The 113,257-nt window shown below is 70.8% G+C and carries 100 protein-coding genes, 2 tRNA genes, 1 other RNA gene, 1 pseudogene and 1 riboswitch; of the genes and pseudogenes, 38 read left to right on the top strand and 66 right to left on the bottom strand.

Annotation, left to right across the window (positions count from 1 at the left end; genetic code table 11):
• The first annotated feature begins 56 nt into the window (after positions 1-56).
• Positions 57-2,366, top strand: coding sequence for a transglycosylase domain-containing protein (locus tag AB0I10_RS13140; RefSeq protein ID WP_363152498.1), 2,310 nt, complete (start codon positions 57-59; stop codon positions 2,364-2,366).
• A gap of 18 nt (positions 2,367-2,384) precedes the next feature.
• On the opposite strand, the gene AB0I10_RS13135 is transcribed toward AB0I10_RS13140, so the two are convergent.
• The 3 genes from AB0I10_RS13135 to AB0I10_RS13125 form a co-directional block, all read right to left on the bottom strand.
• Complete coding sequence (locus tag AB0I10_RS13135) at positions 2,385-2,705, bottom strand: multidrug efflux SMR transporter (RefSeq protein WP_363152497.1); 321 nt, start codon at positions 2,703-2,705, stop codon at positions 2,385-2,387.
• Positions 2,706-2,739: 34 nt separating this feature from the next.
• A riboswitch (guanidine-III (ykkC-III) riboswitch) is annotated at positions 2,740-2,799 on the bottom strand.
• A 55-nt stretch (positions 2,800-2,854) separates the two neighbouring features.
• A complete protein-coding gene (locus AB0I10_RS13130; protein ID WP_048828920.1) occupies positions 2,855-3,157 on the bottom strand; it encodes a co-chaperone GroES in 303 nt (100 codons plus the stop codon).
• A 119-nt stretch (positions 3,158-3,276) separates the two neighbouring features.
• Entirely contained in the window at positions 3,277-3,597 is a 321-nt protein-coding gene (locus tag AB0I10_RS13125) for a DUF3618 domain-containing protein (protein WP_363152496.1), read from the bottom strand.
• Between the two features lie 270 nt (positions 3,598-3,867).
• Between AB0I10_RS13125 and bcp the strand changes: the two genes are divergently transcribed.
• Entirely contained in the window at positions 3,868-4,335 is a 468-nt protein-coding gene (bcp, locus tag AB0I10_RS13120; protein WP_363152495.1) for a thioredoxin-dependent thiol peroxidase, read from the top strand.
• Positions 4,336-4,435: 100 nt separating this feature from the next.
• Here the strand turns inward: bcp and AB0I10_RS13115 are convergent, their stop codons facing one another.
• Positions 4,436-5,710, bottom strand: a complete 1,275-nt coding sequence (locus AB0I10_RS13115) for a HAMP domain-containing sensor histidine kinase (RefSeq protein WP_363152494.1) — start codon at positions 5,708-5,710, stop codon at positions 4,436-4,438.
• Positions 5,710-6,216: a hypothetical protein gene (locus AB0I10_RS13110; protein WP_363152493.1), complete on the bottom strand. Its 507-nt coding sequence runs from the start codon at positions 6,214-6,216 to the stop codon at positions 5,710-5,712. The genes AB0I10_RS13115 and AB0I10_RS13110 overlap by 1 nt, the downstream gene beginning before the upstream one ends.
• 271 nt (positions 6,217-6,487) lie before the next feature.
• On the opposite strand from AB0I10_RS13110, the pseudogene AB0I10_RS13105 reads away from it, so the two are divergent.
• From AB0I10_RS13105 to AB0I10_RS13090, 4 genes and pseudogenes are all read left to right on the top strand, one after another.
• A pseudogene (locus AB0I10_RS13105) lies at positions 6,488-6,745 on the top strand (hypothetical protein); the annotation flags it as partial.
• Positions 6,746-7,040: 295 nt separating this feature from the next.
• Positions 7,041-7,700, top strand: coding sequence for an HNH endonuclease signature motif containing protein (locus AB0I10_RS13100; RefSeq protein WP_363152492.1), 660 nt, complete (start codon positions 7,041-7,043; stop codon positions 7,698-7,700).
• Positions 7,697-8,356, top strand: a complete 660-nt coding sequence (locus AB0I10_RS13095) for an HNH endonuclease signature motif containing protein (protein WP_363152491.1) — start codon at positions 7,697-7,699, stop codon at positions 8,354-8,356. The genes AB0I10_RS13100 and AB0I10_RS13095 overlap by 4 nt, the downstream gene beginning before the upstream one ends.
• A gap of 42 nt (positions 8,357-8,398) precedes the next feature.
• A tRNA-Leu gene (locus tag AB0I10_RS13090) sits at positions 8,399-8,482 on the top strand.
• A 68-nt stretch (positions 8,483-8,550) separates the two neighbouring features.
• On the opposite strand, the gene rdgB is transcribed toward AB0I10_RS13090, so the two are convergent.
• The 4 genes from rdgB to AB0I10_RS13070 all read right to left on the bottom strand — a co-directional run bounded on the left by rdgB (position 8,551) and on the right by AB0I10_RS13070 (position 10,796).
• A complete protein-coding gene (gene rdgB, locus AB0I10_RS13085) occupies positions 8,551-9,171 on the bottom strand; it encodes an RdgB/HAM1 family non-canonical purine NTP pyrophosphatase (protein WP_363152490.1) in 621 nt (206 codons plus the stop codon).
• Positions 9,172-9,179: 8 nt separating this feature from the next.
• Complete coding sequence (locus AB0I10_RS13080; RefSeq protein ID WP_363152489.1) at positions 9,180-9,599, bottom strand: hypothetical protein; 420 nt, start codon at positions 9,597-9,599, stop codon at positions 9,180-9,182.
• 135 nt (positions 9,600-9,734) lie between these two features.
• Positions 9,735-10,466, bottom strand: coding sequence for a ribonuclease PH (gene rph, locus AB0I10_RS13075; RefSeq protein WP_363152488.1), 732 nt, complete (start codon positions 10,464-10,466; stop codon positions 9,735-9,737).
• Positions 10,467-10,556: 90 nt separating this feature from the next.
• The gene (locus AB0I10_RS13070) at positions 10,557-10,796 is read right to left on the bottom strand and encodes a PTS glucose/sucrose transporter subunit IIB (protein WP_363152487.1); all 240 of its coding nucleotides are present in this window, start codon (positions 10,794-10,796) and stop codon (positions 10,557-10,559) included.
• Between the two features lie 228 nt (positions 10,797-11,024).
• Here AB0I10_RS13070 and AB0I10_RS13065 point away from each other — a divergent pair, with 228 nt between their 5' ends.
• The gene (locus AB0I10_RS13065) at positions 11,025-12,338 is read left to right on the top strand and encodes a PTS transporter subunit EIIC (protein ID WP_363152486.1); all 1,314 of its coding nucleotides are present in this window, start codon (positions 11,025-11,027) and stop codon (positions 12,336-12,338) included.
• A 269-nt stretch (positions 12,339-12,607) separates the two neighbouring features.
• A complete protein-coding gene (locus AB0I10_RS13060) occupies positions 12,608-13,876 on the top strand; it encodes a PTS transporter subunit EIIC (protein ID WP_363152485.1) in 1,269 nt (422 codons plus the stop codon).
• Between the two features lie 154 nt (positions 13,877-14,030).
• Here AB0I10_RS13060 and AB0I10_RS13055 read toward each other — a convergent pair whose 3' ends face one another.
• From AB0I10_RS13055 to clpS, 8 genes are all read right to left on the bottom strand, one after another.
• Positions 14,031-14,783: an MBL fold metallo-hydrolase gene (locus tag AB0I10_RS13055; protein WP_363152484.1), complete on the bottom strand. Its 753-nt coding sequence runs from the start codon at positions 14,781-14,783 to the stop codon at positions 14,031-14,033.
• Between the two features lie 380 nt (positions 14,784-15,163).
• A complete protein-coding gene (locus tag AB0I10_RS13050; RefSeq protein WP_363152483.1) occupies positions 15,164-16,114 on the bottom strand; it encodes a cysteine synthase in 951 nt (316 codons plus the stop codon).
• Complete coding sequence (locus tag AB0I10_RS13045; RefSeq protein ID WP_363152482.1) at positions 16,114-16,392, bottom strand: MoaD/ThiS family protein; 279 nt, start codon at positions 16,390-16,392, stop codon at positions 16,114-16,116. The genes AB0I10_RS13050 and AB0I10_RS13045 overlap by 1 nt, the downstream gene beginning before the upstream one ends.
• 138 nt (positions 16,393-16,530) lie before the next feature.
• The gene (locus AB0I10_RS13040) at positions 16,531-16,701 is read right to left on the bottom strand and encodes a putative leader peptide (protein WP_363152481.1); all 171 of its coding nucleotides are present in this window, start codon (positions 16,699-16,701) and stop codon (positions 16,531-16,533) included.
• Between the two features lie 225 nt (positions 16,702-16,926).
• Entirely contained in the window at positions 16,927-17,352 is a 426-nt protein-coding gene (locus tag AB0I10_RS13035; protein WP_363152480.1) for a M67 family metallopeptidase, read from the bottom strand.
• Between the two features lie 78 nt (positions 17,353-17,430).
• Positions 17,431-18,861 (bottom strand): amino acid permease, encoded by a 1,431-nt coding sequence (locus AB0I10_RS13030; protein ID WP_363152479.1) that lies wholly within the window; start codon positions 18,859-18,861, stop codon positions 17,431-17,433.
• A 356-nt stretch (positions 18,862-19,217) separates the two neighbouring features.
• Complete coding sequence (locus tag AB0I10_RS13025; RefSeq protein ID WP_363152478.1) at positions 19,218-19,814, bottom strand: DUF2017 domain-containing protein; 597 nt, start codon at positions 19,812-19,814, stop codon at positions 19,218-19,220.
• Positions 19,814-20,164 (bottom strand): ATP-dependent Clp protease adapter ClpS, encoded by a 351-nt coding sequence (gene clpS / locus AB0I10_RS13020; protein ID WP_363152477.1) that lies wholly within the window; start codon positions 20,162-20,164, stop codon positions 19,814-19,816. The genes AB0I10_RS13025 and clpS overlap by 1 nt, the downstream gene beginning before the upstream one ends.
• 296 nt (positions 20,165-20,460) lie before the next feature.
• Between clpS and AB0I10_RS13015 the strand changes: the two genes are divergently transcribed.
• Positions 20,461-21,801, top strand: a complete 1,341-nt coding sequence (locus tag AB0I10_RS13015) for a nicotinate phosphoribosyltransferase (RefSeq protein ID WP_363152476.1) — start codon at positions 20,461-20,463, stop codon at positions 21,799-21,801.
• A 103-nt stretch (positions 21,802-21,904) separates the two neighbouring features.
• Positions 21,905-22,501: an isochorismatase family protein gene (locus tag AB0I10_RS13010; RefSeq protein WP_363152475.1), complete on the top strand. Its 597-nt coding sequence runs from the start codon at positions 21,905-21,907 to the stop codon at positions 22,499-22,501.
• 64 nt (positions 22,502-22,565) lie between these two features.
• Here the strand turns inward: AB0I10_RS13010 and AB0I10_RS13005 are convergent, their stop codons facing one another.
• Positions 22,566-22,925, bottom strand: a complete 360-nt coding sequence (locus AB0I10_RS13005; RefSeq protein ID WP_363152530.1) for a hypothetical protein — start codon at positions 22,923-22,925, stop codon at positions 22,566-22,568.
• Positions 22,926-23,046: 121 nt separating this feature from the next.
• On the bottom strand, positions 23,047-25,437 hold the full coding sequence (locus AB0I10_RS13000) for an immune inhibitor A domain-containing protein (protein ID WP_363152474.1): 2,391 nt from the start codon (positions 25,435-25,437) through the stop codon (positions 23,047-23,049).
• A gap of 412 nt (positions 25,438-25,849) precedes the next feature.
• Between AB0I10_RS13000 and AB0I10_RS12995 the strand changes: the two genes are divergently transcribed.
• Positions 25,850-26,149, top strand: a complete 300-nt coding sequence (locus tag AB0I10_RS12995) for a hypothetical protein (protein WP_363152473.1) — start codon at positions 25,850-25,852, stop codon at positions 26,147-26,149.
• A 22-nt stretch (positions 26,150-26,171) separates the two neighbouring features.
• On the opposite strand, the gene AB0I10_RS12990 is transcribed toward AB0I10_RS12995, so the two are convergent.
• A complete protein-coding gene (locus AB0I10_RS12990) occupies positions 26,172-26,885 on the bottom strand; it encodes an RDD family protein (RefSeq protein WP_363152472.1) in 714 nt (237 codons plus the stop codon).
• An 81-nt stretch (positions 26,886-26,966) separates the two neighbouring features.
• Complete coding sequence (locus tag AB0I10_RS12985; protein ID WP_363152471.1) at positions 26,967-28,475, bottom strand: RDD family protein; 1,509 nt, start codon at positions 28,473-28,475, stop codon at positions 26,967-26,969.
• A 238-nt stretch (positions 28,476-28,713) separates the two neighbouring features.
• Here AB0I10_RS12985 and AB0I10_RS12980 point away from each other — a divergent pair, with 238 nt between their 5' ends.
• Positions 28,714-29,190 carry an SsgA family sporulation/cell division regulator gene (locus AB0I10_RS12980; protein ID WP_363152470.1) on the top strand — a complete coding sequence of 159 codons (477 nt, stop codon included), beginning with the start codon at positions 28,714-28,716 and terminating at the stop codon, positions 29,188-29,190.
• A 192-nt stretch (positions 29,191-29,382) separates the two neighbouring features.
• Here the strand turns inward: AB0I10_RS12980 and AB0I10_RS12975 are convergent, their stop codons facing one another.
• The 4 genes from AB0I10_RS12975 to hppD form a co-directional block, all read right to left on the bottom strand.
• Entirely contained in the window at positions 29,383-30,861 is a 1,479-nt protein-coding gene (locus AB0I10_RS12975; RefSeq protein WP_363152469.1) for an NAD(P)/FAD-dependent oxidoreductase, read from the bottom strand.
• Between the two features lie 74 nt (positions 30,862-30,935).
• The gene (locus AB0I10_RS12970; RefSeq protein WP_363152468.1) at positions 30,936-31,232 is read right to left on the bottom strand and encodes a ribosomal protein L7/L12; all 297 of its coding nucleotides are present in this window, start codon (positions 31,230-31,232) and stop codon (positions 30,936-30,938) included.
• Between the two features lie 146 nt (positions 31,233-31,378).
• Positions 31,379-32,752 carry an FAD-linked oxidase C-terminal domain-containing protein gene (locus tag AB0I10_RS12965; protein WP_363152467.1) on the bottom strand — a complete coding sequence of 458 codons (1,374 nt, stop codon included), beginning with the start codon at positions 32,750-32,752 and terminating at the stop codon, positions 31,379-31,381.
• A gap of 123 nt (positions 32,753-32,875) precedes the next feature.
• The gene (hppD, locus tag AB0I10_RS12960) at positions 32,876-34,030 is read right to left on the bottom strand and encodes a 4-hydroxyphenylpyruvate dioxygenase (protein ID WP_363152466.1); all 1,155 of its coding nucleotides are present in this window, start codon (positions 34,028-34,030) and stop codon (positions 32,876-32,878) included.
• A 129-nt stretch (positions 34,031-34,159) separates the two neighbouring features.
• On the opposite strand from hppD, the gene AB0I10_RS12955 reads away from it, so the two are divergent.
• Genes AB0I10_RS12955 through AB0I10_RS12935 form a run of 5 tightly spaced genes read left to right on the top strand, consistent with a single transcriptional unit; the run spans position 34,160 to position 38,432 of the window.
• Complete coding sequence (locus AB0I10_RS12955) at positions 34,160-34,627, top strand: Lrp/AsnC family transcriptional regulator (RefSeq protein ID WP_363152465.1); 468 nt, start codon at positions 34,160-34,162, stop codon at positions 34,625-34,627.
• 17 nt (positions 34,628-34,644) lie between these two features.
• A complete protein-coding gene (locus tag AB0I10_RS12950; protein ID WP_363152464.1) occupies positions 34,645-35,292 on the top strand; it encodes an ABC transporter permease in 648 nt (215 codons plus the stop codon).
• Entirely contained in the window at positions 35,285-36,544 is a 1,260-nt protein-coding gene (locus AB0I10_RS12945; RefSeq protein WP_363152463.1) for a betaine/proline/choline family ABC transporter ATP-binding protein, read from the top strand. The genes AB0I10_RS12950 and AB0I10_RS12945 overlap by 8 nt, the downstream gene beginning before the upstream one ends.
• Positions 36,541-37,428, top strand: a complete 888-nt coding sequence (locus tag AB0I10_RS12940; protein WP_363152462.1) for an ABC transporter permease — start codon at positions 36,541-36,543, stop codon at positions 37,426-37,428. The genes AB0I10_RS12945 and AB0I10_RS12940 overlap by 4 nt, the downstream gene beginning before the upstream one ends.
• On the top strand, positions 37,428-38,432 hold the full coding sequence (locus AB0I10_RS12935) for a glycine betaine ABC transporter substrate-binding protein (RefSeq protein WP_363152461.1): 1,005 nt from the start codon (positions 37,428-37,430) through the stop codon (positions 38,430-38,432). Before AB0I10_RS12940 ends, AB0I10_RS12935 begins: the two co-directional genes overlap by 1 nt.
• Before the next feature lie 29 nt (positions 38,433-38,461).
• Here AB0I10_RS12935 and AB0I10_RS12930 read toward each other — a convergent pair whose 3' ends face one another.
• From AB0I10_RS12930 to AB0I10_RS12905, 6 genes are all read right to left on the bottom strand, one after another.
• Positions 38,462-39,259, bottom strand: a complete 798-nt coding sequence (locus AB0I10_RS12930) for a S16 family serine protease (protein ID WP_363152460.1) — start codon at positions 39,257-39,259, stop codon at positions 38,462-38,464.
• A gap of 153 nt (positions 39,260-39,412) precedes the next feature.
• Positions 39,413-40,054, bottom strand: a complete 642-nt coding sequence (locus AB0I10_RS12925; RefSeq protein ID WP_363152459.1) for a helix-turn-helix domain-containing protein — start codon at positions 40,052-40,054, stop codon at positions 39,413-39,415.
• 351 nt (positions 40,055-40,405) lie between these two features.
• Positions 40,406-42,202 carry a DEAD/DEAH box helicase gene (locus AB0I10_RS12920; RefSeq protein ID WP_363152458.1) on the bottom strand — a complete coding sequence of 599 codons (1,797 nt, stop codon included), beginning with the start codon at positions 42,200-42,202 and terminating at the stop codon, positions 40,406-40,408.
• 138 nt (positions 42,203-42,340) lie between these two features.
• A complete protein-coding gene (locus tag AB0I10_RS12915; protein ID WP_363152457.1) occupies positions 42,341-42,808 on the bottom strand; it encodes a type II toxin-antitoxin system death-on-curing family toxin in 468 nt (155 codons plus the stop codon).
• Positions 42,805-43,005, bottom strand: a complete 201-nt coding sequence (locus AB0I10_RS12910; protein ID WP_363152456.1) for a hypothetical protein — start codon at positions 43,003-43,005, stop codon at positions 42,805-42,807. Before AB0I10_RS12910 ends, AB0I10_RS12915 begins: the two co-directional genes overlap by 4 nt.
• A 72-nt stretch (positions 43,006-43,077) precedes the next feature.
• Positions 43,078-44,631 carry an MFS transporter gene (locus AB0I10_RS12905; RefSeq protein ID WP_363152455.1) on the bottom strand — a complete coding sequence of 518 codons (1,554 nt, stop codon included), beginning with the start codon at positions 44,629-44,631 and terminating at the stop codon, positions 43,078-43,080.
• 295 nt (positions 44,632-44,926) lie between these two features.
• On the opposite strand from AB0I10_RS12905, the gene AB0I10_RS12900 reads away from it, so the two are divergent.
• Positions 44,927-46,636 carry a hypothetical protein gene (locus AB0I10_RS12900; RefSeq protein WP_363152454.1) on the top strand — a complete coding sequence of 570 codons (1,710 nt, stop codon included), beginning with the start codon at positions 44,927-44,929 and terminating at the stop codon, positions 46,634-46,636.
• A 171-nt stretch (positions 46,637-46,807) separates the two neighbouring features.
• Positions 46,808-46,879, top strand: a tRNA-Cys gene (locus AB0I10_RS12895).
• Positions 46,880-47,104: 225 nt separating this feature from the next.
• Here AB0I10_RS12895 and AB0I10_RS12890 read toward each other — a convergent pair.
• The 11 genes from AB0I10_RS12890 to AB0I10_RS12840 all read right to left on the bottom strand — a co-directional run bounded on the left by AB0I10_RS12890 (position 47,105) and on the right by AB0I10_RS12840 (position 60,687).
• Positions 47,105-49,444 carry a xanthine dehydrogenase family protein molybdopterin-binding subunit gene (locus tag AB0I10_RS12890; protein WP_363152453.1) on the bottom strand — a complete coding sequence of 780 codons (2,340 nt, stop codon included), beginning with the start codon at positions 49,442-49,444 and terminating at the stop codon, positions 47,105-47,107.
• Between the two features lie 73 nt (positions 49,445-49,517).
• Positions 49,518-51,770 carry a (2Fe-2S)-binding protein gene (locus AB0I10_RS12885; protein WP_363152452.1) on the bottom strand — a complete coding sequence of 751 codons (2,253 nt, stop codon included), beginning with the start codon at positions 51,768-51,770 and terminating at the stop codon, positions 49,518-49,520.
• 127 nt (positions 51,771-51,897) lie between these two features.
• Positions 51,898-52,794 carry an FAD binding domain-containing protein gene (locus tag AB0I10_RS12880; protein ID WP_363152451.1) on the bottom strand — a complete coding sequence of 299 codons (897 nt, stop codon included), beginning with the start codon at positions 52,792-52,794 and terminating at the stop codon, positions 51,898-51,900.
• Between the two features lie 312 nt (positions 52,795-53,106).
• Entirely contained in the window at positions 53,107-54,894 is a 1,788-nt protein-coding gene (locus tag AB0I10_RS12875) for a beta-N-acetylhexosaminidase (protein ID WP_363152450.1), read from the bottom strand.
• A 4-nt stretch (positions 54,895-54,898) separates the two neighbouring features.
• The gene (locus tag AB0I10_RS12870) at positions 54,899-55,762 is read right to left on the bottom strand and encodes a carbohydrate ABC transporter permease (RefSeq protein WP_363152528.1); all 864 of its coding nucleotides are present in this window, start codon (positions 55,760-55,762) and stop codon (positions 54,899-54,901) included.
• Between the two features lie 50 nt (positions 55,763-55,812).
• Entirely contained in the window at positions 55,813-56,733 is a 921-nt protein-coding gene (locus tag AB0I10_RS12865) for a sugar ABC transporter permease (RefSeq protein ID WP_363152449.1), read from the bottom strand.
• Complete coding sequence (locus tag AB0I10_RS12860; RefSeq protein WP_363152448.1) at positions 56,730-58,043, bottom strand: extracellular solute-binding protein; 1,314 nt, start codon at positions 58,041-58,043, stop codon at positions 56,730-56,732. The genes AB0I10_RS12865 and AB0I10_RS12860 overlap by 4 nt, the downstream gene beginning before the upstream one ends.
• A 358-nt stretch (positions 58,044-58,401) precedes the next feature.
• Positions 58,402-58,695 (bottom strand): DUF3039 domain-containing protein, encoded by a 294-nt coding sequence (locus AB0I10_RS12855; RefSeq protein WP_026169910.1) that lies wholly within the window; start codon positions 58,693-58,695, stop codon positions 58,402-58,404.
• Positions 58,682-59,080 carry a hypothetical protein gene (locus tag AB0I10_RS12850; RefSeq protein WP_363152447.1) on the bottom strand — a complete coding sequence of 133 codons (399 nt, stop codon included), beginning with the start codon at positions 59,078-59,080 and terminating at the stop codon, positions 58,682-58,684. Before AB0I10_RS12850 ends, AB0I10_RS12855 begins: the two co-directional genes overlap by 14 nt.
• 16 nt (positions 59,081-59,096) lie before the next feature.
• Positions 59,097-59,777, bottom strand: coding sequence for a hypothetical protein (locus AB0I10_RS12845; RefSeq protein ID WP_363152446.1), 681 nt, complete (start codon positions 59,775-59,777; stop codon positions 59,097-59,099).
• Between the two features lie 235 nt (positions 59,778-60,012).
• Entirely contained in the window at positions 60,013-60,687 is a 675-nt protein-coding gene (locus AB0I10_RS12840) for a YqgE/AlgH family protein (protein ID WP_363152445.1), read from the bottom strand.
• Between the two features lie 305 nt (positions 60,688-60,992).
• Here AB0I10_RS12840 and murA point away from each other — a divergent pair, with 305 nt between their 5' ends.
• Complete coding sequence (gene murA / locus AB0I10_RS12835) at positions 60,993-62,339, top strand: UDP-N-acetylglucosamine 1-carboxyvinyltransferase (RefSeq protein ID WP_363152444.1); 1,347 nt, start codon at positions 60,993-60,995, stop codon at positions 62,337-62,339.
• A 568-nt stretch (positions 62,340-62,907) separates the two neighbouring features.
• Here murA and AB0I10_RS12830 read toward each other — a convergent pair.
• The 6 genes from AB0I10_RS12830 to AB0I10_RS12805 all read right to left on the bottom strand — a co-directional run bounded on the left by AB0I10_RS12830 (position 62,908) and on the right by AB0I10_RS12805 (position 70,194).
• Complete coding sequence (locus AB0I10_RS12830) at positions 62,908-63,189, bottom strand: HU family DNA-binding protein (protein ID WP_030069353.1); 282 nt, start codon at positions 63,187-63,189, stop codon at positions 62,908-62,910.
• A 305-nt stretch (positions 63,190-63,494) separates the two neighbouring features.
• On the bottom strand, positions 63,495-64,928 hold the full coding sequence (locus AB0I10_RS12825) for an NAD-dependent malic enzyme (RefSeq protein WP_363152443.1): 1,434 nt from the start codon (positions 64,926-64,928) through the stop codon (positions 63,495-63,497).
• Between the two features lie 398 nt (positions 64,929-65,326).
• Positions 65,327-67,888, bottom strand: coding sequence for a UvrD-helicase domain-containing protein (locus AB0I10_RS12820; protein ID WP_363152442.1), 2,562 nt, complete (start codon positions 67,886-67,888; stop codon positions 65,327-65,329).
• Between the two features lie 221 nt (positions 67,889-68,109).
• Complete coding sequence (locus tag AB0I10_RS12815; RefSeq protein WP_363152441.1) at positions 68,110-68,853, bottom strand: zf-HC2 domain-containing protein; 744 nt, start codon at positions 68,851-68,853, stop codon at positions 68,110-68,112.
• A complete protein-coding gene (locus tag AB0I10_RS12810; protein ID WP_363152440.1) occupies positions 68,850-69,389 on the bottom strand; it encodes a sigma-70 family RNA polymerase sigma factor in 540 nt (179 codons plus the stop codon). Before AB0I10_RS12810 ends, AB0I10_RS12815 begins: the two co-directional genes overlap by 4 nt.
• 100 nt (positions 69,390-69,489) lie before the next feature.
• Positions 69,490-70,194 (bottom strand): ABATE domain-containing protein, encoded by a 705-nt coding sequence (locus AB0I10_RS12805; protein ID WP_363152439.1) that lies wholly within the window; start codon positions 70,192-70,194, stop codon positions 69,490-69,492.
• Between the two features lie 259 nt (positions 70,195-70,453).
• Here AB0I10_RS12805 and AB0I10_RS12800 point away from each other — a divergent pair, with 259 nt between their 5' ends.
• A complete protein-coding gene (locus AB0I10_RS12800) occupies positions 70,454-71,239 on the top strand; it encodes a class I SAM-dependent methyltransferase (RefSeq protein ID WP_363152438.1) in 786 nt (261 codons plus the stop codon).
• Positions 71,240-71,308: 69 nt separating this feature from the next.
• Here the strand turns inward: AB0I10_RS12800 and AB0I10_RS12795 are convergent, their stop codons facing one another.
• The 3 genes from AB0I10_RS12795 to AB0I10_RS12785 form a co-directional block, all read right to left on the bottom strand.
• On the bottom strand, positions 71,309-71,677 hold the full coding sequence (locus AB0I10_RS12795; RefSeq protein ID WP_363152437.1) for a hypothetical protein: 369 nt from the start codon (positions 71,675-71,677) through the stop codon (positions 71,309-71,311).
• A 240-nt stretch (positions 71,678-71,917) separates the two neighbouring features.
• Complete coding sequence (locus AB0I10_RS12790; protein ID WP_363152436.1) at positions 71,918-73,138, bottom strand: uroporphyrinogen-III synthase; 1,221 nt, start codon at positions 73,136-73,138, stop codon at positions 71,918-71,920.
• 242 nt (positions 73,139-73,380) lie between these two features.
• On the bottom strand, positions 73,381-74,796 hold the full coding sequence (locus AB0I10_RS12785; protein ID WP_363152527.1) for a nitrate/nitrite transporter: 1,416 nt from the start codon (positions 74,794-74,796) through the stop codon (positions 73,381-73,383).
• 290 nt (positions 74,797-75,086) lie between these two features.
• Between AB0I10_RS12785 and AB0I10_RS12780 the strand changes: the two genes are divergently transcribed.
• The 6 genes from AB0I10_RS12780 (at position 75,087) to AB0I10_RS12755 (ending at position 78,948) form a co-directional block, all read left to right on the top strand.
• A complete protein-coding gene (locus AB0I10_RS12780) occupies positions 75,087-75,233 on the top strand; it encodes a lasso RiPP family leader peptide-containing protein (RefSeq protein ID WP_363152435.1) in 147 nt (48 codons plus the stop codon).
• A gap of 73 nt (positions 75,234-75,306) precedes the next feature.
• A complete protein-coding gene (locus AB0I10_RS12775; RefSeq protein WP_363152434.1) occupies positions 75,307-77,235 on the top strand; it encodes an asparagine synthase-related protein in 1,929 nt (642 codons plus the stop codon).
• Positions 77,142-77,399: a lasso peptide biosynthesis PqqD family chaperone gene (locus tag AB0I10_RS12770; RefSeq protein WP_363152433.1), complete on the top strand. Its 258-nt coding sequence runs from the start codon at positions 77,142-77,144 to the stop codon at positions 77,397-77,399. Before AB0I10_RS12775 ends, AB0I10_RS12770 begins: the two co-directional genes overlap by 94 nt.
• Entirely contained in the window at positions 77,396-77,809 is a 414-nt protein-coding gene (locus AB0I10_RS12765) for a lasso peptide biosynthesis B2 protein (RefSeq protein ID WP_363152432.1), read from the top strand. Before AB0I10_RS12770 ends, AB0I10_RS12765 begins: the two co-directional genes overlap by 4 nt.
• 78 nt (positions 77,810-77,887) lie before the next feature.
• The gene (locus AB0I10_RS12760; RefSeq protein ID WP_363152431.1) at positions 77,888-78,703 is read left to right on the top strand and encodes a helix-turn-helix transcriptional regulator; all 816 of its coding nucleotides are present in this window, start codon (positions 77,888-77,890) and stop codon (positions 78,701-78,703) included.
• Positions 78,700-78,948 carry a DUF397 domain-containing protein gene (locus AB0I10_RS12755; RefSeq protein ID WP_363152430.1) on the top strand — a complete coding sequence of 83 codons (249 nt, stop codon included), beginning with the start codon at positions 78,700-78,702 and terminating at the stop codon, positions 78,946-78,948. The genes AB0I10_RS12760 and AB0I10_RS12755 overlap by 4 nt, the downstream gene beginning before the upstream one ends.
• Positions 78,949-78,954: 6 nt before the next feature.
• Here the strand turns inward: AB0I10_RS12755 and AB0I10_RS12750 are convergent, their stop codons facing one another.
• Complete coding sequence (locus tag AB0I10_RS12750; protein WP_363152429.1) at positions 78,955-79,491, bottom strand: DUF4232 domain-containing protein; 537 nt, start codon at positions 79,489-79,491, stop codon at positions 78,955-78,957.
• A 96-nt stretch (positions 79,492-79,587) separates the two neighbouring features.
• Positions 79,588-80,559, bottom strand: coding sequence for a LysR family transcriptional regulator (locus AB0I10_RS12745; protein WP_363152428.1), 972 nt, complete (start codon positions 80,557-80,559; stop codon positions 79,588-79,590).
• A gap of 126 nt (positions 80,560-80,685) precedes the next feature.
• Between AB0I10_RS12745 and AB0I10_RS12740 the strand changes: the two genes are divergently transcribed.
• Positions 80,686-82,056, top strand: a complete 1,371-nt coding sequence (locus AB0I10_RS12740) for an MFS transporter (RefSeq protein ID WP_363152427.1) — start codon at positions 80,686-80,688, stop codon at positions 82,054-82,056.
• Here AB0I10_RS12740 and AB0I10_RS12735 read toward each other — a convergent pair.
• The 8 genes from AB0I10_RS12735 to ftsE all read right to left on the bottom strand — a co-directional run bounded on the left by AB0I10_RS12735 (position 82,049) and on the right by ftsE (position 88,157).
• The gene (locus AB0I10_RS12735) at positions 82,049-82,726 is read right to left on the bottom strand and encodes a hypothetical protein (protein ID WP_363152426.1); all 678 of its coding nucleotides are present in this window, start codon (positions 82,724-82,726) and stop codon (positions 82,049-82,051) included. The genes AB0I10_RS12740 and AB0I10_RS12735 overlap by 8 nt on opposite strands.
• Positions 82,723-83,679 carry a WXG100 family type VII secretion target gene (locus tag AB0I10_RS12730; protein WP_363152425.1) on the bottom strand — a complete coding sequence of 319 codons (957 nt, stop codon included), beginning with the start codon at positions 83,677-83,679 and terminating at the stop codon, positions 82,723-82,725. The genes AB0I10_RS12735 and AB0I10_RS12730 overlap by 4 nt, the downstream gene beginning before the upstream one ends.
• Entirely contained in the window at positions 83,679-83,990 is a 312-nt protein-coding gene (locus tag AB0I10_RS12725) for a hypothetical protein (RefSeq protein WP_363152424.1), read from the bottom strand. The genes AB0I10_RS12730 and AB0I10_RS12725 overlap by 1 nt, the downstream gene beginning before the upstream one ends.
• A 259-nt stretch (positions 83,991-84,249) precedes the next feature.
• Positions 84,250-84,619: a transfer-messenger RNA gene (gene ssrA / locus AB0I10_RS12720) on the bottom strand.
• Between the two features lie 122 nt (positions 84,620-84,741).
• Positions 84,742-85,242 (bottom strand): SsrA-binding protein SmpB, encoded by a 501-nt coding sequence (gene smpB / locus AB0I10_RS12715; protein ID WP_363152423.1) that lies wholly within the window; start codon positions 85,240-85,242, stop codon positions 84,742-84,744.
• A gap of 18 nt (positions 85,243-85,260) precedes the next feature.
• Entirely contained in the window at positions 85,261-86,475 is a 1,215-nt protein-coding gene (locus AB0I10_RS12710) for a S41 family peptidase (protein ID WP_363152422.1), read from the bottom strand.
• Between the two features lie 68 nt (positions 86,476-86,543).
• Positions 86,544-87,458, bottom strand: coding sequence for a permease-like cell division protein FtsX (ftsX, locus tag AB0I10_RS12705; protein WP_363152421.1), 915 nt, complete (start codon positions 87,456-87,458; stop codon positions 86,544-86,546).
• 9 nt (positions 87,459-87,467) lie between these two features.
• A complete protein-coding gene (ftsE, locus tag AB0I10_RS12700; protein WP_030069385.1) occupies positions 87,468-88,157 on the bottom strand; it encodes a cell division ATP-binding protein FtsE in 690 nt (229 codons plus the stop codon).
• Positions 88,158-88,453: 296 nt separating this feature from the next.
• Here ftsE and AB0I10_RS12695 point away from each other — a divergent pair, with 296 nt between their 5' ends.
• Positions 88,454-88,648 (top strand): hypothetical protein, encoded by a 195-nt coding sequence (locus AB0I10_RS12695; RefSeq protein WP_363152420.1) that lies wholly within the window; start codon positions 88,454-88,456, stop codon positions 88,646-88,648.
• A 212-nt stretch (positions 88,649-88,860) separates the two neighbouring features.
• On the opposite strand, the gene AB0I10_RS12690 is transcribed toward AB0I10_RS12695, so the two are convergent.
• From AB0I10_RS12690 to AB0I10_RS12675, 4 genes are all read right to left on the bottom strand, one after another.
• Positions 88,861-89,676, bottom strand: a complete 816-nt coding sequence (locus AB0I10_RS12690) for a hypothetical protein (protein ID WP_363152419.1) — start codon at positions 89,674-89,676, stop codon at positions 88,861-88,863.
• Between the two features lie 325 nt (positions 89,677-90,001).
• The gene (gene prfB, locus AB0I10_RS12685) at positions 90,002-91,108 is read right to left on the bottom strand and encodes a peptide chain release factor 2 (RefSeq protein ID WP_363152418.1); all 1,107 of its coding nucleotides are present in this window, start codon (positions 91,106-91,108) and stop codon (positions 90,002-90,004) included.
• Positions 91,109-91,757: 649 nt separating this feature from the next.
• The gene (locus AB0I10_RS12680) at positions 91,758-93,068 is read right to left on the bottom strand and encodes a protein kinase (RefSeq protein ID WP_363152417.1); all 1,311 of its coding nucleotides are present in this window, start codon (positions 93,066-93,068) and stop codon (positions 91,758-91,760) included.
• 234 nt (positions 93,069-93,302) lie between these two features.
• A complete protein-coding gene (locus tag AB0I10_RS12675; RefSeq protein ID WP_363152416.1) occupies positions 93,303-94,928 on the bottom strand; it encodes a serine/threonine-protein kinase in 1,626 nt (541 codons plus the stop codon).
• 523 nt (positions 94,929-95,451) lie between these two features.
• On the opposite strand from AB0I10_RS12675, the gene AB0I10_RS12670 reads away from it, so the two are divergent.
• The 5 genes from AB0I10_RS12670 to AB0I10_RS12650 all read left to right on the top strand — a co-directional run bounded on the left by AB0I10_RS12670 (position 95,452) and on the right by AB0I10_RS12650 (position 104,605).
• Positions 95,452-99,183, top strand: coding sequence for an FHA domain-containing protein (locus AB0I10_RS12670; RefSeq protein ID WP_363152526.1), 3,732 nt, complete (start codon positions 95,452-95,454; stop codon positions 99,181-99,183).
• Between the two features lie 301 nt (positions 99,184-99,484).
• Positions 99,485-100,858, top strand: coding sequence for an ABC transporter substrate-binding protein (locus AB0I10_RS12665; protein WP_363152415.1), 1,374 nt, complete (start codon positions 99,485-99,487; stop codon positions 100,856-100,858).
• Between the two features lie 166 nt (positions 100,859-101,024).
• A complete protein-coding gene (locus AB0I10_RS12660; protein ID WP_363152525.1) occupies positions 101,025-102,314 on the top strand; it encodes a sugar ABC transporter permease in 1,290 nt (429 codons plus the stop codon).
• Entirely contained in the window at positions 102,311-103,225 is a 915-nt protein-coding gene (locus tag AB0I10_RS12655; protein WP_363152414.1) for a carbohydrate ABC transporter permease, read from the top strand. Before AB0I10_RS12660 ends, AB0I10_RS12655 begins: the two co-directional genes overlap by 4 nt.
• A gap of 435 nt (positions 103,226-103,660) precedes the next feature.
• On the top strand, positions 103,661-104,605 hold the full coding sequence (locus tag AB0I10_RS12650) for a class I SAM-dependent methyltransferase (RefSeq protein ID WP_363152413.1): 945 nt from the start codon (positions 103,661-103,663) through the stop codon (positions 104,603-104,605).
• Between the two features lie 72 nt (positions 104,606-104,677).
• Here the strand turns inward: AB0I10_RS12650 and AB0I10_RS12645 are convergent, their stop codons facing one another.
• Positions 104,678-105,379 (bottom strand): class I SAM-dependent methyltransferase, encoded by a 702-nt coding sequence (locus tag AB0I10_RS12645; protein WP_363152412.1) that lies wholly within the window; start codon positions 105,377-105,379, stop codon positions 104,678-104,680.
• Between the two features lie 287 nt (positions 105,380-105,666).
• Between AB0I10_RS12645 and AB0I10_RS12640 the strand changes: the two genes are divergently transcribed.
• The 4 genes from AB0I10_RS12640 to AB0I10_RS12625 all read left to right on the top strand — a co-directional run.
• Positions 105,667-109,356, top strand: coding sequence for a CDP-glycerol glycerophosphotransferase family protein (locus tag AB0I10_RS12640; RefSeq protein ID WP_363152411.1), 3,690 nt, complete (start codon positions 105,667-105,669; stop codon positions 109,354-109,356).
• Positions 109,357-109,651: 295 nt separating this feature from the next.
• Entirely contained in the window at positions 109,652-111,310 is a 1,659-nt protein-coding gene (locus AB0I10_RS12635; protein WP_363152524.1) for a glycosyltransferase family 2 protein, read from the top strand.
• 54 nt (positions 111,311-111,364) lie between these two features.
• Positions 111,365-112,342 carry a UDP-glucose 4-epimerase GalE gene (galE, locus tag AB0I10_RS12630; RefSeq protein ID WP_363152410.1) on the top strand — a complete coding sequence of 326 codons (978 nt, stop codon included), beginning with the start codon at positions 111,365-111,367 and terminating at the stop codon, positions 112,340-112,342.
• Positions 112,343-112,495: 153 nt separating this feature from the next.
• A partial coding sequence (locus AB0I10_RS12625) for a YfhO family protein (protein ID WP_363152409.1) occupies positions 112,496-113,257 on the top strand: 762 nt, incomplete at its 3' end.

The following is a 113,257-nucleotide window of genomic DNA, read 5'->3' as shown; positions in this document are numbered from 1 at the left end:
CGACACCGATCCGCTGCGGCACAACCATCGGCACCGGCCGAGGAGTCCATACAGACATGAGCGACGATCCGCGGCACGACGGCCCGGAGCACACCGGCCCCCCGCAGTGGGGACCGCGTCCCGACACGCCGGCGGCGGGCGGGAACGGCGAGCCCGGCAAGAGACCCGAGGAGCCGCGGCCCCCGCGCACCGGCTGGCGCCGTTTCCTGCCCACCTGGCGGATGGTGCTCGGCACCGTGCTGGGAATCCTGCTGCTGATCGTGGGCGGTCTGATCGCCGGATATCTGCTCGTCGACATTCCGCCGGCCAACGCCGCGGCCAAGGCGCAGAGCAATGTCTATCTCTACTCCAACGGTGCGGAGCTGGCCCGCGACGGCGACGTCAACCGCGAGAACGTGAGGCTCAGCCAGATCCCCAAGTCCGTCCAGGAGGCCGTGCTGGCCGCCGAGGACCGCGACTTCTACTCCGAGTCCGCGGTCGACCCCGCCGCGATGCTCCGGGCCGGCTGGAACACCCTCACCGGCAAGGGCAAGCAGTCCGGTTCGACCATCACCCAGCAGTACGTCAAGAACTACTACCTGGGCCAGGAACAGACCATCACGCGGAAGGCCAAGGAGTTCTTCATCGCGATCAAGCTGGACCGCGAGGTGAGCAAGAACGACATCCTGGAGGGCTACCTCAACTCCAGCTACTACGGCCGCAACGCGTACGGCATCCAGGCCGCCGCCCAGGCCTACTACGGCAAGAACTCCGAGGAGCTGACCACCGCCGAGGGCGCCTACCTCGCCACCCTCCTCAACGCCCCCAGCGCGTACGACATCGCCGCCCACCCCGAGAACAAGCCGCGGGCGCTGGCGCGTTGGAACTACGTGCTGGACGGCATGGTGAAGAAGAAGTGGCTCAGCCAGGCCGAGCAGTCCGCGATGAAGTTCCCCACGCCGGGACCGGCCAAGGCGTCCGCCGGCCTCACCGGCCAGCGCGGCTATCTCGTCGAAGCGGTCAAGGACTACCTGACCACCAACAAGATCATCGACGAGGACACCCTGCGGACCGGCGGCTACCGCATCACCACCACCATCAGCAAGAAGCGTCAGAACGCCTTCGTCGAAGCGGTCGACACGCAGATGATGGACAAGCTCAGCGACTCACGGAAGGTCGACTCCTACGTCCGAGCCGGCGGCTCCTCCATCGACCCCGCCACCGGCCGGGTCGTCGCGCTCTACGGCGGCATCGACTACGCCAAGCAGTACGTCAACGGCGCCACCCGCCGCGACTACCAGGTCGGCTCCACCTTCAAGCCGATCGTCTTCGCCTCCGCCGTCCAGAACGACTCCACCACCCAGGACGGCGCCCCGATCACCCCCAACACCGTCTACGACGGCACCAACAAGCGGATGACCATCAGCAACGGCTCCCCCACCGGCTTCGCGCCCGCCAACGAGGACGACCACTCCTACGGCCCGATCACCGTCACCGAGGCCACCGACAAGTCCGTCAACGCCGTCTACGCCCAGATGGGCATCGACGTCGGCCCCAGCAAGGTCAAGAACACCGCCGTCGACCTGGGCATTCCCGCCAACACCCCGAGCCTCGGATCGTCCGAGGGCGCGATCTCGCTGGGCACCGCCACCCCCAGCGTCCTGGAAATGACGCAGGTGTACGCGACGTTCGCCAACCACGGCCAGCAGCGGCCGTACACACTGGTCGACAAGATCTCCAAGAGGGGCGAGGGCCTCGAACTGCCCGAGCGCCCCGAGGGCACCGCCATCTCGCGCAACGCCGCCGACACCACCACCTCGATCCTGCGCAGCGTCGTCGAGGGCGGCACCGGCACCGCAGCCCAGGCCGCCGGCCGGCCCGCGGCGGGCAAGACCGGCACCGCGGAGGAGGACAAGGCCGCCTGGTTCGCGGGCTACACCCCCGAACTCGCCACCGTGGTCGCCGTACTGGGCCAGAACCCGAAAAGCGCCGCACAGGAGCCGCTCTACGGCGCGGCGGGCCTGCCGCGCATTAACGGAGGCGGCTTCCCCGCCGAGATCTGGGCCGACTACACCGCCGCCGCCCTCTCCGGCCGGCCGATCCGCGACTTCGACCTGGAGCTGGAACCGGGCGCCGGGTCGCCGTCGCCCGAGCCGACCACCGGCGCCCCGGCATCGCCCACCGAATCGGCACCGCCGACCTCCGAATCACCCGGCCCCACCGACGAACCGCCTACCGACTTCCCCACCGAACCGACCGTCGAACCACCCACCCCCACCTTCCCAACCGATGAGCCGCCCGAGCCCACGGAGGATTTCCCGACCGTGGGACCGGGGGACGAATTCATGGGGCAGGGCACGGGGTGGGACGAGTGGGGTGGGGGGTGAGCGGAGCAGGCGGCCCCGTCAGTGTCCCGATGTCGCCTTCAGCCCCACCACGGCCACCAGCAGCAAGCAGATGAAGAAGATCCGGGCCGCGGTGACCGGCTCATCGAGCACCAGCATCCCCACCACCGCCGCACCCGCCGCCCCGATACCGACCCACACGCCATAGGCGGTACCGATCGGCAGGGTCCTGGCCGCGTACGAGAGCAGCAGCATGCTGGCGGCAATGCCCGCGCCGGTGAACACACTGGGCCACAACCGGGTGAAGCCGTCGGTGAACTTCATACCGATCGACCAGCCGACCTCCAGCAGACCAGCGACGGCGAGCAGGATCCATGCCATGACGGCACCTCCGTGGAATACGAGCTTCAACAGGGGTGCGTCGTCTTGTCCTGACCCGGTACGGCGCGTCTCGTCGGGTTCTCTCCGAGGCTAGCAAAGTGCCGACAAAACGGGCGGTGACCTCGGTCACCGCCCGTCAGCCGCAAGTTCTACAGGTACAGCCCCGTCGCGTCCTCCGCGCCCTCCAGCCGCTCCGCGGCCACCGCATGCAGATCGCGCTCCCGCATCAGCACATACGCCACGCCGCGCACCTCGACCTCGGCCCGGTCCTCCGGGTCGTACAGCACCCGGTCACCCACCTCGACGGTCCGCACGTTCTGCCCGACCGCGACCACCTCGGCCCAGGCCAGGCGGCGGCCGACCGCGGCGGTCGCCGGAATGACGATGCCCCCGCTGGAGCGCCGCTCGCCTTCGGGGATGTCCGTCCGGACCAGCACGCGGTCGTGCAGCATCCGGATCGGCAGCTTGTCGTGGGTGTCCTTGGTGTTATTCGGGCTCACGGCATGACCGTACCTGCCCGGAGACGCCACTTACGCACCGCGGGCCGCGCCGGGGACCTCGATGTCGCCCGCTACGAACGGCGCCGCTTGGCGCGCAGCGCCAGCAGCCCCACCACGGCCACACCCACCATGGCCACCGGAACGATTCGCTCCAGCCGCGGCGACCCGTCCTCCGACACCAGCCGGAAGCGCACCTCCGTCATCGCGCGATTGGCGGCCACATACGCCCGCCCCGCCGTACGGTCCACCGCCGCCGCGGCCTTCGCCTTCGCATCGCCGATGATCGTCTGCGGGTGCAGTCGCACACCGATCTCGTCGAGCGTCACGGCGAGATCCTGCCGCCTGCGGGCGATGTCCGCCTCGATCTGCGCAGGGGTCCTGGCTTCCGACACCGCGCTGCCTCCGTCGTCTCGGGCCGATGCGTACGAAAGCCGAAACCGTAACCGGTTTCCGGCTTCCCGTACGGAACCGGCCACCGTCCTCCAGCCGATTCGTGATGGACAGTCTGTCAGCTCACGCCCTGCCGTGCCCCACAGCACCCCCGTTTCACACACCGGCGGCGCCCCCGACACCGTCCCACGGCCCGGCTGCGTAACCTCGGGGCATACGGATCCCCCGCAGATCCAGCGCACCCCCTGCGCACCGACGCACAAAGGAGAGCCATGACCGAGCGACTGCAGACCGGCGACGCCGCCCCGGCCTTCACCCTTCCCGACGCGGACGGCAACCAGGTCTCGCTCGCCGACCACAAGGGCCGCAAGGTCATCGTGTACTTCTACCCGGCCGCGCTGACCCCCGGCTGCACCAAGCAGGCCTGCGACTTCACCGACAACCTCGACTTCCTGGCCGGCCACGGCTACGACGTCATCGGCATCTCCCCCGACAAGCCGGAGAAGCTCGCCAAGTTCCGGGAGAAGGAAGAGCTCAAGGTCACCCTGCTCGGCGACCCCGACAAGCAGGTCCTGGAGGCGTACGGCGCCTTCGGCGAGAAGAAGCTCTACGGCAAGACCGTCACCGGCGTGATCCGCTCCACCGTCATCCTCGACGAGGAGGGCAAGGTCGAGCGCGCCCTCTACAACGTCAAGGCCACCGGCCACGTCGCCAAGATCATCAAGGATCTGGGGCTGTAAGCACCTGGGCTGTAACGACCTGGGGCAGCAAGGATTTGGGGTTGTAAGGACCTCGGAGGTGACGGCCTCGGCGGTGACGACCTCGGGCGGCAACGCCGCCCTACCCGGACACCGCCTCCGGGGCCACCACCACCGCCCGGTCCGGCAGCTCCAGCACCGCCTCGGCGCCGCCCTCCGCGGCGGCGCCGAAGTCCAGCCGCGCCCCCAGCACATCCGCCTGCCCCGCCGCGATCGTCAGCCCCAGACCGTGCCCGGTCCCCCGCTCAGGCGCCGCCGTACGGAACCGCCGCGGCCCCTCCGCGCACAACTCCGCCGGATAGCCGGGCCCGTGATCCCGCACCACGATCCGGGAACCCGCCACCACCACCTCGATCGGCGGCCTACCGTGCTTCGCCGCGTTCGCCAGCAGGTTCACCAGCACCCGCTCCACCCGGCGCCGGTCCGTCTCCACGATCCGCGGCTCCCCCTCCACCGACACGGACACCTCGTCCACGCCCCGCTGCCGCGCCGCCCGCTTGACGATCCCGCGCACCAACGACGGCAGCTCACAGGCATCCAGATCCGCCCGCTCCACGCCCGCGTCCAGCCGCGAAACCTCCAGCAGATCCTCCACCAGCCGCCGCATCGCCTGCGCCCGGTCCTGCACCAACTCCACCGCACGCTGCTGCGGCAACAGCTCCGCGGCCGCCACCAACCCCGCCACCGGCGTCCGCAGCTCATGCGCCACATCCGCGGTGAACTCCCGCTCCGCCTCCACCCGCGCCGCCAACGACGTCGCCATGTGATGCACACTGCGGCCCAGCTCGGCCACCTCGTCCCGGCCATGACTCGCCAGCGCATCCGCGTCCGGCGCCGCACCCGCCGCGATCCGCCGCGCCGCCGCGGCACTCAGCCGCAGCCGCCGCGACAGCCGCTGCGCCACGAACCACGACACCACCGCCATCAGCAGGACCGTGCCACACCCCGCGATCAACAACGCCCGGTCCAGGGAAAGTTGCGCCGGATCATCATCCGGATACGCCGCCGAAACCGACAACGACCGCGCCGGACCGCTCCCGTCCACGCCGCCGCTGACCCCCGTCGCCGCCCACACCCGCGGATCCTCACCACCGCTGACATACGTCCCCGACCGGCCCTTGAACACCGCCTCCCGCAACGGCAACGGCAACGTCGCAGCGTTCAACTGCGCCCCCAGCGCCAGCGTGCCGTCCCGCTCGTAGATCTGCAGCGCGGAACTCAGCCGGTCGTCCTGATACGCCCGCGCCGACCGCTCCCGCTCGGCATCGGCTATGTGGTGCACGGCGAACCCGAGCACCACCACGGCCAGCGCCGTCATACACGAAATGGCCAGGGCGATCCGGCCTCGAATGCCCATCACGCGAGGTTGTACATCTCCGTCGTGTCCCCGAGCGGCGTCGAGCCCTCGTACGTCACCTCAAGCCCGGTGAAGGCCCGCCCGCCCTTGACCGGCTCCGCGCCGTAGAGCCGGAACGTCGCCGGAAACCCGGAATCCGTCCCCACACCCGCGGCGGTCTTCTCGACCTGCACCACGCCCCTGCCCTCCGCCTCCTGCGAGCCATACCGCTCCCAGGTGATCGCCGTCGCCACCATCCCCACATCCGCGCAGGTCAACGTAATCACCTGCGGCTTGATCTGCGGCTCACCGAACCCGCAGTCCCGTACACCCGGCAGGCCCCCCGAGGGCTTACCGGCCGACTTCACGTCCTGCGCCGCCGAGGTCTTCGGCGCCGCATCCACCGCCGACGCGCGATCCGACGCCTGGCTGAACCACACCCCTCCGGCCGCCAGTGCCGTCACCACGGCAAAGGCCGCCAGAGCGATACGCCCACGAGCCCAGCGGGCCCCAGCGCGATCGGTCATCACGTACTCCTCCCGGGGCCCTCACCCCAGTACCCCCACCAGCAAACACGAACGAAAAGAGCGATTTCGACACCGTCACTCTCCCCTGCCCGCCACACAGCCTCATTGCCCGAACACTGCGGTGACCGCGCGGCTGTGTACCAGTCCTGTAACAAGACCCGGAACACCTCTGGCGCGCCGATATTCAGCCAGGTGGTTTGACCCGCGCTCCACGCACTGACCGACCGAGAGGACGCCCAGCGGCGACCGACAGCACCGAAGCAGTCCGGTCGTCAAACGGGCCGTGAAATCCGCCGCCCTCGGCAACGCCATGGAATGGTTCAACTTCGGGATCTGCGGCTATCTCGCGATCACCATCGGCAAGGTCTTCTCCCCCGGCGACAGCGACACCACCAGCCTGCTCTCACCCTTCGCCACCTTCGCCGTCGCCTTCCTCGCACGGCCGCTCGGCGGCGCCTCCACCTTCATCGCCGAATACGTCCCCAAGAAAAAGCTCGGCGAATTCTTCACCCAGCAGTGGCCCACCCTCATCCTCTGCATCGCCCTGGTCGGCGCTTACAACATCACCGACGGTCGTCTGCATGAAGGAAACCGCCCAACAGCCCCTCGTAGGCTCCCCGCCCTCAGTAGCCACAAAGGAAGAAGCCGTCGCAATGATCACGGCCCAAACATCCGAACCCCGCTTCTGAACCGACAATTCCTCACGAAAATCCCCGGTTTCACCCATTCCGCCGTTCAACGTAACCGGCTCCACGTTCGACCGTTGTTCTGTTCGAGAGCGATGGAGCGCATGGGGTGGGCCCGTTGCGCGGGATGGGGGAAGAATGCCGGTGAAGTACACCCGCGAGCGGCTGACGGAAGCAGCTCGCGCATCGACGTCTTATGACGAGGCGGTGCGGTGGTTCGGCGGGACACCGACACCGGGCAGCAGGCGGTACTTACGCGCCAGGATGATGGAAGCGGGCGTCGACACTGCGCACTTCGCGCCGGCGCGTGTGCGCCATACCGAGGCCAGGCTCCGCGAACTGGTGGCCTGCTCACACAGCATCGCCGACGTTGTACGCCGCCTCGGACTCGATCCGGTGGGCGGTCAGCACACCCACATCAGCCGACGTATCCGAAGCCTGGGGATCGACACGTCGCACTTCTCTCCACAGGGCCGGAGGAAGACCAAGGCACGTCGGCGGTGCAGCCCTGAAGCGCTCCTGGTGGAGGAGGAGAATCCGGTCCGTCGGGTGCCGAGCAGCCGCCTCAAGTGCGCGATGCTGGCACTCGGGGCGCAGGAGCGGTGCGGACTCTGCGGGACGGGGCCTGTCTGGCGTAACCGCCCGCTGCCGCTTGAGGTGGACCACATCGACGGCAACTGGCGGAACAACCGCCGGGAGAATCTGCGGCTGTTGTGCCCCAACTGCCACTCGGCGACGGACTCGTATCGGGGGCGTAATAAGCGCATCCGCGCCGCGCGGGCAGGAGCGGAGCGATGAGCGATCGCGTGCGCTACACCCGAGAACTGCTGGCGGAAGCTGCAATTCACTGCACGGAAATCGACGAAGTCATCGCGTTTTGCGGCGGACGTTCCTATCACCAAGTGCGCCGCCATTTGCTCAAGCGCTTCGACCACTTCGGGATCGACGTATCGCACTTCAAGCCTGTCACGCGGCGTAAGGCTCATCACCGCCCCACAAGAGAGGCGCTTCAGGATGCCGTCAGCGAATCCCTGTCGATCGCAGCCGCCCTGCGGCACCTGGGAAAGCCGGTCAGCGGTGGCAATCGATCCCTGTTCGCTCAGTGGGTGTCCGAGTACGACATCGACACCAGTCACTTCCTGGGACAGGCGCAAATGCGCGGGAGGCCTGGCACCACGCCGGTCAAGCCTCCCGAGCAGATCCTCGTGAAGTACTGCGGCACACGCCGCACAAGAACCGTGATGCTGCGTCGAGCCCTTCGGCAGATCGGCGTGCCCGAAGAGTGCGTCGAGTGTGGCACAGCCCCCGTTTGGCATGGCAAGCCCATGACCTTGGAAGTCGACCACATCAACGGGGACTGGCGCGACGACCGCCCCGAAAACCTGCGGCTGTTGTGCCCCAACTGCCATGCGATCACCGACACGTGGTGCCGGGGAGGCCGACGGAAACCATAACTCTCAGTGCGCGCTCGCCAACCAGTACTATGGGCGTGACGAGCGGCCGTGCTGGAACTGGTGAGACAGGCTGGTTTTAGGTACCAGTGCCTTCGAGGCGTGTGGGTTCGAGTCCCACCGGCCGTACCGATGACGATGAGGCCTGGCCCGTGAAGATTACGGGCCAGGCCTTTGCCATGCGCATGCAGGCCTCCTCAGCCCACCAACTCCCCCACCACCGGCACCAACGCCCGGAACGCCTTCCCGCGATGGCTGATCGCGTTCTTCTCGGCCGGGGTCAGTTCGGCGCAGGTGCGGGTTTCGCCGAGGGGCTGGAGGACGGGGTCGTAGCCGAAGCCGCCGGTGCCGGTGGGGGTGCGGCGGAGGGTGCCTTCGAGTCTGCCCTCGACGACGCGTTGGGTGCCGTCGGGGAGGGCGAGCGCCGCGGCGCAGGCGAAGTGGGCGGCGCGGTGGTCGTCGGGGATGTCGGCGAGCTGGGCGAGCAGGAGGGTCAGGTTGGCGCGGTCGTCGCCGTGCTTGCCGGCCCAGCGGGCGGAGAAGATGCCGGGGGCGCCGCCGAGGACGTCGACGCAGAGGCCGGAGTCGTCGGCGACGGCCGGGTGGCCGGTGGCCTGGGCGAGGGCGTGGGCCTTGAGCAGGGCGTTCTCGGCGAAGGTGACGCCGGTTTCCTTGACGTCCGGGACCTCGGGGTAGGCGTCGGCCCCGACGAGTTCGACGTCGAGGTCGGCGGCTTCGAGGATGGCCCGGAGTTCGGTGATCTTGCCGGCGTTGCGGGTGGCGAGGATGAGGCGGTGCCCGCCAGTCTGAGGCTGCATGGGGGTGATTATCCCGGGGTGCAGACGTTGGTGATTTCGCCGGCTGCGTCGGAGATGGGCTTGAGGTCGGGTGCCTTGGCGTTGTCGATGTCCGTGCGCGCGTTCTTGACGCCGGTGTTCATCTTGTCGATGGCTTTGGAGAGCTCGGGGTCGTCCGTCGATTTGCTGACCTTGTCGAGGTTCTTGTCGATGGCGTCGAGGGCCTCTTTGGCTTCCTGGGGGTTGTCGAGGGCGCTCCCGACGGCCTTCTGGAGTTTGTCGACGCTGTCGACGATGGCGGTGGCGGTGTTGGCGCAGTCCATGGCCTTGTTGACCGCTCCGCAGGAGGAGAGCAGCGGTACGGCGAGCGTGACGGCGGCCAGTGTGGCGAGTGCGGCGGTGGCGGGCCGGCGGTGCTGGTGGAGCTGACGGGGTGTGCGCGGGGCCATGGAACGGGTTCCTTCCTTGGGGCGTGCTCGGGCAAAGGAACAAACGCGCGGCGCCCTGGTTTGGTTGCCAGGGCGCCGTGGTCGGGGGCGAAGGTCGGACAAGCGGGGGCAGAGGGGGCGGCCCCGCCGTGGCCGTTACAGCGTACGGGCGAGTGCTTCGCGCTGGACAGTGTCGAGTTCGGCGCAGCCGGCTGCGGCGAGGTCGAGGAGGGAGCTGAGTTCGTCGCGGGTGAAGGGTTCGGCTTCGGCGGTGCCCTGGACCTCGACGAAGCGTCCGTCGCCGGTGCAGACGACGTTCATGTCGGTTTCGGCGCGGACGTCTTCCTCGTAGCAGAGGTCGAGGAGTGGGATGCCGCCGACGATGCCGACGCTGACCGCGCTCACCGTCCCGGCGAGGGGCTGGCGGCCGTGCTTGATGAGCTTTTTGTGCTGGGCCCAGGTGATGGCGTCGGCGAGGGCGACGTAGGCGCCGGTGATGGCGGCGGTGCGGGTGCCGCCGTCGGCTTGGAGGACGTCGCAGTCGAGGACGATGGTGTTCTCGCCGAGGGCTTTGTAGTCGATGACGGCGCGCAGCGAGCGTCCGATGAGGCGGCTGATTTCGTGGGTGCGGCCGCCGATCTTGCCGCGTACGGATTCGCGGTCGCCGCGGGTGTTGGTGGAGCGGGGCAGCATCGAGTATTCGGCAGTGACCCAGCCTTCGCCGCTGCCCTTGCGCCAGCGGGGGACGCCTTCGGTGACGGAGGCGGTGCAGAAGACTTTGGTGTCGCCGAAGGAGATGAGGACGGAGCCTTCGGCGTGCTTGCTCCAGCCGCGTTCGATGGTGACGGGGCGGAGCTGTTCGGGGGTGCGGCCGTCGATGCGAGACATGGCGTAGACCCTATCGGGAATGGCGAGGGCCCCGTTCCGGTACGGGTTGTGCGGTCCGGAGCGGGGCCCTGGAGCTGTGGGGTGGTCAGCTCACATCATGTCTTCGATGTCGGAGGCGATGGGGTCGGCGTCGGTGCCGATGACGACCTGGATCGCGGTGCCCATCTTGACGACGCCGTGGGCGCCGGCGGCCTTGAGCGCGGCTTCGTCGACGAGGTCGGGGTTGACGACTTCGGTGCGGAGACGGGTGATGCAGCCCTCGACCTCTTCGATGTTGTCGAGTCCGCCGAGCCCGGCGACGATCTTCTCAGCCTTGCTGGCCATGTCCACTCCTGCTTGTCTCGGCCGCCGGCGGTTCCGCCGAGCGGTTTTCACACGGTAACGCACGTTCAGCCCAACTATGTGGGCGTTAGTCCGCTATCTACCGAAGGATGGCGATCACCCGGAGTGTGTGGCCGGGGGCCGGAACGCACCGAGTGGTCTACACCACCAGTATGACCACAGTATGCGGCAAGCATCGGGCCGGTTGACGACGGGCCGACCGCCTGGAGGACGAGGATGAGCGCGAACGCAGCAGCGGCGGCGCCGAAGAAGAAGCGGACGTCCGTCGCCTTCCAGGGCATGCAGAAGATGGGCCGCAGTCTCCAGCTGCCGATTGCCGTGCTGCCGGCCGCGGGCATCCTCAACCGGCTGGGCCAGCCGGACGTGTTCGGGGCGGAGGGGCTGGGTTGGGACGACGTCGCGAAGGTGTTCGCGGGTGCGGGCGGCGCGCTGCTGGATTCGGGGCTGGGCCTGCCGCTGCTGTTCTGTATCGGTGTCGCGATCGGCATGGCGAAGAAGGCGGACGGTTCGACGGCGCTGGCCGCGGTGGTCGGCTTCCTTGTCTATTACTCGGTGCTGCACCAGTTCCCGGTGGACTGTGAATCGGGCCAGAAATACACGCAGGCGGGTGTGTGGGCGGGCGTGTGTGTGGTCCCGGACGGGACGGTGACGCCGGCGGCGTTCCAGAATCCGGGGGTTTTCGGCGGCATTGTCATGGGCCTCCTGTCGGCCTGGTTCTGGATGCGTCTGCATCGGGTGAAGCTCGTCGACTGGCTGGGCTTCTTCAACGGCCGCCGGCTGGTGCCGATCGTCATGGCCTTCGTCGGTGTGGGGGTCGCCGTGGTGTCCGTGTGGATCTGGCCGCCGGTCGGTGACGCGCTGACGAGCTTCAGCGAGTGGCTGACCGATCTGGACTGGATCGGCTCGGGCATCTTCGGCGTCGCGAACCGCGCGCTGCTGGTGGTCGGCCTGCACCAGTTCCTGAACACCTTCGTCTGGTTCCAGTTCGGCGACTACACCAAGCCGGACGGCACGGTCGTGCACGGTGACATCAACCGGTTCCTGGCGGGCGATCCGACGGCGGGTCAGTTCGAGACCGGGTTCTTCCCGATCATGATGTTCGCGCTGCCGGCGGCGGGGCTGGCGATCGCGCACTGCGCCAAGCGGCACCGCCGTAAGGAGGTGTCCGGAATGATGCTGTCGGTCGGGCTGACCTCGTTCGTGACCGGGGTGACCGAGCCGATCGAGTACTCGTTCCTGTTCATCGCGCCGCTGCTGTATGTGATCCATGCCGTGCTGACGGGTGTGTCGATGGCGGTGACCTGGGCGCTGGGGGTGCACGACAGTTTCAGTTTCTCGGCGGGCTTGATCGACTACGTCATCAACTGGGGGCTGGCGACCAAACCCTGGTTGATCATTCCGATCGGTTTCTGTTTCGCCGCCGTCTACTACGCCGTCTTCCGTTTCGCGATCACGAAATTCGATCTGCCGACTCCTGGCCGCGAGCCGGACGAAGTGGGGGACGCGATGGAGAAGGAGAACATCAAGTAGCGGCGGGCGGGCGTTCCGCGTCGCCACCGAACGGCCCGGCACCGTCCCGCATCGCCCCGTACCCCGCCCTCACCAGGCCTTCTGCCGCCTGCTCGCCGGCCCTCCAGTCCATGGACTCGGGGGCCGGTTGCCATGTGGTCCAAACCACTTGGAACAATGGATTCCTTTATGCCTCGGCTACGTGCTAAGAATGGTCTAAACCACTAGTGGTTTAGACCAACAAGCGGGCCGCCCCCCTTCCGAGTGCCCGCCTCACCAGGAGGAATCCGATGAGTTCGGCCACTGCTACGGCGGCCCCCAAGAAGAAGGGCCCCGGCTCCAGCGTCATGGCAGTCGGTCAACGTATCGGCCGCAGCCTCATGCTGCCGATCGCCACGTTGCCCGCAGCCGCACTGATGGTCCGCCTGGGCCAGGACGACATGCTCGGCCGGGAGTCCTTCCCGGCCTTCCTGAACAAGCTCGCCGAGTTCATGGCGGCCGGCGGCGGCGCCCTGCTCGACAACATGCCGCTGCTGTTCGCGGTGGGTATCGCCATCGGCTTCGCCAAGAAGGCGGACGGCTCCACCGCCCTGGCCGCCGTGGTCGGCTACCTGGTCTTCAGCAAGGTTCTGGGCACCTTCACCGACAGCAACCTTCCCAAGGTCCAGCAGGTGGTGGACGGGAAGATAGCCGAGGTCGCGCCGCCGGTGAACGCGGGCGTTCTCGGCGGTGTCGTGATCGGCATCGTGGTCGCCCTGCTCTATCAGCGCTACAGCCGCAAGAAGCTCCCCGACTGGCTGGGCTTCTTCAGCGGCCGCCGCCTCGTCCCGATCCTGGCCTCGTTCGCCGGCCTGGTCATCGGCATCCTCTTCGGCTACATCTGGCCGGTCCTCGGTGCTGGTCTGCACAACTTCGGTGAGTGGCTGGTCGGCTCGGGCGCCGTGGGCGCGGGCATCTTCGGCGTCGCCAACCGCGCACTGATCCCGGTCGGCATGCACCACCTGCTGAACTCGTTCCCGTGGCTGCAGGCCGGTGAGTTCGACGGCAAGCACGGCGACATCGCCCGGTTCCTGGCCGGCGACCCGAGCGCCGGGCAGTTCACCACCGGCTTCTTCCCGATCATGATGTTCGCGCTGCCGGCCGCCTGCCTGGCGATCACCCACTGCGCCCGTCCCGAGCGCCGCAAGGTCGTCGGCGGCATGATGCTCTCCCTGGCTCTCACGGCCTTCGTCACCGGCGTGACCGAGCCGATCGAGTTCACCTTCATGTTCATCGCGCCTGTGCTGTACGCGATCCATGCCGTACTGACCGGTGTGTCGATGGCGCTGACCTGGGCCCTGGGCATGAAGGACGGCTTCGGCTTCTCGGCCGGCGCCATCGACTTCCTGCTCAACCTGGGCATCGCGACCAAGCCGTGGATGCTGGCGCTGGTGGGACTCTGCTTCGGAGTCCTCTACTACGCGGTCTTCCGCTTCGCGATCACCAAGTTCAACCTTCCGACGCCGGGTCGCGAGCCCGACGAGGAACTGCTCGAAGCCGAGAAGACCAAGGCCAAGTAGGCCCGCACCTGCCGGAAAAGGCGGCCTCCCTGCACCGACGAGCAGGGAGGCCGTCGGCAGTTCGTGTCCCGGTGCGGTGCGACCACGGCGGCTGGCGGGGGAAACACCCGGCAACCGTCATCTGATGGGCGGGCTCCACGAGTTGCGAGCCGCTTCAGATCTCGTACGACGCCCCCGCCTTGGCGACCTCGACCGGCCCGTCATACACCTTCTGCGCATCCCGGAGGCTGATGTCCGGGTCGGTCCACGGCGGGATGTGGGTCAGCACCAGGCGGCCCGCGCCGGCCCGGCGGGCGTGTTCGCCGGCCTCCCGGCCGTTGAGGTGCAGGTCCGGGATGTCTTCCTTGCCGTGGGTGAAGGACGCCTCGCACAGGAAGAAGTCGGTGCCCGCGGCGAGGGTGTCCAGCGCCTCGCAGGGGCCGGTGTCGCCGGAGTACGTCAGGGAACGGCCGTCGTGCTCGATGCGGAAGCCGTACGCCTCGACCGGGTGGCTCACCAGCTCCGTACGGATCGTGAACGGTCCGATCGTGAAGGTGCCGGGCGTCAGCGTATGAAAGTCGAAGACCTCGCTCATCGCCCCGTCGTGCGGCAGATCCGCGTGGGCGACGGTCAGCCGGCGCTCGGTACCGGCCGGCCCGTACACGGGCATCGGCGAGCACCGGCCGCCGTCCGGCCGGTAGTAGCGCACCACGAAGTATCCGCACAGGTCGATGCAGTGATCGGCGTGCAGATGCGAGAGGAGGACGGCGTCCAGGTCGTAGAGACCGCAGTGGCGCTGCAGCTCTCCGAGGGCGCCGTTGCCCATGTCGAGGAGCAGCCTGAAGCCGTCGGCCTCCAGGAGGTAGCTCGAACAAGCCGATTCCGTGGAAGGGAATGACCCGGAGCATCCGACGACAGTGAGCTTCATACGGGCGTGAACCTCCGTGGGCGGGGGGCGGGCTGGGGGGCTCCCCTGCGCATGGGGGTCCCCCCTGGTCGAGCGGAGCCGAGAGCTTGGGGGAGCAGTTGAGAGCTTGGGGATGGGTCCATGCGGGGTCTCGGCGCTCTGTGCGGTGCCCACGAGCGTAAGGCGCAAAAGGTTGTGTGGCTCCTCCAGCGGGGCGAGCTGTGGGCGGAATCACCAGTCCGGGGGCAAGCGCCGTACGGCCGTACGCCACGGTTTCCGCCGCCGGCCAAGCCACCGGACATAGCGCCCGTCGCCCGTCATACCGGTAAAAAAACTCCCGCCGCCGTGGTGTGGCACCACGACGGCGAGCATGTTCGGTGTCAGACGGTAGGGCTACTCGTCTATGCCCAGAGCTGCCCGTGCAGCGTCTCGATCGCCGCTTCCGTGGATTCGGCGGTGTAGACGCCGGTGGAGAGGTACTTCCAGCCGCCGTCGGCGACGACGAAGACGATGTCGGCGCTCTGCCCGGCGCGGACCGCCTTCCTGCCGACGCCGATCGCGGCATGCAGTGCGGCGCCGGTGGAGATGCCCGCGAAGATGCCCTCCTCGGCGAGGAGTTCGCGGGTGCGGCGGACCGCGTCCTCCGAGCCGACCGAGAAGCGGGTGGTCAGCACGGACTCGTCGTAGAGCTCGGGGATGAAGCCCTCGTCGAGGTTGCGCAGGCCGTAGACGACGTCGTCGTAGCGCGGTTCGGCGGCGACGATCTGGACGCCGGGGACATGCTCGCGCAGATAGCGGCCGACGCCCATCAGCGTGCCGGTGGTGCCGAGCCCGGCCACGAAGTGGGTGACGGAGGGGAGGTCGGCGAGGATCTCGGGGCCGGTGGTGGCGTAGTGCGCACCGGCGTTGTCCGGGTTTCCGTACTGGTAGAGCATCACCCAGTCGGGGTGCTCGGCGGCGAGGTCCTTGGCGACCCGTACGGCCGTGTTGGAGCCGCCGGCCGCGGGCGAGGAGATGATCTCCGCGCCCCACATGGCGAGGAGTTCACGCCGCTCGGACGAGGTGTTCTCCGGCATGACGCAGACGATGCGGTAGCCCTTGAGCTTGGCCGCCATGGCGAGCGAGATGCCGGTGTTGCCGCTGGTCGGTTCGAGAATGGTGCAGCCGGGGGTGAGCCGGCCGTCCTTCTCCGCCTGCTCGATCATGTGCAGCGCGGGCCGGTCCTTGACCGAGCCCGTGGGGTTGCGGTCCTCCAGCTTCGCCCAGATGCGGACGTCGTCGGAGGGTGAGAGGCGCGGGAGGCGGACGAGAGGGGTGTTCCCGACCGCCGCCAGCGGGGAGTCGTACCGCATCAGCGCATGCCGCCCGCCACTGCCGGGAGGATCGTGATGTTGTCGCCGTCGGCGAGCTTGGTGGAGATGCCCTCCAGGAAGCGCACGTCCTCGTCGTTGAGGTAGACGTTCACGAAGCGGCGCAGCTGCTCACCGTCGACGAGGCGCTCGCGGATGCCGGCGTGGCGGCTCTCCAGGTCGGTGAAGAGGTCGGCGAGGGTCGCGCCGCTGCCCTCGACGGCCTTCTGGCCGTCGGTGTAGGTGCGCAGGATGGTCGGGATTCGGACCTCGATGGCCATGTGAGGGCTCCTGTCGGAGTGCGGTGGCGGAGTGGTGTACGTCGCGTGTGCACGGCGGTGGTGCAGCGGTGCGGGAGCGTCGGTGACGCGGATGGTGCGGGGAGTGCGGCCGCGGGCGCCGCGGCCGGCGTGCCGAAGTCAGGCGGCGCAGCGCGGACAGATGGCGCTGGAGAGGCGGCACAGGTCGATGTGCAGCCGTGCGGTTCCGCAGCCGAAGGCCCCCAGCAGGGCGGATGCGGAGCGACGCGTGGCGAGCGGAGCGTGCGTCTGCATGCCCGGCCTCTTCTCGCTCACGTCGTGGTCAACCATGCGGTCATCGTATCGATTCCCGGTCCGGGTATTGGAACCTCGTCCCATGATGCGGACGGTTGGTGTACGCCAGTTGGGACGCGGGGGCGGACGGGTGCTGCGCGGGTGCTGCGTCCGTACGGGAATCCGCAGGTCACGGGGGTGGGGCGGCCCGATGACGGACCGGCCCCGGCGGCCTCGTGGGGCATGCGTCACCTCGCCCCCTCAGACGTACTCCGGCACGGATCAGACGTACTCCGCCACGATCTCGACCTCTTCCTCGGTGACGACTCCGTCGACGATGCGGAAAGAGCGGAACTGGAAGGGCCCGGCGTCGTCGGTGTCGGCGGTGGACACCAGGACGTAGTGCGCGCCGGGCTCGTTCGCGTAGGAGATGTCCGTACGGGACGGGTATGCCTCGGTGGCGGTGTGCGAGTGGTAGACGATCACCGGTTCCTCGTCCCGGTCGTCCATCTCGCGGTAGAGCTTGAGCAGGTCGGCGGAGTCGAATTCGTAGAACGTGGGTGAGCGGGCGGCGTTCAGCATCGGGATGAACCGCTCGGGGCGGCCGCTGCCGGCCGGGCCCGCGACCACGCCGCAGGCCTCGTCGGGGTGGTCCTTGCGGGAGTGCTCGACGATCTGGTCGTGGAGGGCCTTGGTGAGGGTCAGCATGCGGCCAAGAATAAGCAGAGGGCCCGTGCGTACCGAAAGATGGTACGCACGGGCCCGCATGCTGGACAGTGGGGCGGCTCAGCCCTTCTTCGCCAGGGCGTTAGCCGCGTCCCGCCGCTGGATGCAGAGGTAGCCCACGGTCAGGATGAGCGCCCACACGGGGGCGGCGTAGAGGGAGACCCGGGCCGCCGGGTCGAGGCCCATCATCACGATCACCATGCCGATGAAGGCCAGCGCGAAGACCGAGGTGTACGGGCTGCCGGGGGCACGGAAGTCGGACTTGGGCAGCAGGCCGCGGTCCGACTTGTACCGGTAGCGCAGCTGCGAAAGCAGGATGACGATCCAGGCCCACATACCGGAGATGGTCGCGAAGGAGACGACGTAGTTGAACGCCTCGCCCGGCCACTGGTAGTTGATGTAGACGCCGAACATCATCATCGCGACCGAGACGCCGGTGCCCCAGGTGGGCAGGCCGTTCTTGCTGAGCTTGGTGAAGAACTTCGGGCCCTGCCCGTTGAGGGCGAGGTCGCGCAGCATCCGGCCGGTGGAGTACATACCGGAGTTGGCCGAGGAGAGCGCGGCGGTCAGCACGACGAAGTTGACGATGCCCGCGCCGGCCGGCAGGCCGATCTGCTGGAAGGCGGCGACGAACGGGCTGACGCCCGGCTTGAAGACCGTCCAGCTGACGACGGACAGGATGATGATGAGCGCGCCGATGTAGAAGAGGCCGATCCGCCACGGGACGGTGTTGATGGCCTGCGGCAGGACCTTCTTCGGGTTGGTCGCCTCGCCCGCGGTGACGCCGACGAGCTCGACGGCGAGGAAGGCGAACATCACGATCTGCAGCGTCATCAGCGTGCCGCCGATGCCCTTGGGGAAGAAGCCGCCGTCGGACCACAGGAGCGAGAAGGAGGCGGTGTCACCGGCGTCGGAGAAGCCGAGGGTGATCACGCCGATGCCGATGAGGATCATGCCGATGATCGCGGTGACCTTGACCATCGAGAACCAGAATTCCAGCTCACCGAAGAGCTTCACGGAAATCAGGTTGATACCGAAGAGCGCACACGTGAAGACGAGTGCCGAGGCCCATTGCGGTATGTCCTTGTTCCAGTACTGCACGTAGTGTGCCGCGGCGGTCACTTCGGTGATGCCGGTGACGACCCAGAAGAGCCAGTACGTCCAGCCGGTCACAAAGCCGATGAACGGGCCGAGGAACTCCCGGCCGTACTCGGAGAAGGAACCGGAGACGGGCCGGTACATGAGCAGTTCGCCCAGGGCCCGCATGATGAAGAAGATGACCACGCCGACGATGGCGTAGGCCAGGATGATGCTCGGTCCGGCCATGGAGATGGCCTTGCCCGCCCCGAGGAAGAGACCGGTACCGATGGCGCCACCAATGGCGATCATCTGGATCTGGCGGTTTCCCAGACCCCGCTGGTAGCCCTCTTCAGAAGCTTGTCCAGTGGCCTCGTTGCCGTCGTGCTGCTTGTCGACCTGCACAGAGGTCATGAGTGGTGCGCCTTTCTCCATTCCGACCCGGCCTGCCCGGGTCGGGTCCCGACCCCCCGGATGGAGTTCCTGCACGCCGACGGTCGGCCGGCTCAGCGCTCCCGCGGCGACAAGGGTGGCGTCGCACACGGCAGGTCGTGAAGATCTATCACGGCTGTTCGGAGATCAACTAACAACGTCGTGAGTCAAATCACCGCGAAAATAGGACAAAAAACGAAATCGGCGGCACAACACACCGACGCGGTGATGCGATCGTTATCCGGATTTGAGCCTCCGCTGAGCGAACACTCCGGGTGATACGCCCCGGTATCGCCGCTTCGGGGCCGGGGGACTCGAAGGCCCCGGCCCCGTAATCCTCAGTCCATCAGCGATTCAACGAGGGTTTCCTGCAGGCCGCCCAGCCAGAGATAGGCCATCACCATCGGCTTGCGCGGGTCGGTGTCGGGCAGCCGGAGCAGCTCGCCGCCGTCCTCCTCGTCGGTGACCTCCAGGCGGGTGCCGATGGCGAGCCTGAGGTCGTTGAGGGCGCCGAGCCACTGCCGGCACTCGTCGGGCTTCAGGCGCAGTACCGCGCCGCCCTGCCCGGCAGGCGTCAGCGCGTCCAGCGCACGGATCAGCGCGAGGGCGTCGTCGCGCTTGCGGGCGCGCAGGTCGTTCTCGGTGTAGCGGCGGAATTCGGCGGACGCGGCGCGTACGTCGTCGTCGGGGACGAGATCGGGGCCGCCGTAGGCGTCGGGGAAGAGCCGGGCCAGGACCGGGTCGGCGGGCGGTTCACTGGGCCCGTCGTTGAAGACCGAGGCGAGCAGGTCCTCGGCCTCGCTGTCGCCGGGCGCCTCCCCCGGGCCGACCAGCTCCAGGAGCTGCACGGCGAGGCTGCGCAGGATGGAGACCTCGACCTCGTCGAGGGGGACGGCGGCGCCGCCGCCGGGCAGGGGCTCGAAGTGGCCGGCCATCAGCGGTCCTGCTGAAGGGTCGCCCAGAGGCCGTAGCCGTGCATGGCCTGCACGTCGCGCTCCATTTCCTCGCGGGTGCCGCTGGAGACGACCGCGCGGCCTTTGTGATGGACGTCGAGCATCAACTGGTGCGCCTTGTCCTTGGAATAGCCGAAGTACGACTGGAAGACGTACGACACATAGCTCATGAGGTTGACGGGGTCGTTGTGGACGATCGTGACCCACGGGACGTCGGGTTCGGGGACCGCGAAGGGAGCCTCGCTCGACTCTGGACGCTCGATCTCAACCGGAACACTGAGGGTGCAGCGATGCGGCCGGAGAGTGTTCGTGGGGGACGGGTGGGCGCTCACACGCCCCATGCTGCCACCCGGGGGCGGGCGGTGCACAAACGCCCCTCGTACGGGAGCGTCGGCGAGCCGCGCGCCCCCTGCGCCGAGGGCGCTTTGAGGCACCGACAGGGCCCAGACGGAACCCCGGCGAGTCCCCACACGGAGGAAATCGTCAAAGTGACGAGTATTGGGGGTACCATCTTCCTCATGCTGCACTTACCGGGGGCTGTGACTTCAGCGGCTACCGCCGTGGACCCCCAGCCCCCCAGCCGGTATCTGATACGGCTCGCGTGGATCGAATTGCGAGGTATGTCGAAGTGAACGTTGCAGACCTTTTGGGGCTGCCGGTGGCCGTGCCGTCGACTGCGCTCTTCACCGACCAGTACGAACTCACCATGCTGCAGGCCGCGTTGCGGTCCGGGACCGCGGACCGGCGCTCGGTCTTCGAGGTCTTCACCCGCCGGCTGCCCGAGGGCCGCCGCTACGGCGTGGTCGCCGGCACCGGCCGGGTGCTGGACGCAGTGGAGAACTTCCGCTTCGACGACACGATCCTCGGCTTTCTGCGCGAGCGCGGCATCCTCGACGAGCAGACGCTCGGCTGGCTGGCCGACTACCGCTTCCGCGGCGACATCTGGGGCTACCCCGAGGGCGAGGTCTACTTCCCGGGCTCCCCGATCATGCGCGTCGAGGGCACCTTCGCCGAGGCGGTCCTGCTGGAGACGGTGATCCTCTCGATCCTCAACCACGACTCCGCGGTAGCCGCGGCCGCCTCCCGGATGTCGGTGGCGGCGGGCGGGCGCCCGCTGATGGAGATGGGCGCCCGCCGCACCCACGAGCTGGCGGCGGTGGCCGCGGCCCGCGCCGCGTACGTCGGCGGCTTCCAGGCCACCTCCGACCTCGCGGCCGGCTTCCGCTACAACATCCCCACCGTCGGCACCAGCGCGCACGCCTTCACCCTGCTGCACGACGACGAGCGGGACGCGTTCACCGCGCAGGTCGACACCCTCGGCAGCGGCACCACCCTCCTCGTGGACACCTTCGACGTCACCGAGGCGGTCCGTACCGCCGTGGAGGTGGCGGGGCCCGGCCTCGGCGCGGTGCGGATCGACTCCGGCGATCTGCTGCTGATCGCCCACCGGGTGCGCCAGCAGCTGGACGAGCTCGGCGCCGAGAAGACCAAGATCGTGGTCACCAGCGATCTGGACGAGTACGCCATCGCCTCGCTCGCGGCCGCCCCGGTGGACGCGTACGGCGTCGGCACCCAACTGGTGACCGGCAGCGGGCACCCGACCTGCTCGATGGTCTACAAGCTGGTCGCGCGCGCCGACAGCGATTCCGTTGACGATCCAGCCGCCCCGCTGCGGCCGGTCGCGAAGAAGTCGATGGGCGCCAAGTCGTCGATCGGCGGCCGCAAGTGGGCGGCCCGGAGGCTCGACGAGGACGGTGTCGCGGAGGCCGAGGTCGTCGGCACCGGGCCGGTGCCGGACGGGCTGGCCGGCCGGCAGCTGCTGGTGCCGCTGGTGCGCGGGGGCGAGGTGGTGGCCCGGGAACCGCTGGACGCCGCCCGCGACCGGCATATCGCCGCCCGCGCCGGGCTGCCGCTGTCGGCGACCCAGCTCTCGCGCGGCGAACCCGTCCTGCCGACCGAGTACGCATGACCGGCACGGGACACCCCTCCCGCAACGCCCGCACAGTGGCTACCCTCGGTCACACCACCTCTCTGCGCCCCTCCCCCCGATTCCCAGCCGGAAGGCACGGACCATGCACCGGGCATTGATCGTCGTTGATGTGCAGAACGACTTCTGTGAGGGCGGCAGCCTCGCGGTGGCGGGGGGCGCGAGCGTCGCGGCCGGCATCACCGACCTCGTGGGGCAAGCCGCCGGCAGCGGCTACCGGTATGTGGTCGCCACCCGCGACCATCACATCGACCCCGGCGGCCACTTCTCCGAGCGCCCCGACTTCGTGCGCTCGTGGCCCCGGCACTGCGTGGCGGGCACGGAGGGGGTGGGCTTCCACCCGAACTTCGCCCCAGCCGTCACCTCGGGCGCGATCGACGCGGTCTTCGACAAGGGCCAGTACAGCGACGGCTACAGCGGCTTCGAGGGCACGAACGAGAACGGCGTCCCGCTCGCGGAGTGGCTGCGCGCCCACGAGGTGACCGACGTGGACGTGGTCGGCATCGCCACCGATCACTGCGTGCGGGCCACGGCCCTGAGCGCGGTCGGCGAGGGCTTCCGCACCCAGGTCCTGCTGGATCTGACCGCGGGCGTCGCCCGGAACACCACCGAGCGGGCGCTGGCGGAGCTGCGGGCGGCGGGCGCCGAGCTGACCGGCAAGCCGGTGCTCGCCGACGGCTGAGGCGCGCACCGGCCGGTGTGGCGGGTCCCGGGAGACCCGCCACACCGGGAGCGCCGCCGGCCGCTCAGGCGCCGGCGACCTGTGGCTTCTGTGCCGGGGCCCGCAGCAGGGCCCGTATCGGATGCCAGGACTCGGTGTCGTCCTCCGGTGCACCGCGCCACACCAGCCCGTCGGGATGGTGCAGCACGGCCGTGATCTCGTCCGGTGTCGGCGGTTTCATGTTGCCGCGCAGGTAGACGGAACGGAGCCCGTGGTTGCGCAGCCTGGTCAGGGCGCGCTGCCGGTTCACGGCATGGACCAGGACCCGGACGCGGCAGCCGCCGTCGTCGTACGGTCCGGACAGTGGGCTGTGGCTGGGTCTGGGCAGTGAGAGGGCGACCACCACGCTTCCGCCAGGAAGCCTGATGAAGCCGCCGCTGGTCATGGTCATTTTTCCCCCGTGAGACTTCGCGTCAACAAGGAACTGTAGAACGCATCTAAACGCTAATCGGCCGCCGCCCGCTAGGGGCGACGGCCGATAAGCTTCTGACCTGCGGCTTTACTTTCTAGCTAGTGGCGGGGCCCACCTGGAGGGTCACGGTGGAACCGTCCGCGGCCTCCTTGGCGATCTTGATCCTGGTGTTGGTGTCAGGAACGATCACACCGCCGGTCGGGTTCGCCTTGTCGTAGTAGACGCCGTGCCGGTCGTCGAAGAGCGTGACGCCCTTCTTCGACTTGATCGTGACCGGCTTGCCGTCCTTGTGCAGCTTCAGCGCGTCGGTCCGGTAGCGCGTGAAGGTCGAGTCGTAGGACTGGAACCGGTTGCGCATCAGCTTGCCGTCGGCCCACCGCTCGGCCTTGGGGTGCGCGTCGACCGGGAGGATCTGCCCGTAGCCCGGGTGCTTGCCGACGTTGTTGTCCGGCTGCGAGGTGTCCCACAGCCAGATCAGCACACCGTTCTGGTACGGGAAGTGCTCGACCCACTGGGGCTTGTCGGTGGTCCAGCCGAAGTTGTACGGGCCGACCTTGAGGGTCTTGTCGTACGACACGTACTGGCGGTTCTCGGCGATGTAGTACTGCGGGTAGTCCTTGGTGAAGGACGCGCCGATCCGCGAGAAGCCCTTGGTGGTCCAGCCGTTGTCGTCGCCCTCGGCGTTGTCGCTGAACAGCGGCTTGCCGTCGGCGACCACGCTGACGGTGTCGGCCGCAAAGCCCTTCTGGGCGGCGCCGCCGTCGGTCTGGTAGCGGAAGCGGAGGTCGATCTTCTTGCCGGCGTAGGCGTCCAGCGGGTAGACGAGGTCCTGGTAGGCGGCCACCGTCCCGGTCAGCGCGGGCTTGTCGCCGCCGTCGCGCGGGATGGCCTTGCCGTTCGCGGTGCCGTCGACGGGCGTCCAGTTGCCGCCGCCGTCGGTGGAGACCTCGGCGTAGAGGTAGTCGTAGTCCTCCTCGATGTCCCACCAGCCCTTGAGGGTCAGCGACGCCTTGGACTTACCGGTGAGGTCCACCGGCCGGGAGAGGGTGTTCTTCAGGTCGTTGCCCATGTCGCTCCACCACTGCTTGGAGCCTTCCGCGGGCTTGACGATCTCCGTCTTCACCGGCTTCGAGGGCAGTTCGACGACCACCGCCTGCTTGTTCTTGGTGTTGTACTCCGCGACGCCCAGCTTGTGCGTGGACTTGGTCGCGGCCTTCGCCTTGCCGTAGTTGAGCCAGCCCAGCTGGAGCTTGTCCCAGGCGCTCATATCGCCGGGCAGGTCCCCGATGGAGTCCTTGCCGCGGCCGAGCCAGGAGCCGGCCGACATCAGCGACCAGAAGTCCACCGAGGACTCGCCGCTGCCGGTGGTGTCGTACTCGTCCGGAAGTCCCAGGTCATGGCCGTATTCATGGGCGAAGACGCCGAGCCCGCCGTTCTCCGGCTGCATCGTGTAGTCGCCGACCCAGATGCCGGAGTCGCCGATCTGGGTGCCGCCGGCCTTGTTCTCGCCGGGGCCGGTCTTGCCGGCGTCGCTGCCGTACGCGTACCAGCGGTGCGCCCAGAGGGCGTTGGTCTTCTGGACGCCGCCGCCCGCGGACTCGTCCTCACCGGCGTGCACGATCTGGAAGTGGTCGATATAGCCGTCGGGCTCGTTGAAGTTGCCGTCGGCGTCGTGGTCGTAGCGGTCCCACAGGTCGTACTTGGCGAGATCGGTCTTGATCTGCTCGTCGGTACGGCCCTTGGCCTTCTGGTCCTTCGCCCACTGGTTGACGCCGTCGCGGATCAGGTCCCAGGCGTTGGCGCAGTTGGTCTCGCCGCAGTAGTTGGACCCGTAGCGGGCCTCGTTCCAGTCGACCTTGACCCAGTCGGAGACCTCGCCCTCGACGGAGTAGCGACCCGAGGACTGCTTCTCGTAGTACTTGGCCAGCGACTGCTTCTTCTTGTCGTGCGAGAAGTAGAGGTCCTGGAAGTGCTGCCGGTTGAAGTCCTTCTGCCAGGCGGTGCTGTTGTCCTTCGCGCGGTCCGGCTCGGCTATCTGGTTGTGCGCCGGGCCGGGCGTGCCGCCGTACTTCTTCTCCGGCGGCTTGGGGCCGTCGCCGTCAGGGTCGAACATCGTGGTGTCGTCGACCTTGCCACCGAAGTCCGCCAGGATCGTGAAGATCTTGTCGGTCTTCTGCCGCGCCAGCTCGACGTACTTGCCCTTGCCCAGCTTGACGACCTGGGAGCCCCCGCGCTCGGTCGCCTGGGCGTCGCCGGAGATCACCTGCTGGAGCGCTTCTTTGCGCTGACCGGCCTGCCGGTCGCTGAACGGGCCCTTGAGGTCGTGGTCCACGGTCCGCTCGGGGGCCGGGTCCTGGCGCTTCGCGACGGGCGACGGAGGCTGTGCATCGGCCGTGGCCACCCCGGATGACAAAGCGGCCGCCCCGATCGCGGCGATCGCCGTGGCCAGGGCGGCCGATCTGAACAGGCTTCTCTGGTATCTCACTTGGCGCGGTCCTCCCCTTCGAACACGGTCACTGTTCGAGGGCATTCGACCGGAAGTGCCGGAGAAAAGACAGATCTTGACTTGAGCACGTCAGCGAAGTACGTTACTCGGTCGGCTGGTTACAGCTATCGAACGCCGGGCGTACGGGCTCACAAAGGAATACGGAGCCCGCCGTACAGGCCGGGCGGATATGCCTCTCGGGCATGCGCCCCCGCCCCAACTGGCGTTCTACCACTGCGCGTTCGACAGTCGACGAGGCCGTGCGCCCCCTATGCACCAGAACCGTGGGTTAGGTCACGCTTACTTGTCGTTCCGCTCGGGAAGTAAGGACCTTAGGCTCGTTTGATGGCGCGCCTTTGACGGCACCCGTTGCCCGACACACCCTGCCGACCCTCCGAGGACGGATCCCGCCATGCCTCGTCCGACTGCCACCCAGCTCGTCTACGGTTCGGCCACCGTCTTCTTCTCCACCCTCGCGATGCTGCTGCTCTCGCAGACACAGACCGGGATCGGAGTCGCGGTCATCGCCATCGCCGGGCTCGGGCTCGGGCTGCTGGTCGCCATGACGGTGCCGATGCCGCGGATGTCGCGGGTGGTCCGCCGCCATGTCGTACGGGCCAAGTCGCCCGCCGCGCCCGCCCCGTTGCAGGCCGTGCCGTCGCCGGCCGACCGTGTGCGCGTCGAGGCCCGGGTCGGCGAGCACTCGCGCTAGCGCGCCCCGCCCGCGTCGCACATCAGGCCGTGGAGACCACCACCGTCTTGGCCGCCTTGTCGTGCAGGCACTGCTGATACGGCTTGTCCCAGGTACACCACAGGACGTTGACCAGCCAGAAGATAAAGCCGCAGCATGGCACGACCTCCGGCAGCGTGTAGACCGCGGCCCGGATCCAGCCCGCCTGACCGGCCGGCACCGCGCCGTTCGACAGCATCGCCACCCGGATCTTCATCGCCATCTTGCCGACGGTCTGGCCGCAGCTGGTCAGCATCAGCCCCTCGTAGATGAGATACACCAGCATCGTGACGCCCGACACCGTGGCCTGCTTGCCGGTCTGCGTGCTGCTGGTGCTGGTGTAGTCCACCCAGCCCACGATGGCGTTCATGATCAGCGTGACCGGAACGCCGATGATGATCGCGTCGATGATGCGCGCGACGAGCCGGCGGCCGCGGTTGGCGAGCGGCGGCATCCCGGCGAGCGGATCGGCCGCGCCGTACTCCCCGCCGTACGGATTGTCGGCATACGGGCTGCCGCCGTACGGGCCTCCCTCATAGCGTGGCGGGGGCGGGGCACCACCAGGGGGCGGAGCCCCACCAGGAGTGCCGCTGCCTTCGCCGCCCGTGCCGGAGCCGCTGGGGGGAGGTTCCCCCTCCGGCGGCTCCTGCGGCTTTTTCAGGAACGGGTCGTTCTCCGGCGGTTCACCGGAGCCGGGCCTGGGCTGGTCGGTGCTCATGGCCCGAGTCGACCGCTTGTCGCGGCCCGCCGCATCCGGCGAAGTCCGTTCGGGGGACCCGGGCCATGAGGTGGCGCAGCGTCAGTCGGAGGCGACGAACGTCCGCGCGGCCTTGTCGTGCCAGCACTGCCGCCACGGGCGGTCGAACACGCACCAGACGACATTCAGGATGCCGACGGCCAGGACGCCGAGCACGCCGTACACCAGCCAGCGCTTGATCGCCGCGCCGACGCCCGGGCTGTCATGGCCCTCGATGTCCAGCACCCGCACCTTGCACAGCTTCTTGCCGAGGGTGCGGCCCCACTTGACGGTGGGCAGCACCTCGTAGAGCCCGCCGCCGATCAGCAGCACGGCCAGCACGACGCCGAGGAGCGGGGCGGTGGTGCCGTCGAGCAGATAGACCGTCACCTGGCGGCCGGACTGCTTGGCCGCCTCGACCTTGGCGTCGATGTGGTCCGTGACGGTGCCCCACAAGGGGACGGCGACCGCGGCGGTGGCCGCGGCGACCACCAGCGTGTCGATCAGCCGGGCCGCGAACCGGCGGCCGAGGCCGGCCGGGCGGCCCTCCTCGGCCTGGAAGGCGGCGGAGAAGGCATCGGCGGTCGGCGGCTTCCAGGGGATGACGCCGTCGTCGCCCGGCGCACCGGCCGGGGCACCGCCCTGCGGCGGGAAGCCGGCCGACGGGGCAGGTGCCTGCCGGGCGGCCGGGGCCTGGGCGGCGGGCGCCTGCTGACCGGGGTGCTGCGCGGAGTTCTGCGGGTCCGGGCGGCCCTGCGTGCCGACGGACGGCAGCGCCTGCGGGGCGGTGCCGGCGGGCGGGGCGGACTGCCCGGAGCCGCCGCCCGGCGCGACACGGATCGCCATCGTCTCGTTGGCCTTGGCGGCCCCGCCTGCCCCGGCTGCCCCACCTGCGTCCGGCCGTACCGCCCGGATCGCCGTCGTGCCCTGGTCCACAGCGTCGCCGCCACGGCGCCCGCCCGGCTTGACGGCACGGATGGCGACCGTCCCGTCGGCCGGGACGTCGGGCTTACGGGGAGCGGGTGTCGCGGGCGAGGACCCGGACGACGCGGCGGGCGCCTCACCGGACCCGGGCTCGGCGGACCGGTCACCGGACCGCTCGTCGCGCTGCGCCGGCACCGCGCCCCAGGAAGCCGCGCCGGACGGCGTCCCGGACTGCGCCTGGTCGGGCGAACCCCAGGAGATCCGGCGGTCCGCCTCGCCGCCGAAGCCGCTCTGCCGGGAGGCGTCGGCCTGCCAGGAGGCCGCGGGCTCGGGGCTGGTGCCGTGCAGCCTGGCCGGGTCGTCCCAGCTAGCGGCGGGCTGGACGCCGGGCATCGCGGTGTCGCCGTCCGCCGTCTCGTCCAGGAAGACCGGTCCGGTCTCCTCGACCGCGGGCCGGGCCGGGGCGGGCGCCGGGGCCACGCCGGGCGGCGGGGCGGGCATCGCCTCGCCCTCGGCCGGCGCCGGCCGGCTGGTGCCGGGGACCCATGCGGCACCGTTCCAGTACCGGATGTAGCCGGGGATGGACGGGTCCGGGTAGAAGCCTGGCGTAGGGCTGTCGCCGGCGGATCCTGAGGTAGGGGCGCTCATGTCCGAAGTCCCGTATCTGTGCTCGGCCTGGTGGGTGTGGGGTGCAGTCTGCCGCAACGCAGCGTCCACATCTATCAGACCCCCGGTCGCATCGTTGCCGTCCCCCGGCCACGACCACCTGGAAGAGGTCCGCAAAAAAAGTTGTGCGAAGTCGCGTAATGGTCCGGCGGGCGGCGCCTCTCTCTGTGTGCGGGCCCGTTCCGGGCGCCCGCACAGCGAGATCAGAGAGGCGGACGTGATGCACACCGTGGTGGAACGAGAAATCGAACTGGGCCTGGTCCTGGCGCCGGAGCAAAGCATTCCGGTGCCGGCCCGGCTGACCTACCGGACGGATGACCCGTATGCCGTCCATGTCACCTTTCACATCGGTTCGGACTCCCCCGTCAACTGGACGTTCGCCCGCGAACTGCTCGTCGAGGGCGTGTTCCGGCCGTGCGGCCACGGGGACGTCCGGGTCTGGCCGACGAAGCTGGACGGCCGCAGCGTGGTCTGCATGGCACTGTCCTCACCGGACGGCGACGCCCTGCTGGAGGCCCCCGCCGCCGCGGTCTCCTCATGGCTGGAGCGCACGCTGCGGGTGGTGCCCCCGGGGTCCGAGCAGGGGCATCTGGGCATCGACAAAGGGCTGAGCGAACTGCTCGCCATGACGCCGCGCGACAACCTGTGGCCGACCGACCCCTGGCCGTCGGACGAGTCCCCGGAGGCCGGGGCGTAACGGCGTGGCCGCTACGGCCTCTCCAAGGGGAAAAGCGTGGGAGAGGTTGCCGGCGCAGCGGGCCGCGGCCGCGCCGCGCCGGCGACTCTCATGACCTGCCCGACCGCCCATGACATGACCTGCCCGACCGCTCCCGAAACCGAGCTCAACATCCGCATGCGCAGGGCGAGTCGGCACCCGGTCCGGGCCCGCTCAGCCCCGGTACGCCTCCAGCAGCCGCAGCCACACCTCGCTGATCGTCGGGAAGGCGGGCACCGCGTGCCAGAGGCGTTCGACGGGGACCTCGCCGGCGACCGCGACCGTCGCGGAGTGCAGCAGCTCGCCCACTCCCGGGCCGACGAAGGTGGCGCCGAGCAGCACCTCGCGGTCCAGATCCACGACCATCCGGGCCCGGCCCCGGTAGCCATCGGCGTAGAGCGACGCGCCCGCCACGGCACCCAGATCCTGGTCGACGACGCGGGTCCGGTATCCGGCGCGCTCCGCCTGGGCGGCGGTCAGGCCCACCGAGGCGGCTTCGGGGTCGCTGAAGACGACCTGCGGGACGGCGGCGGTGTCCGCAGTGGCCGTGTGCGCGCCCCAGCGGTCGGACTCCAGGATCGGCACCCGCCGCGCGCGGGCGGCGATGGCGGCACCGGCGATCCGGGCCTGGTATTTGCCCTGGTGGGTCAGTAGGGCGCGGTGGTTGACGTCGCCGACGCCGTAGAGCCAGCCGCCGGTCACCGCCGGCACCCGGCAGCTGTCGTCGACGTCCAGCCAGGAGCCGGGTTCCAGGCCCACGGTCTCCAGGCCGAGGTCGTCGGTGCGCGGGGCGCGGCCGGTCGCGATGAGGAGTTCATCCGCCACGATCTCGTCGCCGGAATCCAGCACGACGGTCACCACGCCGCCCGGCGCCTCGCGGCGTACCTCGCGTACAGCGACTCCGGTGCGCAGGAACACGCCCGCCTCGGCGAGCGATTCGGCGACCAGGCGGCCGGCGAACGGCTCCATCCGGGGCAGCAGTCCGTCGCCGCGTACGAGCAGGGTCACGGAGGCGCCCAGGGCTCGCCAGGCGGTGGCCATCTCGACGCCGACGACGCCGCCGCCGACGATCACCAGACGGCCCGGCACATCCTTCGCGCTGGTCGCGTCGCGGCTGGTCCAGGGCTTGGCGGCGGCCAGTCCGGGGATGTCGGGCAGCACCGCGCGACTGCCGGTGCAGACCGCGACGGCGTGCCGCGCGATGAGCACCTGGCCGTCGTCGACGGCCACCCGCCGGGGCCCGGCCAGCCGCCCGTGTCCCCGCACCAGGTCGATGCCGGCCGAATCCAGCCACCGCACCTGCCCGTCGTCGTTCCAGTGGGAGGTGAAGGCGTCACGGTGGGCGAGGACGGCGGGTGTGTCCAGGGGGCCGGTCACCGCGTCCCTGAGGCCGGGAACCTGGCGCGCGTCGGAGCGGGCGGTGACCGGGCGCAGCAGGGCCTTGCTGGGGATACAGGCCCAGTAGGAGCATTCGCCGCCGACCAGTTCGCTCTCCACGAGCACCGCGCTCAGTCCGGCGGCGTGCGCACGGTCGGCGAGGTTCTCGCCGGTCGGGCCGCCTCCCAGGACCACGACGTCGTATTCCCCCAAGCTCTCAAGGAGCAGGGAGGGACCCCCATCGTCGGCGGCTTGAGTCGCTTCGGTCGCTGCCATCGGCTCATCGCTCCCTGGGTCGGGGGAGGGACTGTGCGGACACTCCCTAGGGCCATCCTCAGGCCCGGGGGCCGTCAGCGCATCCGGCGTTCGACCGCTTCCTTGGCCTCCACGAGGCCGGAGCCGGTGAGTTCACGGTGCAGCTTGATGGCCTGGATCTTCTTGCCCTGGAGCAGCAGCTCGTCGATCTCGGCCATCCCGGAGTCCTCCGGCTCCTCGACGCCGAGGTTGGCCAGCAGCAGATCGACCTTGTGCTCCAGGCGCTGGATCCTGCGGTCCAGGAGCTTGGTGCGGCGGGCGGTGTCCGCGCCGCCGCCGGCCAGGGAGACGATGAGAATCGCGAGCACTATCCACGGAAAGTAGTTGTCCATGGCCGAATTCTATGAGGTCACAGTGTGGGGCATGGACACGACAGCCACCGGGGCGCGTCAGCGCATCAGCCCCTCGACGACTTCCTTGGCCCCCGCGATTCCCGCGCCCAGTCCGGCCTCCGGCAACGCGTGTCCGGGATGGCGGCTCAGAAGAGCTTTCCGGGATTGAGCAGGCCCAGCGGGTCGAACACGTCCTTGATGCCGCGCTGCAACTCCACACCCACCGGCCCCAGTTCGCGCGCCAGCCACTCCTTCTTCAGTACGCCGACACCGTGTTCGCCGGTGATCGTGCCGCCCAGTTCGAGGCCGAGCGCCATGATGGCGTCGAACGACTCGCGTGCCCGGCGGGACTCGTCGGCATCGGCGGCGTCGAAGCACACGGTCGGATGGGTGTTGCCGTCGCCCGCGTGCGCGCAGACACCGATGGTGAGGCCGTATTTCCCGGCGATGGCGGCGGTGCCCTCCAGCATCGCGGCCAGCTGCGAGCGCGGCACACAGACATCGTCGATCATCGTCGTGCCCTTCACCCGCTCCAGGGCGGTCAGCGTCAGCCGCCGGGCCTGCAACAGCATGTCGGACTCGGCGGCGGTCTCGGCCGGGACGACCTGGGTGGCGCCCGCCGCGGTGCACAGCTCACCGAGGGCGGCGAGGTCGACGGCCGGGTCGGGGGTGTCGAAGGCGGCGAGGAGCAGGGCTTCCGTGCTGTCCGGGAGGCCCATCTTCGCCATGTCGTTGACGGCGCGGACGCTCGTACGGTCCATGAGTTCGAGCAGCGAGGGGGCGTGCCCGCGGGCCATGATCTCGCAGACGGCCTCGCAGGCGGCCGCGACGGAGGGGAACTCGGCGGCCAGCGCGAGCTGTTGGGGCGGCTCCGGCTTGAGGGCGAGGACGGCGCGTACGACGATGCCGAGGCTGCCCTCGGAGCCGACGAACAGGCGGGTGAGGTCATAGCCCGCGACGCCCTTGGCGGTACGGCGGCCGGTCGTCAGCAGCCGCCCGTCGGCGAGGACGACATCCAGCCCGAGGACGTACTCGGCGGTGACGCCGTACTTGACGCAGCACAGGCCGCCGGACGCGGTACCGATGTTTCCGCCGATCGAGCACTGCTCCCAACTGGAGGGATCCGGCGGGTAGTAGAGGCCGTATGCGTTGACCGCCCGGGAGAGGACGGCGTTGATGACACCGGGCTCGACGACCGCGATCCGGTCGACCGGGTTGATCTCGATGATCCGGTCCATCTTGACCAGGGAGAGCACGATGCAGCCGTCGGACGCGTTGGCGGCACCCGACAGCCCCGTACGCGCCCCCTGCGGGACGACCGGGACGCGCAGCTCGGTGGCGGTGCGCATGACGTGCTGGACCTGCTCGACGGTACGCGGCAGCACGACGACAGCAGGCGTACCGGCCTCGCAGAAGCTCGCCATGTCGTTGGCGTAGGAGCCGGTGATGCCGGGGTCCGTGAGGATCGCTTCCTCCGGAAGGCCGGCGCGCAGGCGTGCTATGAGGTCCGTGTCGTCCATAACGCCCAGCGTCGCATCCGTGGGCCCTACAAGGAAGGCGGACCTGCCGGTCACCGGGTGCCTGGAAGCGCCACGGCGGGCACCCGGCGACGTTCGGCTAGGGCCTGACCCACCGGACAGGCCCTAGAGATTCCCGCGCAGCTCCTGCTCCCGCTCGATCGCCTCGAACAGCGCCTTGAAGTTGCCCTTGCCGAAGCCCAGGGACCCGTGCCGCTCGATCATCTCGAAGAAGACGGTCGGGCGGTCCTGGACCGGCTTGGTGAAGATCTGCAGCAGATAGCCGTCCTCGTCGCGGTCGGCGAGGATCTTCAGCTCACGCAGTTCGTCGATCGGCACGCGGGTGTCGCCGACCCACTCGCCGAGCGTGTCGTAGTACGAGTCGGGCACATCGAGGAATTCGACGCCCGCGGCCCGCATCTGACGGACCGTCGTCACGATGTCGTTCGTGGCGAGGGCGATGTGCTGCACACCGGGACCGCCGTAGAACTCCAGGTATTCGTCGATCTGCGACTTCTTCTTGGCGATGGCCGGCTCGTTGATCGGGAACTTGACCTTCTTCGTGCCGTCCGCGACGACCTTGGACATCAGCGCGGAGTACTCGGTGGCGATGTCGTCGCCGACGAACTCCTTCATGTTGGTGAAGCCCATGACCTCGTTGTAGAAGGCCACCCACTCGTTCATCTTGCCGAGCTCGACATTGCCCACGCAGTGGTCGATCGCCTGGAAGAACCGTTTCTTCGGAGGTTCGACGACCGGCCCGACGGGCGCGAAGCCCGGCAGGTACGGCCCGTCGTAGCCGGAGCGCTCGACGAGCGTGTGCCGCGTCTGCCCGTAGGTGGCGATGGCGGCCCGTACGACCGTGCCGTACTCGTCCTTGGTCTCGTACGGCTCCTCCAGGCCGGTCGCGCCGTGCTCGACGGCGTAGGCATAGGCGGCACGGACGTCGGGGACCTCGACGGCGAGGTCGATGACGCCGTCACCGTGCGCGGCGACATGGTCGGCCAGGAAGCGGCCCCACTCCGTCGTGGGCTTGATGACGGAGGTGAAGACGAACCGGGCACCGCCGGATTCGAGCACATAACTCGCGGTCTCGCGGCTGCCGTTCTCCGGTCCCGCATAGGCGACGCGCTTCATACCGAAAGCGGTGGAGTAATAGTGCGCGGCCTGTTTGGCGTTGCCGACGGCGAAGACGACCGCGTCCATCCCCTTGACCGGGAAGGGATCCGCCTGCCGAGCCGTGCCGGGTGTGGACTGGGAGTACATCGTGGTGTCTGCCATGGTCGCAGAGTCTCTCCGTTCCACAAGGTGCGCAATAGTTTGTGAAACTGCTGGGCATTATGCATAGCGGTCAGGCGGATCAGCCGGGCTATCTGTACATCATGACCATCGAAAACGGAGGTACCGGCGATGGCGATCGATCATTTGGACGGGGCCCTTCTGGAGCTGCTCGCCCGGGAGCCGCGGATCGGCGTCCTGGAGGCGTCCCGGCGGCTCGGAGTGGCGCGCGGGACGGTGCAGGCACGGCTCGACCGGCTTCAGTCGAATGGCGTGATCAGGGGCTTCGGGCCGGACGTGGACCCGGCCGCGCTGGGCTATCCGGTGACCGCATTCGCCACACTTGAGATCAAACAGGGTCAAGGAAACGACGTACGCGCCCACTTGGCGACCGTTCCCGAGGTGCTGGAGCTGCATACAACGACCGGACATGGGGACATGCTCTGCAGGCTTGTCGCCAGGTCCAACGCCGATCTGCAGCGCGTGATCGATCGTGTTGTGGGTTTTGATGGCATCGTGCGGGCTTCGACGGCAATCGTCATGGAAAATCCGGTTCCATTGCGGATCATCCCGCTGGTGAAGCAGGCGGCGGGAGACTGACCCGAGGAGAGCGCCGAGTGAGCTTCTGGGAGTACGTCGGCAACCGGCACACCCAGCTGCTGACGGACACGTATCAGCACGCCAGCGCGGTGTTCCAGTGCATGGTGATCGCCACCGTGCTGGGGGTCGTCCTCGGTGTGATCACCTACCGCAGCGACTGGGCGGGCAGCCTCGCCACCACCACGACCGCCACGATCCTGACCATCCCCTCGCTGGCCCTGATCGGTCTGCTGATCCCGATCGTCGGCCTCGGCGTCGCCCCCACCGTCATCGCGCTGACCCTGTACGGGCTGCTGCCGATCGTCCGGAACGCCATCGTCGGGCTGCGCGGGGTGGATCCGGCGCTGGTCGACGCCGCCAAGGGCATCGGCATGTCGCGCGCCGCCCGGCTCTTCCGGGTCGAACTGCCGCTGGCCTGGCCGCCGATCCTCACCGGCATCCGTGTCGCCACCCAGATGCTGATGGGCATCGCCGCGATCGCCGCCTACGCCTCGGGCCCCGGCCTCGGCAATGAGATCTTCCGCGGCATCGCCTCGCTGGGCAGCGCGAACGCGCTCAACCAGGTGCTCTCCGGCACCGTCGGAATCGTCATCCTCGCCCTTCTCTTCGACGCCGCATACGTCCTGATCGGACGTCTGACCATCCCCAGGGGGATCCGTGCCTGAGACGTCCGGGACGAACGGCGGGAAGGCCGCCGGGCCGACCGCCTCCGGGGCCAGAATTCAGCTGGAGAATCTGACGAAGATCTACCCCGGGAACCCCGGCCCGGCGGTGGACAACGTCAACATGGAGATCAAGGCCGGCGAGCTGGTGATCTTTGTGGGGCCGTCGGGCTGCGGCAAGTCCACCACCCTCAAGATGATCAACCGGCTGATCGAGCCGACGTCCGGGCGGATCCGGATCGGCGACGAGGACGTCACCGACATCGACCCGGTCAAGCTGCGCCGCAAGGTCGGCTACGCCATCCAGCAGTCCGGCCTCTTCCCCCATATGACGGTCGCCCAGAACATCGCGCTGGTACCGAAGATGACCGGCTGGCCCAAGGCGAAGATCAACAGCCGGGTCGAGGAAATGCTCGACCTCGTCGGCCTGGACCCGGCCGAATTCCACGGCCGCTATCCCCGCCAGCTCTCCGGCGGCCAGCAGCAGCGGGTCGGCGTCGCCCGCGCGCTCGCCGCCGACCCGCCCGTCCTGCTGATGGACGAGCCGTTCGGCGCCGTCGACCCGATCACCCGCGATCACCTCCAGGACGAGCTGATCCGGCTCCAGCACGAACTCCACAAGACCATCTGTTTCGTCACCCATGACTTCGACGAGGCGATCAAGCTCGGCGACCGGATCGCGGTGCTCCGCGAGCACTCGCACATCGCCCAGTTCGACACCCCCGAAGCCATCCTCACCAACCCCGCGGACGACTTCGTCTCCGGCTTCGTGGGCGCCGGCGCCGCCCTCAAGCGGCTCAACCTCACCCGCGTACGGGACGTCGGCATCGTCGACTTCCCGACCGCCGGGATCGACGACTCCCTGGAGTCCATCACCGAGCTGCTGCGCTCCGGCTCCACCAACGAGGTGCTGCTGCTCGACCCGAACCGCCGCCCGTACAAATGGCTGCGCCGCGGCGATCTGGCGCGCGCCAAGGGCACGCTGGCGCAGGCCGGCACGCCCGTGCACGACACGGTGACCCGGGACGCGACGCTGCGCGACGCCCTGGAGGCGGTGCTCACCGACAGCGCCGGCCGGGTCGCGGTCACCGGACGGCGCGGCGAATACATCGGGGTGGTCGACATGGAGACGCTGATGAGCAACGTCCACCAACTGCTGGAGGCGGACCGCCTGGACGCCGTCGAGCACCGGAACCAGCTCGACGAACGGAGCACCGGCCGGACCCAGCCGGCGCAGGAGGGCCTGGACGCATGAGCCCTCGCGACGAGAGCAGCCGGCGGGAGGAGCGGCGGCCGCCCGGCGGGCACACGGTGGACAGTCTGGTCCGCCTCGACAACACCGATATCGAGGAACGGGAGATCGCGACCGGGGAGACCCCCACCCCGTCCGCCCGCGGCGGCCGCCGCATCACCTGGCAGAAGTGGACCTTCATGCCGGCCTTCCTGGCCGCCGCGCTGCTCGCCACCTGGCTGTGGTTCAACAGCACCACCCTGGACTCCATCGCCCACCAGGCGGTCGACAACGGCAAGGTGGGGCTGGCGCTGCGCCAGCACATCCAGCTCACCGCGGTCTCCACCTTCTTCGTACTGATCATCGCGATCCCGCTGGGCATCGCGCTGACCCGGGCCAGGCTGCGCAAGGCCACCCCCGTCGTGATGGCAATCGCCAACCTCGGCCAGGCCGTCCCGGCCCTGGGCCTGCTGGTCCTGCTGGTCATCTGGCTCGGGATCGGCGCCCGCTCCGCGATCGTCGGTATGGTCGGCTACGCCGTGCTGCCCGTCCTGGCCAACACCGTCGCCGGTCTGCGCGGCATCGACCCGGCGCTGACCGAGGCCGCCCGCGGTATCGGCATGTCCCCCCACGGTGTCCTGACCAAGGTCGAACTCCCCCTGGCCGTACCGCTGATCCTGGCCGGCGTACGCACCGCACTCGTGCTGAATGTCGGCACCGCGACGCTGGCCACCTTCGGCGGTGGCGGCGGCCTGGGCGACCTGATCTCGGCGGGCATCGTCACCCAGCGGATGCCCGTACTGATCCTGGGTTCGGTGCTGACGGTGGCGCTCGCTCTGCTGGTCGAATGGCTGGCGTCGCTGGCCGAACTACTGCTGCGACCGCGCGGCCTGGAGGTGACGAGCTGATGGCGCTCCCCGGACCCCGCCGGCGCCCGCGTCCCCGCGCGGCCGCCGTGGCGCTGGTCGCCCTGCTCGCCGTCGCCGGACCGAGCGGCTGCGGGCTGGTCAGCGGCAGCCCGCTGACCGATGACGTCAAGCCCGGCACGGTCGGCCGGGGCCTGCCCCTCAAAGATGCCCAACTCACGGTCACCTCCAAGGAGTTCACCGAGAACATCATCCTGGGCCAGATCATGGGCCTGGTCTTCGAGGCGGCCGGCGCCACCGTCATCGACAAGACCAACGTCCAGGGCACGATCGGCGCCCGCGAGGCGGTGCGGACCGGTACCGCGGACGGCATGTACGAGTACACCGGCACCGGCTGGATCACCCACCTCGGCCATGTGAAACCGATCCCCGACATGCACGAACAGTGGATGGCGGTGCGCGACGCGGACCGCGCCAACGGCATCGCCTGGCTGCCGCAGGCCCGCCTCAACAACACCTACGCGCTGGCGCTGAACGCCGCCAACGAGAAGAAGTACGGCGTCAGGAACCTCTCGGACGTCGCCGCGCTGCTGAAGAAGGACCCCGACGCGGTCACCCTGTGCCTGGGGAACGAGTTCGCCACCCGCGACGACGGCCTGCCCGGCATGGCGAAGAAGTACGGCATGAAGATCCCCTCTGCCAACGTCCGCAAGATGGCCGACGGCGTCGTCTACACCGAGGTCTCCCAGGGACGGTCCTGCACGTTCGGCGCGGTCGCCACGACCGACGGCCGCATCAAGGCGATGGGCCTGGCCGTCCTGGCCGACGACAAGCGCTTCTTCCCGAACTACAACGCGGCACCCGAGATGAACGCCGCGACGATGAAGAAGTACCCGCAGATCGCCGCGCTGCTCGCCCCCGTCACCAAGGCCCTCGACAACACCATCGCCCAGCAGCTCAACCGCAAGGTCGACGTGTACGGCGAGGACCCGCACGAGGTCGCCAAGGACTGGCTGATCAAGGAGGGGTTCATCAAGGAGGGCTGATTTGGGGGCCGGACCTGCTCAGCTTCCGGTCAGCAGGTGGGGACCTTGCCCCCGGCCCGCAGGGCCTTGAGGGCGTTCACCGCGCCGTCCAGGGTGGTGACGGGGATCAGCCGCATGCCCTTGGGGAGCTCCACGCGGGCGTCCGTGCACTCCTTCTCGGGGACCATGAAGACCGTGGCGCCGTCGCGGTGCGCGGCCTGCGTCTTGAGCGGTACACCGCCGACCGCGCCGACCTTGCCACCCGCGGTGATGGTGCCGGTACCCGCGACGATCCTGCCGCCGGTCAGGTCGTGGCCCGCGCCGTCACCGTCCAGCTTGTCGACGATGCCGAGGGCGAACATCAGGCCGGCGCTGGGCCCGCCCACGTCCTGGAGGCTCAGCTTGACCTTGACGTCCTTGAGGTCCTCGACGTCCCCGGCGGACCTGCGGAGCCGGCCCAGCGCGGCGCTGGTGGCGGTGGCCTGGGACTCCTTCATCTGCTCCGCGTTGTGCTCCGCGATCTCCTCGGTGCTGTCGCCCACGGGGTAGACCGCCTCGCGCGGCATCACGGCCTCGTCGGTACGGGACCAGCCCTTGAGGACGTCCAGCAGGCGGACGGAGGCCTCCGGACCCGTGGCGACGATCGAGGTCATCCGCAGCTGGCCGCTGGTCCGGCGGGTGTCGGCGTCGGTGATCGTGATCACCGGCTTGCCCTTGTCGTCACCGAGGACATTCGCCGTCATGCCCGGATACGCGACCGAGAACGGCAGCGGCGCGAGGGCGGCGGTGAGGAGGAGAGCGAGGACGAAGGCGATGCAGAGCGCCAGGGCGCGGGTGCGTGCAGACACCCAGCCACCATAAGTGACCACCGCACCACCGGCCTCTCGCGGCGCTGTGGCCTCACCACAGCGCCACAGGCTCACCACACGGCCGCCTCGTGATCATGAGGGCATCGCTCGGCGCAGGGCCTCGGCACGCCGTCGCCTCAGCCCTTCACCGCGTCAGCGCAGCGCCTCGGCCACCTCGCGGGCCGCGTCGACCACCCGCGGCCCGACCCGTTCGGAGACGGTGTCCGAGAGCATCACCACACCGACGCTCCCCTCGATGCCGCTCACCCCGAGCAACGGCGCCGCCGCCCCGCTCGCACCCGCCTCCAACTCCCCGTGGGTCAGGGCGAGTCCGGCGTCCTGGGTTCTGCCCTGGCGGCCCTTGAGGATGGCCCGGCCGGCGGCCCCCCGGTCCAGCGGGTGACGGAATCCGGCCCGGTAGGCGACGTGGTAGTCGGTCCAGGTCGGCTCCACGACGGCGACGGCCAGCGCTTCGGTGCCGTCGACGAGGGTGAGATGCGCGGTGGCGCCTATGTCCTCGGCGAGCGAGCGCAGCGCGGGCAGCGCGGCCTCTCTGACGAGCGGATGCACCTGGCGGCCCAGGCGCAACACGCCTAGGCCGACCCGGGCCCGGCCGCCGATGTCGCGGCGTACCAGAGCGTGCTGCTCCAGGGTCGCGAGCAGGCGGTAGACCACGGTGCGGTTGACGCCGAGCTTGTTGGACAGCTCGGTGACGGTCAGCCCGTGGTCGGTGTCGGCGAGCAGTTTGAGGACACGCAGTCCTCGGTCGAGCGTCTGGGAGGTCTCCGCGGTCACGACGCCCCCTCCTCATGTGAGTGGCGGCTTTGCATGACGCGCTGCAAGTCACGGAGCAGCGCGCGCAAGAGGCCGCCGGCCGCTTGGCACCGGCTGCGCTCCGCGGCGGCGCTGCCACGGGGCGTGTGCGTGACGGGGACAGTAGCGAGCCAGTCCGGTCAGCGGAAGAGTCCGTCCAGAATCCGGTCTTCCGCGCCCGGAATATCCCGACTGATCCCTACGCAGGCGCCCCAATACCCTTCAGCGAGGGCTGGTTCGTTATCCCGCCGTTACGGGAGGGGCGGGCAGGAACGGCCGATAACGGGCAGGGACGGCGCACGTCGTACGGTGCGCCGTCCTCGTGTCAGCCCCTCACCGCATCCGGGTGGCCCACTCCTGGACCTTCTTGATCCGCTCGCGCAGCTGCCCGGCGGTGGCCTCCGCGCTCGGCGGTCCGCCACACACCCGCCGCAGCTCGGTATGGATCACCCCGTGCGGTTTACCGCTCTGGTGGACATACGCCCCCACCAGCGTGTTGAGCTGCTTGCGCAGCTCCAGCATCTCCTTGTGCGTGACCACCGGCCGCCGCTCGGCCGGCAGCTCCAGCAGATCCGCCTCCGCGTCCGGCTTCTTCTTGCTGTGCGCTATCTGCCGGGCCTGCCGCTTCTGCAGCAGCATCTGCACCTGGTCGGGCTCCAGCAGCCCGGGAATGCCGAGGTAGTCCTGCTCCTCCTCGCTGCCCGCGTGCGCCTGCATGCCGAATTCGGCACCGTCGTAGAGCACCCGGTCGAAGACCGCCTCCGACTCCAGCGCCTCGAACGAGAACTGCTCCTGCTCCCCGGTGTCCTCGTCCTGCGCCTTGTTGGCCTCGTCCATCTCCTTCTCGGACTCGGCGTACGGGTCCTCCTCGCCGTCCTTCTTCGGCTTGTCGAGCACATGATCGCGCTCGACCTCCATCTCGTTGGCGAAGCCCAGCAGCATGGGGACGGTGGGCAGGAAGACGGAGGCCGTCTCGCCGCGCTTGCGGGACCGCACGAAGCGGCCCACCGCCTGCGCGAAGAACAGGGGCGTCGAGATCGTCGTGGCGTAGACACCCACCGCCAGCCGCGGCACGTCGACACCCTCGGACACCATCCGCACCGCGACCATCCAGCGGTCGTGCGACTGCGCGAAGTCGTCGATGCGCTGCGAGGCACCGCTGTCGTCGGAGAGGACGAGGGTGGCGCCCTCCCCGGTGATCTCCCGGATCAGCTTCGCGTACGCGCGGGCCTGCTCCTGGTCGGAGGCGATCACCAGCGCCCCGGCGTCCGGGATGGCCTTGCGGACCTCGGTCAGCCGCTGGTCGGCGGCGCGCAGCACATTCGGCATCCAGTCGCCGCGCGGATCCAGCGCGGTGCGCCAGGCCTGCGAGACCGCGTCCTTGGTCATCGGCTCGCCCAGCCGCGCCGCGATCTCGTCGCCCGCCTTGGTCCGCCAGCGCATGTTGCCGCTGTAGGAGAGGAAGATGACCGGCCGGACGACGCCGTCGGCGAGCGCGTTCCCGTATCCGTAGGTGTAGTCGGCGGAGGACCGCCGGATGCCGTCGTTCCCCTCCTCGTACTGCACGAACGGGATCGGGTTGGTGTCGGACCGGAACGGCGTGCCGGTGAGCGTCAGCCGCCGGGTGGCCGGCTCGAACGCCTCAAGGCAGGCCTCGCCCCAGGACTTGGAGTCACCGGCGTGGTGGATCTCGTCCAGGATGACCAGCGTCTTGCGCTGTTCGATCCGGTTGCGGTGCAGCATCGGCCGTACGCCGACGCCCGCGTACGTCACCGCCACGCCGTGGTAGTCACGGCCCAACGGGCCCGCGCTGTACTCCGGGTCGAGCTTGATACCTATCCGGGCCGCCGCCTCCGCCCACTGCTTCTTCAGATGCTCGGTCGGCGCGACGACCGTCACCTGCTGCACGACGTGGTGGTGCAGCAGCCACGAGGCGAGGGTGAGCGCGAAGGTCGTCTTGCCGGCGCCGGGCGTCGCGACGGCGAGGAAGTCCTTGGGCTGGGTCTGGATGTACCGGTCCATGGCCGCCTGCTGCCAGGCACGCAGTTTGTTCGCGGTACCCCAGGGGGCCCGGCCCGGGAAGGCCGGGGACAGGTGGTGGTTACTGGTGGCGCTGGTGGTGGTAGTCACGGTCTCCGTCGGGCTGATTCGGCGATCGGCAACCGCGTCAGCCTACCCGTGCGCGCGTTCACGCTTGGGGGGTACGGCACCGGGTCACCCGGGGGTGGGACCGAGGTCACATCGCGCGTGCCGGGTTTGCGGGCGCCGTCACCTCGCTTCGTGCAGGGCTCGCAGCCTTCGCGCGATCTCCCGTACGTCGTCGAGCGCACCTGCGGCGACGGCGATGACCAGGTCGTACGCCGTGTCCTGGTCGGCCTCGGCGAGATCGACCCCGTTCACCGCGAGGAAGACCGCGGCGGACAGCCAGGCGGTGCGCTTGTTGCCGTCGACGAAGGGGTGGTTGGCCGCGATGGCGTGCAGCAGCACCGCCGCCTGCTCGTGGACGTCCTCGTATGCCGAGACCCCGAACATCCGGGCGCGCGGGCGGTGTACGGCCGACGCCAGCAGGCCGGGCGCGCGCAGCGCGGGCTCCTCGCCGCAGGCGTGCCGCGCCAGGGCGGTGACCTCGGCGAGGGTGAGGTGGCGGGTGGGGTGAACGGGGTGGGTGGGCCGGCTGGAATCCCCCGGGGTGGCATCCGGGGCGTGGTTCGGGGCATCGGCCCGCCGGCCGGTCATGCGCCCAACCTCCGCAGCAGCTCGGCATGCCGGGTGGCCAGCCGCTCGGCGACCGCCCCGACCGCCGCCGCCTCGTCGCGCAGCCGCTGCCGTACGGCGTCCAGCACGGCCTCGTCGGGGGTGAGCCCGCGAGCGTCGGCGAAATCACGCCACGCCCCCCACTCGGCGTCGGGGATGCGGAGGGTCAGTTCGGGCATGGCGGGCTCATTCCTGTGCGGGAGGGGCGGGTTCGCCAGCCTTCCAGGCCCGGTGCCCGGCCCGCGCTCGATTTACCGCCCCGCTGGCTTCAGGCGGGCCCCCACGCCCGCGCCCACCGCCGCGACCACCGCCATCGCGGCGAAGACGGCGACGAAGGCCGCGGGGTGGCTCGCCGAGCCGCCTCCGTCGCCGGCTGCCGCTGCGGCTGCCGCCTCGCCACCCGCCGCAATCGAGCCACCGCCGAACGCCACGAACAGCACCCCGCCGAGGCCGACAAAGGTGACGTTGCCCAGCGCATCCGACATCTGCAATGACGCGGAGTTGCTGCCCGCCTCCTCCGGCCGGGACAGCTTCAGCAGCAGTACGCCGCCACTGGAGATGTTGAGGCCCATGCCGAAGCCGCCGAGTGTCCAGGCCGCCGCGACGATCCACACCGGCACACCGTCGACCAGTGCCAGCGGCACCATGACGATGGCCGCCGCCAGGAGCACCATGCCCAGGCCCATCAGCCGCTCCCGGTACGGCTCCAGCCGCGGCCGGCTCTGCACGTACGAGCCGACTGCCCAGGTCAGCCCGCCGCCGGTGAGGGAGAGGCCGGCGAGCGTCGCGGCCAGCCCGCGCTGGGTGACCAGCATCAGCGGGATGAAGCTCTCCGCCGCGACCAGCGCACCCGCGGCCAGGCCGCGCATCAGCACCACGGACGGCAGCCCGCGCGCCGCCCGGAACGTCCCGCGGGGCAGCAGCCGCGTGATGCCCGGTACCAGCAGCGCAAGGCCGGCGGCCGCGGGCAGCAGCGCGAACCGGCTCGGGTGCTGGCCCGCGTACTGCAGCAGGCACGCGCCCACGGCGACCGCCAGCGCGAGGAGACAGCGCCGGTCGCCCAGGATGTGCCGCGGTCCGCTGCGCGCGCCGGGCTCCGTACGCGGCAGTTTGCGCAGCGCGGGCAGCATCACGGCGAGCGGCAGCAGGATCAGTACGGGGATGGAGAGGAAGACCCAGCGCCAGCCGACGTGTTCGGTGACGGTCCCGGAGACCAGCGGGCCGACGATCACCGGCACCACCCAGGCCGCGGAGAAGGACGCCATGACCGACGCGCGCAGCCGCTCGGGGTAGGCGCGGCTGACGACGACATACAGGGAGACGACCACCAACCCGCCGCCGATGCCCTGCACCCCGCGGCCCGCGATGAACATCCCCATGCTCTGCGCGCCGCCCGCGACCAGCAGCCCCGCGCCGAACGCGGCGATACCGGTGAACAGCGGCGCGAGCGGGCCGCGGCGGTCGCTCCACTCGCCGGAGAGCGCCATGGCGAACAGGCTCGCGGTGAAGAACGCGGAGAACGCGAAGGCGTACAGCCCGATGCCGTCCAGGGCGCGGGCGGCGGCCGGCATCGCGGTGTTCACCGCGCTGGCCTCGAAGGCGACGAGCGAGACGACGGAGATGATGCCGAGGGTGAGCGCGCGGTAGGGCCGGCCGAGCGGCCCCGCCGTACCCGAAGCGTCCTGTTCCCGGGACGGCCCGGGTATGGCGGGGTGGTCGTCGGCGGTCGCGACATCGCTGCCGTTGGCGCTGGCATTGTCGCTGGCGCTGGCGTTGTCGCTGCCGCGGGGGCTCTCGGCGGTCATCTGGCCAGAGTAAGGGCCACTGGGCGGGCGTGCCCCTGTCGGAAGACGGGCATTGCGTCGGGCTTGGGGCCTACGCCGGAGGGTGGGGCGGGGCGGGAGTGGCTGGAGGTGACTGGGCGGGGCGGGAGTGGCTGGGGGTGGCTCCCTCGTGCTCGTGACGGCACGCGGAGGGGGGCGCCCTGCCCGCTCGTGACGGCCGTATGAATGCTCCATGCCGGTGCGCCGGAACCCATGGACTCCTCATCTCCCCCGCCTTAGCCTCGTCCGCCGTTGCCCGACGAACGGAGGAACTCCCATGCGACACAGCCCTTTTGGGGCCCGCGCCGGCAGACGGATCGAGGCCCGGCACGACAGACGGACGGGGCCCCGCGGCAGACGGATCACGGCCCACGCGATCACGTCTCTCGCCGCGCTGGCCCTCGCCCTGCCGGGCTGGGCGGCGCTCGCCCCGGCCGCCCACGCGGCGCCGATCCCGCCCGCCCCGGGGCACCGGCTGGTCCCGCAGTACGAGGGCGCCCCGGCCACCGCCGCCCCGCTCCCCGCGGACCAGGCGCCGCCCCGGCACCCGTATCTGGCCCCCAACGGGCGGGCCGGTATGCACGGGGACGGCGCCAGCAGCGACACCCACCCCTTCCCCGGGCCGCTCGGCGCACGGCCCACCGTCAGCAGCGAGAAGATGGCGGCGCTCGGCGGCGAGTGCGCGACCGTCACCTTCGACGCCGGTGGCCGGATACTCACCGTCTGCGGCACGTTCCAGGGCTTCCGGCTCAAGCTTCTGGACCCGAAGAGCCTGGCCACCCTCGCCGAGTACAAGCTGCCGCAGCGCCCCTCCACCATCGAGGCGATCACCCGGCTCGACTTCTCCAAGATCTTCAAGGACACCTCGGGCGGCGCGTACTTCTACCTCGACCACAAGGACCGCGTCGTCCTCGCCGACTCCCGCCAGCACGTCCTCCGTCTCGCGCACACCCAGTCCCCTTCCGGGGAATGGCAGTTCACGGTCGAGGACGACTGGAACCTGACCCCGTACGTCCCGCACGACTGCGTCGGCTGGACCAACCTCCACCCGCGCGGCGACTGCGATCCGGTGACCGCGGTCCAGCCGGACTGGGATGGCCGGATCTGGTGGGTCACCCGTAAGGGCCGCATCGGCACCATCACCCCGGACGACGGCACGGTGCGTACCACCCGACTGCCCGGCGAGGAGATCCAGAACAGCTTCTCGGCAGCCGAGGACGGTGTCTCCATCGTCTCCGACCACGCCCTCTACAGCCTGCGCGCGGACGCCGACGGCATCCCGCGCGTCCAGTGGCGGCTGCCCTACGACCGCGGTACGGGCGGCAAGCCCGGCTCCATCAACCAGGGCTCCGGCACCACTCCCACCCTGCTCGGCGACGCCGCGCACCCGTACGTGGCCATCACCGACAACGCCGACGACCGCATGAACGTCCTGGTCTACGACCGCCGACCGGACGTCCCCGCCCGCGACCGCCTGATCTGCAAGGTCCCGGTCTTCGGCGCCGGCGCCTCCACCACCGACAACTCCCTGATCGGCTACGGCAACAGCCTCGTCGTCGAGAACAACTACGGCTACGAGAACGTCACCTCGCTGCTCCTGGGCAAGTCGGTGGTCGGCGGCATCACCCGGGTCGATATCCACCCGGACGGCAGCGGCTGCGACACCGTCTGGGAGAGCAGGGAACGCTCCCCGTCCACCGTCGCCAAACTCTCCACCGCCAACGGCCTCCTCTACTACTACACAAAGGAGCCCAACCGCCTGGGCATCGATGCCTGGTACCTGACGGCTGTCGACTTCCGCACCGGCCAAACCCGCTTCAAGCGCCTCACCGGCACCGGCCCCCTCTACGACAACAACTGGGCCCCGATCACCCTCGGCCCGGACGGCACGGCCTACGTCGGCGTCTTCAACGGCCTGATCGCCGTCCGCGACACACCCCGGATGACACACCGGACGGCCGCCCGAACCTCAGGCCGTCCCCATTAACCAACCCCGCAATTCCCCAACCCCGTAATCCCTCAACTCCGCAATTCATGCACCCCGCAATCCCTCAACCCCGCAATTCATGAACCCCGTATTGCAGCCTCATGGCAGCCCGCCCGGCACCCTTGCACCGGCCCCCACCCCGCGGCCTAGAGTCGTGACATCACCTCATCCGGCCGTGTGCCCGAGTGGTTGAGGGGCTCGCCTGCAAAGCGAGTTACGTGGGTTCGAATCCCGCCACGGCCTCGATACGCACGATGCGTACGCCCATGAAGGCGGCCCCAACACCGTGGGGACCGCCTTCATCGGCGTTCAACCCCTCATCGGGCCCGGAGCGCCGACACGAACCGATAGGTGTTCCCGGTGTTCCCGGTCTCCTCCGCGTCCGTCGGCCAGGCAGTCAGCCGCCAACCCCCGGGCCGACCACCCGGCAAGCCCTCAGCCCCGCCCCAGGCCCCAAGCCCGTCCCGCCTACTGCTGCACCACCTGTGCCACCGCCGCCTGCGGCCGGATCGGGAGGCGGCCGATGGGGCGGCCGGTGGCGGCGCGGACCGCCGACGCGACGGCGGCCGGCGAGGTGACGACCGGGATCGCGCTGGCGGCCTTGGCGCCGAACGGCGCGACCACATCGCGCTCCTCGACGAGCTTGACGATCCGGATGTCCGGGGCGTCCAGCGCCGTCGGCAGCGCGTAACCGGTGAAGTCGGGGTGGCGGACCTGGCCACGTGTGGTGCGCAGGTTCTCCATCAGGGCCGCGCCGAGGCCCTGGGTGACGCCGGCCTCGATACGGGCCCGCAGCTGGCGCGGGTTGAGCACCCGGCCCACGTCCTGCGCGACGGACATCTCCACGACCCGGACGGTGCCCAGTTCGATGTCGACATCGGCGACGCAGCGGATCGCGCAGAAGGCCAGGCCGACGAACGCGTCGCCCTGCCCGGTGTCGTCCAGCGGCTCGGTCGGGTGTGGCCGGCACTGGGCGGTGGCCCACAGTTCCTTGCCGTCCAGCGCCTCCGCGACGGTCGTGCTGAGCACCCCGTCATAGGAAGTGATCTTGCCGTCGGTGATCTGGAGCAGCTCGGTGGACATGCCGAACTTGTGCGCCAGGGGTTGGAGGAGCTGCGTACGGACCATCTTGGCGGCACGCTCCACGGCGCCGCCCGAGACCCAGGTGTGACGGCCGTGGCAGGCCGGGCCGGCCGGCGGCTGGTCGGTGTCGACGCCCGCGATGTGCACCTCTTCGATGCCGAGCGTCTCCTGCACGATCTGCCGCGCCAGCGTGGAGAACCCGGAACCGGTCTCGACGGCGGCGCAGATGACGGTGGCGACCGAGCCGCTGACCTTGACGGTGGCGGTGGACACCTCGTCCGCGCCCTCCGCGCCGAGCATGTGCACCATGCCCAGCGCGTAGCCGACGCCGCGGCGTACCGCGCCCGGCTCGCCCGCGCCCTCGGGACCGCCCGGAAGCAGCCACTCCGATTCGGGCGTGTCCTTGGGCAGCTCGGGAAGCGGCGCCTCCTTGACCGCGCGCAGGAGCTCCGCGACCGGGGCCGGGCAGGTGACCGTCTGCCCCGTGGGCAACAGATCGCCGGTGGCCATGACGTTGCGCATCCGGATCTCGTCGGGCTCCAGGCCCAACTGGGCGGCGAGCTTGTCCATCTGGCCCTCGTAGGCGGCGCAGACCTGCATCGCCCCCTCGCCTCGCATATGGCCGGACGGCGGGTTGTTGGTGCGCACCGCCCAGCCCTCGATGACGGCATGCGGGACGACATACGGGCCGCAGGCGAACGAGACGGCGGCGGCCAGCGCGTCGGCGGAGGTGTCCGCGTAGGCACCGGCGTCCATCAGGATCTGCGCCTCCACCTTGACCAGCTTGCCGTCGGCGTCCGCGTGGTGGCGGTAGCGCAGCAGGGTCGGGTGACGGTGGGCGTGCGCGAGGAACGACTCCTCACGGGTGGCGGCGAGCTTCACGGGGCAGCCCGTACGCAGCGCCAGCAGGCCGAGGGAGAGCTGGATACCGGGGTCCTCGCGGTCGGCGGTGGCCCCGGGGACGCCGGTGACGACGACCTTGACGCGCTCCGGGTCCAGTCCGAACGAGGCGGCGGCCAGGTCGCGGTCGGTGTGCGGGTCCGTGGAGGCGGTGTAGATCTCCACACCGCCATCGGGGCGCGGCACCGCGAGTCCGGCCTCGGCCCCGATGGGGGCCGGATCCTGGCGGCCGATCCGGTAGAGGCCCTCGACCATGACCTCGCCGACCGCGTCGGCGTCGCCGAAACGGAGCGGGATGTGCCGGATGAGGTTGCCGTCGGGGTGCAACGGCTCGGCCTCGAAGGCGAGCTGGGGGTCGGTGACGGCGTCCAGGACCTCGTACTCGACGGCGATGGCGGCGGCGGCCAGCCGTGCCGTGTCCGGGTGGTCGGCGGCCACCGCGGCGATCGGCTCACCGTGGTGGCGGACCTCGTCCTTGGCGAAGACCGGGCGGTCGGCGGTGCCCCGGCCGTGTCCGGCGTCCCCGGGGACGTCCTCGTGCGTGACGACGACGCGCACGCCCGGCATCTCCGTCGCGTGCTTGGTGTCGATGGACCGGATCCGCGCGCGCGGGTGCGGCGAGCGCAGCACCGCGGCCCACAGCAGCCCCTCGGCCCACAGGTCGGCGGCGTACGGGAAGGTGCCCTCGGTCTTGGCTGCCGCGTCGGCGGGCGCCAGGGAGACGCCCAGCCCGTGCGGCGGCGGCTCGACGGGCGGGATCGGAACGCCCGCTGCGGGGGTTGCGGTGGCGGCACCGGCACCGGCGCCGTCAGTCATACCGCTCATGCCGAATCCTCGCTTCGCTCGGCCTCGCACTCGCTCAGCGCGCACCTCTCCATGATCCGGTCGCTGCGCTCGCTCATGCGGGGCCTCCCGGCTGCGGATCGGCGCCTGGCCCCTCATGGTGCGGCCCGTGCTCCGTGGGGTCGGCGGGGCCCGCCTGGTGGGGGATGCGCGGGGTGTCCGCCACCGGCTCCGCCTCGGCCACGGCTTCCGCGGCCTCCGCACGGGCCTTGACGACCTCGTCCACGGCGTCCAGCACACCCCGGTAGCCCGAGCAGCGGCACAGGTTGCCGCACAGCGCCTTACGGGTCTCCAGCTCGCTGGGGGCGTGGTTGCCCTCCAGAAGGTCGTGGACGGTCATCGCCATGCCCGGAACGCAGAAGCCGCACTGCACCGCCCCGGAGGCGGCCAGGGCGCGCTGCACATCGGAGGGCGTGCCGTCCTGCGCGAGCCCCTCGACCGTCCGGACCTCGCTGCCCGCCGCGGTGGCCGCGGGCACCAGGCAGGACGCGACGAGCCGCCCGTCCACCTGGACCGAGCAGGCCCCGCACTCACCCTGCGAGCAGCCGTCCTTGGCGCCGGCGAGGCCGAGGCGCTCGCGCAGCACGTAGAGCAGCGATTCACCGATCCAGGCGTCGGTGACCGGCCGATCCGTGCCGTTCACGCGCAGGACGTAGGAGGCGGCGGGGTGTTCGTCGTACGCGTCGAAGCCCGGGGCGGCCGGAGCAGCCGGGGCGTCGGCGTAGGGGTCCACGGGGTCGGCGGTCGACTCGGCGGGGTCGGCGGCGGGGTCGGCCTCGTGGGCTTGGGGGCCGACATGGCCATCGGGGCCGACGGTGAGATCCGCGGACTCGGCGGACTCGGCGGACTCGGCGGACTCGGCGATCTCGGCGGTCTGGGCGATCTCGGAGTCAGCGACGGCGCCGGCCCCAGGGCCGGACGCCGGCCCCGTCTCGGCAACAGCACCCGCACCCGCACCCGCACCCGCATCGGCACGCACATCCGCACGTACATCCGCACCCGCATCAGCATCGGCACCCGCACCGACCGCGAACTCCCCGGACTCGTCCGGCTGTTCACCGCCGTCAGCCGGGACCGTCCATGGGGCGCCCCGATCAGCTCGACCAGCCCGATCTGCCCGATCCGCCGGGTCCACATGGCCCGCACCGAGGCCGGCACCCGCATCTGCATCGGCATCCGCACCGGCACCCGCGTTGACGCCGGAAGCGTCCGCCCCCTCGTGCTGCGGCGTCGCCTCCCCGGCGGGCGGCCACTGGGCCATCGCGTCGGCCGGCAGCGACCAATGACCGGTCCCGCCATCGGCCGCGCCGCCCGGCAGCTCACCGCCCTGCCCGGCGCCCTGGCTCATCAGGCCGCCGGTTCCCGCGTACGGATCGTCCCCCGCGTACGGACCGCCCACAGGGCCACCGTACGGATCGGTCTCCGGCGCCCCGGTGCCGCGCACGTCATCGACACCGCCCGTGATGCCGCCGTCAGCGGCACCGTCCGTAGCGGTGGCGCCACCGTTCACGCCCGTAGTGGCGCTCAGCCCGGCGGCGAAGTCCCAGTGCCCGGTCTGCCCGTTCCCGCCGGTCTCTCCGGTGTCCGCAGCACCCCCGGCGCCCCCGTACGTACCCGAGTAGTCACCACCCTGGTACCCGGCAGCGCCCCCCGCCCCGGTGAGCCCCTCATGACCTGCATGACCGGCATCGCCTGCATGGCCGCCTACATGGCCTACATGACCTGCGTGGCCCTGGTGATCAAGATGACCCGACTGGCCTGCGTGACCCGTCTGCCCCGGGTATCCCGTATACCCCGTCAGACCGTCGTCGCCGACCAGGTACTCGCCGGACTCCTCCAAGCCGTCGTCCGCCGCCGCCGGGACCGACCATGCGCCGGAGACGCCGGCCGCCTGCGGGCTGCCCGCGACGGGCCAGTCCACCCGGTCGCCGCCGCCCCACGGCTGCGCCGCCTCGGGCGTACCGGCCTGATAGCCCGCGGACGGGTCCGCGTATCCGGCCGACGGGTCCGCGAACGGCATCGTCCACTGGCCGGTCGCCGCCGGGTCACTGGCGGGAGCGGGGACCGGCGGCGAGGAGACATGCTGGTTGAACGATGCCGGCGGGGTGTAGCCGTGGCCGGGCGCGGCGAGCGGATCGGTGGTGCCGTATCCGTTGGGCAGCCCGGCTCCGTAGGCCCCGGTGGTGAAGCCTTCCGGGAGCTGCACGAAGGCCGTGGCCTCCGACTCGTACTCGCCGCCCTGCGGCAGCGGCTGCCAGCCCTGCTCGGGGTGCGGCTGCTGCGGATTGCGGTTGTCGGCATCGGTCATGCCGGAACCTCGCTTTGCTCGGCCCCGCACTCGCGGGGCGCGCACCTTTCCATGGTTCTCCCCCTGGGGGCACCTCCCAGCGGTAGCTGGGGGACTTCGGCCGGGGGGACCCCCATGCGATTCTCGCTCACGAGAGCGCCCTCCCAAGTGCGCGGCGGGCCAGTGCTGCCACCGTACGGCGCAGATGCAGCGCGGCGGGCGGCAGGGTCGCCGGTTCCGAACCGTCCTCGGGCGGCGCCGGGTCGGGGATGCAGGCGGCACCGACGTAGTCACCGAAGGCGGTCAGCGCCTCGGGCACCAGGCCGCGTTCGCCGTCCCAGTCGATGATCGAGGCGACCCACTGCTCGGCCTCCAGGGGGCGCAGCGGCATGGCGGCGACCGCGCCCACGGCGCAGCGCACGCCGCGCCGGGCCGGGTCCAGGACCAGCGACACCGAAGCGGTGGCGCGTCCGGGACCGGTGCGGCCGGTGGCCTTGAGGAACGTCTGCGGGGCGTGCAGCAGCGGCACCCGTACGAAGCCGACGAGTTCGCCGGGCCGCAGCATCTCCCGGCCGGCCAGCAGATGGCTGACCGGGATCTCGCGGCGGGCGCCACCGGGCCCGCCGATGATCAGCGTCGCTTCAAGAGCGGCGAGCACGGGGAGGGTGTCGCCCGTGGGAGCGGAGGTGACGATATTGCCGCCGAGGGTCCCGGCGTTGCGGACCTGCGGGGGTCCGGCCGCGCGGGCGGCGGCGGCCAGGCCCGGGATCAGGGCCGCGAAGTCGGGGCGCCCCATACGGGCGAGGGTGAGACCGGCACCGAGCAGCGCATGGCCGTCCTGGTACTGCCAGCCGCGGATCTCGCTGATCCGGCCGAGGCCCACCAGGGCCGCGGGTCTGAGAAGTCCGGCGTTGACGGCCGCCATGAGGTCGGTGCCGCCCGCGACGGGCACGGCGGCGGGCATGGCGGTGAGCGCCGCCACCGCCTCGTCGAGCGAGGCCGGCAACGTCACCGTGTGCGACGCGTGCGGTGCGTGGGTGGTCAAGCCAGCTGCCCCTTCCCCGGTGTCCCGGCTGTTCCGCTCCGCCGTACGGTACGTGTTCACGACCCGGACGTGGCAACTCTGGCACATCTTCCCGGACCCACGACGAGAGGGTCCGCGAAGGGACGATCCGTCCCTGAACGGTGCGCTGGTCCGGTTTCGTCCGCCGGTGCCGAGGGGTGGGGACCGGGGTTGCGCGCCGGGGAGCGTGTCGAGCGGTGTGCGCTCTGTGGGACGCTCATCGCCCGTGGGGTGGCATGGGGAGACCACCCTCCCAGGGTCCGGCCGAACCTGCCGCTCTCTTTGCCCACCGGCTCACACGTTTGGGGGCGCCCCGTCGATCGGGCGTCCGAGCACCCCGGGGCGCTGCTGCCAGGGGTGGGGGCCGCCGGGCGGGCGGTAGTCGACGCCGAGGGCGTCGAGGCGGGCGTAGTGGGCGGTCATCCTCCGGTTGAAGTCCTGGTGGTCGCGGTCGGCCGGCGGCGGCAGCCGTGACCAGGCGACCTCGGCGAACGCCGCGAGCCGCGGGAAGACCTGGTAGTCGACGCGCCCCGGACTGTCCATGACCTCGGTCCAGACGTTGGCCTGGGTGCCGAGGATGTGTGCGGCCTGCTCGTCCGTCAGTTCCGGTGGCACCGGCTCGAAGCGGTAGACGTCCTCCAGGGTGCGTACGTATCCGATCGGCACCGGCTCGTCCGGGGAGGCGTGCTGACGGTGGTCCAGATAGACCTGTTGTTCGGGGCACATGACGACGTCGTGGCCGGAGCGGGCGGCGGCGATCCCGCCCGCGTAGCCGCGCCAGGACGAGACGGCGGCGCCGTGCGCCAAGCCCAACTCCGTCGTCCCACCTCCGGGCGCTCTTTCCCCTTGGGTTCGACTCCCGCCTTCGAGGATCTCGTCCCAGCCGATCAGCCGCCGTCCGCGGTCGGCCAGCCAGCGGTCGAAGTGCCGGATGAACCAGTTCTGCAGCGCGTCCTCGTCGGCCAGGCCCAGCTCGGCGATCTGGGCCTGGGCGGTCGCCGACGCCTTCCACTGGTCCTTGGGGCACTCGTCGCCGCCGATGTGCACGAACCGTGAGGGGAAGAGTTCCAGGACCTCCGCCAGCACCTGTTCGTAGAAGCGCAGGGCATTGTCAGTGGGTGCGAGTACGTTCGGATTGACGCCCCAGGTGTCCCAGACCTTCAGGGAGGTGGTGTCGATGACGTCGGTGTTGCCGAGTTCCGGATACGCGGCGATGGCGGCCTGCGAGTGCCCGGGGATATCGATCTCGGGGACGACGGTGATATGCCGCGCTGCGGCGTAGGCGACGATCTCGCGGATGTCGTCCTGGGTGTAGAAGCCGCCGTGCGGGCGCTCGTCCCAGAGCGGGGAGGCGCGGTGCCCGAGCTTGGTGCGCGTCCGCCAGGCGCCGACGTCGGTCAGCTTCGGGTAGCGCGCGATCTCGATGCGCCAGCCCTGGTCGTCGGTGAGATGGAGGTGGAGGACATTGAGCTTGTGCGCGGCGAGCAGGTCGATATAGCGCAGTACGCCGTCCTTGGGCATGAAGTGCCGTGCGACGTCGAGCATCATGCCGCGCCAGGGGAAGCGGGGGGCGTCTTCGATGCTCTGCTGCGGCAGGGCGACGGTGCGGCCCGGTGCGAGCGGTGCCCGGCGGAAGGCGCTGGGGCCGAGCAGCTGACGGAGCGTCTGCGCGCCCCAGAAGACTCCGGCCGGGCTGCCGCCGGCGATGCGTACGCCCGCGCGGGTGAGGGCGTCCAGCCGGTAGCCCTCCGCCGGGAGGTCCGGGTCGAGGGCGAGGACGAGAGTGTCCGGGGCGTCGTCGGGGCCGGGCGGCAGCGGCAGGCCGAAGGCCGCGCCGAGGGTGTCGCGCAGCCAGCGTGCGGTGTCCTCGGTGCCCGGGGCGGCCGCGAGGGCGGTCTGCTCGCCGAGCCGTACGGCGCAACGGTACGGCCCGTCGATACGAAGCGGCGCCGGGATCAAGCCACTTGCGGTGCCCGCACCGCCGCCCGCACCACCATCCGTCCTGGTGTCTGTGCCGGTGGCCGTCCCAAGCGGTGTCCCAGCAGCCGTCCCGGCGGCCGTCCCGGTGTCTGTGTGTGGCATGCCGTCAGTCCTTCACCGCGCCGCCCAGGCCCGATACCAGCCGGCGCTGTACGAGTACGAAGAAGACCAGCACGGGGATGGTCATCACGGTCGATGCTGCCATGATCCCGCCCCAGTCGTTCTCGTCCGGCTTGAAGAAGACCAGCAGCGCCATGGGGAGGGTGGAGTTCTCGGTGGCGCTGATGATGAAGGACTTGGCGAACAGGAAGTCGTTCCAGGTGGAGATGAACGAGAAGACGCTGGTCGCGACGAGGCCGGGGAAGACGAGCGGGAAGAGGATCTGCCAGAGGAAGCGGCCGCGGCTCGCGCCGTCCAGACAGGCGGCCTCCTCCAGGGCCTCCGGGACGGCCTTGACGAAGCCGCGCAGCATCCAGATGGCGAACGGGAGGGAGAAGGCGAGATGCGGCAGGACCAGTGAGCCGAGGGTGTTGAGGCCGATGCCGGGTACGGCGTCGCCGACGTCCCGCAGGAGGAAGAACAGCGGGATGGTGAGCGCCTCCACGGGCACCATCTGCGCGACCAGGAACATGATCAGCAGGGTCGTACGGAAGCGGAACCGGAAGCGGGTCACGGCCGTGGCGGCGAGAAATGCGATCAGCGCGGAGGCGACGACCACGACGCCGGCGATGAACAGGCTGTTGAGGAAGTAACGGCCGAAATCCTGCTGTTGGAAGACGCGCCGGAAGGCGTCCAGGGAGGGGGCGAGGGTCCAGGGGCGGGGCTCGGTGGACTGCACCTCGCCGGCCGGTTTGAAGGCGGACAGCACCATCCAGTAGAGGGGGAAGGCAACGACGGCAGCGATCAGCAGCGCGCCGGCCTCGGCGGCCAGCCGCCACGGCCTACGGAAGCGCAGATGCCGGACGCGCAGGTACCGGACGCGCAGATGCCGGACGCGGCTCACCGTTCCTCGGACGCGGCTCACAGTTCCTCCCCCTGGCGGCGCAGCAGCCGCAGATAGCCGAGCGTGACGGCGAGCAGGATCAGCAGCATCACGACGCCGATCGCCGACCCCAGGCTGTACTGCGAAGAGGCGAACGCCTTTTGGTACGCGTAGACGTTGAGAACGAGGTTCTGGCCGGCGATGCCGCCGCCGCCCGTCATGACGTAGATCTGAGTGAAGACCTTGAAGTCCCAGATCACCGACTGGATGGTGACGACGACGAGGATCGGCCGCAGCATCGGGGCGAGCACACTGCGCCAGATCCGCCACTGCGAGGCGCCGTCCAGCGCCGCGGCCTCCAGCACCTCGCCCGGGACGGCGCGGATCCCCGCGTAGACGGTCACCATCACGAACGGGAAGGAGCACCAGACCACTTCGAGGAGGACGAGCGCGAAGGCGCTGTAGCGGTCGTAGGTCCAGGAGTAGTCCTCGAAGCCGGTCAGGCCGAGCGCCACCAACACCTTGTTGACCGGCCCGAAGTCGGGGTCGAAGAGGAACACCCAGACGGTGGAGCCGGTGATGGCCGGGGTCGCCCAGGCGCCGAGCCCGGCGAGCATCAGGGCGAGCCGGGGCAGCGCGCGTATCCGGGTGAGGAGTACGGCGAGCGCGCAGCCCAGCGCGACGGTGCAGGCCACGCAGGCGGCGGCGAACAGCACGGTCGCCAGCAGCACCTGCCAGAACTGGCCGTCGCCGAACAGCTCGGCGTAGTTCGCCAGGCCCTGGAAAGTGGTCGGTTCACCGCCGCTGACCTGCGCCTGGGTGTATTCGAGGAACGAGATCAGGCCGAGCTGGTAGATGGGATAGAGCAGCAGGCCGCCGAGGACGACCAGCGCGGGGGCGAGATACAGCCACGGGGTCCAGCCGCCCGCGCGCCGCCCCTTGATGCGCGCGGCGCTCACTGCTGGAAGGCTTCCTTCTCGAAGGCCTCGTTCATCTTGCGCGCCGCGGCGTCGGCGGCCGCGTCGATGTCCTTACGGCCGCTGACGATCTCCTGGAACATCGTCGGCAGCACCAGCGAGGCGTCGATGGTGCCCCAGCCGGGCGCCGCCGGGACGAACTTGGCGCCGGCGTCCAGCGTCTTGACGAAGGGCGCGACATACGGCTTCCGCCTGGCGGCCTCGGCGCGCACATCGCCGTACGTCGACAGAAAGCCCATCGCGTCGAACAGCCTGCGCTGGGTCTCCTTGCCGGCCAGCTCCTTCATCAGGCCGACGGCGAGGGTGCGGTGCTCGCTGCTCCTGAGGACGCCGATGTTGTTGCCGCCCGCGAAGGCCGGCGCGATCCGGCCCTTCGTGACGCCCGGCAGCGGCACCACCGCGTACTTGCCCTTGACCTTGCCGTCCTCGACGGCCTGATGGTTGAAGTCGCCGCCGATCGCCATCCCGGCCTTGCCGGAGGCGAAGGCGGTGACGGTGTCGTTGCCGCCCATGTCCGCGCACTTCGAGGCGGGGCAGTTGTCGTCGCCGAAGAGGCCGGTATAGGCGGCGATGCCCTTCTTGGCACGGGGCCCGTTGATGGCGGCGGTGTATCTGCCGCCCTTCTCGGTGGCGAGGTCGCCGCCGGCCGCCCAGATGAACGGCATCGCGCCGTAGGTGTACGCGCCGCCGACCGCGAGGCCGTACAGCTCGGGGCGCTCCCTGCGGATCTTCTTGGCGGCGGCCACGACCTCCGCCTGGGTGGTGGGGACCGCGATACCGAGGTCCTTGAACACATCGGTGCGGTAGTACAGCGCGCGGACGCCGACGAACAGCGGCGCGCCGTAGACCTTGCCGTCCACGGTCACCGATTCCCTGGCCGTGGCGTCGGTGTCCTTGGCGTCCGGCCAGGCCGCGAACTCCCGGCTGATATCGGCCAGTCCGCCGTCCTTGACGTATCCGGCGGTGTCGGTGTTGCCGTACTCGATCAGATCGGGCGCGCTGGCCGGGTCGTTGAACGCGGCCTTGATCCGCTGGGCCCGGGTGTCGACGGGTATGTAGTCGACGGTGACCCTGACGCCCTTGTGGTCCGCCGTGAAGGCCGACAGCGCCCGCTGGACGACCTTCTCCTTCGGCGCGTTGCTGACCTCCTGGAAGAGCCAGACCCGCAGCGTGCCGGTCTTCGCGTCCCCCTTGGGGCCGTTGCCGGAGGTGGACGGCGCGCAGGCGGCGGCGGCCAGGGAGGTCAGCGCAACTGTCGCGGTGGCGGCGGCGATTCGGGCAGAGAGCGGCATGGCGGGACCCTCCGAGTCATTGTTGCAACATACGCAACGGGCGTTTCGCACTGCACAATTCCCAGGAGATTAAGGGCCGTTCCGCGCCCGGACAAGGGCCCGCCCGTCACTGGTCTCCACCACTTCGCAACCGAGACCCGTCGCCACCGGCCTCCACCATCCGCCTCCACCACCGGCCTCAGCCACCGGCTTCCGCGCGCACTACTGCTACTGCCACCGCTTCCGCTTCCGCGAACGACGAAGGGCCCGGGTCCATGAAGGACCCGGGCCCGAACCCGTGGCGGGGCACCGCCGTGCGGTGAGCGGCTACGACCCGCCGCTCACCGCGGAAAAACTGCCGGCCATGACCGGCGGCCTGCTACTTCTTGCCGCCGTCCTTGCCGCCCTTGTCCTTGTCGCCACCGGCGCCCATGGACTCGAAGATCTCCTTGCACATGGGGCAGACCGGGTACTTCTTCGGGTCGCGACCCGGGACCCATACCTTGCCGCACAGCGCGACGACGGGAGTGCCGTCCAGCGCGCTCGCCATGATCTTGTCCTTCTGGACATAGTGGGCGAAGCGCTCGTGGTCGCCGTCGCCGTGCGACACCTGCGGTGTCGGCTCTACGAGGGTCCCCGTACCTGCCCCGCGCTCGGGCTCAAGAGTGCTCATAAGTGCCAAGGGTACTCACGCGCGCCGGAACCGGGGCGCGTCGGCCCGCCGCCAGGTGCACGGCGAGCGCCACGGCCGCCACCCCGGCCGCCGCCCAGGGCAGTGCGTACGGCGCCATCCCGCTCGCCAGCGCCAGCCCGCCGACCGCCGAGCCGACCGCGCTACCCAGGTAGAGGGCCGAATTGTTCAGAGCGAGGGCGACCGTGCCGCGGTCCGCGCGCAGCTCCAGCAGCCGGTGCTGCTGGGTCACCTGGAACGCCCAGCCCGCCGCCCCCCACGCCACCAGCGCGACCACCGCACCGGGCAGCGCCACAGAAGCCAGCGACGACAGCAGAGCCTGCGCCGCGATGACCACCGCCGGCAGCGCACCGAGCAGCATCCGCACCCGGCCCTAACCGGGGCTACGACGCGACCGGCACCCCGCCCCGGTCGCCGCTCGTCAGCCCCAGTTGGGTGGCGAACGCCAGCGCGGCTTCCGGCCGGACCTCGTACCAGGCGTCCTTGTCGCAGACCGCGCCCAGCAGTGCGGCCACGTCCTCCGCGCCGACCGTACGGGCCTCGGCGGCGGCGATGAAGCCGCGCACCTCCGTCATGGGATCGACCTCGGTCTCCGTCCTGGCCACGAGATCGTCGACGATCCTCCCGATCGCGGCGTCACCGGGCGCGGCCCAGCTCATCGCCATCTCCAGGCCGTCGTCCGGCAGCTTCTCGGGATACGGGGCACGGTCCCAGGCGCCGCCCTGCCACCAGTAGACGAAGCCGAAGAGATTCCCCTCGGCGTCGTCCCGCAACTGCTCCCAGGGCAGCCACTCAGGGCCGCCGGCCAGGAAGTCGATCTGCTGGCCCCCGTCGTGCGTATAACTGCCGTCCGAATCCTGACCGCACAGCAGCGCCCGGCCGTCCTCGAACAGCTTCAGCCGCCACCAGTAGGAGCCGCCGCCGTTCCAGCACTCCAAGCCCCGGCTGCCCCACGAGAATTCGTCCCAGTCGTCCATGGCGGCCGCCACCACCGCAAGCGTCGCGGCGCGCGCCCACAGCCGCTCCGGATGGTCCAGGTCCTCGGGCACACTCGGCCTCTGCATGGAGATCTCCCCGTTCGTCCGGCGCGGACCCGCCCTCGCATCCGCGCGCCGTCCCCAACACCTCGAACCATAGCGACGGACACTGACAATTCCCCATGACGAAGCCGTCACAATAATCAAGTCGTCAACCAAAGTGCCGGGACGGGGAAACCGGACCGGGAAACCGGGCGGGGAAGCGGGCGGGGAAGCGGCGGAAACGCCGCCGCACGAAGCCGGGTCCGCAGCGGCCGGCCGCTCAGTTCAGCGACGGATCATCCGGATACGTCGCGACCATCGCCAGCTCGTTGCGCTGCCGCCGCAGCACCGCGCGCCACAGCTGCTCCGGGTCCGGCGAGGAGACATCGCCCGGTTCGGACTCGACGACGTACCAGGCGCCCTCGACCAGCTCGTCCTCCAGCTGGCCGGGCCCCCAGCCCGCATACCCGGCGAAGATCCGCAGGCTGCCGAGCACCGCCGCGAGAAGTTCCGGCGGGGCCTCCAGATCCACCAGGCCGATCGCACCGTGCACCCGGCGCCATCCCAGCGGCTCGTCACCGGACGGCATCCGCTCCGCCGTCTCCGCGGCCGGCGCGCCCGCCACCTCCGCGTCGGCGCCGCCGGGCAGCGCGCCGCTCTCGACGGACGGAATGCCGCTCTCCCCGGACACGCTGCCGGGCACCACCGCCACCCCGAGCGCCGAGTCCAGCGACACCGGGCCGCCCTGGAAGACCACCCCCGGCTCACCGGCCAGCGCGGCCCACGGTGCGAGGATGTCGCCCACACCGACCGGCGTCGGACGGTTCAGGACCACACCGAGGGAGCCCTCCTCGTCGTGATCGAGGAGCAGCACCACCGCGCGGTCGAAGTTCGGGTCGGCGAGCGCGGGCGTCGCGACGAGCAGCCGGCCTGTGAGCGAGGACACCTCGGTCATGGCCACATGATCCCGCACTTCGGTCCGATGCGGGGAGTCAACGGCCGGACCAGTGCGAGACAGTGCAGGGCGTACGGCGGCAGCACCGGCGCACGGGCCGCCCGGACGTCCGCATCACACCGGACATTCAAGACATAAAGGTGAATTTTTGGCCAAATGTCCATTACAGATCAAAGGCGGATCGTAGCGGAGTGTGTTGTGACAAAGCCATTACATGCCCGAAGCCTGCACGGGCCTACGGACACACCCTCCGGCGCCCTTACCATTTCCCCTTGGCCCTGCCCGTCTCCAGGAACGCGAGATCCATGACCGTCTCTACTGACGACGTACTGCTTGTCCACGGCGGCACCCCGCTCGATGGCGAGATCCGGGTGCGCGGTGCGAAGAACCTCGTGCCGAAGGCCATGGTCGCCGCCCTCCTGGGCAGCGGTCCGAGCCGGCTGCGCAATGTGCCCGACATCCGCGACGTACGCGTCGTGCGCGGGCTGCTGCAGCTGCACGGCGTCACGGTGCGCCCCGGCGACGAGCCGGGCGAGCTGATCCTCGACCCGTCGCACGTGGAGAGCGCCAACGTCGCGGACATCGACGCGCACGCCGGCTCCTCGCGGATCCCGATCCTGTTCTGCGGCCCGCTGCTGCACCGCCTCGGCCACGCCTTCATCCCGGGCCTGGGCGGCTGCGACATCGGCGGCCGGCCGGTGGACTTCCACTTCGACGTGCTGCGCCAGTTCGGCGCGACGATCGAGAAGCGCGACGACGGGCAGTACCTGGAGGCCCCGCAGCGGCTGCGCGGCACCAAGATCCGGCTGCCGTACCCGTCGGTCGGCTCGACCGAGCAGGTGCTGCTGACCGCCGTCCTGGCGGAGGGCGTCACCGAGCTGTCGAACGCCGCCGTGGAGCCGGAGATCGAGGACCTCATCTGCGTTCTGCAGAAGATGGGCGCGATCATCTCCATGGACACCGACCGGACGATCCGGATCACCGGTGTCGACAAGCTCGACGGCTACAACCACCGCGCCCTCCCGGACCGCCTGGAGGCCGCCTCCTGGGCGTCCGCGGCGCTGGCCACCGAGGGCAACATCTACGTCCGCGGCGCGCAGCAGCGGTCGATGATGACCTTCCTCAACACCTTCCGGAAGGTCGGCGGCGCCTTCGAGATCGACGACGAGGGCATCCGCTTCTGGCACCCGGGCGGTTCGCTCAACGCGATCGCCCTGGAGACCGACGTCCACCCGGGCTTCCAGACCGACTGGCAGCAGCCGCTGGTCGTCGCCCTGACGCAGGCGTCGGGCCTCTCGATCGTCCACGAGACGGTGTACGAGTCCCGACTCGGCTTCACGTCCGCGCTGAACCAGATGGGCGCGCACATCCAGCTCTACCGCGAGTGCCTGGGCGGCTCCGCCTGCCGCTTCGGCCAGCGCAACTTCCTGCACTCCGCGGTGGTCTCAGGACCCACCAAGCTGCAGGGCTCCGACCTGGTCATCCCCGACCTGCGCGGCGGCTTCTCGTACCTGATCGCGGCGCTGGCGGCGCAGGGCACGTCCCGGGTCCACGGCATCGACCTGATCAACCGCGGCTACGAGAACTTCATGGAGAAGCTGGTCAGCCTCGGGGCGGACGTCGAACTGCCGAACGGCGCACCCCGCAACTGAGGCAGGACGGCGCCCCGGGCGCCGGTCCGGGGTGAGCGGGAGAACCAGCGGGCCCCGGGTATCGAAAAGGCTCAACACGACGGGCACACCGACGAGTTCGGTGTGCCCGTCGTCGGCTGTTGCGGAGCGTCGTTCACGAGAACGGCGCAGCCGGCGAGCACCGCATCGACGCCCGCACGGCGGGCACCGTGGACGCCGGAAGTCGCGGGTGCGACGAGAGGCCCGCTGCCGCGCGTACGCCGCACCACGGCCCTGCCGCCGGCACCGCCCCGTACGCCGGCCGGAGAAGAGGCCCTGGCCGCCTTTGCCTGGCCTCGTGGGCGACTCCCCCGGATTACCCGGGTGCGAGCACGGCACCTGCCTGAGCGTCACCTGTACGGCCGTCAGGACCTGTCTGGAGGACGTCACCCGGCCGGCTTCCCGTGCGTACGGGCGGGAAGGGCCTGGCCGCCGGCTCACCGCGGCTCGCACGGGCACGACACCGGACCACCACCGCCCCGCACCGGCACGGCAAAGGGCGGCCGCCCCCCGAAGGGGGCCGCCGCCCAGTTACGCCGTGCTAAGGGACTTACTTCCCCTTGGCCGCTTCCTTGAGCTTGGAGCCCGCGGAGACCTTCACGCTGTAGCCGGCCGGGATCTGGATCGGGTCGCCGGTCTGCGGGTTGCGCGCGGTGCGAGCGGCACGGTGGGTGCGCTCGAAGGTCAGGAAGCCGGGGATGGTGACCTTCTCGTCGCCCTTCGCGACGATCTCGCCGGTCACCTCGGCGAGGGCGGCCAGAACGGCGTCGGCGTCCTTGCGGGTCACCTCGGCGCGATCGGCCAGAGCGGCCACCAGCTCACTGCGGTTCATGTTTGTACTCCCGTGTTCTTCTTGCCAATGAGGCGTGAGATCGAAGCCGATGCTGCCAGGGCCCTCGGACAGTCCCCGGACCCGGGTCTGCTGCCAGACCCTCGCGCCCGAATACGCATCCTGCCCCTACCTGCGGCGGTAAAGCCAATCCGGCGCCCAGGAGGGTCACACGAAAAGCGCCACTGCCTCGTAGTGGTGACGTTCCGCACCATGACCGCTCCGGGCCGAACCCACAGGGCGGCGGCCATTGCTGCCCGTCAGCCTATGGGGGCCTTGAGGACGGCGTGTCCTGCGACGCGCCGTACTCAGAGCGCCGTGGCAGCTGTCACATTCGGGTCAGCCGCCCTCGCCGCGTCCCGCACCGCACCCGCCACCGCGCCCGCGACCTTGTCGTTGAACACGCTGGGGATGATGTAGTTCGGGTTGAGCTCGTCGTCGTGCACCACGTCCGCGAGGGCACCGGCCGCAGCCAGCATCATCTCGGTGTTCACCGTACGGGACTGGGCGTCGAGGAGGCCGCGGAATACCCCGGGGAACACCAGGACGTTGTTGATCTGGTTCGGGAAGTCGGAGCGGCCGGTGGCCACGACCGCGGCGGTCTGCCGGGCGATCGCCGGGTCGACCTCCGGGTCGGGATTGGCGAGTGCGAACACGATTGCGCCCTCGGCCATCTTCGCGACGTCGTCGCCGTCCAGGACGTTCGGCGCCGAGACACCGATGAAGACATCCGCGCCGACCACGGCCTCCTTGAGGGTGCCGGTGACGCCCTCCGGGTTGGTGTTGTCGGCGATCCAGCGCAGCGGCGAGTCCCGGTCGGCGTCGACCAGGTCGGTACGGCCGGCGTGCACCACACCGTGGATGTCGGCGACGACGGCGTGCCGGACGCCGGCCGCGATCAGCAGCTTGAGGATGGCGGTGCCCGCGGCGCCGGCGCCGGACATCACGACCCGGACGTCCTCGATCTTCTTGGCGACGACGCGCAGCGCGTTGGTGAGGGCGGCGAGCACCACGATGGCGGTGCCGTGCTGGTCGTCGTGGAAGACCGGGATGTCCAGGGCCTCGCGCAGCCGCGCCTCGATCTCGAAGCAGCGGGGCGCGGAGATGTCCTCCAGGTTGATGCCCGCGAAGCCGGGGGCGATTGCTTTGACGATCGCCACGATTTCGTCGGAGTCCTGGGTGTCCAGGCACAGCGGCCAGGCGTCGATACCGGCGAAGCGCTTGAAGAGGGCCGCCTTGCCCTCCATGACGGGCAGCGCGGCCTTGGGGCCGATGTTGCCGAGGCCCAGCACCGCGGAGCCGTCCGTGACGACCGCGACGCTGTTGCGCTTGATGGTCAGGCTGCGGGCGTCCTCGGGGTTGTCGGCGATGGCCTGGCAGACCCGGGCGACGCCCGGGGTGTAGAGCATCGACAGGTCGTCACGGTTGCGGATGGGGTGCTTCGACTGCATCTCGATCTTGCCGCCGAGGTGCATCAGGAACGTACGGTCGGAGACCTTGCCGAGGGAGACGCCCTCGATGCCGCGCAGCTCCTCGACGATCTCGTCGGCGTGCGCGGTGGACGTCGCGGCGATGGTGACGTCGATCCGGAGCTTTTCGTGGCCGGATGCGGTCACGTCGAGGCCGGTGACCGACCCGCCGGAGGACTCCACGGCCGTGGTGAGCTGGCTGACCGCGGTCCCGCTGGCCGGGACCTCCAGCCGAACCGTCATCGAGTACGAGACGCTGGGCGCCGTTGCCATGGCCGACTTCCTCCGCTGTTCACCGTGTCGCTTGGATTGCCGTCCGATCGTCGCACCTACCGCGGAGTACGCGGTAGCCGCCCGGCATTGCGAACGTATTGGTCGTGAGCGGCGGCAATTTACGGAAAGCAACTTCCACCATACGAGAATTTCCTGGGCGCAGCAAAGAGGCCCATGTCATCGGATGACATGGGCCTCTCGCATGTTCAGCGGCACCGACCCGCCATGCTCGCCTCGCGGCAAGTGGTCGCTCGTAGCGACGATGGTTGGGCCCGGGGGCTTGGATCGAGCCGGTGCCGTCACCAAGGCTAACAAACCATCTCCGGAAGCGAATCCCGTCCCGGGGAGACGATTTCAAGACCCCTCGTACGGCGGCGACCATACGGCCCCATGCGGCCTCAGTCGCGCAGCAGGTCCGGCACCCCGTCCGCATCCGGCTCGTCGCTCCCGGCGGAGAGCACCGTCAGCTGCTGGGTGGCCCGGGTCAGTGCGACGTAGAGCACCCGCAGCCCGGCCGGCGACTCGTCGGCGATCTCGGCCGGCGAGACCACCAGCGTCGCGTCGTACTCCAGGCCCTTGGCCTCCAGGGACCCCAGCGCCACCACCCGGTCACCGAGCCCGGCCAGCCAACGCCGGGCCTGCTCGCGGCGGTTCATGGCCACCACGACGCCGACCGTGCCGTCCACCTCGCCCAGCAGCCGCCCGGCCTCCTCGACGGTGGCCCGCGCCAGCGCCTCGTCGGCGACGGCACCACGCTCACCGTCCATGGCGGCGACCGTGAACCGCGGCTCGATGCCGGTGGAACGGACCGCGCTCGGCGAGGCCATACCGGGCATCGCCAGCGCCAGCACCTTGGATGCCAGCTCGGCGATCTCGGCGGGGTTGCGGTAGTTCACGGTGAGCGTGAAGCGGCGGCGCGGGCGCGCACCGAGCGCCTCGTCCCGCGCCAGCGCGGCCTCGTCCGGGTCGGACCACGAGGACTGCGCCGGGTCGCCGACGACGGTCCAGGTGGCGTGCCGGCCGCGCCGACCGACCATCCGCCACTGCATCGGCGTCAGATCCTGCGCCTCGTCGACGATCACATGGGCGTAGTCGGTACGTTCCTCCGCCAGCCGCTCGCGCCGGCTGCGGCCGCCGGAATTCCGGTCCGCAAAGGTCGACAGCTCCTCCAGACCGGTCAGATGGTCCAGCGGATCCACCTCGCGCGGCTTGGCCGGCCGCATCGGGGCACCGAGGATCAGCTGCAGCTCGTCCAGCAGCGCGACATCGTGCACCGACAGCGGGCCACGGCCTGCCGCGTCCAGCCGCCGCAGCGAGCGGGCTAGTTGGCGCACCTCACGTGGGTTGAGGACGCGCCGCGCCCAGCGGCCCAGCAGCCGCTCGTCGGCCATCGCGGCCAGCACCCCGCGCGGGGTGAGCTCCGGCCACCAGGCGTCCAGGAACTCCAGGAACTCCGGCTCGGTGGTGATGTCCTCGTCGAAGCCCTGGCGGGCCTCGGCGACCAGCTCGGGGTCCGTGTAGCGGCGGGCGGCACCCGACTTGGTCCACAGGGCGTCGAGGATCAGCCGGCGGGCGCGCGGGCGCAGCAGGTTGACCGGCGCGGTCCCGCCGAGCGCGGCCTGCCGGATGCCGCGCAGCTCGTCGGCGTCCAGCTCGATCCGGCCGCCGAACGCGACGACGCGCAGGCGGGACGGGACGCTCGCGGCGGGTGCGGCGGGGCGCGGGGTCCTGGAACGCGTCCTGCGGCTGCCCTGGCGGCCGTTCCTGGCGCCGTTCTGGGCGCCGTTCCTGGCGGCGTCGCGCCCGTTGTCGTCCCCGGCCGCCTCGAAGAGGTCCTCCAGGGAGAGCTGGGCGTCCTCACGCGGGGCGGCGGCCTGCCCGGTGTGCTCGGGCGGCTGCCCGCCCGCTCCCGGTGCCGCCAGTTCCAGCGCCCCGCGGGCGGCCTTGCGCAGCAGCTTCTGCATCCGGCTGGAGCCCTTGATCCGGGACACCTCGGGCGGGTCGTACGCGGTCGCCTCCGCACCGTCCACCAGCGAGCCCAGGGCGCGGATGGCGACCTGGCCCTCCTCGCCGAGCGACGGCAGCACGCCTTCGGTGTACGCGACCAGCAGCGGCGTCGGGGAGACGACGAGGATGCCGCCCGCGTAGCGGCGGCGGTCCTGGTAGAGGAGGTAGGCGGCGCGGTGCAGCGCGACGGCGGTCTTGCCCGTGCCGGGGCCGCCCTCGACCTCCGTGACGGAGGCGGCGGGAGCCCGGATCACCATGTCCTGCTCGGCCTGGATGGAGGCGACGATGTCGCGCATGGTGTGGCTGCGGGCCCGGCCGAGCGCGGCCATCAGGGCGCCGTCGCCGATCGCCGGCAGCTCCGCGCCGTCCAGCGTCGCGGTGACCTCCGGGCGCATCAGATCGTCCTCGACGCCGAGGACCTTGCGGCCCTTGGAGCGGATGACGCGGCGGCGGACGACCCGGCCGGGGGCGACCGGGGTGGCGCGGTAGAACGGCGCGGCGGCCGGCGCCCGCCAGTCGATGACCAGCGGCGAGTAGTCCGCGTCGAGGACTCCGAGGCGGCCGATGTGCAGCGTCTCGGCGATCGCGGCGCGGTTGTCCTCGATCGCGCCGTCGGCCGGCTCGACGGAGGTGTAGGCGCCGTCCGGGCCCTTCTGGCCGTCCTTGCCGAGGAGCAGGTCGATCCGGCCGAAGAGGAAGTCCTCGTACTCGGAATTCAGGCGGTGGAGATGGACGCCGGCCTGGAAGACCTGCGCGTCGCGCTCGGCGAGCGCGCCGGGCGTGCCGACCTGGCCGCGCTTGGCGGCGTCGTCCATCAGGAACTCTGCCTCGTGGATCTTCTCCTCAAGGCGCCGGTAGACGCGGTCCAGATGCGTCTGCTCGGCCTCGATCTCGCGGTCGCGAACGGAATCCGAAGCGTGATCCGGTGCGTGCGTGGCGTTCTGCGCGGCCACCCAGGCCCCCTTCTGCTGTGCGTAGGGCAGCCGTCAACCGTACGCGAACCAGCCACCGCGCGCACCTGGCTAAAGGGACAAAATTGGGCGTGTTCGGTCGGATGTTGACGCGGACGTGATTCCATCCGCGACTCGGTCATATGTGACGACCGACCAAGGTCATGACGCCCGGGTCATGACGCCCGGGTCACGGCCCCGGGTACGCCCGGGGCATCACGACCTCACACGTCCACCGTCGCCAGCCGCCTGCCCTCCAGCGTGCGGATCTCGAAGCGGTCGATGTCGCCTCGGTTCAGGGCCGCCCCGCCCGTGGCGTAGAGCGGCTCCCGGTTCCACTTCGCGGTGCTGCCCTTGATGCCGTAGCCGCCCTCGGGGACCGCCCAGGTGGTGACGGTCTCCCGCCGGCCGTCCTTGCCGACGGCGACCAGGTCGCAGGTGAGCGGCCCCTTGACGTTGGCCAGCTGGAGAACGACCTGGGTGCCCCAGGTCTTCGACGCCATCGAGACGCCCGCCGAGACCTTGGTGACGGGATCGACGGAGGCCGCCTTCTCGCCCTGGTCGAACTGCGCGCGGGCGGCGTTCGCGAGCGGCGGCGCGGTGTCGCCCCCGGACCGGTCCGCGGTCAGCGCGACCGCGGCGAGCGGCCCGCCGATGATCAGCACGGCGGCAGCGGCCACGAGATACAGCCGACGGCGGCCACGGGCGCGGCGGGTGGCGGCGACCTCGCCGAGCAGCCCGTCCAGGAGGCCGGGCCCGGGGACGGCGGTGAGGGTCTGCGGGGTCGGTGCGGACTCCTTGAACTCGGCGAGCAGCGGCGGCAGCCCCATCAGCTCTTCGAGTTCGGCGGCGCACGGGTCGCATCCGGCGAGATGCGCCTCGAACCGTTCGGCGTCGGCGGCGTCCAGGACGCCCAGCGCGTAGGCGCCGACGTCGGTGTGCCGGTCCGGCTGCGTGGGCGGGGTCACTCCGTCACTCCTCGTTCTTCGAGCGAGAGCCTCAGGGAGCGCAGCGCGTAGAAGACCCTGGACCGCACGGTCCCGGCCGGTACGCGCAGCACCGCCGCTGCCTCGCTGACCGTACGCTCCTTGAAGTACGTCTCGACGAGGGCCTCTCGGTGGGCCTGGCTCAGGTCGCTCAGCGCCTCGGAGATCGTCATCAGGCGCAGCGCCCGGTCGATCACATCGGCGGCGGGCATCGTCTCCAGAGGTGTCGCATCGACCTCTTGGGGCCGGGCCTGGCGGCTGCGGTGTCCGTCGATGACGATCCGCCGGGCGACGGTGACCAGCCATGGCCGGATCGAGCCGGTCGCACGTTGCAGCTGGTCGGCGTTGCGCCAGGCGCGCACCAGCGTCTCCTGCACTACGTCTTCCGCTCGGTGCCGGTCGCCCGCCACCAACCGCAGGACGAAGGCGAGAAGCGGTCCCGCATGGTCGTCATAGAGGGCTCGCATGAGCTCCTCGTCAGGTGTCGTCCTGTCTGCCACGACGGCATCCTTGCGCACTCCAACTCCCGGGTCGATAGCGCGGATCCACGGAGCGCTCCGGGGACCATGCCATGGATCGGACCTTCGGTGAGGAGTACGGACGGGCCGGGCGGCGCGTTCAAGGCCCGGCGAAGAATTTCGCGGCGGGTGAAGAAGCGGGTGCGGGAACGGGTGCGGGAACGGGTGCGGGAACGGGCGGGGAAGCGGGGGCGGAAGCAGGTGCGGAAGCGGGCGAGGTGGCTCCTGCCGTACCCCGCCCCGTCGTCCGCCTCCGGTGCCGCGCCACCCGCTCCCGGTTGCCGCACACTTCGCTGGAGCACCAACGGCGGCGCCGGCCGCGGGAGGTGTCCAGGTAGACCCGCGAGCAGCTCTCGCCCTCGCACTGCCTCAGCTGCCCGCGTGCCACCGCGTCGGTGAGCAGTCCGACGGCGTCCCGGGCCACCGCGGCCAGCAGCCCGGCGCAGTCCGGCGGGCCGGGGAAAGCGCAGGTCAGGCTGCCGTCCGCAGCCCGTACGGCCCATACCGCGGGCGGCTCACCGGCCTCGGCGGTAGCGTTGAGCAGCGTCAGGTCGGCGTCGGCCGCCCGGCCCCGCAGTTCGTCGTGCACCACGCGGCGCAGCAGGTCGCGCAGCGCCCGGAAGCGGCTGACCCAGCCGCCGTCGACGCCGTCCAGCGGGACGCCGTGCGGCACCACCCCCGCGCCGACCAGCCAGGCCGTCAGATGCTCGGGTCCGGTGAGCCGTTCGGCAGGGGTGCCACCGGTGGCCACCAGATCCAGGCAGATCCGCCCGCAGTCGAACCGCAGGTCGTGAGGCGCCGCCATGTGCCTGTCACTCCTTAGCGAACAAACGCGTGTGCCCCCAGAGTGCCCGGCGCACGACCCGGCCGGAAGCCTCCGTGGCACTTACCCCGCGGAGAACCGAAGGCAGGCCCGAGGAAGGCCCGGAGGTAGGCATCAAAGGTAGACACCGCAAGTAGACACATCGCGTATACAGCTGATGTATAGTCCGCGGCGTGACGACCGCGGCCCTTCGGGACCACCGGTCCCCGCCCCTTCCGGCCCCTCCAGGACGAAGGTCTCCATGTCGCCCAAGTCGCTGCTCAAGAACCGCGCCAGCCTGACCCACAAGATCGGCTACGCGGTCCGCAACCCGGCCCGCGTCACCCCGTACGTGAAGCGCACCGCACGGGACACCTGGCTGCGCCTCAAGCACCCCGACCACGTGGACTACTACCGCGCGGTGATGGCCTCCGACACCGGCCGCAACCCGGAAGCCGCGGTCGGCAGCCGCAGCCACGAACGCTGGCTGGCGCTGGGCGAGATGCAGTTCGCCTACCTGGCGGAGCACGGGCTCAAGCCGGGCCACCGGATGCTCGACATCGGCTGCGGCAATCTGCGGGCCGGCTGGCGCTTCATCGCCCACCTCGACAGCGGCAACTACTACGGCATCGACATCTCCCCGGACATCCTGATATCCGCCAAGCAGACCCTGACGACGTACGAACTCCAGGACAAGCTCCCGCACTTGACGATCACCAAGGATCTGAAGCTGGACTTCCTCCCGGCCGCCCACTTCGACGTCGTGCACGCGCACAGCGTCTTCTCGCACTCGCCGCTCCAGGTCATCGACGAATGCCTCGCGCACGTCGGCCGCATCCTGGCACCCGGCGGCTTCTTCGACTTCACCTTCGACCGCACCGAGGGCGCGGAACACCAGGTGCTGCGCGAGGACTTCTACTACCGGACCGAGACCCTGCTGCGCCTGGCCCGCAACCACGGGCTGACGGCCCGCTTCATGGACGACTGGGAGAAGCGCCCGCACGGCCAGTCCAAGATCCGCGTCAGCAACGGGGCGCCGGGAGCCTGAGACCCTGGGTGTGACTGAGCGCCATAGCCGGCGGGATGCGCCGGCTACGACGCTCCGGCGCGGCCGGAGTCAGGCGCTCCCGAGGCAGGCGCTGTACCCCGTGACCTCGACCGGTACGGTGCCGTGGTTGCTGACGCTTCCCACCCACTGGTTGAGGTCCTGGTCCGGGTATCCGCGCGTCGAATCTCCCTCGCTGGCGTAGACCTCGGTACCACCCCCGACCACCCGCGTACCGTCCGGGCACACAGACCCTCGGACATCGACCGTGCGACCCGGGCCGAGGACGATCGGATCGGACGACACCATGTCGATCGAGACGGGGGCTGCGGGGCGGGCCCCCGAGGCCCCGCGCGCCGCTGCTGTCGCCGGGCCGCTGACGGCCAGGAGAGTGAGGATGGCGGCACCCGCCCCTACGGCGGACCTGAGCACTGGCTTCATGGGAGAGCTCCTTGCATGGCTGCCCGCGTTGGACGGCGAGCGCGGCGACGATCACCGCTGGCCACCATGCCCGGCCCGGAGCCCCTCTCTTCCCAAGGTGATCATGCTTCACCCCGAGAGGTGAACCCACCGGCCCAACTGGGCAGCAGGTGGCTCGCGGCGTGACCGCCCGCGGGCAAGGCCGCGCACCCAGCAGGACAGGCCCAGGGCCCTTTCCGACCCTGACCCATCGGACAGGCCCTACGCCGCGCCGTACTTGTCCGTGTCCGCATGCGGGTCCAGCGACAGCCGGTACCCCCGCTTGACGACCGTCTGGATCAGCTTCGGCGCGCCCAGCGCCACCCGCAGCCGGGCCATCGCCGTCTCCACCGCATGCTCGTCCCGCCCCGCCCCCGGCAGCGCCCGCAGCAGATCCGCGCGGGAGACCACCCAGCCGGGGCGGCGGGCCAGCGCGCGCAGCAGCGCCATCCCGGCCGGCGGCACCGGCCGCAGCTCGCCGTCCACCACGACCGCGTGCCCACGGACCTCCAGCCGCCGCCCGGCGACCGGCAACTGCCGCACTCGGCCCGGGAGTTCACGGCACAGCAGCTGCACCAGCGGCCCCAACCGGAAGCGCTCCGGCTGGAGTGTGGGAACGTCGTGCGCCTGGAGCGGCAGTGCGGTGACCGGCCCCACGCACACCGGCAGCACGTCCTGCCGCAGCGCCGCCAGCACCTCGTCCCGGATGCCGCGCTCCTCGGCGCGCCGCAGCAGCGACGCGGCGGCCGGGGCGCTGGTGAAGGTCACCGCGTCCACCCCGCGCCCGAGCACCGCGTCCAGCAGCCGGTCCACCGGCCCGATGTCCTCCGGCGGCATCCAGCGGTATACGGGCACGCCGACGACCTCCGCGCCGCCGGCCCGCAGCGCCTCGACGAAGCCGGGCAGCGGCTCCCCGTGCAGCTGTACGGCGACCCGGCGCCCGGAGACCCCCTGCTCCAGCAGCCGGTCCAGCACCTCCGCCATCGACTCGGACGCCGGCGACCACTTCTCGGTCAGTCCGGCCGCCCGGATCGCGCCGCGTACTTTCGGGCCACGCGCCAGCAGCTCCACTCCGGCCAGCCGGTCCAGCAGGGCTTCGCCGAGTCCCCACCCCTCGGCGGCCTCGATCCAGCCACGGAACCCGATGGCGGTGGTCGCCACGACGATGTCCGGCACGTCCTCGATCAGATCTCTGGTCACCGCGAGCAGCTCGGTGTCGTCCGGCAGGGACACGATGCGCAGCGCGGGCGCGTGCAGCACCTGCCCGCCGCGCCGCTCCAACAGCGTGCCCAGCTCCTCCGCCCGCCGGGCCGCGGTCACCCCGACGGTGAACCCGTCGAGCGGCCGCACGGCCGGCGCCGACGCCGGCGTCACCGGCTGCTGCTCGCTGTGGCCCCGCTGCTCGTGAGTCTGCTCCTCATGAATCTGCTGCTGATCGATCATGATCGTCCCGCTCCGCCCAGAGTGGTGTGGTGCCTCGTGCTCCCCGTTCCTCCGCGGCTCTGGCGGAACGAGGCGGCCTGCCCGGCCCCGACTGGGCCCGGACAGGTCCTCATCGGCCCCGAAAGGACCTGATGGAGGAGCCGAGCCTGCCAACAGCACGTGACAGGCACGGTCCCTCAACATTTCCCCACTGTTACAGCTGTTACGGAGGTGCGCCTCCAAGCTCGGTGACCGAGGCCGCCTCAGACCTCGGCGTACACCGGCCGGCGCGCCTCCTCGCCCGCCTCCGCCGCCCCCGGCTCCGCCGCGGACCGTGCGCCCGCCGGCCGCCGCAGGTATACGGCCCAGGTCACCGCGCAGCACACCGCGTAGAAGGCCAGGAAGGACACGAACGCCGGGGTGCCCGAGCCCGTCGTCTGGAACGCCTGCCGGAACGCGAGGTTGATGCCGAGCCCGCCGAGCGCGCCCACCGCCCCGATCAGCCCCATCGCGGCCCCGGACAGACGCCGCCCGTACGCCGCGGCCGCCTCGCCCGCCAGCCCCTGCCGTACGGCCTGGGCCTGGAAGATCCCCGGGATCATCTTGTACGTGGAGCCGTTGCCGAGCCCCGTCAGCACGAACAGCGAGATGAATCCGACGAGGAAGACCGGCAGCGACTTCTGCACCGACGCGTAGATCACCACTCCGGTGGCCGCGCCCATCGCCACAAAGTTCCACAGGGTGATCCGGGCGCCGCCGAACCGGTCCGCCAGCCGCCCGCCGACCGGCCGGATCAGCGACCCGAGCAGCGGCCCGATGAACGTCAGCGACGCCGCCTGGAGGGGCGTGCGGGCGAACTGGCTCTGCAGCACCAGGCCGAAGGCGAAGCTGTAGCCGATGAACGACCCGAACGTGCCGATGTAGAGCAGCGACATCACCCAGGTGTGCTTCTGCCGGACCGCGTCCTTCGCCGCCCCGGTGTCATTGGTCACCGGCCCCAGGTTGTCCATGAACAGCGCGGCCAGCACCGCCGCGATCACGATCAGCGGCACATAGACGGCCAGCACGATCCGCGGCTGCGTGGCCCCGGCCGTCCCGATCACCAGCAGCCCCAGCAGCTGGATCACCGGTACGCCGATGTTTCCGCCGCCGGCGTTCAGCCCCAGGGCCCAGCCCTTCTTCCGCAGCGGGTAGAAGGAGTTGATGTTCGTCATGGAGGACGCGAAGTTGCCGCCCCCGACGCCGGCGAGCGCCGCGACGAGCAGGAATGTGTTGTAGGACGTCCCCGGCTCCATCACCCAGGCCGCCGCCGCGGTCGGCACCAGCAGTAGCAGCGCGCTGACCACCGTCCAGTTGCGCCCACCGAAGATCGCGACCGCGAAGGTGTACGGCACCCGCAGTACGGCGCCCACCACCGTCGGCACGGCCACCAGGAAGAACTTCGCGGCCGGATCGATCCCGTACTCCGGGCCCATGAACAGCACCATCACGGACCACAGGGTCCAGATGGAGAACCCGATGTGCTCGGACAGCACCGAGAAGGCGAGGTTCCGTCGCGCGACCCGCTCGCCCGACTCCGCCCAGAAGGTCTCGTCCTCCGGGTCCCACTGCTCGATCCAGCGCTTCCCTCTCCTCTTGCCACTACTGCTGCGGGTACCTGCCGCGGCCTCGGTCGTCATCGCGCCTCCCAGGGGGGATCCAGTCATCTCCCTCGAAGCTAGGGACGGCGCGTTTCCGGCCCGTGGCGGGAAGTGACCGCCGCGAAACCTTGCTCTCACGGGGCCCAGGGGCGTGCAGTGAGCAGCCACTGCGCCGCCATGCCTCGCACGCTCCCTCCGTTCACCCGTTCGGGGCAATGGAACGAGCTGCGGTTACTGCCAGCCTTTGCGTCGGACGCAGACCGTAATCACCCCGACACGATGCGTTGCCGTAGGGGTGTACGGCACTCCCAAGGAAGGAAGTGCATTCGATGCGGGAAATGCAGGAAACGCAGGAAGCACCGGAGCAGGTCGACTACGAGGCGCCCGAGCTGGCCGAGGTCGGGGGCTTCACCGAGCTGACGCTCGGGTTCGTGGGGATCCTCTACGACGGTATCGGCGGGTTCTCGCTCGACTGACCAGCGATCGGCTCTGCCGGGCGCCACACCCACCCCGGCAGGGCCGCCCACGCCCTACCAGGAGGCTCGCCCCGTGGACTTCCTCGTCCTCCCCGACCATCCCGCCGCCGACCGGCTCACCGCCCGCCTCCGCCGGAACCCGCCGATGCTCGTCGTGCCGCACCCCTCCGGCCGCCCCTGGATCCTCGGGCACTGGACGAGAGACGACATGGTGACGGCACGCATCGGCCCGCGCCGCCTCGCACTGCTCGGCACGACCTCGGCCACCCCGAGCGACCTGACCCGCCTGCTCCGCCGCCTGAGCAGCCGCGATGACCTCCATGACCTCGACAACCACGTCCGCGCACTGCCCGGCAGCTTCTTCCTGATGGCCGCCTTCGGCTCCCAAGTCCGTTGCCAGGGCAGCGTTTCGACGATCCGTCAGCTTCATCACGCGGACATCGGCGGTATCACGGTCGCCGGCAACCGGCCCCAGGACCTGGCCGCCCTGGGGCGCGAGGCGGCACGCACCGGCCTGGGCGGCGCGCCCCACCTCGGCACCATCGACGAAGAGGCACTGGCCCCGCGCCTGCTCACCCCCTTCGCCCCGCTCCCGCTCGCCCTGCGCCCGCCCTGGCGGTCGGTCCACGCCGTACCACCGGGCCACTACCTCACCTTCGCCCCCAACGGCCGCCACCGCGTGGTGCGTTGGTGGCAGCCGCCCGAGCCGGACGCGCCCCTCCCCGACGCCGCCGAGGCCGTACGGGAAGCCCTCGGCGCCGCCGTCCACGCCCGTACCCGACGCGAGACGCTCAGCGCCGATCTCTCCGGAGGCATGGACTCCACCAGCCTCTGCTTCCTGGCCGCCCGCGCCGCCGACACCCGGCTGATCACCACCGCATGGGAGTGCCGCGACCCCGCCAACGACGACAACCTCTGGAGCGCCCGCAGCGCCGGCCACCTCGCCCGCGCCGGCCAGACGGGCGAGCATCTGTGCCTCCCGTACGCCGACGCGCCCACCTGGTACACCCCGCCCTCGGACCCCGCACAGACCGACGAGGCGGGCCCGCTCGTGGCGATCAGGGAAGGCGCTCGGATCGCCCATCAGGCCCGCCTCGTGGCCGAGCACGGCTCCCGGCTGCATCTGGTCGGCGTCGGCGGCGACGAACTCTTCACCCCCCGCCCGGCCGCGCTGAACTCCCTCGCCCGCTACGACTTACGCACCGCCGTCCGGCAGACCCGCCAGGCCCGGCGCCTGGGCCGCTGGACGCTCCCCGACACCCTGCGCACGCTGCTGGGCGGCGCCCCCTACCCCCGGTGGCTGGCAACCTGCACCGACCGTCGCGGCACCACCGGCGCCGACTGGGAGATCGTCCCCAGCATGCCGCCCTGGGCACATCCGGACGCGGTCGCCACCGTCCGCCGCCTCCTGCACGAGGCGGCCGCCGAGGCCCCCGAGCCCTACGGGGCGCTGCGCTCCCAGCACGAGACCGTACGGGCCGCCGTCCGCGCGGGCGAGATCGTACGAGGGATCGACGCGCTCGCCTCAGCCGCCCACGGCGTCGCCTACCAAGCCCCCTTCCTCGACGACGCCGTGATCGAGGCGGCCCTCACGATCCGGCTCGCGGACCGCCCCGAGACCGGCGCGTACAAACCCGTGCTCGCCGCCGCCATGCGCGGCCTCGTCCCCGACGCCGTACTCGACCGCGGCACCAAGGGCGAGCACAGCGCCGAGGTGTACGCGGGCCTGCGCCGCCACCGCCGCGCACTGACCGCCCTGTGCGACGACTCGCGGCTGGCCGACCTGGGCCTGATCCGCCCCGCCGCCCTGCGCCACGTCCTCCGATCCCTCCAGCCACGCACGGACGCCCTGCTCCCCCTCGATCCCACGCTCGCCGCCGAATACTGGCTGCGCACGGTAGGAGCCGCATGCCCCTCTCCCTCGCCCCTCACATCACCAGCGCCCGCACCCCCGGCGGACTTGTCCTCCTCAACACCCGGACGGGCCGTTACTGGCAGCTGAACGACACCGGCACCCTGGTTCTTGAACACCTTTTGGCAGGCGGGAGTTGCACATCGGCCGCCGCCGAACTGCGCACCCGCCACCCCGAGGCCGCCGACCGCGTCGAGGCGGACACGGTCGGCCTGCTGGAAACCCTCAAGTCCGCGGAACTGGTGACCACTTGAGCATTCCCGTAGCCGCCGAGCAGCGCGCCCACCAGCTCACTTTCGCCGAGCGCGCCACCACCCTCTGCTGCGTCGCCGCCGCGCGCGTCCTGTCGCGTCTCTCCCCGCGCACAATCTGCCGCGTCCTGGAGCGCGTACGACGCGGCGCCCGCCCGGCGACCAAGCCCGAAGCGCTACGGGCCCGTCGCGCGGTCGTCACGGTCAGCGCGCGCTGCGCGGGCCAGGGCTGCCTGCAACGCTCCCTCGCCACGGCCCTGTTGTGCCGTACGCGCGGCAGCTGGCCGCAGTGGTGCACGGGGGTGCGTACGGAGCCGTTCCGCGCCCACGCGTGGGTGGCGGTCGACGGCCGCCCGGTCGGCGAACCCCACGACACGCGTCTCTACCAGCCGCTGCTGTCCGTTCCACGCTGATCCAGGCCGACCCGTACCCACGGAGAGTACGGGTGCACAGAGGGTCACGAAGGTCGTCATAGGGGGAGTGGGGAGGGCATGAAGCCAAAGAACAGGCAGTCGTCCAACATGGAAGTCCTCGGCGCGATCATGGCGCTGTTCCGGGTCAACGCGGGGCTTACGCAGACCGAACTCGGCAGGCGCGCGAGCGTGTCCGAGCAGACCATCGCCTCGATCGAGCAGGGCAGGCGGGCGTTGTTGCCTCGCATGGCAGAGGAGTTCGACCGGCTCCTGGAGACGGGCGGCGCGTTGGCGGTGGGTGTGGAGAAGCTGCCGGATCGGGACAAGTTTCCGGTGTGGGCCGAGGAGTTCATGCAGTACGAGCGGGAGGCCATTTCACTCTGTTGGTTCGAGAACGGAGTCATCCCTGGCCTGCTCCAGACCGGGGACTACGCACGCGCCACGTTCCGAAGCGTTATTCCGGACCTCACCGAAGAAGAGGTCGAGCAGCGCGTCGCGGACCGACTGGAGCGCCAGCAGATCCTGCACAAGTCAGAACCGGTTCACGCCAGTTTCGTCATCTCAGAAGCCGTCCTGCTCAGCGGGCTCGGTGGACCCGAGGTCATGCGGGGCCAGATCTCCCACCTGCGTACATGCGCAGAACTCCCCGGCGTCTCGATTCAGGTCTTGCCGCTGAAGTGCAAGACCCATGCTGGGCTCAACGGTCCGTTCGTGCTGCTGGAGACCCCCGACCACCGGCACCTCGCATACACGGAGGCGCAGCGCAGCAGCACGCTGATTTCTGACCCGTATGAGGTCAGCATCCTCACCCAAAAGTATGGAATGCTGCGTATGCAGGCTCTCAGCGCAGAGAAATCCATGGGCCTGCTGGACAGCCTGCTAGGAGAGCAATGACCCACCTGACGTGGTTCAAGTCCAGCTACAGCGGCGACGAGGGCGGCGCCTGCATCGAAGTCGCCTACGACTGGCAGAAGTCCAGCTACAGCGGCAGCCAGGGCGGCGCCTGCATCGAGGTCTCCGCCCACCCCACCACCGTCCACGTCCGTGACTCCAAGGACCCGGACGGTCCGCACCTCGACCTCTCCCCCGGCACCTGGGCGGAATTCACCGCCTTCGCGGCAAGCACAACGACCCAGTAGCCAGGGCTACTCGGCGACCACCTTGGGCGGGCTCATCCAGATCGTGTCCTCGCAGACACTCATCTGAGCCCGCCTGCCCGCCTCGTCCCGGGCGGTTATCGCCGCGCCGTCCGAAGTGTCGCGCGGTGCGGCGACCACGGCCGTGTCATTGCTGACCAGGCAGCCGGCGGGCTGCGTGGTCCGGTCGGAGTCCTTGTAGCGCAGCGCGGTCGTCACCGTTCCCCCGCGCCGCAGGTCTATCGGCATGACCGTGCCGCGACCCTTCCCGTCGGACTCGGGCCCCTTGCCGACATGGACCGCGAAGGCCGGGAAGCCTCGGAACACACACGCCTGTGAGCCCTTGTTGACGATGGCAAGCCGAGCATCACGGTGCGCGCTGTGCGGCTTCTTCTTCAGCAGGGTGAGCTTCCAGCGCAGGTCTTTCGTCGTGCAGTCGGAGTGCAGGGCCGCCATCCGGGGCGAGCCGCAGCCGACCAGCCCCAGGCCGAGGACGGTCAAAATGAGCGCGGCCGTCGTCGCCGCCAGAAGTGATCGTCGCCGCACGGCTCCCCTTGTTCGTTCCGCATAAAGTTCCCTGCCGTTAAGGAAGCATTTCGCGGGCCCGGGGTTGCCTCGCCAGCCGCATCCATCGCGTACGTATCAGCGCAGGCCCATCGCCGTGGCGTCCGCCTCCGGAAGCCACCATCCGTCCCCGGGGTGCGCCAACCACGCGTCCCGCTGGCCGAGTTCACGCGCGGCCGCCCGCAACGCGTCCAGCCCGGGGTGCCGCAGTCCGCGCCGCCACACCATCCCCACCGGCGACAGCGGCACGGGATCGACGATCGGCCGCAGCACCATCCCCGGCACATCGATGAACTCGACGCTCGCCAGCACCGCCCACCCCTGCTTGCGCACCACCCGCGTGAATTCCTGCGACCCCTCGATCTCCGGGAACGGCGCGGCCATCGCGATTCCCCGGCCGTCGAAGAGGCGCGCCGCCAGGTCCGTCCATTCGGCGGTCTGCGGGTTCCCGGCGGCGGCGTAGAGCGTCTCGCCGGCCAGTTCCGCGAGCGGGACGGCGGGGCGCGCGGCCAGCCGGTGGTCCTCGCTCAGCAGTACCGCCATGGGCTCCAGCCGGACCGGCTGGTGGTCGAGACCGGCCCGTACGCCCGGCGGCAGCGCCGCGAAGCGGCCGAACGACACATCCAGCCGCCCGGCCAGCAGCTCACCCGCCGCGCCCGTCAGCCCGCTGTGGAAGCGGGCGACCAGCTCACAGCTGTCCGGCACCCGGAGCCGGGCCTCCTCCAGTACCCGGTGCGCCGTACCGATCGGCACCCCGACATCGACCAGCAGCGGCCGCTCGGGGGTGGTACGGAACGCGGCCGCCAGGTCATCGTGCGCCGCCAACACCCGCCGTGTGTAAGGGAGTAGACGTTCCCCGTCCGCCGTCAGGGCGACCTGGCGCGTGGTCCGTACGAACAGGTCGGCGCCCAGCTCGCGCTCCAGACGCCGGATGTCGCGGCTCAGCGCCTGCTGGGCCACGTACAGTCGGGCGGCGGCGCGGGTGAAGTGGAGCTCGTCGGCGACGGCGGTGAACGCGCGCAGCAGCCGGGGGTCTATGTCGTACGGCACCGCGCCATCCTGGCATCCCTCGCGGCCTGCGTCCCCGCCTTCATCCGACATTGACAACACGGGTGCGTGAATGGCCACTGATCAGGTGTTGGACGGGCAACTGGGGCCTCCGCGACCGTAGAAGACATGATCCTCTTCCTCGCCGCCCGTCCCGTCGTCCCCCGTCCCGTCGTCCCCCGCCCCGTCGTCCCGCGCCGCGTCACCGCCCCTCCCGTACCGCCGTCCCCGCGCGCCCGTCGTCGTGGGCGGCTGGGCACCCTCACCGCCCCCTACCGCCGGATCTTCGCCGTCCCCGGCACCCGCGCGTTCACCGCCGCCAACCTGCTGGCCCGACTCCCCATGGGCATGTTCAGCGTCAGCGCGGTCCTGATGATCGCCGGACGGCGCGACTCGTACGCACTGGCCGGTGCCGTCGTCGCGACGGGGCTGGCGGCAACGGCACTGGTCGGCCCACTGACCGCACGTCTCGTCGACCGCTACGGCCAGTCCCGGATCGCCGTCCCGGCCACCGTCCTCGCCGCCCTCGGCTCGCTCTCCCTGCTCCTCTGCGTCCGCTACGGCGCGCCCGCCTGGGCCCTCTTCGCTTCGTACGCCGCCACCGCCACCACCCCCAACACCGGCGGGATGTCACGCGCGCGCTGGGCCCATCTCTTCCGCGACGACCCCGCCGCCCGGCACACCGCCAACTCCTTCGAGCAGGCGGCGGACGAGCTCTGCTTCATGCTCGGACCGGTGCTGGCGACGCTCCTGTGCACCGCCCTCTTCCCGGAGGCCGGTACGGCGGTCGCGGCGGCGCTGCTGCTGACCGGGGTGCTGCTCTTCACGGCGCAACGCGCCACCGAACCGCCCGTCGCCCCCAAGACGGCCGCCCGCACGCGCTCTCCGCTCCGCCTCCCCGGCCTGCCGCCCCTCCTCCTGACCTTCCTCTGCACCGGAGCGATCTTCGGTTCCCTGGAGGTCGTGACGATCGCCTTCGCTGACGGCCACGGCGCACGGGCCGCGGCCGGCGGGATACTCGCGCTCCAGGCGGCCGGTTCCTGCGCGGCGGGCCTGCTCTACGGCCTGCTGCGACCGGCCGGGCGGGCGCAGCACCGCTTCCTCGCCTGTATCGCCACCATGGCCGCCCTGATGCTGCTCCCGCTGCTCGCGGCCGCGACGGGGAGCTTGGCGGCCCTGGCCGGCGCGCTGCTCCTGGCCGGTATGGCGACGGCGCCGACCATGGTCACCGGCATGGGCCTGATCCAATCCCGCACCCCGGCAGCCCAGTTGAACGAGGGCATGACACTCGCCGTGACCGCGCTGCTGGGCGGTATCGCGGTCGGATCGGCGACGGGCGGCTGGGCGGTGGACCACCTGGCCGGGCCCCATGCGCCCTACATGGCGTACGCGGTACCCGCGGCGGCGGCCGCACTCGCCCTCGCCGTCACCGCGCGCACGGCACACCGGGCCGGGCGGCCCGATCATCCACCGCGCCGTCCGCTGCCGCCCGTCAGCTGATCGGGTCCGTATGCCGCAACCGCCGCGGAAAGGTGTCCACCACCGGGCCGTATCCCCCGACCGTGAAGGCGAAGGTCACCCAGGAACCGTCCACGAAACCGACCTCATGCGTGCCGTGCCGCACGTCGGTACGGTTCCGCACCCATGCGGCCTGCCGCCGCTCCACCCGCCACGCGTACTCCACCGCATCGGCACCGGCCTTCGGCTCGCGCCTGTTGGACGCCAGCCGCACCCGCACCACATGCAGATGCTGGTCGGTCACCAGCAGCACCGACAGATAGCGGAACGAACAGCGCGGCCGCAACACGGCCGCCAACTGCCCGCCGAGGCTCTCCCACCCTCCGGCCATCTGCGGGGTGTCGTGGCGGTCATCCCAGCGGTCCACCACCGCATTGACGGGATTGAGGCGGTGCAGCCCCCACTCGGCCCGGTTCATCCCGTCAGCGAGCCGGTCACCGGTGGTGCGCTGCGCCGAGAACGCCTCCTGACGGAACTGCCGGGGCGGCTCCGGGAGTTGCTCACCCGCCTCGATCGGATGGCCGGCGACGATCCGCTCCCCGGGCGGCAGCACGGCCGCGGCCCGCTCCTTGACCGCACGGGCGAGCGCATGCCGGTCCACCGGCACCAGAGCGGACTTGAGCCCCGACCACAGCGCGTCGGCGAATGTCACCCGAAGGCCTCCCGCACCGACTGCTTGGCCTGCGTCGGCGACTGATCCATGCGCTCGTCGAAACTCTTCGGATCCGGGCGCGTCTCGTATTCCAGCGTCTCTTCCGCGAGCGCCGGACCGTTCTCGATCATGGCGCCCGTCAACGCGCCCCCCGGGTCGACCCCCAGGACGCCCTTGGCGATCTTCTTGCCCTGCTTCCAGGCGATGAACTGGGCGACATCGGCACCCGACGGCCGGTTGCCGTGGAGCACATCGCTGACGATCCGCCCCCGGGCGCCCTTCCATTCCTTGATCTTCGCCTTGTCCAGGCTCCGCAGATACCGCCGGAGCCGGGAGAGCTTCGCCAACGCCTGGGTCCGCTTGGCGATATCGGCGAGCTTGTCGGCCAGTTTGGCGGTGATACGGGTGGCCTTGCCCGCCCGGTAGGCGATGTTCGCCGCACCCGCCAGCGGCCCGATCGCCGCGGCGGCGCCGGCCGTCAGCAGCGAGAGGATCGCCGTGGTCGCGGCCGTGACCATCAGCGCTTCGACGATCTCCACGAGGAGTTCGGTCATCGCCTCCTCGGCCATGGCGCAGGCGGCGCCGGCCATCTCCAGCAGCTCGGCGACCGTGTCCATGTCGTCGGCCTCGCCGAGCAGCGCCTGCTCGAAGTCCGTCATGGTCGTACTGAAGCCCTCGGCGGCATCGCCGTCCCAGGACTGCATGACGGCCTTGCGCTCGGCCGCCAGGTCCTCGACCACACCGCGCAGATCCCGCGCACCGCTGCGCCACTCCTGGGCGGTCTTCTCCAGCAGTTCACTGTCGCCGGTGACCCAGTCGAACCAGTCGTCGACGCCGAACTGCTTGAGGACGCCCTTGATGATCTCATCGAGGGTGGCGGCGAGCGGATTGCTCCAGTCCAGGGTGTAGCTGATCCGGTCGAGCGCGCTCGACGCGACCTGTCCGGCCCCCATCAGGCGCCACCGCCGAAGCCGCGCGCGGTCTCGTCCTCGTTGGAGTCGTAATTCTCCGCGGAGCCACGGACCGCTTCCGCGATGGACCGCAGCATCTCCCCGGCCCCTTCGAGGTCCGAACCCGACTGGTCCTTCTGGTCGATGTAGTCGGCCCGCAGACTGTTCGCCTCGGGCAGCTGCCCGAACACGCCGTCCGACAGATCCAGACCGGCCGTGCGCTTGCGGATCTTGTCGATCTGGTCGGCCGCGCTCTCCGCCGCATTGGCGTACCGGCGCAGCGCATCGCTCTCGACGTTGGTGCCCTGACCCATTGCTCCCCCGTTGCCGTCGCTTTACCGCGCCATGACACACCCCGCATTAACGATTCGTCAAGCTCCGCCGGAACGAGCCGGAACGGGCCGACACAGGAGGGCGTCGGACCCATAAACGACTCAGGCCCCGACTGTCCTTTCGGACAGACGGGGCCTGGGCCTTACATGGGATGAAGGGGCCTGGGGGTCATGCCCCCAGAATTACGGAGAGGCGGAATCGGCTCGCGCTATTTGCGAGCAGAGTCCGCCCGTCCGCCTCTTGTGGAGATGGCGGGAATCGAACCCGCGTCCAACGGTGCAGAATCAGGGCTTCTCCGAGTGCAGTTCGCTGCGATTTTCTCGGCCCCGGAGATCACGCGAACAAGTCTCCGACGGGCCCAGCCACTGTTTGATTTCCTTCTAGACCCCGTGACCGGGTCTAGAAGTTTAGTCCCCTAGCTGATGCCAGGATCCGGGTCGGGAACAGCCCCGGGCTGACACTTCGCAAGTCGCTACTTAGGCAGCGAGGGCGAAGGAATCGCGCTTGGTGTTGGCGATTATTGGTTGCGACATATGGTTAACGAGATCATTGCCGCTTCCTCGACTCGCTTCCCCTGCTTCGACATCCGCTGTCGAAACCGATCATCCCCATGTTTTTTTATCAAGGTGGTACACACCCCTCGCGGGATGCGATGCCATCGTACGTGAACAACGCACGACCGTGCCAGCATATTCCCCGGCGGCCCCCGGCCGCCCGGCAGCCTGGGGCGGCTCAGGCCCGCTGACGCCGTCGCGCCGCCGAGACCGCGCGGTCCGTCTCACGCCGGTCCTGCTGCTCACGCAGTGTCTGCCGCTTGTCGTACTCCTTCTTACCCTTGGCCAGCGCGATCTCGATCTTGGCCCGCCCGTCCTTGAAATACAGCGCGAGCGGCACGATCGTGTGGCCGGACTCCTGGCTCTTGGACTCCAGCTTGTCGATCTCGATGCGGTGCATCAGCAGCTTCCGCTTCCGCCGCGCGCTGTGGTTGGTCCAGGTGCCCTGCGCGTATTCCGGGATGTGCACGTTGTGCAGCCACGCCTCGCCGTCGTCGATCTGGACGAATCCGTCCACCAGCGACGCCCGCCCCTGCCGCAGCGACTTCACCTCGGTGCCGGTCAGCACCAGACCACACTCATAGGTGTCCAGAATGAGGTAATCGTGCCGCGCCTTCTTGTGCTGCGCGACGAGCTTGCGCCCGGGGGTCTTGTCCTTGTCCTTAGTCTGCTTGCTCATAGTGCGGCCATTTTCGCACTAAGCACCGGCCCCGAGGCCACTCAATACTGTGCGGGCCCGTTTCTCCGCCCCGTGATCGACGACCAGGTCGGGGGTGATGCCGTGACCGTCGACGGCCCGGCCGGACGGCGTGCGGTAATGGCCGACCGTCAGCTCGGCGACCGAGCCGTCCGCCAGCTCGCTGGGCATCTGCACGGAGCCCTTGCCGAAGGTCGGCGAGCCGACGACGATCGCCCGGCCCCGGTCCTGGAGCGCGCCGGCCAACAGCTCGCCCGCGCTTATCGTGCCGCCGTCCACGAGTACGACCAGCGGGATCCGAGTGTTGCCGGGGCGCTCGGCGTACAGCGCGCGCTGGCTGCCGCGGACGTCGTACGTGGCGACCAGACCGCCGTCCAGGAAAGCGGCGGCGGAGGCGGCGGCCTCGGTGACCAGCCCTCCGGTGTTGCCCCGAAGATCGAGCAGCAGCCCGCCGTGCGGGGAGGCGCCGCGCACCGCCCGGCGTACCTCTTCCCCGGTGCCCTTCGCAAACGCCGTGATCTTGATGCGGGTGAGCCCGTCGGCGCCGGCCGGCCGGTCGGTGGTGACGTTCCGGGTTCTGAGGCGGGTGCGGTGCAGGGTCGTGGTCCAGCGCCGGTCGCCGCGCTGAAGGTCCAGCTCGACGGGGGTGCCGACCGCGGCGGGGGGACCGTGCGGGTCCCCGGCGTCGCCGCGCAGCCGGCCGACGACCTCGGTGACCGGCCGGCCCTGGGAGGCCCGGCCGTCGACGGCGCGCAGCCGGTCGCCGACGGCGATCCCGGCATGTGCGGCGGGGCTGCCGGGCTGGACCCTGGACACCGCGATCCGGCCACCCGCCGCCTGCCGCACCCAGAGGCCCACACCGACGTAGGCGCCGTCCAACTGCCGCTGGAAGTCCTCGAACTCGCCGGCCGTGTAGATCGCCGACCAGCGGTCCCCGCTGCGGCTGACGACGTCGGCGGCGGCCTTCGCCCCGGACTTGCCGTCCTCGATGGCCTGGGAGGCGGCCCGTTCGACGGCCTCGCGGTCCGCGTTCCGGCCGGTGGGGGCGAGTCCGGCGGCCGTCGGACCCGGGGCCCGCGACCCGGCGGCGCCCTCGGCATCGTCGCCCCAGGTGCCGGTCGCCGCGCCGGTGGCGAGAACGCTCACAAACACCAACGTCAGGGCCGCCCCGCGGCGAATGCGGCGAGGCCGGTCGTACGAACACGGGCCCGACATGCCGGTGAGTCTAGGCGACAAAAGGGCGCCGCACGGTGAGTTGACCGTACGGCGCCCCTTGGCAAAGCTCACACCTTGAGATACTTGCGCAACGCGAAGAAGGCGGCGAGCGCGGGCATCAGCAGCCCGATCAGCAGCACCAGCGGCAGTACCGCCACCACCGAATCCCAGCCGATGAAGTTGATGACCTGGATCTTCTCCGCGAGCCAGTTGTTGACCAGGACGTACTTGCCGCCGACGATCAGCACACACGCGAACAGCGCGCCGAGCAGGCCCGCGATGGCGGCCTCCAGGATGAACGGCATCTGGATGTAGAAGCTGGACGCTCCCACCAGCCGCATGATCCCCGTCTCCCGCCTACGACTGAACGCCGACACCCGCACGGTGTTGACGATCAGCATCAGCGCAACGACGAGCATCAGCCCCATCACACACAGCGCGGCGATATTCATGCCGTTGAGGAGGTTGAACAGCGGCTCAACGGTGTCCCGTTGGTCCTGCACCTCCTGCACACCGGGCCGCTCGGAGAACGCCGACTTGATGACGGTGTACTTCGTCGGGTCCTTGAGCTTGACCCGGAAGGACTCCGGAAGCTGGTCGGGCGTCACCAGCCCGGCGACGGGCGTGTCGCCGAACTGCTCCTTGTAGTGCTTGTACGCCTGATCGCTGGACTCGTACTGCACCGGCTTCTGCACGATCGGCAGCCGGTTCAGCTCGGCCTTGATCTCGTCCTTCTGCTGCTGGGTGGCCGCGCCCTTGTTGCAGTTGGTGCCGGCGGCGGCGTCGTTCTTGTTGCAGAAGAAGATCGAGACGTTGACCTTGTCGTACCAGTAGCCCTTCATCGTGCTGACCTGGTCACGCATCAGCAGCGACGCGCCGAACAGGCCGAGCGAGAGGGCGACGGAGACGATGACGGCGAAGGTCATCGTGAGGTTTCGGCGGAGACCGACGCCGATCTCCGACAGGACGAACTGGGCGCGCATGGCGTCCTTTCAGTGCTGGTAGCCGTACACGCCGCGCGACTGGTCGCGTACGAGCCGGCCCTTTTCAAGTTCCATGACCCGCTTGCGCATCTGGTCGACGATCTGCTGGTCGTGGGTGGCCATGACCACCGTCGTACCGGTCCTGTTGATCCGGTCCAGCAGCTTCATGATGCCGACGGAGGTCTGCGGGTCGAGGTTGCCGGTGGGCTCGTCCGCGATGAGCAGCATCGGGCGGTTGACGAACGCCCGCGCGATGGCGACGCGCTGCTGTTCACCACCGGAGAGCTCACCCGGCATACGGTCCTCTTTGCCACCGAGGCCGACGAGTTCGAGGACCTCGGGAACCGTCTTGCGGATCTGCCCGCGCGGCTTGCCGATGACTTCGAGCGCGAAGGCGACGTTCTGCCCCACCGTCTTGTTGGGGAGCAGCCGGAAGTCCTGGAAGACGGTGCCCACCTGGCGCCGCATCTGCGGCACCTTCCAGTTGGACAGCTTCGCGAGGTCCTTCCCCAGTACGTGCACGGCGCCATGGCTGGCACGCTCCTCGCGCAGGAGCAGCCGCAGGAAGGTGGACTTACCGGAGCCCGAGGAACCCACCAGGAAGACGAACTCGCCGCGCTCGATCTCCAGGGAGACGTCCCTGAGCGCGGGCCGGTTCTGCTTCGGGTAGGTCTTGGAGACGTTGTCGAATCGGATCACTGATGCACCACGGTCGACCTGGGTAGGGGCACGGGTTGCCGGGTCGCGGCTCCCGCTCGGTGTGCGTGACCCTACGCGAACCTCGCGTTCCGGTGCAGTCACCGTCGGGGGTTGTTCGTTTCTTCACGGCATCTACGGGACAAAAGGAACGCAATTCCGCCAAGATTCCGGGGGGATTCTGGTGGGGAACCGGGCAGGGAATCCACGAGGCGCGCCGTTCCGTCGCGGAGCTGGCACAGTGGTAGGGGGAACCAATGCGCCTTCCGGCGCGTTGGCGCAGTGGAGAAGGAGGTCGCATGACGTACGACCGATTGGTGTGCGCCAACTGCGCGGCCCCTGTGAGCGAGGGCCGCTGCCCTGTGTGCCGGGCAAGCAGGGAACAGCTCCAGCATCAAGCGGGCGGAATCTTCGCCCAGCTCAACCCCGTGGCGCTGGTGGCACTGCTGATCGTGCTGATCACGGTCGGTGCGCTGCTCCACCAGATCGCCTGAGGCAGTCGCCTGAGGCCGGTCCTGAGGCCGGTGAAGCAGCAGCTGAGCTGTCGAGTCCCGTAGGGGGCGGTATCCGCCCCTGGAGAACGCTGGACACCCCTGGGCCCCCTGGACGCCGATTGACACCCCCTGGACGCCGCCAGGCGCCCCCAGGCACCCCGAAGGGCCCGGGACGCATCGTCCCGGGCCCTTCGTTGTGTGCCGCGTCAGCGTCAGGCCGCTGCCGCGCCGCCACCGTTCTTGTTGATCAGACGGGGCAGCATACGGAAGCCGACACCGCCCGCGATCATCGTCGCAGCGCCGATGAGCAGGAAGGTCGTACCGGTCGTACCGGTCTCGGCCAGCTCCCCACCCTTGGCCTGCTGCTTGGCCTGGCCAGGAGTGTCAGAGATCTGCTCCTTGCCCTGGCCCGGCTGCTCGGCGGGCTGGGTGTTCTCGTTGTCGGTACCGGTGCCGGTGCCGTCGCCGGTGGTGCTGCCGCTGTCGCCGGTGCTGCCGGAGTTACCGGTGCTGCCGGAGTTACCGGAGTTACCGTTGCTGCCGGAGTTACCGTTGCTGCCGCTGTTACCGGTGCTGCCGGAGTCACCGGTGCTGCCGCTGTCGCCAGTGCTGCCGGAGTCACCGGTGCTGCCGGAGTCGCCAGTGCTGCCGCTGTCGCCAGTGCTGCCGGAGTCACCGGTGCTACCGGAGTCGCCAGTGCTGCCGGAGTCACCGGTGCTACCGGAGTCGCCAGTGCTGCCGCTGTCGCCAGTGGTGCCTTCGTCGCTACCACCGATCTCGCCGCCGCCGATCTCGCCACCGCCGACGTCACCACCGGTGTCGCCACCGGAGTCGCCGCCGGTGTCGCCACCGGAGTCGCCGCCGCCGATGATCCCGCCGATGATGCCGCCGATGATGCCGCCGTCCTGGCCCGCGGTGTCACCCGGGCTGGCCGCGGAAGCAGCGCCGGCAGCGGTGAGCGACGCACCCGCCGCGATCACCGCACCGGCCGCAATGCGCGCTACGCGCAGCCGCGTCTTCTTCGTCATGTGCCTGCTACCCCCAGTAGCTGAACTCGTCAATGGAGCACCGCTGTACGGGGCGACGGCCGATGGGGGGTACCCGAGTCACGGCCCCGCACAGTAGGCAGGCCACTCAATCTCCCCGTTCATACACGCGCCCCAGACATACGCATGCCGCACCCAGCCTTCCCAGTTCTCCCAACATCGTCAAGGTCGAATAAACACTCGATGTCCGAATTGCCGTAAGTTGGGCGTTACATGGACGTACGACTGTGACCTAACCGCCACAACAAAAAACAACCGCCCTCCGAAGAGGGGCAGTTGTTTCCTGTGTTTCCGTGCGACGGAAGCCCTACTTCTCCTGCTGCTTGCGCCAGCGGATCCCGGCCTCCAGGAACCCGTCGATGTCGCCGTCCAGCACGCCGGTCGGGTTGCCGACCTCGAACTCGGTCCGCAGGTCCTTGACCATCTGGTACGGGTGCAGGACGTACGAACGCATCTGGTTGCCCCAGGAGTTGCCGCCGTCGCCCTTGAGGGCGTCCATCTTGGCCTGCTCCTCCTGGCGGCGGCGCTCAAGCAGCTTGGCCTGGAGGACGTTCATCGCGGACGCCCTGTTCTGGATCTGCGAGCGCTCGTTCTGACAGGAGACGACGATGCCGGTCGGAATGTGCGTCAGACGGACCGCGGAGTCCGTCGTGTTGACGCCCTGGCCACCGGGGCCGGACGACCGGTACACATCCACCCGCAGCTCGGACTCGTCGATCTCGATGTGGTCGGTCTTCTCGACGACGGGGAGCACCTCGACGCCCGCGAACGAGGTCTGACGGCGGCCCTGGTTGTCGAACGGCGAGATGCGCACGAGGCGGTGCGTGCCCTGCTCGACCGACAGCGTGCCGTAGGCGTACGGCACCTGGACGGCGAAGGTGGTCGACTTGATGCCGGCCTCTTCCGCGTACGAGGTCTCGTAGAGCTCGGTCTTGTAGCCGTGCCGCTCGGCCCAGCGCAGATACATCCGCTGCAGCTTCTCGGCGAAGTCGGCGGCATCCACCCCGCCGGCTTCGGCTCGGATGTTGACGAGCGCCTCACGGGCGTCGTACTCGCCGGACAGCAGGGTGCGGACCTCCAGCTCGTCCACCGCCTTGCGGACGGAATCCAGCTCCGCCTCGGCCTCGGCACGCGCGTCCTCGTCGGCCTCGGCCTCGGCGAGCTCGAAGAGCACCTCAAGGTCGTCGACGCGGCCGCGCAGCTCCTCGGCCCGGCGCAGCTGGCCCTGGAGGTAGGACAGCCGGCTGGTGATCTTCTGCGCGCTATCGGGGTCGTCCCACAGGGCCGGCGCCGCGGCCTGCTCCTCGAGCACGGCGATATCGGCCCTCATCTTGTCGAGGTCCAGGACGGCCTCGATCGACCCCATGGTCGAGGAGAGGGACTTCAGCTCTTCGGAAACATCGACGACTGCCACGCACCCAGCCTAACGGCTGCCGCCTCCAACGTGTCCTCTGCGCTTTGCCTGAGCCGTCTTTGGCTGTCCCGCCGTGGGGGTTATTCGCCGTTGCGCCTGCGGCGGGCCGGTCCGCTGCGCTTTGCCTAAGCCGCGTTTCCGGCTTTCCCACCGTTGCGCCTGCGGCGGGCCCGTCCGCTGCGCTTTGCCTGGGCCGCGTCTGTGGCTGTCCCACCGTTTGCGCCTGCGGCGGGCTGTTGCCGCTGCGCGGGGCTGTCGGGTGCGGTTCCGGACCTCCGGACTCCGTCCTGCGGTCCGGCCCCTCCCGTTGAGTGTGGGAGAAGACGGTGGAAGTGCACGTAATCGATCACGCGCGCCTTGTGAGCACGATCACAGAGAACTGGACACGAAACACACGCCCCCACCGTCCTCACCACCCACCCACGGGAGGGGACAGCCCGCAGGACGGAGTCCGGAGGGCTGTCACCGCACCCGACAAAACCACGCCCGCCGCAGGCGCAACGGCGACAAACCCCAACGGCGGGACAGCCAGAAACGGCCTGGGCACAGCGCAGCGGCTCGCCGCAGGCGCAACGGCGAGACACCCCCACGGCGGGTCAGCCAAGAACGGCGAGCAACCAAGCCGGCCTAGGTAAAGCGCAGCGGAGGGTCAAGGCCCATCCGGCCCCGACCGATGAACCCCCGGGCGCGCGTCACCCGATTCATCGTCGCCGAAGGCGACCACGCCGACGCCGGCCGCCAAGGCCACCACCGCCGCGGCCGCGCCGAGCCTGATCCGCCGGCGTCGCACCGCCTCCGGCGACGCGTGCCGGGCCGAGCCCGCCCGGGGCTCACCGGCGGCCCGTGGGGCCCGCGCGGTGCCGTGCGCGCCGCCCGCGAGTTCGTCCGGGCCCGGGACCCGCATGCTCGTGTGGGTCTCCCGGTTGGAGTCGGGCACGGCGCCCTGGACGAGCGGCACCGCGCCACGGGGCGGGGTGGCCTCGCCCGGTGCCACCGGGGGGTAAAGCGTTTCCTCGCGTGCCCCGGGGGACGCCGCGCCGTCCTGCTCGTCCTCCGGGTGGTCGCTGTCCGGCTCGTCGATGTCCAGCGGCGGGATACCGGCCAGGCCGGGCAGCAGCTCGCGCAGCCGGGCGGCCAGCTCGGGCGCGCGCAGCCGGGAGGCGGGCGCCTTGGCCAGGCATTGCAGCAGCAGCTGCCAGAGCTCGTCGGGGATGCCGGGCAGCGGCGCGACGCTCTCGGTGACATGGCGGCGCAGTACGGCCCCGGGGTGGCCGCCCCCGAAGGGCGTGAAGCCGGCGAGGAGCTCGTACAGGACGGTCGCCAGCGCGTAGACGTCCACGGAGGCGCGCGGCGGCAGGCCCTCGATGATCTCCGGGGCGAGGTAGTCGGGGGTGCCGATGACCTTGGTCGAGCGAGGCGAGACGGGGGTCCCCCCGGCCGGAGGCTGGGGGAGCGTCCTGCGGGGCGAGTCGACGAGTCGGGCGATGCCGAAGTCGGTGAGCAGCGCGGGGTGCGCGCCACCGGGGCCGAGGGTGCCCTGCATGTCCAGCAGGACGTTTTCGGGCTTGACGTCGCGGTGCACGATCCTGGCGGCGTGCGCGGCGGCCAGCGCATCGGCGACGTCGGCGGCGATGGCGACGGCGGCCTCCGGGGCCATCCGGCGCTCGCGCTCCAGCCGAGTGCGCAGGTCGGTGCCCCGTACGAGGTCCATGACCAGTGCCAGGTCGTTGCCGTCGACGACAAGGTCGCAGACGCCGACGACGTGCGGGTGGTCCAGGCTCAGCAGCGCCGCCCGCTCCTGTACGAAGCGGCCGACGAGCTCCTGGTCGGAGGCGAGATCCTCACGCAACAGCTTGATGGCCACGGCCCCTTCGGGACCCTCGCCCAGCCATACCGTGCCGGCACTGCCGCGACCCAGGATCTGGTGGGCGGTGTACCGGCTGCCGATCTTCCGTGCCAAGACTGCTCCGACGTGTCGGGCCCCCGAGCGTGCCGCGGGGGCTGAAGTTGGCGTCAAAGCTACGCGGGTGCCAGGGGGTTCAGTGCCCTGGTTGGCAGCAACCTTCACTTCTGTGGGGGAAATCGCCCGTGAGAAGTCGACAAATCGATGATGCCGGATGTGGGAGCGACCGCCCGGCCGCTGGGGCACGGGCCGGGCGGAGGCTCACGCTAGAGCTCCGGGCGGAGGCTCACGCTAGAGCTTCAGACCGTTCACCCAGTCCGTCACGTTGTTGACGACGGTCGCGATCTGGTCGAAGTAGCCCTTGGTGGTGCCGATCCACTCCTGGAGCGGTGTCAGCTCCCAGATCAGCCAGCTCGCCACGAACAGGATGATCACGACGAACAGACAGCCCTTGAGGCAGCCCAGCCCGGGAATCTTCATCGGGTTGGCGCTGCGCTGACGGGGCTCACGGCGGGGCCGCTGCTCCGGGGCGGGCGGGCGCTGCGGCTCGTACCGCTGCGGCGGCGGCTCCTGGCGGCGCTGCGGGGCCTGCGGCTGCTGCTGGGCGTACGGCGCGGGGGCCTGCTGCGGGCGGTACTGCGGCGGCCGCTGAGAGGGCTGCTGCGGGGCCGGCCGGCGCTGGGGGCGGCGGCGCAGCGGGTCCTCGTCCGGGTTCAGGTACTGGACCTGGGTCTGCTCGTTGCGGTCACGGGCGGCCCGCATCTGGTTCTCCCACGGGTGGGGCCCCTCGGGCTCCTGCGGTCCACCCTGGGGCGCGCCCGTGGGAATCGGCGGCATGGCACGGGTCGGGTCGCCGCTACCGGGGCCCTGACCTGGGCCACCGGCCGACGGCAGCACGCTGGTCGCCGCGGCCGGGTCGTAGGAGCCCGCGTTGGACGGGAGGACCTGGGTGGGGTCGGCGTCACCGGCGCCCTGGCCCGTCCCGGGAACCGTCGCGGGCGCCGGGTCGGGGGCGAGCAGCGCGGCGACACCGAGCGCGGCCTCCGCCTCGGCCGGGGTGGCGTGCACCCCGACACCCGCCGCTACGGTACGCAGCGCACGGGCGAGGTTCTCCGCGCTGGGACGCTCCTCGGGCCGCTTGCGCAGACAGTGCTCTATGACCGTCCACAGCGGCTCGGGCACCGTGCTGGGACGGCGCGGCTCCTCGCTGAGGTGGCGGTGCAGCACCTCCAGGGCGGTCGCCCCGGCGAACGGCGGACGGCCGGTGACCAGCTCGTACAGCAGGATGCCGGCGCCGTAGATGTCCACTGCGGACGTCTGCGGGCGGCCCTCGGCGGACTCCGGCGCCACATAGGCGGGGGTGCCGACGAATTCGTGGGTGCGGGTCAGGCCCGGGGAGTCGGCGAGCCGTGCGATGCCGAAGTCGGTCAGCATCGGGTGCATCTCGCCGGTGCCGTCCGACCCGGCGAGCAGGACGTTGGCGGGCTTGAGGTCGCGGTGCACCACGCCGTCGGCGTGGCTGACCGCCAGGGCGTCGGCGATCTGCGCGGTGAGCAAAGAGGCGGCGACCGGGCTGAAGGGGCCGTTGTCGCGCAGATAACGGTGCAGGTCAGGGCCGTCGACCAGGTCCATGACCAGCGCCAGCAGATCGCCCTCCACGACGAGGTCGCGGGTACGGACGATGTTCGGGTGGGTGAGCCGCAGCAGGACGGAGCGCTCCCGCAGGAAGCGCATCACCACGTCCGCGTCGTGCGCCAGCTCTTCCTTGAGGACCTTGATCGCGACGGTCTCGCCGGGCTCGCCCGCCACGGCGGCCTCGGCTCCCGCCGTCTCCCGCTGACGCGCACGCCAGACGGTGCCCGTGGCGCCGCGTCCCAGCGGCTCCTCGAGCAGGTACTTGCTGCCTACCGGCCGCACGTCATGCGCTCCCTGGTCGTGGTGGATCTTTGCCCGGCCCGCTGGGTCGGGCCCCTGCCCGCCCGGTCCGGGCGGTCATGGCCCGGCTCGCGGCCCGTCCGCCCCACTGTAGTGCCGTCGAACAAGCCTTCCGGCTCGCCGGCAGGGCGGGGCTTGTGGGGAAGACGTGTGTTCCGGACAGATGGTTGCCCAGGGGGCGGCGGAGGTGCGCGGCTGCGCCCCGCCCGGTCGCGCGCGTCCCCGCAGCTGATCACGACGATCGGAATCCGCCCGTTCACCGCGCGCAAGCAGGCACTTTTTGGCCCTTAGAAGACCAATCAAGATCACGGAGTGACGGTCGACGGGCGTGTTGTCAGTGGCAGGTGCGAGGATGCACCCAGCACGCATGCGGTGGGGGCGCGCGGTCTTTGTCGCGACGTGCACTAGGGACATGTACGTGCCGACGTGCTCGGGTGCGGCGGGGGAGGAAGCGCAAGAGCGCAGCCCCGGCCGGATTCCCCGGCAGAAGGGACCGTTGACGGCGATGCAGATCCGGCTGACCGTCCTCGGGCCGCGCAGCGGCCACACCACACGGGCCTGCGACGTGCTCGTGACGGCCCCCGCCGGGACCGCGCTGGCGTCGGTGGCCGGCTCGCTCGCGGCCTCGGTGGCCGGCTCCGGTGCGGATATCGGCAGCAGAAGCAGCGGGCCCAACGGCGGCGGCAGCGCCCCCGTCGTGCTGTACGCGGGCACCGAACGGCTCGATCCGCAGCGCGCGGCGATCGGTGAGCCGCCGCTGATCGACGGCGCGGTGCTCTCCCTCCAGGGCCCCGGCCCCGCCCCGGCACACGGCCTGCCGCACGGCCCGGCCCGGCTGCGGGTCGTCTCGGGCCCGGACGCCGGCGGCGTCCATCTGCTGCACGGCGGCCAGATCCGTATCGGCCGCTCCGCCGACGCGGACGTCCCCCTCGACGACCCGGATGTCTCCCGGCTGCACTGCGCCGTGACGGTCGAGCCGGACGGCTCCGTGCTCGTCGCCGACCTGCGCTCCACGAACGGCACCGCCGTCGACGGCACCGACCTCGGCGAACGGCCCACCCCGTTGCGGCCCGGCGCCCTGCTGCGGGTCGGCGAGTCGGCCCTGCTCCTCCAGTCGTCCCCCAGCTCCCCGGACCCGGCATTGCAGGCCACGCCCGACGGCGAGGGGCATCTGCGGATCGCCCCGGAGTCGGCGGGCGGGGCGGAAGCGGCGCGCGGCGCCGGTTCCGGTTCCGACGGCTCCGTGCCGGGCTCCGATGCGGCCGCCGCGGCACGGATCGCGGCGGGTCTCGCGGACGGATTCGACCGTTACGGGGCCGCACACGGCTCGCCCGCGTCGCAGACCGCGTCGTCGTACACCCCGGAAGGCGCATACGCCGGAGTGGCCGGCCCGACGGGGCCGCAGTTCTCCCCGCCGTCCGGGCCCACGGAATCCGGTGCCGCCGTGGTGCAGTGGCCCGCCCCGGAAGGCGACCGGCCCGGCGCATACGCCCCCGGCCACCCCGAGAGCGGCGCACGGCATTCGCGGCCCGGCGAGGCCGACAGCGCGACGCCGGCGGGCCACCCGGCCACCCCGGACTCCTGGGACGGCCCGTACGACCCCTATGGCGCCGAGGTGCGGGGAGCCGGGGACGGCCGGGACGCCATCGCACCCCCCTCCCCCGCTTACGCACCGGGGGGCGGGCCGGCCCGCCGGGACACCCCGCTGCGCGGCACCGCACCGGCCGACGCCCCCGCCGGCCACCCCCACCCCACCGAGCCCACGGACCACGGCCACGGATACGGCCCGCCCCAACACGGCGCCTCGGCGGACGGTTTCCGGCCCGGCATCCGGGAGCGGGCCCAGGACGGATCCCCCAAGCTCTCGGCTCCGCTCGAACAGGGGGGACCCCCATCCGGCGCGCAGGATCTGACGCACGGCGGGCAGCAGGCGCTGGCGCCCGCCGACGCGGTGTCCCGTAAGGGCGCGCGGCGAGGCGGCATCGGCGCCTGGGCGCGGCGGCTGGCCGGCGGCCGCTCCGCGGTGGAACCGGCCGCCGCCCCGGCGCCGATGCCACCGCCGGTCACCGGCCTGACGCCCGAGCCGCCCCCGCCGGCCACCGCAGAGGCCGCCGCGTCCCCGTCGGCCGCCGCACACGAACGCTGGCCGGATGCCGCCGCGATCCTCCTGACGGCGCTCGGCCCGGGCCCCCGACTCTGGGAACGCGGTCAGGACCACCCCGACGCGCTGACCGTCCGGCTCGGGACCGCCACCAAGGCCGGCGGCCGGACCGCCGTGCCCGTCACCGTCGAGCTGCGCCGGGCGGGCTCCCTCGGTCTCGCCGGGCCCCGCGCGCGGCTGACCGGCCTGGCCCGCTCCGCCGTCGCCCAGCTCGCCGCCCTGCACTCCCCCGGCGCCCTCGACATCGTCCTGATCAGCGCGGACCGTGCACGCAGCACCGAAGAGCGGATCGCGGACTGGTCCTGGCTCGGCTGGCTGCCGCATGTCCGCCCGGCGCACGGCCAGGACTGCCGGCTGCTGCTCGCCTACGACAAGGAGCAGGCTTCGGCCCGTACGGCCGAGCTGGTGCGGCGGCTGGACGACGGCCCGCTGGGCCCCGGCTGGCCCAGCGCCGACCGCGCCGAGGTCGCCTCCGCCGCCGCCCGCCACCAGGGCCCGTACACCCTCGTGATCGTCGACGGCGACCTCGGCTCGTCGGCGCTGCGCGAGACCGCGGCCCGGCTGGCGTCGGGCGGCCCGGCGGCCGGCATCCACCTGATCTGCCTGGCGGAGACCCCGGCCGCCTCCCCCGTCTTCCCCCTGGCCTCGACGTACGAGGCGGCCCGGGCGGCGTCGCCCGCCTTCGGCGAATGCGGGGCGGTGGCGGTGCTCAGCGGCGATGTCGCCACCGCGCTGCGCGTCGTGCAGCCCGGCTCCGGGCCGAACGGCACGGTCGCCACGCTGGACGCGGTCTCCGGCGCCTGGGCCGAGCGGTTCGCCCGCGCACTGGCACCGCTGCGCGAGGCTGAAGCCACGGCCACGGTGGGCGGCCGTACGGTGCACCGCGCGACCGTCCCACTGCCCGATTCCGCCCGGCTGCTGGACGAGCTGGGGCTGGCCCGGGCCACCCCCGCGTCCCTGATGGCCCGCTGGGCCGCCGCCATGGACACCGACCGCCCCAGCGCCGCCGCAGTCCTCGGCGCGGGCCCGCACGGCCCGCTGGCCGCCGACCTCGCCGCCGACGGCTCGCATCTCCTCCTGGAGGGCGCAGCGGCCACCGGCAAGACCGAGCTGCTGCGTTCGCTGGCCGCCTCGCTCGCCGCCGCGGACCGCCCGGATCTGCTGTCGATGGTGCTGGTGGACGGCGGCGGCAGCGAGCGCGGCGAGGGCCTGCGGGTATGTACGGACCTGCCGCATGTCACGACGTATCTCGCGGCCTCCGACCCGGTCCGGATGCGGGAGTTCGCGCAGGCACTGTCCTCGGAGCTGAAGCGGCGCACGGAAATACTGGCCGGGACGCCGTTCGCCGAGTGGCGCGCCAAGCATCTGCCGGCCCCGCGGATCATCGCGCCGCGCCGTTCGACCGAAGGCGATGACGGAACGCAGGAACAGATCACTCTCCGTAATCGTTGCCGGAACAAAGGAGGCGACGCAGCGGCGGACTCGTCGAGTACAGGCACCCTGCGCCTACGGGCCGTACCCAGCGGGTCGCCCGCCGAGGACGGCTCGGAAGCTGCAGCGCCGATGCCGCGCCTCTTCGTGCTCGTCGACGACTTCGACGCCCTGGTGTCCCCGGCCCTGGGCAGTACGGGCCGGCCGGCCGCCGGTTCCGTCGTGCGCGCTCTGGAGGCGGTCGCCCGGGACGGTGCGCCGCTGGGCGTCCACCTGATCGCCGCGACCGGCCATCCGGACCGCACGGCCGACACCGCCACCAGCGAACGCGCCGGTCTGCGCGTCCAGTTGGGCGCCGCCGCCGATCCGTCCGAGCCGGTGCCGCCGGGCCGCGGGCGGTTGCACCGGGCGGAGGACGGCTCCTCGACCCCGTTCCAGGCGGGCCGGGTGACCGGCCGGATACCCCGGACGTCCACCCTGCGGCCGACGGTCGTCCCGCTGGAGTGGCAGCGGATGGGCGACCCGCCGGCCCGGCGCCCGCTGCGCGAGCTGGGCAACGGCCCGACGGACCTGGCCCTGCTGGCCAGCGCCCTGCAACGGGCCGCCGAGTCCTCGAAGGCGCCGTCCGCCCCGCCCCTGCTGTGAGCCGAGGACGACACCGGGTAGGTGCCGTGTGCGACACCTCGTAAGCGCCGTGTGCGACACCGCGTACGTGGCGAACGCGGCACCTACCCCGCGTACGTGCCGAGCGCGACACCGCGTACACGCTGCCGTCTGCCGCCCGCCTCGCCACCCGTAACAGCCCCATCACAAAAGCCCAGTTGGCGCGGAACGCGGTATTGCGGCCCCAGTGATCGAGGCGTAGGACTGTCGCACACGACAGCGCCACCGCACGGCACAGCACCACCGCACCTGGTACGGCACGCGGCGACAAGGGGCTACGGGGATGCGCACACGAAACGACCGCACGGCTGCACGCGCCACGGCCTGCCTGGCGGCGGCCGTCGCGCTCTCCCTCTCGCTGACCGCCTGCGGCAGCGGCGGCACGAAGGACGACGGCGGCGACGACAACGGCGGCAAGGGCGCCAGTACCGCCCGCACCGTCCAGCTGCCCCGGCTCGACGGCCAGAAGCTCCAGGTCACCGCGGTCTGGACGGGCGCCGAGCGGGAGAACTTCGTCAAGGTGCTGGACGAGTTCGAGCGGCGCACCGGCGCCAAGGTCGACTTCGTGCCCAGCGGCGACGACATGGCCGGTTTCGTCGGCTCCAAGATCGCCGGTGGCGGCCCGCCGGACATCGCGATGCTCCAACAGGTCGGCGTGCTCAACGAGTTCGCCCGGAAGGACTGGCTCAAGCCGCTCGGGACGGGCGCGAAGGCGCAGCTCGCGAAGAACTACACCAAGGGCTGGCAGGACCTCGGCGCCCACAAGGGCACGCAGTACGGCGTCTACTTCAAGGCCAGCAACAAGTCGCTGGTCTGGTACAACACCAAGGCGTTCGACGACGCGGGCGCACAGGAGCCGAAGACCTGGCCGGACTTCCTGAAGGCGGCGCAGACCATCTTCGAGTCGGGCGTCGCGCCGGTGTCGGTCGGCGGCTCGGACGGCTGGACGCTGACCGACTGGTTCGAGAACATCTATCTCTCCCAGGCGGGCCCGGAGAAGTACGACCAGCTGGCACAGCACAAGATCAAGTGGACTGATCCGTCCGTCAAGAAGGCGCTGACCAGCCTCGGCCAGCTCTTCGGCCGTAAGGATCTGCTCGCGGGCGGCAATTCCGGGGCTCTGCAGACGGACTTCCCGACATCCGTCACCCAGACGTTCAGCGGGGACACCCCGAAGGCGGCGATGGTCTCCTCGGCAGACTTCGCCGCCGCCAATGTCGCCCAGACCAAGGCCAAGGTCGGTACGGACGCCAAGGTCTTCCCGTTCCCTGCGGTGGGCGCCAGGTCCCCCGTGGTGACCGGCGGCGATGTGGCCGTCGCGCTCAAGGACGGCAAGGCCTCGCAGGCGCTGCTGACGTTCCTGGCGTCGACGGACGCCGCCAAGATCTGGGCGCAGGCCGGCGGGTTCATCTCGCCCAACAAGGAGCTGGACCAGGCCGCGTACGCCGATGATGTGATGCGGGAGATCGCCAAGGCGCTGATCGCGGCGGGCGACGACTTCCGCTTCGACATGTCCGACCAGGCGCCCGCCGGGTTCGGCGGCAAGCCGGGCCAGGGCGAGTGGAAGGACCTGCAGGACTTCCTGAAGAACCCCAAGGACATCGCGGGCATCCAGGCCCAGCTGGAGAAGGACGCCGCCAAGTCGTTCGGGCAGTGACGCCGGCGGCTCTGGCTCCGGCACTCACTCCGACCACCTCGACCGGGACCGGGGGACCGTCACGATGAGCGCCTTACCGGGCAGAAAGCCCCGAACAAGAAGAGAGCGCCGCACCGGCACCGAGCGCAAGGGCCTCAGACCCCAGGGCCCCAAGCGCAAGAGCCTCATGGGCACCCGGCCCTGGGTCGCGGCGGCCTTCCTGCTGCCCGCCCTGGTGCTGCTCGGCGCGCTGGTCGTCTATCCCATCGTCTTCTCCGTGTACCGCAGCCTCTTCGACACGTCCGGCGACGGTTTCGTGGGGCTCGGCAACTACGGCGAGATGTTCTCGGACGAGGGCATCCGTACCGCGCTGAAGAACAACGTCATCTGGGTGGTGGTCGCACCGGCCGTGTCGACGGCCCTGGGGCTGATCTTCGCCGTGCTGACCGAGCGGATCCGCTGGGGCACCGCCTTCAAGCTGGTCGTCTTCATGCCGATGGCGATCTCCATGCTGGCGGCCGGGATCATCTTCCGGCTGGTCTACGACCAGGATCCGGAGCGGGGCGTCGCCAACGCGGTGTGGGTGAGCGTGCATGACACCTTCGCCGAACCGGCGCCGTTCCCGGGTGCCAAGCCGCGGCCCAACGCGGACCTCAAGCCGTCCGGCGGCGGCGCGTTCACCACGAAGACGGCCGTACGGGCCGTGCCCCAGGGGTCTCCGGCGAATCTGCCGCTGGTCGCCGTTCAGCAGGACGACGTACGGGACGCGGAACCGGCGGCCGCAGCCAAGCCGCGGCCGGGCAGCATCACGGGCACCGTCTGGCTGGATTTCACCCGCGGTGGCGGCGGCCGGCTCAACGTCATCGACGGAAACGAGAAAGCCCTGGCGGGGCTGAAGGTCGAGGCGGTCAAGGGCGGACAGGTGGTCGCTTCGGCGACGACGGCGGCCGACGGGACGTACGCGCTGCCCGCCGACAAGGCCGACGGCGCCCTGCTCAGGCTCCCCGCCACGAACTTCGCCGCGCCCTACCACGGCGTCGACTGGCTCGGCCCGGTGCTGGTCACGCCCGCCATCATCGGCTCGTACGTCTGGATGTGGGCCGGTTTCGCGATGGTGCTGATCGCGGCCGGTCTGGCGGGCGTACCGCGCGAGCTGCTGGAGGCGGCGCGGGTGGACGGCGCGGGCGAGTGGCAGGTCTTCCGCCGGATCACGGTGCCGCTGCTGGCGCCCGTCCTGGTGGTTGTGCTGGTCACCCTCATGATCAATGTGTTGAAGATCTTCGACTTGGTCTACATCATCGCGCCCGGCTCCAGCATCAGGTCCGCCAATGTGCTCGCTCTCCAGCTCTTCCAGTCGTCGTTCGGCACGGACGTCGACGAGGGCCTGGGCAGCGCGATCGCCGTATTCCTGCTGCTGCTCGTGCTGCCGGTGATGTACGTCAATCTCCGGCGCATACGGAAGGAGCGTCGCCGATGACGACCGTGGAGGGTGCCATTCCGGGCGAGCGCAGGGCCGGTGCCGGCCGCGTACCGGCCAAGCAGCCGCTGGCCACCCGCATCGCGGCCCGGACCGGTGGCGGCGTGCTGCGGATCTTCCTCGTCCTCGTCGCGCTCTTCTGGCTGATGCCCAGTGTCGGGCTGTTGCTGTCCTCACTGCGCAGCCCGCAGCAGATCGGTGAGTCCGGCTGGTGGCAGGTCTTCAGTCAGCCGGCGCAGATCACGTGGGACAACTACAGCCAACTGCTGGGCAACGAGAAGGTGATGGGCTCGCTGCTGACCACCGCGGCGATCACCGTGCCGGCGACGGTGCTGGTGGTCGTCATCGGGTCGCTGGCCGGCTACGCCTTCGCCTGGATGGACTTCCCCGGCCGCGACGGCTGGTTCATGGCCGTCGTCGGGCTGCTGGTCGTCCCCGTCCAGGTGGCGCTGATCCCGGTGGCCAAGCTGTTCGGTGCGGTCGGGCTCTTCGAGACGACGGCCGGGGTGATCCTCTTCCATACGGCCTTCGGGCTGCCGTTCGCGGTGTTCCTGCTGCGGAACTTCTTCGCGGAGATCCCGCGTGAGCTGCTGGAGGCGGCCCGGCTGGACGGGGCGGGCGAGCTGCGGGTCTTCACCCGGGTGGTCATGCCGCTGGGCGGCCCGGCGATCGCCTCGCTCGGCATCTTCCAGTTCCTGTGGGTGTGGAACGACATGCTGATCGCGCTGATCTTCGCGGACAGCGGGAATCCGCCGGTGACCGTCGCCCTTCAGCAGGAGGTGCGGCAGTTCGGCAACAACATCGATGTGCTGGCGCCCGGGGCGTTCGTCTCGATGGTGGTGCCGCTGATCGTCTTCTTCGCCTTCCAGCGGCAGTTCGTGTCCGGTGTGATGGCCGGGGCGGTGAAGTGAGTCCGGCGCGGTCAAGTGATTCCGGCGCGGCCCGGTAAGTCCGGCACGGCCCGGTAAGTCCGGCACGGCCGAGTGGGTCCGCGCGGCGAGGCGGGAGAAGGCGCGCTGACGTCGGAGACGTAAGAGACATGTGAATCCCGGTCCCGCCGGGCTCCGCGCCATCTTCCGTTCACTTTTCTCCCCCTACGATGCGACCGATGACGGTCACCCCGTGACACGCATGGTGCGGCGGGGCCCGTGCGGCGCCCTGCCCCGATGGGACACCTCCCAGGCCCTTGAGGCCATGGAGGAGGGCCGCGCCCGTGCGCGACCGGCCACGGCGCCGGCCGCATCGACAACTGCAGAAATGCCAGAGCGACAACTGCAGAAACTCAGCAGACATCCCCGCGTCGCCACATCGCCATAGATTCCCGACCGTCTGGAGACGGACCGCACATGACTGCCCTCACCGCAGACCAGAGTGCCGAACAACTCCCGTGCCCCACCCGGCTGTCCGATGTCAAAGGCTGGTTCTTCACCGCTGACCAGCTGCTCTTCGACTGGTTCCTGGCCCATCAGGAGGACCGGTCCGAGTCGGGCGACCTGCTGGAACTGGGCGCGTACATGGGCAAGAGCGCGATCTTCCTCGGGGCGCGGCTGCGTGCCGACGAGCGGTTCACGGTCTGCGATCTCTTCGACTCCCCCGCCGAGGACGCCTCCAACTCCAAGGAGATGAAGAAGTCCTACGCGACCCTGACTCGCCGTGCTTTCGAGGCCAACTACCTCTCGTTCCATGAGGAGTTGCCCAGCATCGTCCAGGGTCTCAGCTCGATCGTCCGCGACCATGTCGAGGACGACACGGTGCGCTTCGCGCATATCGACGCGTCGCATCTGTATGAGCATGTGCACGGCGACATCCTGGCGGTCCGTGAGCTGCTCACCGAGAACGGCGTCGTCGTGATGGACGACTACCGCGCGGAGCACTGCCCGGGTGTGGCCGCCGCGACCTGGCAGGCGGTGGCCAACGAAGGCCTGCGCCCCATCTGCATCACCGGCACCAAGTTCTACGGGACGTGGGGCGACCCGGAGCCGCTGCGGAAGGCGCTGCTGGAGTGGCTGCAGACCCGCAAGGACGTCTGGCACGAGGTGCAGTACGTCAATGACGCCCCGCTGATCCGGCTGAGCGCCAAGGGCGCCAAGGAGCCCGCGCACCCGGTCTCCCGCCACCGTGCCCGCGCGACGGAACGTCCGGCGGCCCGGGCCCCGAAGGCCTCCGCGGCACGCCCGGCGCCCGGTCCGCGCCGCAGTCCGCTGCGTACCGTCGCACGGAACGTCCTGCCGCCGGTCATCACCAAGGCGATCGTGGCCGCCCGTAAGAAGTCCCGTACGGCGGGCCGCTGACCAACGGGTGCGTGGGCCGGTGTTCCGCCGGTCCACGCACCGCGAGCCAGAAGGCACATCGGGCTTACTCGTCTAGTGCCTCGGCACCTGCCCCACCAGCACGAACGCATTGCGGCGCAGCAGCTTCCCGGCCGGGCGCGGCAGCGGGTGGGAGTAGGTACGCCGTACGGCGAGCCCGGCGGACTCGGCGAAGGCGCGCAGCAGTGTGAAGTCGGTGAAGCGTCCCATCAGTCCAGCCGGGTCGCCGCGGTGCCCGGCCTCCTGCGGGGTGATCAGTACGACGGCGCCGCCGGGCCGGACGTAGGGGAGGTAGGCCCGCAGCAGGCCCTCGACCTGCTCATCGTCCAGGTGCTCCAGGACGTGCGCGGACAGCAGCGTGTCGAAGGCGCCGGGCCGGGCGTGCGGGCTCGCGAGGAAGGCGTCGGCCGTGTAGGCGGTGAGGCCGCGGTCCCGGCACAGCTCCACCGACCGCGGGTCGTGGTCCACCCCGACGCTGCCGGGTGCGCACCCGGCGAGTGTGCCGCCGGTGCCGCAGCCGATCTCCAGCACCCGCCCGGGGCCGATCCGTCGCAGGTGCCGGCGGTAGGACGGGCGGCGTCTGACGGGCAGGGGCCGCGTGGCGCCGGCGCGTTGTGGGGTCGGGAGCCGGGCGGTGGACGCGTGTGGCGCGGTGGCGCTGGCGTCCGCGAGGTGCGTGGCAGGCGCCGCGTCGTCGACGGCGGGCGCGGCGGCTTCGGGGCTTTCGGCGGCTGAGCTGGAGGTTCGGCCGGGCATCGGGTCGCCTCACCTTTCCTGGGAGCACGAATTTCCCACCACGGTCTACGGCATCGGGCCGGGCCGCGCGCTCACGGCGCGCCGACCCGCCCGCGGCCACTCCCCGGCATGGCGGCGGCCCCTCCGAGCGGCCCCGGCCCGTCGTCGTACGGGCCGCCGCGCTTCCTCACCCTTTCAGCGCAGAACCGGTGACCGCGTCGCCGATGGGCGAGTTGAACGGCCCGTCCCGGGTCTTCGAACGGACCCGTCCCTGTTTTCGGCTGTCCGGAAAGGCCTGGTCCGCACGTATGAAGCCTCGGCTCACGGTTGTCGTCCCGGTCCATCGCATCGAGGGTTCCGAGCGGAACGCGGAGGAGTGCCTGGAGTCGGTGGCGGCGCAGACGCTGACCGAGCTGGATGTGGTGATGGTGGACGACGGGTCCGGAGCGGGGTCCGGCGAGGGTACGCCGGACGAGTCCTCGGAGCCTCCTGGGCTCGTCGGGACCACCGGAGGCTCCGCCCTCGCCCGCCGGTTCGCCGACCGGGACCCGCGGTTCCGGATCGTCCGTCATACCGGCGGCCACGCCCCCGGGGCCGCGGCCGTTCCCGGCACCGGTGCCGCCCGCAACACCGGTGCCCGGTACGCCTATCCGCACACCGACTACCTCGCGTTTCTCGACCCCGACGATGTGCTGCTGCCGCGCGCGTACGAGGACCTGACCGGCCTGCTGGACAGGTCCGGCGCGGACTTCGCGACCGGCAACGTCTACCGGCTGGGCGCGGACGGCCGTAGCCAGTCCCCGTACCACCCCGCCGCCCGCGGCACCGCGCTGCGCACCCACATCACCGAAGACCTCACCCTGCTCTCCGACCACTTCGCCCGGAACAAGGTGTTCCGCCGCACCTTCTGGGACCGGCATGAACTCGCCTTTCCTGAGGGCGAGTTGTGTGAGGACGCGGCGGTGACGCTGCCCGCGCACTTCCTCGCCGACGCGGTCGACGTCCTGCACGAGCACGTCTGCTACTGGCGCCTCCCGGAAGGGCCGGTCCGCCACCGCCGGATCGACGTCCAGGGCGTACGGGACCGGTTCGCGGCGATCGCCGGCGTCCGCCGCTTCCTCACCGACCCGGCCCGCACCCGCCGGCGCGGGTACCTGGACGACTACGACCGGTCGGTACTCACCGACGGGCTGCCGGAGCTCATCGAGGCGCTGCCGGCGGCCACGCCGGAGTGCCGGACCGCGTTCCTGGAGGGCGCCCGCGACTTCCTCGCCCGGGTCGACCCGCGGCTGTTCCCCGCGCTCCCCGTGGAGCTGCGGATGCGCTGGTATCTGGTCCGCGCCGGACGGCTCGCGGACCTGCTCAGGCTGCTCGCGCACGAGGCACGCAACCCGGCCGGCTTCAAGGTCACCGGGCCGCCACTGCGCAAGCGCGCCGTCCTGCCGCTCTCGCCGCCGCTCGATCTGCCGCCGGGCGTGACCCGGCTGGAGCGTTCCGACTTCCCCGTGCGGGCCCGGGTCCAGGAGGCGGTGTGGCGGGACAGCGCGCTGCTACTGCGCGGCTGTGCGTATATCCGCAACCTGGACGCCGCGACCCGGCACGGCTACCTCAGGACGGCGGTGCTCGCGCAGGGGCGGCGCCGGATCCTGTTGCCGCTGCGCCCGGTGGCGATGCCGGAGGCCACCGCCGAATCCGGTCAGGAGCAGCACTGTTACGACTGGTCGGGCTTCGAGGTCACGCTCGATCCGGGCCGGCTGCGCAGGGGCGGGCGCTGGGAGGAGGGCGACTGGACGGTCGGAGTGATCGTCGCGTCGGCGGGGGTGGTGCGGGCCGCGGCGCTGCGCGCGTCGGACAGCGGGTCGGGCGCGGCGCCGTGCGCGTACGAGCCGGGCGGGGACGGCGGCTCCGATGACGATGCGGACGTACGGATCACGCCCTGGTACGCGGACGGGCGGCTGCGGCTGTCGGTGGAGCGGCGCACGCGCCGGCTGGCCGGACGGCACTCGGCGGCGGCCGGCGCGCTGGATCTGACCGTCACGGCGCCCGGCCCGGCCCCGGTGGCCCTGCGGCTGACGCACCAGGGCACGGGCACGGTCGTGTCGTTCCCGGTGGAACGCGGCGAGGTGACGCGGGACGCGGCGTATCCCCGGGCGGACCGGGAGGAGGCGACACACCGTCAGCTCCCCGGACTCCCCCGCCTCACCGTCCGCGTCCGTCTCGACGCGCTCGCCGCCGCGCGGCCCACCCGTGACGGCGCGCCGCGGGCGATCCCGCCCGCGGACACCGAGACCTGGGCGCCGGAGCTGGTCCTGCCGGACGGCGGCACGGATGCCATCGCGTGCCCGCCCGCGCTCGCGCCCGTCGCGTATCCGCTCTCGCCCGGCCGTGAGCTGGTCGTGGCGGCCACCGCGGCCGGGAACCTCGTCCTGCACGACCGCACCCCGCAGCCGTTCCTGGACCGCGTCATCTGGCGGGCGGACGGCACGCTGCTGGTGGCGGGCACGTTGCCGGACGCCGCGCCGCACGCCACCGAACTCGTCCTCAAACACGCGGCGCACGCCGCCGAGGCGGCCTTCCCCGCCACCCACGACGACGGCCGATTCCACTGCGCGCTGCCGCTGGGCGCGCTCCCGTCGCTCGCCGGGACGGTACCGCTGCGCGAGGGCCGCTGGACGCTGCATCTGCGCGAACACGGCGCGGCCGGCTCGCCCCTGGACGCCCCGGTCCGCTTCGCGCCCACCGTCTTCGAGGGGCTGCCCGCCTCCCGTACGGTCCACGGCAAGCCGCTGGTCCTCGACCGGCACCGGCACGACGAGGCGTTCGTGGCGGCCGGCCCCGCGGTGCCCGCGACGGACCGCGGTCCCTACCGCCGCCGGGTGCTGCGCGAACAGCACTACCCGCTGCACCGCACCCGTCCGCTGCGCGACACCGTGCTCTACAGCAGCTTCGGCGGCCGCGCGTACGGGGACTCGCCGCGCGCCGTGCACGAGGAACTGGTGCGCAGGGGGCTGGATGTGGAACATCTGTGGGCGGTGCGCGACGGGCAGGCCGCGGTGCCGGGGACCGCCCGCGCGGTGACGGTGGGCAGCGCCGAATGGCACGGCGCGCTGGCGCACAGCCGCTGGGTCGTCGCCAACACCCACCTGCCCGCCTGGTTCACCCGCCGCGACGGGCAGACGGTCGTCCAGACCTGGCACGGCACCCCGCTCAAGCGGATCGGCGCCGACCTGGCCGGCACGCTGTGCGCCGGACTGTCCCATCTGGCGCCGCGGCCGCGGCTCAGCCGGCAGTGGAGCGTACTGCTGTCGCCCAACGCGCACAGCACACCGGTGCTGCGCTCCGCGCTCGGCTACTCCGGCGAGCTGCTGGAGACCGGACTGCCGCGCACCGACGCCCTGTTCGCCGCCGACCGCGACCGGGCCACGGCGGCCGTACGGGCACAACTCGGCATTCCGCCGGGCAAGAAGACCGTGCTGTACGCGCCGACGCCGCGCGATGATCTGGCGTACGACGCGGGACACCACCGGATGCATCTGCCGCTCGATCTCGATACGGCCCGGCGGGCGCTGGCCGACGATCACGTTCTGCTGGTCCGCAGCCACCCTCTGGTGGCCGACCGGCTGCCGGCCCACCATGCGCCGTTCGCCCTGGACGTCTCCGCCCACCCGGACGCCACCGAGCTCCTCATGGCCGCGGACGTCCTCGTCACCGACTACTCCTCCCTGGCCGCCGACTTCGCGAACACCGGCCGCCCGATGCTCTTCCTGACGCCCGACCTGCCGCACTACCGCGACACCCTGCGCGGCTTCACCCTCGACTTCGAGGCCCGGGTGCCGGGCCCGCTGCTGGCCTCGACCGGTGAACTGATCGACGCGCTGGGCGACTTGGATGCCATCGCGGCGGCCGGCGAGGACGCGTACGCGGACTTCCGGCAGACCTTCTGTCACCGGGACGACGGCGGTGCGGCGGGCCGGGTCGCGGACCTGCTGACGGAATAGGCACGTTCCTGCAGGCGGAGCGGGCGCCGGGCCGGGCGCGGGCGATTGCGCGCATTTCGGCACCGCCCGTATCGGCATCGTGCGGCGGTCGCGTCGTTACAGCATGTGCAGGCGTCCTCACGGACCTGCACACCCGAGCCCGGCATTCCGGTCTGTCACGAGAGGGCAATGACGTGGAAAACCGTGGCGAAGGGGGCAACCGCGCAGCGGGATTCACCCTCCTCCCAGAGGAAAAGGGACCGGATCCCGCTCGTGCCAAGAGATGCTGTCGACACGAAATGTAGATGTAGTGACTGTGAAAGAAGCCCTTGAGCCGCAGCCTGGGCCCACCATCACGCCAACCGCTCAGGTCAGCATCGTCGTCATCGCCTTCAACGATGCTGTCCATGTCTCCGATGCGGTGCGTTCCGCACTCGCGCAGGGGACCTCTGGGGAGATCGTCACCGAAGTGATCGCGGTGGACGACGCCTCCACCGACGGCACCGGCGCCGCCCTGGACGCCCTCGCCCGTACCGAGCCGCGGCTGCGGGTCCTGCACCGCACCGAGAACAGCGGCGGCTGTGGCACCCCGCGCAATGACGGGCTGCGCGCCGCCACCGGGCGCTTTGTGATGTTCCTGGACAGCGATGACGTGCTGCCCCCGGGTGCGGCCGAGGCGCTGCTGGCCGCCGCGCTCCGGCACGACGCCCCCGTGGTGGCCGGCGCCTGCGTACGCCGCGAGCTGCCCGCACACCGCGACGTCCCCTGGCAGCCCGCGCTCTACCGCGAGGCAGCGGTGCACGGCTCACCGGAATCCAGCCCCCAGCTGGTCCGGGACACCCTCTGCGTCAACAAGCTCTACGGCCGGGCGTTCCTCACCGAGAACGCCATCGCCTTTCCCGAGGGCCGCTTCACCTACGAGGACTTCGTCTTCACCGCGCGGGTGCTGGCCGCGGCCCCACGGATAGTGACGATCCCGCACCACGTCTACATCTGGCACGTCCGCCGGGCCGCCGCCAAGCAGTCCATCTCCCTCGACCGCAAGGACGTCACCAACTGGCAGGCGCGGATCGACGCGCACCGCACCAGCGTGCGGATCTTCCAGGACGCCGGGCACAAGGCGCTGGCGCACGCCGCGAACACCAAGTTCCTCGACCATGATCTGCGGATGTACGTCCGTGAGCTGCACACCCGCGGCGCGGACTACCGGGCCGAGTGGTGGGGGCTGACCCGGGACTACCTGGCCGGCTTCGACGAGGCCGATCTGCGCGCGGCGCGCGCCCCGGCCCGCTGGCTGGCCCGGGTCGTACTGGCCTCCCCGGCGCCGCGCGACCTGGAGCGCCTCACCCAGCTCGCGGCCCGGCCGGGCCGTCTGCTGCCGCCGTACGCGGAGGCCCGGGGCGGCGCGGTGTGGTCCGAGGACCTGCCCGAGGTCGAACTGGACGCGCTCGGCACCAAGCCGATGCACCGGCTGCCGGTGACCATCGACGCGGAGCCGGTCATCGGCGCCCGCAGCGTGCTGCGGCTGCGCGTCCACGACATGTACGGGCGCCTGGCCGCGGCCGAGCCGCTGAGCATCGACATCGAGCTACGGCGCCGTGCCGACGACCGGCGCGGCCCGGTCCACACCGCCGCGCTGACGGCGTACCCGGCCCCCTCCGCTTCCGGCGCCTCCTGGACCGCAGAGGTAGTGCTGGATCTCCCGGCCCTGCTGGAACGTGGCGGGCCCCGCCGACGCTGCGCCGACCCCGAGCCCTGGGACCTGATGGCCCAGGTGAGCTGCGCGGACGGCGCCAGCTTCCGCGCCTCGCTGCGCGCGACGGGACCGGGCCTGCGCCGCCGGGTGCTGCCCAACCGGCGGCACCTCCTGCTGCTGGTGCAGCCGTACGCGACAACGGGCGGCGCGCTGTCCCTCCGGGTCGCGTCCGGCCTGCGCAGCGTGTGGCGCATCGCCGCCCGCCGCCTGCGCCTCTGAGCCGCTCCCCACCTCCTTCACCCCTTCCCTTCCACCGAGCCTAGGATTGGCGCTATGTCTTACTTGATCACGGGTGGTGCCGGGTACATCGGCGCCCATGTCGTACGGGCCCTGCGACAGGCGGGCGAGACGGTCGTCGTCCTGGACGACCTGACATCGGGCGTACGCGCCCGGATCCCCGCGGACGTCCCACTGATCGTCGGCTCCACCCTCAACCGCGCGCTGCTCGACGACACCATCGCCGAGCACGGCATCACCGATGTCGTCCACCTGGCCGCCAAGAAGCAGGTCGGCGAGTCCGTCGAGATGCCGCTGCACTACTACCGCGAGAACGTCCACGGCCTCCAGACCCTCCTGGAGGCGATGGCCGCGGGCGGCGTCGGCCGCTTTGTCTTCTCCTCCTCGGCCGCCGTCTACGGCATGCCGGACGTCGACCTGGTCACCGAGGACACCCCCTGCGCGCCGATCAACCCGTACGGCGAGACCAAGCTCGTCGGTGAGTGGATGGCCCGCGCGGCCGGCCGGGCGCACGGCATCAGCACCGCCTGCCTGCGCTACTTCAACGTCGCCGGCGCGGCCACCCCCGAACTGGCCGACACCGGGGTCTTCAACATCGTCCCCATGGTCTTCGAGAAGCTCACCGAGGGCGCCGCCCCACGTATCTTCGGCGACGACTACGACACCCCCGACGGCACCTGCGTCCGCGACTACATCCATGTCGCCGACCTCGCCGACGCCCATGTGGCGGCCGCCCGCAAGCTCGCCGAGCCGGGTCCGGTACGCGATCTGACCCTGAACATCGGCCGCGGTGAAGGCGTTTCGGTACGCGAGCTGATCGATCTGATCACCGCACTCACCGGCCACGAGGGCGTCACCGCCGAGGTCACCCCGCGCCGCCCCGGCGACCCGGCCCGGGTGGTCGCCGCCGCCGACCGCATCACCGGGGAACTGGGCTGGAAGGCCCGTCACGACGTCCGCGACATGATCACCTCGGCCTGGGAGGGCTGGCAGTACCACCATTCGGCACGCTGAGGACCGGCGGTGCCCGGCCGTGCGATGCCCCGCTGCCCCGGGAAATCACTCCACTCACCCGCCGAGCAAAACAGACAATTGAGATATTTGCCGTAAAGTGAGGTCTCGCTGATCTTGTCGTAGCGCCGGCGGGGCAGGGAGAACGCGGCAACAGTGAGACCGATCATCAGGCGCCTGGCCGCACCGGGGCTCGCGGCACTGCTGTCCATGGGGGCGTACTGCCTGGCGCTGGCGCTCCACGGCAGCTATCCGTTCGGCGCCCGCTCACGCGCCGTCAACGACCTGGGCAATCAGTTCGTCCCGTTCCACGCCCGGCTGTGGGACCTGCTGCACGGCACCACCAGCGGCGATCTGTTCTTCAACTGGAGCAGCGGCTACGGCGTCCCGTTCCTGGCCGACTTCTTCAGCTACCTGATGAACCCGTTCTCCTGGCTCGTCGGGTTCTTCCCGCGCGCGCTGACCGACTTCCCGGTCTTCCTGGTCACACTGCTCAGCATCGGCCTCGCCGCCGCCCTGATGGCCGTCTTCCTCGGCCGGCTGCGGCCCGGCCCGGCCTGGCTGCGGGCGCTGCTCGCGGTGGGCTACGGCCTGTGCGGCTGGGTGGTGAACGACGGTCACGCGGACCCGATGTGGATGTGGGGCCTGGTCGCACTGCCGATGACCGGCATCGCCGCCGACTGGTGTCTGCACCGGCGGCGCTGGGTGGCCGGCACCCTGCTCATCGGCCTCTCCTGGGTCGGCAACTTCTATACGGCGGCGATGGCCACCCTCGCGATGGTGCTGGTCCTGGGCCTGCGGCTGGCACTGGCCACCGGCCGCCGACCGCAGTCGGCCGGCGCGGCCCCGCGGCGGGGGCGCGCGGGGCCCCCCCCGAAACCGCGGGGGGGGGCCCGCCCCGCCCCCCCCCCCCAACCC

This window comes from Streptomyces sp. NPDC050636, from assembly GCF_040654775.1.
Taxonomy (GTDB): Bacteria; Actinomycetota; Actinomycetes; order Streptomycetales; family Streptomycetaceae; genus Streptomyces.
This window is presented reverse-complemented; position numbering and strand designations above follow the sequence as displayed.

Bases quoted from the DNA above. Each gene is read 5' to 3' on its own strand.
- AB0I10_RS12890 (WP_363152453.1), bottom strand. From the start codon at position 49,444: ATGAGCGGTATGACTGACGGCGCCGGTGCCGGTGCCGCCACCGCAACC.
- AB0I10_RS12670 (WP_363152526.1), top strand. From the start codon at position 95,452: ATGCAGATCCGGCTGACCGTCCTCGGGCCGCGCAGCGGCCACACCACA.
- AB0I10_RS12995 (WP_363152473.1), top strand. From the start codon at position 25,850: ATGCCTCGTCCGACTGCCACCCAGCTCGTCTACGGTTCGGCCACCGTC.
- AB0I10_RS12790 (WP_363152436.1), bottom strand. From the start codon at position 73,138: ATGATCGATCAGCAGCAGATTCATGAGGAGCAGACTCACGAGCAGCGG.
- AB0I10_RS12780 (WP_363152435.1), top strand. From the start codon at position 75,087: ATGCGGGAAATGCAGGAAACGCAGGAAGCACCGGAGCAGGTCGACTAC.
- AB0I10_RS13010 (WP_363152475.1), top strand. From the start codon at position 21,905: ATGCACCGGGCATTGATCGTCGTTGATGTGCAGAACGACTTCTGTGAG.
- AB0I10_RS13080 (WP_363152489.1), bottom strand. From the start codon at position 9,599: ATGGCCCCGCGCACACCCCGTCAGCTCCACCAGCACCGCCGGCCCGCC.
- AB0I10_RS13055 (WP_363152484.1), bottom strand. From the start codon at position 14,783: ATGAAGCTCACTGTCGTCGGATGCTCCGGGTCATTCCCTTCCACGGAA.
- AB0I10_RS12770 (WP_363152433.1), top strand. From the start codon at position 77,142: ATGCCCCTCTCCCTCGCCCCTCACATCACCAGCGCCCGCACCCCCGGC.
- AB0I10_RS13005 (WP_363152530.1), bottom strand. From the start codon at position 22,925: ATGACCAGCGGCGGCTTCATCAGGCTTCCTGGCGGAAGCGTGGTGGTC.
- AB0I10_RS13030 (WP_363152479.1), bottom strand. From the start codon at position 18,861: ATGACCTCTGTGCAGGTCGACAAGCAGCACGACGGCAACGAGGCCACT.
- hppD (WP_363152466.1), bottom strand. From the start codon at position 34,030: ATGGCAGACACCACGATGTACTCCCAGTCCACACCCGGCACGGCTCGG.
- AB0I10_RS12740 (WP_363152427.1), top strand. From the start codon at position 80,686: ATGATCCTCTTCCTCGCCGCCCGTCCCGTCGTCCCCCGTCCCGTCGTC.
- AB0I10_RS13100 (WP_363152492.1), top strand. From the start codon at position 7,041: ATGCCGGTGAAGTACACCCGCGAGCGGCTGACGGAAGCAGCTCGCGCA.
- AB0I10_RS13065 (WP_363152486.1), top strand. From the start codon at position 11,025: ATGAGCGCGAACGCAGCAGCGGCGGCGCCGAAGAAGAAGCGGACGTCC.
- rdgB (WP_363152490.1), bottom strand. From the start codon at position 9,171: ATGCAGCCTCAGACTGGCGGGCACCGCCTCATCCTCGCCACCCGCAAC.
- AB0I10_RS12690 (WP_363152419.1), bottom strand. From the start codon at position 89,676: ATGACGAAGAAGACGCGGCTGCGCGTAGCGCGCATTGCGGCCGGTGCG.
- AB0I10_RS12970 (WP_363152468.1), bottom strand. From the start codon at position 31,232: ATGGACAACTACTTTCCGTGGATAGTGCTCGCGATTCTCATCGTCTCC.
- AB0I10_RS12805 (WP_363152439.1), bottom strand. From the start codon at position 70,194: ATGGCGGCGCCTCACGACCTGCGGTTCGACTGCGGGCGGATCTGCCTG.
- murA (WP_363152444.1), top strand. From the start codon at position 60,993: ATGACCGTCTCTACTGACGACGTACTGCTTGTCCACGGCGGCACCCCG.
- AB0I10_RS12755 (WP_363152430.1), top strand. From the start codon at position 78,700: ATGACCCACCTGACGTGGTTCAAGTCCAGCTACAGCGGCGACGAGGGC.
- AB0I10_RS12665 (WP_363152415.1), top strand. From the start codon at position 99,485: ATGCGCACACGAAACGACCGCACGGCTGCACGCGCCACGGCCTGCCTG.
- smpB (WP_363152423.1), bottom strand. From the start codon at position 85,242: ATGAGCAAGCAGACTAAGGACAAGGACAAGACCCCCGGGCGCAAGCTC.
- AB0I10_RS12905 (WP_363152455.1), bottom strand. From the start codon at position 44,631: ATGACCGCCGAGAGCCCCCGCGGCAGCGACAACGCCAGCGCCAGCGAC.
- AB0I10_RS12730 (WP_363152425.1), bottom strand. From the start codon at position 83,679: ATGGGGGCCGGACAGGTCGCGTCGAGCGCGCTCGACCGGATCAGCTAC.
- AB0I10_RS13110 (WP_363152493.1), bottom strand. From the start codon at position 6,216: ATGACCGATCGCGCTGGGGCCCGCTGGGCTCGTGGGCGTATCGCTCTG.
- AB0I10_RS12955 (WP_363152465.1), top strand. From the start codon at position 34,160: ATGGCGATCGATCATTTGGACGGGGCCCTTCTGGAGCTGCTCGCCCGG.
- AB0I10_RS12795 (WP_363152437.1), bottom strand. From the start codon at position 71,677: ATGAAGCCAGTGCTCAGGTCCGCCGTAGGGGCGGGTGCCGCCATCCTC.
- AB0I10_RS12940 (WP_363152462.1), top strand. From the start codon at position 36,541: ATGAGCCCTCGCGACGAGAGCAGCCGGCGGGAGGAGCGGCGGCCGCCC.
- AB0I10_RS12640 (WP_363152411.1), top strand. From the start codon at position 105,667: ATGAAGCCTCGGCTCACGGTTGTCGTCCCGGTCCATCGCATCGAGGGT.
- AB0I10_RS12975 (WP_363152469.1), bottom strand. From the start codon at position 30,861: ATGGCAGCGACCGAAGCGACTCAAGCCGCCGACGATGGGGGTCCCTCC.
- bcp (WP_363152495.1), top strand. From the start codon at position 3,868: ATGACCGAGCGACTGCAGACCGGCGACGCCGCCCCGGCCTTCACCCTT.
- AB0I10_RS12645 (WP_363152412.1), bottom strand. From the start codon at position 105,379: ATGCCCGGCCGAACCTCCAGCTCAGCCGCCGAAAGCCCCGAAGCCGCC.
- AB0I10_RS12910 (WP_363152456.1), bottom strand. From the start codon at position 43,005: ATGCCCGAACTGACCCTCCGCATCCCCGACGCCGAGTGGGGGGCGTGG.
- ftsX (WP_363152421.1), bottom strand. From the start codon at position 87,458: ATGCGCGCCCAGTTCGTCCTGTCGGAGATCGGCGTCGGTCTCCGCCGA.
- AB0I10_RS13140 (WP_363152498.1), top strand. From the start codon at position 57: ATGAGCGACGATCCGCGGCACGACGGCCCGGAGCACACCGGCCCCCCG.
- galE (WP_363152410.1), top strand. From the start codon at position 111,365: ATGTCTTACTTGATCACGGGTGGTGCCGGGTACATCGGCGCCCATGTC.
- AB0I10_RS12660 (WP_363152525.1), top strand. From the start codon at position 101,025: ATGGGCACCCGGCCCTGGGTCGCGGCGGCCTTCCTGCTGCCCGCCCTG.
- AB0I10_RS12900 (WP_363152454.1), top strand. From the start codon at position 44,927: ATGCGACACAGCCCTTTTGGGGCCCGCGCCGGCAGACGGATCGAGGCC.
- AB0I10_RS12695 (WP_363152420.1), top strand. From the start codon at position 88,454: ATGACGTACGACCGATTGGTGTGCGCCAACTGCGCGGCCCCTGTGAGC.
- AB0I10_RS12725 (WP_363152424.1), bottom strand. From the start codon at position 83,990: ATGGGTCAGGGCACCAACGTCGAGAGCGATGCGCTGCGCCGGTACGCC.
- AB0I10_RS12965 (WP_363152467.1), bottom strand. From the start codon at position 32,752: ATGGACGACACGGACCTCATAGCACGCCTGCGCGCCGGCCTTCCGGAG.
- AB0I10_RS12710 (WP_363152422.1), bottom strand. From the start codon at position 86,475: ATGTCGGGCCCGTGTTCGTACGACCGGCCTCGCCGCATTCGCCGCGGG.
- AB0I10_RS13095 (WP_363152491.1), top strand. From the start codon at position 7,697: ATGAGCGATCGCGTGCGCTACACCCGAGAACTGCTGGCGGAAGCTGCA.
- AB0I10_RS13035 (WP_363152480.1), bottom strand. From the start codon at position 17,352: ATGCTGACCCTCACCAAGGCCCTCCACGACCAGATCGTCGAGCACTCC.
- AB0I10_RS13045 (WP_363152482.1), bottom strand. From the start codon at position 16,392: ATGGCCATCGAGGTCCGAATCCCGACCATCCTGCGCACCTACACCGAC.
- AB0I10_RS12915 (WP_363152457.1), bottom strand. From the start codon at position 42,808: ATGACCGGCCGGCGGGCCGATGCCCCGAACCACGCCCCGGATGCCACC.
- AB0I10_RS12830 (WP_030069353.1), bottom strand. From the start codon at position 63,189: ATGAACCGCAGTGAGCTGGTGGCCGCTCTGGCCGATCGCGCCGAGGTG.
- AB0I10_RS12650 (WP_363152413.1), top strand. From the start codon at position 103,661: ATGACTGCCCTCACCGCAGACCAGAGTGCCGAACAACTCCCGTGCCCC.
- AB0I10_RS13060 (WP_363152485.1), top strand. From the start codon at position 12,608: ATGAGTTCGGCCACTGCTACGGCGGCCCCCAAGAAGAAGGGCCCCGGC.
- AB0I10_RS12875 (WP_363152450.1), bottom strand. From the start codon at position 54,894: ATGCCACACACAGACACCGGGACGGCCGCCGGGACGGCTGCTGGGACA.
- AB0I10_RS12990 (WP_363152472.1), bottom strand. From the start codon at position 26,885: ATGAGCACCGACCAGCCCAGGCCCGGCTCCGGTGAACCGCCGGAGAAC.
- AB0I10_RS12885 (WP_363152452.1), bottom strand. From the start codon at position 51,770: ATGACCGATGCCGACAACCGCAATCCGCAGCAGCCGCACCCCGAGCAG.
- AB0I10_RS12985 (WP_363152471.1), bottom strand. From the start codon at position 28,475: ATGAGCGCCCCTACCTCAGGATCCGCCGGCGACAGCCCTACGCCAGGC.
- AB0I10_RS12785 (WP_363152527.1), bottom strand. From the start codon at position 74,796: ATGACGACCGAGGCCGCGGCAGGTACCCGCAGCAGTAGTGGCAAGAGG.
- AB0I10_RS12860 (WP_363152448.1), bottom strand. From the start codon at position 58,043: ATGCCGCTCTCTGCCCGAATCGCCGCCGCCACCGCGACAGTTGCGCTG.
- AB0I10_RS12840 (WP_363152445.1), bottom strand. From the start codon at position 60,687: ATGACCGAGGTGTCCTCGCTCACAGGCCGGCTGCTCGTCGCGACGCCC.
- AB0I10_RS13115 (WP_363152494.1), bottom strand. From the start codon at position 5,710: ATGGGCATTCGAGGCCGGATCGCCCTGGCCATTTCGTGTATGACGGCG.
- AB0I10_RS12855 (WP_026169910.1), bottom strand. From the start codon at position 58,695: ATGAGCACTCTTGAGCCCGAGCGCGGGGCAGGTACGGGGACCCTCGTA.
- AB0I10_RS12980 (WP_363152470.1), top strand. From the start codon at position 28,714: ATGCACACCGTGGTGGAACGAGAAATCGAACTGGGCCTGGTCCTGGCG.
- rph (WP_363152488.1), bottom strand. From the start codon at position 10,466: ATGTCTCGCATCGACGGCCGCACCCCCGAACAGCTCCGCCCCGTCACC.
- AB0I10_RS12655 (WP_363152414.1), top strand. From the start codon at position 102,311: ATGACGACCGTGGAGGGTGCCATTCCGGGCGAGCGCAGGGCCGGTGCC.
- AB0I10_RS13025 (WP_363152478.1), bottom strand. From the start codon at position 19,814: ATGGCCGGCCACTTCGAGCCCCTGCCCGGCGGCGGCGCCGCCGTCCCC.
- AB0I10_RS13135 (WP_363152497.1), bottom strand. From the start codon at position 2,705: ATGGCATGGATCCTGCTCGCCGTCGCTGGTCTGCTGGAGGTCGGCTGG.
- AB0I10_RS12845 (WP_363152446.1), bottom strand. From the start codon at position 59,777: ATGCAGAGGCCGAGTGTGCCCGAGGACCTGGACCATCCGGAGCGGCTG.
- AB0I10_RS13050 (WP_363152483.1), bottom strand. From the start codon at position 16,114: ATGCGGTACGACTCCCCGCTGGCGGCGGTCGGGAACACCCCTCTCGTC.
- AB0I10_RS12825 (WP_363152443.1), bottom strand. From the start codon at position 64,928: ATGGCAACGGCGCCCAGCGTCTCGTACTCGATGACGGTTCGGCTGGAG.
- AB0I10_RS12760 (WP_363152431.1), top strand. From the start codon at position 77,888: ATGAAGCCAAAGAACAGGCAGTCGTCCAACATGGAAGTCCTCGGCGCG.
- AB0I10_RS12800 (WP_363152438.1), top strand. From the start codon at position 70,454: ATGTCGCCCAAGTCGCTGCTCAAGAACCGCGCCAGCCTGACCCACAAG.
- AB0I10_RS13040 (WP_363152481.1), bottom strand. From the start codon at position 16,701: ATGGTTGACCACGACGTGAGCGAGAAGAGGCCGGGCATGCAGACGCAC.
- AB0I10_RS13130 (WP_048828920.1), bottom strand. From the start codon at position 3,157: ATGCTGCACGACCGCGTGCTGGTCCGGACGGACATCCCCGAAGGCGAG.
- AB0I10_RS12935 (WP_363152461.1), top strand. From the start codon at position 37,428: ATGGCGCTCCCCGGACCCCGCCGGCGCCCGCGTCCCCGCGCGGCCGCC.